This is a genomic window from Streptomyces sparsogenes subsp. cuspidosporus, assembly GCF_039532705.1.
In the GTDB taxonomy this organism is placed as follows: Bacteria; Actinomycetota; Actinomycetes; order Streptomycetales; family Streptomycetaceae; genus Streptomyces; species Streptomyces sparsogenes.
Genome location: NZ_BAAASD010000017.1, coordinates 1 through 112,261 on the forward strand (window position 1 = coordinate 1; position 112,261 = coordinate 112,261).

107 protein-coding genes and 1 pseudogene (1 of these 108 cut by a window edge) are annotated in these 112,261 nt (G+C 72.7%); 61 read left to right on the plus strand and 47 right to left on the minus strand.

The annotated features are described in order from the left end of the window. Together ABFY07_RS20760 and hemW are read left to right on the plus strand one after the other, a co-directional pair. On the plus strand, positions 1–1,947 hold a 1,947-nt coding region (locus ABFY07_RS20760; protein WP_428836973.1), incomplete at its 5' end, for a SpoIIE family protein phosphatase. 78 nt (positions 1,948–2,025) lie between these two features. After that, positions 2,026–3,258: a radical SAM family heme chaperone HemW gene (gene hemW, locus ABFY07_RS20765; protein ID WP_346175936.1), complete on the plus strand. Its 1,233-nt coding sequence runs from the start codon at positions 2,026–2,028 to the stop codon at positions 3,256–3,258. Between the two features lie 42 nt (positions 3,259–3,300). Here hemW and ABFY07_RS20770 read toward each other — a convergent pair whose 3' ends face one another. Continuing rightward, entirely contained in the window at positions 3,301–4,131 is an 831-nt protein-coding gene (locus ABFY07_RS20770; protein WP_065959258.1) for a DUF3097 domain-containing protein, read from the minus strand. 22 nt (positions 4,132–4,153) lie between these two features. Continuing rightward, the gene (locus ABFY07_RS20775; protein ID WP_346175937.1) at positions 4,154–4,900 is read right to left on the minus strand and encodes an MBL fold metallo-hydrolase; all 747 of its coding nucleotides are present in this window, start codon (positions 4,898–4,900) and stop codon (positions 4,154–4,156) included. Positions 4,901–5,069: 169 nt separating this feature from the next. Between ABFY07_RS20775 and hrcA the strand changes: the two genes are divergently transcribed. The 13 genes from hrcA to era all read left to right on the plus strand — a co-directional run bounded on the left by hrcA (position 5,070) and on the right by era (position 17,236). Beyond that, a complete protein-coding gene (hrcA, locus tag ABFY07_RS20780; RefSeq protein ID WP_346175938.1) occupies positions 5,070–6,086 on the plus strand; it encodes a heat-inducible transcriptional repressor HrcA in 1,017 nt (338 codons plus the stop codon). Further along, positions 6,087–7,226, plus strand: coding sequence for a molecular chaperone DnaJ (gene dnaJ, locus ABFY07_RS20785; RefSeq protein WP_346175939.1), 1,140 nt, complete (start codon positions 6,087–6,089; stop codon positions 7,224–7,226). Positions 7,227–7,424: 198 nt separating this feature from the next. Continuing rightward, positions 7,425–8,516 (plus strand): nitronate monooxygenase, encoded by a 1,092-nt coding sequence (locus ABFY07_RS20790; RefSeq protein ID WP_346175940.1) that lies wholly within the window; start codon positions 7,425–7,427, stop codon positions 8,514–8,516. Then, complete coding sequence (locus ABFY07_RS20795; protein ID WP_346175941.1) at positions 8,513–9,256, plus strand: 16S rRNA (uracil(1498)-N(3))-methyltransferase; 744 nt, start codon at positions 8,513–8,515, stop codon at positions 9,254–9,256. The genes ABFY07_RS20790 and ABFY07_RS20795 overlap by 4 nt, the downstream gene beginning before the upstream one ends. 179 nt (positions 9,257–9,435) lie before the next feature. Continuing rightward, entirely contained in the window at positions 9,436–9,960 is a 525-nt protein-coding gene (locus ABFY07_RS20800) for a hypothetical protein (RefSeq protein ID WP_346175942.1), read from the plus strand. Positions 9,961–10,092: 132 nt separating this feature from the next. Then, on the plus strand, positions 10,093–10,452 hold the full coding sequence (locus tag ABFY07_RS20805; protein WP_065959249.1) for a histidine triad nucleotide-binding protein: 360 nt from the start codon (positions 10,093–10,095) through the stop codon (positions 10,450–10,452). Positions 10,453–10,457: 5 nt separating this feature from the next. Further along, the gene (locus ABFY07_RS20810; RefSeq protein WP_346175943.1) at positions 10,458–11,420 is read left to right on the plus strand and encodes a ribonuclease Z; all 963 of its coding nucleotides are present in this window, start codon (positions 10,458–10,460) and stop codon (positions 11,418–11,420) included. Positions 11,421–11,621: 201 nt separating this feature from the next. After that, positions 11,622–12,746, plus strand: a complete 1,125-nt coding sequence (locus ABFY07_RS20815) for a carbohydrate kinase family protein (protein ID WP_346175944.1) — start codon at positions 11,622–11,624, stop codon at positions 12,744–12,746. 208 nt (positions 12,747–12,954) lie between these two features. Beyond that, entirely contained in the window at positions 12,955–13,956 is a 1,002-nt protein-coding gene (locus tag ABFY07_RS20820) for a PhoH family protein (RefSeq protein WP_065959245.1), read from the plus strand. Positions 13,957–13,968: 12 nt separating this feature from the next. Further along, positions 13,969–14,466 carry an rRNA maturation RNase YbeY gene (gene ybeY / locus ABFY07_RS20825; RefSeq protein WP_065959243.1) on the plus strand — a complete coding sequence of 166 codons (498 nt, stop codon included), beginning with the start codon at positions 13,969–13,971 and terminating at the stop codon, positions 14,464–14,466. After that, a complete protein-coding gene (locus tag ABFY07_RS20830) occupies positions 14,463–15,776 on the plus strand; it encodes a hemolysin family protein (protein ID WP_346175945.1) in 1,314 nt (437 codons plus the stop codon). Before ybeY ends, ABFY07_RS20830 begins: the two co-directional genes overlap by 4 nt. 81 nt (positions 15,777–15,857) lie before the next feature. Next, positions 15,858–16,220 carry a cytidine deaminase gene (locus ABFY07_RS20835; RefSeq protein ID WP_346175946.1) on the plus strand — a complete coding sequence of 121 codons (363 nt, stop codon included), beginning with the start codon at positions 15,858–15,860 and terminating at the stop codon, positions 16,218–16,220. A gap of 50 nt (positions 16,221–16,270) precedes the next feature. Then, positions 16,271–17,236, plus strand: coding sequence for a GTPase Era (gene era, locus ABFY07_RS20840; RefSeq protein WP_065959238.1), 966 nt, complete (start codon positions 16,271–16,273; stop codon positions 17,234–17,236). A 26-nt stretch (positions 17,237–17,262) separates the two neighbouring features. On the opposite strand, the gene ABFY07_RS20845 is transcribed toward era, so the two are convergent. The 3 genes from ABFY07_RS20845 to ABFY07_RS20855 form a co-directional block, all read right to left on the minus strand. Beyond that, the gene (locus tag ABFY07_RS20845; RefSeq protein ID WP_346175947.1) at positions 17,263–19,104 is read right to left on the minus strand and encodes a cholesterol oxidase substrate-binding domain-containing protein; all 1,842 of its coding nucleotides are present in this window, start codon (positions 19,102–19,104) and stop codon (positions 17,263–17,265) included. 134 nt (positions 19,105–19,238) lie between these two features. Further along, positions 19,239–19,505 (minus strand): protealysin inhibitor emfourin, encoded by a 267-nt coding sequence (locus tag ABFY07_RS20850; protein WP_065959236.1) that lies wholly within the window; start codon positions 19,503–19,505, stop codon positions 19,239–19,241. A gap of 27 nt (positions 19,506–19,532) precedes the next feature. Next, entirely contained in the window at positions 19,533–20,627 is a 1,095-nt protein-coding gene (locus tag ABFY07_RS20855; RefSeq protein WP_346175948.1) for a M4 family metallopeptidase, read from the minus strand. Between the two features lie 329 nt (positions 20,628–20,956). Here ABFY07_RS20855 and leuA point away from each other — a divergent pair, with 329 nt between their 5' ends. The 5 genes from leuA to ABFY07_RS20880 all read left to right on the plus strand — a co-directional run bounded on the left by leuA (position 20,957) and on the right by ABFY07_RS20880 (position 28,390). Beyond that, entirely contained in the window at positions 20,957–22,750 is a 1,794-nt protein-coding gene (gene leuA, locus ABFY07_RS20860) for a 2-isopropylmalate synthase (protein ID WP_346175949.1), read from the plus strand. 153 nt (positions 22,751–22,903) lie between these two features. After that, entirely contained in the window at positions 22,904–23,698 is a 795-nt protein-coding gene (locus ABFY07_RS20865; RefSeq protein ID WP_346175950.1) for a TerB family tellurite resistance protein, read from the plus strand. Between the two features lie 159 nt (positions 23,699–23,857). Further along, on the plus strand, positions 23,858–26,062 hold the full coding sequence (locus ABFY07_RS20870; protein ID WP_346175951.1) for an MMPL family transporter: 2,205 nt from the start codon (positions 23,858–23,860) through the stop codon (positions 26,060–26,062). Positions 26,063–26,201: 139 nt separating this feature from the next. Further along, on the plus strand, positions 26,202–27,680 hold the full coding sequence (locus ABFY07_RS20875; protein WP_428836974.1) for a sensor histidine kinase: 1,479 nt from the start codon (positions 26,202–26,204) through the stop codon (positions 27,678–27,680). Continuing rightward, positions 27,677–28,390, plus strand: coding sequence for a response regulator transcription factor (locus tag ABFY07_RS20880; RefSeq protein WP_065959223.1), 714 nt, complete (start codon positions 27,677–27,679; stop codon positions 28,388–28,390). The genes ABFY07_RS20875 and ABFY07_RS20880 overlap by 4 nt, the downstream gene beginning before the upstream one ends. Positions 28,391–28,446: 56 nt before the next feature. Here ABFY07_RS20880 and ABFY07_RS20885 read toward each other — a convergent pair whose 3' ends face one another. Then, positions 28,447–29,067, minus strand: coding sequence for a carboxymuconolactone decarboxylase family protein (locus tag ABFY07_RS20885; protein ID WP_346175952.1), 621 nt, complete (start codon positions 29,065–29,067; stop codon positions 28,447–28,449). Positions 29,068–29,137: 70 nt separating this feature from the next. Between ABFY07_RS20885 and ABFY07_RS20890 the strand changes: the two genes are divergently transcribed. Further along, complete coding sequence (locus ABFY07_RS20890; protein ID WP_346175953.1) at positions 29,138–29,629, plus strand: MarR family winged helix-turn-helix transcriptional regulator; 492 nt, start codon at positions 29,138–29,140, stop codon at positions 29,627–29,629. A gap of 149 nt (positions 29,630–29,778) precedes the next feature. Here the strand turns inward: ABFY07_RS20890 and ABFY07_RS20895 are convergent. Continuing rightward, positions 29,779–30,417, minus strand: a pseudogene (locus ABFY07_RS20895) (GNAT family N-acetyltransferase); the annotation flags it as partial. Positions 30,418–30,634: 217 nt separating this feature from the next. On the opposite strand from ABFY07_RS20895, the gene ABFY07_RS20900 reads away from it, so the two are divergent. Together ABFY07_RS20900 and ABFY07_RS20905 are read left to right on the plus strand one after the other, a co-directional pair. Next, the gene (locus tag ABFY07_RS20900; RefSeq protein WP_346175954.1) at positions 30,635–31,144 is read left to right on the plus strand and encodes a hypothetical protein; all 510 of its coding nucleotides are present in this window, start codon (positions 30,635–30,637) and stop codon (positions 31,142–31,144) included. A gap of 11 nt (positions 31,145–31,155) precedes the next feature. Then, complete coding sequence (locus ABFY07_RS20905) at positions 31,156–33,357, plus strand: DUF6571 family protein (protein WP_346175955.1); 2,202 nt, start codon at positions 31,156–31,158, stop codon at positions 33,355–33,357. A gap of 240 nt (positions 33,358–33,597) precedes the next feature. Here ABFY07_RS20905 and ABFY07_RS20910 read toward each other — a convergent pair whose 3' ends face one another. The 6 genes from ABFY07_RS20910 to ABFY07_RS20935 are packed head-to-tail and all read right to left on the minus strand — an operon-like array spanning position 33,598 to position 41,039. Then, on the minus strand, positions 33,598–36,141 hold the full coding sequence (locus ABFY07_RS20910) for an acyl-CoA dehydrogenase family protein (RefSeq protein WP_346175956.1): 2,544 nt from the start codon (positions 36,139–36,141) through the stop codon (positions 33,598–33,600). Then, positions 36,138–36,440, minus strand: a complete 303-nt coding sequence (locus tag ABFY07_RS20915; protein ID WP_346175957.1) for an acyl carrier protein — start codon at positions 36,438–36,440, stop codon at positions 36,138–36,140. The genes ABFY07_RS20910 and ABFY07_RS20915 overlap by 4 nt, the downstream gene beginning before the upstream one ends. Beyond that, complete coding sequence (locus tag ABFY07_RS20920) at positions 36,437–38,152, minus strand: acyl-CoA dehydrogenase family protein (RefSeq protein WP_346175958.1); 1,716 nt, start codon at positions 38,150–38,152, stop codon at positions 36,437–36,439. The genes ABFY07_RS20915 and ABFY07_RS20920 overlap by 4 nt, the downstream gene beginning before the upstream one ends. Beyond that, positions 38,149–38,979 (minus strand): acyl-CoA thioesterase family protein, encoded by an 831-nt coding sequence (locus ABFY07_RS20925; RefSeq protein ID WP_346175959.1) that lies wholly within the window; start codon positions 38,977–38,979, stop codon positions 38,149–38,151. Before ABFY07_RS20925 ends, ABFY07_RS20920 begins: the two co-directional genes overlap by 4 nt. Before the next feature lie 6 nt (positions 38,980–38,985). After that, positions 38,986–39,252: a MoaD/ThiS family protein gene (locus ABFY07_RS20930; protein ID WP_346175960.1), complete on the minus strand. Its 267-nt coding sequence runs from the start codon at positions 39,250–39,252 to the stop codon at positions 38,986–38,988. Next, positions 39,249–41,039 (minus strand): fatty acyl-AMP ligase, encoded by a 1,791-nt coding sequence (locus tag ABFY07_RS20935; protein WP_346175961.1) that lies wholly within the window; start codon positions 41,037–41,039, stop codon positions 39,249–39,251. The genes ABFY07_RS20930 and ABFY07_RS20935 overlap by 4 nt, the downstream gene beginning before the upstream one ends. Before the next feature lie 233 nt (positions 41,040–41,272). Here ABFY07_RS20935 and ABFY07_RS20940 point away from each other — a divergent pair, with 233 nt between their 5' ends. From ABFY07_RS20940 to ABFY07_RS20975, 8 genes are all read left to right on the plus strand, one after another. Further along, positions 41,273–42,694 (plus strand): MFS transporter, encoded by a 1,422-nt coding sequence (locus tag ABFY07_RS20940; RefSeq protein WP_346175962.1) that lies wholly within the window; start codon positions 41,273–41,275, stop codon positions 42,692–42,694. A 14-nt stretch (positions 42,695–42,708) separates the two neighbouring features. Then, entirely contained in the window at positions 42,709–44,160 is a 1,452-nt protein-coding gene (locus ABFY07_RS20945; RefSeq protein ID WP_346175963.1) for a cytochrome P450, read from the plus strand. Between the two features lie 142 nt (positions 44,161–44,302). Beyond that, positions 44,303–44,599, plus strand: coding sequence for a hypothetical protein (locus tag ABFY07_RS20950; protein ID WP_065959208.1), 297 nt, complete (start codon positions 44,303–44,305; stop codon positions 44,597–44,599). Next, positions 44,596–45,546, plus strand: coding sequence for an acyl-ACP desaturase (locus ABFY07_RS20955; RefSeq protein WP_346175964.1), 951 nt, complete (start codon positions 44,596–44,598; stop codon positions 45,544–45,546). Before ABFY07_RS20950 ends, ABFY07_RS20955 begins: the two co-directional genes overlap by 4 nt. Beyond that, positions 45,522–45,998 carry a holo-ACP synthase gene (locus ABFY07_RS20960; RefSeq protein ID WP_346175965.1) on the plus strand — a complete coding sequence of 159 codons (477 nt, stop codon included), beginning with the start codon at positions 45,522–45,524 and terminating at the stop codon, positions 45,996–45,998. The genes ABFY07_RS20955 and ABFY07_RS20960 overlap by 25 nt, the downstream gene beginning before the upstream one ends. Beyond that, a complete protein-coding gene (locus ABFY07_RS20965; RefSeq protein WP_346175966.1) occupies positions 45,952–46,374 on the plus strand; it encodes an acyl-CoA thioesterase in 423 nt (140 codons plus the stop codon). The genes ABFY07_RS20960 and ABFY07_RS20965 overlap by 47 nt, the downstream gene beginning before the upstream one ends. 32 nt (positions 46,375–46,406) lie before the next feature. Then, on the plus strand, positions 46,407–47,402 hold the full coding sequence (locus ABFY07_RS20970; protein ID WP_346175967.1) for an alpha/beta fold hydrolase: 996 nt from the start codon (positions 46,407–46,409) through the stop codon (positions 47,400–47,402). A 10-nt stretch (positions 47,403–47,412) separates the two neighbouring features. Continuing rightward, on the plus strand, positions 47,413–49,014 hold the full coding sequence (locus tag ABFY07_RS20975) for an AMP-binding protein (protein WP_346175968.1): 1,602 nt from the start codon (positions 47,413–47,415) through the stop codon (positions 49,012–49,014). Positions 49,015–49,143: 129 nt separating this feature from the next. Here the strand turns inward: ABFY07_RS20975 and ABFY07_RS20980 are convergent, their stop codons facing one another. The 3 genes from ABFY07_RS20980 to ABFY07_RS20990 all read right to left on the minus strand — a co-directional run bounded on the left by ABFY07_RS20980 (position 49,144) and on the right by ABFY07_RS20990 (position 52,721). Continuing rightward, positions 49,144–50,622, minus strand: a complete 1,479-nt coding sequence (locus ABFY07_RS20980; protein ID WP_346175969.1) for a hypothetical protein — start codon at positions 50,620–50,622, stop codon at positions 49,144–49,146. A gap of 175 nt (positions 50,623–50,797) precedes the next feature. After that, positions 50,798–52,021 (minus strand): DUF4032 domain-containing protein, encoded by a 1,224-nt coding sequence (locus tag ABFY07_RS20985; RefSeq protein WP_346175970.1) that lies wholly within the window; start codon positions 52,019–52,021, stop codon positions 50,798–50,800. Between the two features lie 106 nt (positions 52,022–52,127). Continuing rightward, the gene (locus tag ABFY07_RS20990) at positions 52,128–52,721 is read right to left on the minus strand and encodes a TetR/AcrR family transcriptional regulator (protein ID WP_346175971.1); all 594 of its coding nucleotides are present in this window, start codon (positions 52,719–52,721) and stop codon (positions 52,128–52,130) included. A 98-nt stretch (positions 52,722–52,819) separates the two neighbouring features. On the opposite strand from ABFY07_RS20990, the gene ABFY07_RS20995 reads away from it, so the two are divergent. From ABFY07_RS20995 to ABFY07_RS21005, 3 genes are all read left to right on the plus strand, one after another. Next, a complete protein-coding gene (locus ABFY07_RS20995) occupies positions 52,820–53,698 on the plus strand; it encodes an NAD(P)H-binding protein (protein WP_346175972.1) in 879 nt (292 codons plus the stop codon). A gap of 96 nt (positions 53,699–53,794) precedes the next feature. Next, positions 53,795–54,658: a haloalkane dehalogenase gene (locus ABFY07_RS21000; protein ID WP_346175973.1), complete on the plus strand. Its 864-nt coding sequence runs from the start codon at positions 53,795–53,797 to the stop codon at positions 54,656–54,658. Positions 54,659–54,764: 106 nt separating this feature from the next. After that, a complete protein-coding gene (locus ABFY07_RS21005; RefSeq protein WP_346175974.1) occupies positions 54,765–55,616 on the plus strand; it encodes a GRP family sugar transporter in 852 nt (283 codons plus the stop codon). Positions 55,617–55,686: 70 nt separating this feature from the next. Here the strand turns inward: ABFY07_RS21005 and ABFY07_RS21010 are convergent, their stop codons facing one another. After that, positions 55,687–55,887: a hypothetical protein gene (locus ABFY07_RS21010; protein ID WP_346175975.1), complete on the minus strand. Its 201-nt coding sequence runs from the start codon at positions 55,885–55,887 to the stop codon at positions 55,687–55,689. A gap of 181 nt (positions 55,888–56,068) precedes the next feature. Here ABFY07_RS21010 and ABFY07_RS21015 point away from each other — a divergent pair, with 181 nt between their 5' ends. Further along, on the plus strand, positions 56,069–56,806 hold the full coding sequence (locus tag ABFY07_RS21015; RefSeq protein WP_346175976.1) for a MerR family transcriptional regulator: 738 nt from the start codon (positions 56,069–56,071) through the stop codon (positions 56,804–56,806). Positions 56,807–56,894: 88 nt separating this feature from the next. Here the strand turns inward: ABFY07_RS21015 and ABFY07_RS21020 are convergent, their stop codons facing one another. Continuing rightward, positions 56,895–57,752 carry an NmrA/HSCARG family protein gene (locus ABFY07_RS21020; protein ID WP_346175977.1) on the minus strand — a complete coding sequence of 286 codons (858 nt, stop codon included), beginning with the start codon at positions 57,750–57,752 and terminating at the stop codon, positions 56,895–56,897. Between the two features lie 213 nt (positions 57,753–57,965). Between ABFY07_RS21020 and ABFY07_RS21025 the strand changes: the two genes are divergently transcribed. After that, on the plus strand, positions 57,966–58,433 hold the full coding sequence (locus ABFY07_RS21025) for a MarR family winged helix-turn-helix transcriptional regulator (RefSeq protein ID WP_065959181.1): 468 nt from the start codon (positions 57,966–57,968) through the stop codon (positions 58,431–58,433). A 134-nt stretch (positions 58,434–58,567) separates the two neighbouring features. After that, positions 58,568–60,004, plus strand: coding sequence for a 3-hydroxybutyrate oligomer hydrolase family protein (locus tag ABFY07_RS21030; RefSeq protein ID WP_346175978.1), 1,437 nt, complete (start codon positions 58,568–58,570; stop codon positions 60,002–60,004). Between the two features lie 5 nt (positions 60,005–60,009). Here ABFY07_RS21030 and ABFY07_RS21035 read toward each other — a convergent pair whose 3' ends face one another. Beyond that, a complete protein-coding gene (locus ABFY07_RS21035; RefSeq protein WP_346175979.1) occupies positions 60,010–60,738 on the minus strand; it encodes an SDR family oxidoreductase in 729 nt (242 codons plus the stop codon). A 105-nt stretch (positions 60,739–60,843) separates the two neighbouring features. Between ABFY07_RS21035 and ABFY07_RS21040 the strand changes: the two genes are divergently transcribed. Continuing rightward, positions 60,844–61,683 (plus strand): LysR family transcriptional regulator, encoded by an 840-nt coding sequence (locus ABFY07_RS21040; RefSeq protein ID WP_346175980.1) that lies wholly within the window; start codon positions 60,844–60,846, stop codon positions 61,681–61,683. A gap of 63 nt (positions 61,684–61,746) precedes the next feature. On the opposite strand, the gene ABFY07_RS21045 is transcribed toward ABFY07_RS21040, so the two are convergent. Continuing rightward, entirely contained in the window at positions 61,747–62,682 is a 936-nt protein-coding gene (locus ABFY07_RS21045; RefSeq protein WP_346175981.1) for an SDR family oxidoreductase, read from the minus strand. Positions 62,683–62,809: 127 nt separating this feature from the next. Between ABFY07_RS21045 and ABFY07_RS21050 the strand changes: the two genes are divergently transcribed. Beyond that, complete coding sequence (locus ABFY07_RS21050) at positions 62,810–63,376, plus strand: TetR/AcrR family transcriptional regulator (RefSeq protein WP_346175982.1); 567 nt, start codon at positions 62,810–62,812, stop codon at positions 63,374–63,376. A gap of 108 nt (positions 63,377–63,484) precedes the next feature. Here ABFY07_RS21050 and ABFY07_RS21055 read toward each other — a convergent pair whose 3' ends face one another. The 4 genes from ABFY07_RS21055 to ABFY07_RS21070 form a co-directional block, all read right to left on the minus strand. Beyond that, positions 63,485–64,471, minus strand: a complete 987-nt coding sequence (locus ABFY07_RS21055; RefSeq protein WP_346175983.1) for an aldo/keto reductase — start codon at positions 64,469–64,471, stop codon at positions 63,485–63,487. Between the two features lie 254 nt (positions 64,472–64,725). Beyond that, the gene (locus ABFY07_RS21060) at positions 64,726–64,932 is read right to left on the minus strand and encodes a hypothetical protein (protein ID WP_346175984.1); all 207 of its coding nucleotides are present in this window, start codon (positions 64,930–64,932) and stop codon (positions 64,726–64,728) included. Positions 64,933–65,053: 121 nt separating this feature from the next. Continuing rightward, positions 65,054–65,332 carry a class I SAM-dependent methyltransferase gene (locus ABFY07_RS21065; protein ID WP_346175985.1) on the minus strand — a complete coding sequence of 93 codons (279 nt, stop codon included), beginning with the start codon at positions 65,330–65,332 and terminating at the stop codon, positions 65,054–65,056. Between the two features lie 86 nt (positions 65,333–65,418). Next, entirely contained in the window at positions 65,419–66,540 is a 1,122-nt protein-coding gene (locus tag ABFY07_RS21070; protein WP_346175986.1) for an NADH:flavin oxidoreductase, read from the minus strand. A 153-nt stretch (positions 66,541–66,693) separates the two neighbouring features. Here ABFY07_RS21070 and ABFY07_RS21075 point away from each other — a divergent pair, with 153 nt between their 5' ends. Continuing rightward, positions 66,694–67,146 (plus strand): RrF2 family transcriptional regulator, encoded by a 453-nt coding sequence (locus tag ABFY07_RS21075; RefSeq protein WP_346175987.1) that lies wholly within the window; start codon positions 66,694–66,696, stop codon positions 67,144–67,146. A gap of 183 nt (positions 67,147–67,329) precedes the next feature. On the opposite strand, the gene ABFY07_RS21080 is transcribed toward ABFY07_RS21075, so the two are convergent. Both ABFY07_RS21080 and ABFY07_RS21085 read right to left on the minus strand, forming a co-directional pair. Continuing rightward, the gene (locus tag ABFY07_RS21080) at positions 67,330–68,022 is read right to left on the minus strand and encodes a class I SAM-dependent methyltransferase (protein ID WP_065959158.1); all 693 of its coding nucleotides are present in this window, start codon (positions 68,020–68,022) and stop codon (positions 67,330–67,332) included. 179 nt (positions 68,023–68,201) lie between these two features. After that, a complete protein-coding gene (locus ABFY07_RS21085; RefSeq protein WP_065959157.1) occupies positions 68,202–68,642 on the minus strand; it encodes a glycine-rich domain-containing protein in 441 nt (146 codons plus the stop codon). A 196-nt stretch (positions 68,643–68,838) separates the two neighbouring features. Between ABFY07_RS21085 and ABFY07_RS21090 the strand changes: the two genes are divergently transcribed. Beyond that, the gene (locus tag ABFY07_RS21090; RefSeq protein WP_346175988.1) at positions 68,839–70,122 is read left to right on the plus strand and encodes a helix-turn-helix domain-containing protein; all 1,284 of its coding nucleotides are present in this window, start codon (positions 68,839–68,841) and stop codon (positions 70,120–70,122) included. Here the strand turns inward: ABFY07_RS21090 and ABFY07_RS21095 are convergent, their stop codons facing one another. After that, positions 70,123–70,563, minus strand: coding sequence for an ATP-binding protein (locus ABFY07_RS21095; protein ID WP_346175989.1), 441 nt, complete (start codon positions 70,561–70,563; stop codon positions 70,123–70,125). A 163-nt stretch (positions 70,564–70,726) separates the two neighbouring features. On the opposite strand from ABFY07_RS21095, the gene ABFY07_RS21100 reads away from it, so the two are divergent. The 10 genes from ABFY07_RS21100 to ABFY07_RS21145 all read left to right on the plus strand — a co-directional run bounded on the left by ABFY07_RS21100 (position 70,727) and on the right by ABFY07_RS21145 (position 81,162). Next, positions 70,727–71,575 (plus strand): helix-turn-helix domain-containing protein, encoded by an 849-nt coding sequence (locus ABFY07_RS21100; protein ID WP_346175990.1) that lies wholly within the window; start codon positions 70,727–70,729, stop codon positions 71,573–71,575. A 10-nt stretch (positions 71,576–71,585) separates the two neighbouring features. Continuing rightward, positions 71,586–71,786 (plus strand): DUF397 domain-containing protein, encoded by a 201-nt coding sequence (locus tag ABFY07_RS21105; protein ID WP_346175991.1) that lies wholly within the window; start codon positions 71,586–71,588, stop codon positions 71,784–71,786. A gap of 105 nt (positions 71,787–71,891) precedes the next feature. Next, positions 71,892–74,633: an ATP-binding protein gene (locus ABFY07_RS21110; protein WP_346175992.1), complete on the plus strand. Its 2,742-nt coding sequence runs from the start codon at positions 71,892–71,894 to the stop codon at positions 74,631–74,633. A gap of 81 nt (positions 74,634–74,714) precedes the next feature. Further along, positions 74,715–75,623 carry an alpha/beta fold hydrolase gene (locus tag ABFY07_RS21115; RefSeq protein WP_346175993.1) on the plus strand — a complete coding sequence of 303 codons (909 nt, stop codon included), beginning with the start codon at positions 74,715–74,717 and terminating at the stop codon, positions 75,621–75,623. A 50-nt stretch (positions 75,624–75,673) separates the two neighbouring features. Further along, positions 75,674–76,423, plus strand: a complete 750-nt coding sequence (recO, locus tag ABFY07_RS21120) for a DNA repair protein RecO (protein WP_346175994.1) — start codon at positions 75,674–75,676, stop codon at positions 76,421–76,423. Between the two features lie 35 nt (positions 76,424–76,458). Beyond that, positions 76,459–77,298 carry an isoprenyl transferase gene (locus ABFY07_RS21125; RefSeq protein WP_346175995.1) on the plus strand — a complete coding sequence of 280 codons (840 nt, stop codon included), beginning with the start codon at positions 76,459–76,461 and terminating at the stop codon, positions 77,296–77,298. A 135-nt stretch (positions 77,299–77,433) separates the two neighbouring features. Beyond that, positions 77,434–77,973, plus strand: a complete 540-nt coding sequence (locus tag ABFY07_RS21130; protein WP_346175996.1) for a hypothetical protein — start codon at positions 77,434–77,436, stop codon at positions 77,971–77,973. A gap of 290 nt (positions 77,974–78,263) precedes the next feature. After that, positions 78,264–79,193, plus strand: coding sequence for a CPBP family glutamic-type intramembrane protease (locus ABFY07_RS21135; RefSeq protein ID WP_346175997.1), 930 nt, complete (start codon positions 78,264–78,266; stop codon positions 79,191–79,193). Positions 79,194–79,225: 32 nt separating this feature from the next. After that, entirely contained in the window at positions 79,226–80,566 is a 1,341-nt protein-coding gene (locus tag ABFY07_RS21140; RefSeq protein WP_346175998.1) for a sensor histidine kinase, read from the plus strand. After that, positions 80,518–81,162 carry a response regulator transcription factor gene (locus tag ABFY07_RS21145; protein ID WP_065959133.1) on the plus strand — a complete coding sequence of 215 codons (645 nt, stop codon included), beginning with the start codon at positions 80,518–80,520 and terminating at the stop codon, positions 81,160–81,162. The genes ABFY07_RS21140 and ABFY07_RS21145 overlap by 49 nt, the downstream gene beginning before the upstream one ends. A 36-nt stretch (positions 81,163–81,198) precedes the next feature. Here the strand turns inward: ABFY07_RS21145 and ABFY07_RS21150 are convergent, their stop codons facing one another. From ABFY07_RS21150 to ABFY07_RS21165, 4 genes are all read right to left on the minus strand, one after another. Then, positions 81,199–81,621: a Fur family transcriptional regulator gene (locus tag ABFY07_RS21150; RefSeq protein WP_065959131.1), complete on the minus strand. Its 423-nt coding sequence runs from the start codon at positions 81,619–81,621 to the stop codon at positions 81,199–81,201. An 89-nt stretch (positions 81,622–81,710) separates the two neighbouring features. Then, positions 81,711–82,643: a metal ABC transporter permease gene (locus ABFY07_RS21155; protein ID WP_346175999.1), complete on the minus strand. Its 933-nt coding sequence runs from the start codon at positions 82,641–82,643 to the stop codon at positions 81,711–81,713. A gap of 1 nt (position 82,644) precedes the next feature. Next, positions 82,645–83,520: a metal ABC transporter ATP-binding protein gene (locus tag ABFY07_RS21160; RefSeq protein ID WP_346176000.1), complete on the minus strand. Its 876-nt coding sequence runs from the start codon at positions 83,518–83,520 to the stop codon at positions 82,645–82,647. Between the two features lie 74 nt (positions 83,521–83,594). After that, complete coding sequence (locus tag ABFY07_RS21165; protein ID WP_346176001.1) at positions 83,595–84,557, minus strand: metal ABC transporter substrate-binding protein; 963 nt, start codon at positions 84,555–84,557, stop codon at positions 83,595–83,597. 166 nt (positions 84,558–84,723) lie between these two features. Here ABFY07_RS21165 and ABFY07_RS21170 point away from each other — a divergent pair, with 166 nt between their 5' ends. After that, the gene (locus ABFY07_RS21170) at positions 84,724–86,106 is read left to right on the plus strand and encodes a glycine--tRNA ligase (RefSeq protein ID WP_346176002.1); all 1,383 of its coding nucleotides are present in this window, start codon (positions 84,724–84,726) and stop codon (positions 86,104–86,106) included. 159 nt (positions 86,107–86,265) lie between these two features. Beyond that, a complete protein-coding gene (locus ABFY07_RS21175) occupies positions 86,266–86,568 on the plus strand; it encodes a hypothetical protein (RefSeq protein WP_346176003.1) in 303 nt (100 codons plus the stop codon). A gap of 24 nt (positions 86,569–86,592) precedes the next feature. Here the strand turns inward: ABFY07_RS21175 and ABFY07_RS21180 are convergent, their stop codons facing one another. Next, on the minus strand, positions 86,593–87,117 hold the full coding sequence (locus ABFY07_RS21180; protein WP_346176004.1) for a hypothetical protein: 525 nt from the start codon (positions 87,115–87,117) through the stop codon (positions 86,593–86,595). 181 nt (positions 87,118–87,298) lie between these two features. On the opposite strand from ABFY07_RS21180, the gene ABFY07_RS21185 reads away from it, so the two are divergent. Continuing rightward, positions 87,299–88,489, plus strand: coding sequence for a sensor histidine kinase (locus ABFY07_RS21185; RefSeq protein WP_346176005.1), 1,191 nt, complete (start codon positions 87,299–87,301; stop codon positions 88,487–88,489). After that, positions 88,477–89,121, plus strand: a complete 645-nt coding sequence (locus tag ABFY07_RS21190) for a response regulator transcription factor (RefSeq protein ID WP_346176006.1) — start codon at positions 88,477–88,479, stop codon at positions 89,119–89,121. Before ABFY07_RS21185 ends, ABFY07_RS21190 begins: the two co-directional genes overlap by 13 nt. Before the next feature lie 49 nt (positions 89,122–89,170). Here ABFY07_RS21190 and ABFY07_RS21195 read toward each other — a convergent pair whose 3' ends face one another. Next, complete coding sequence (locus ABFY07_RS21195) at positions 89,171–90,619, minus strand: MFS transporter (protein ID WP_428836975.1); 1,449 nt, start codon at positions 90,617–90,619, stop codon at positions 89,171–89,173. A gap of 101 nt (positions 90,620–90,720) precedes the next feature. Between ABFY07_RS21195 and ABFY07_RS21200 the strand changes: the two genes are divergently transcribed. Next, the gene (locus tag ABFY07_RS21200) at positions 90,721–91,614 is read left to right on the plus strand and encodes a helix-turn-helix transcriptional regulator (protein ID WP_470070532.1); all 894 of its coding nucleotides are present in this window, start codon (positions 90,721–90,723) and stop codon (positions 91,612–91,614) included. Here the strand turns inward: ABFY07_RS21200 and ABFY07_RS21205 are convergent. Further along, positions 91,587–93,041 carry an MFS transporter gene (locus tag ABFY07_RS21205; RefSeq protein ID WP_346176007.1) on the minus strand — a complete coding sequence of 485 codons (1,455 nt, stop codon included), beginning with the start codon at positions 93,039–93,041 and terminating at the stop codon, positions 91,587–91,589. The genes ABFY07_RS21200 and ABFY07_RS21205 overlap by 28 nt on opposite strands. 165 nt (positions 93,042–93,206) lie before the next feature. On the opposite strand from ABFY07_RS21205, the gene dusB reads away from it, so the two are divergent. Continuing rightward, positions 93,207–94,340: a tRNA dihydrouridine synthase DusB gene (gene dusB / locus ABFY07_RS21210; RefSeq protein ID WP_065959110.1), complete on the plus strand. Its 1,134-nt coding sequence runs from the start codon at positions 93,207–93,209 to the stop codon at positions 94,338–94,340. On the opposite strand, the gene ABFY07_RS21215 is transcribed toward dusB, so the two are convergent. Next, positions 94,303–95,694, minus strand: coding sequence for an MGH1-like glycoside hydrolase domain-containing protein (locus tag ABFY07_RS21215; RefSeq protein ID WP_346176008.1), 1,392 nt, complete (start codon positions 95,692–95,694; stop codon positions 94,303–94,305). The genes dusB and ABFY07_RS21215 overlap by 38 nt on opposite strands. A 539-nt stretch (positions 95,695–96,233) precedes the next feature. Between ABFY07_RS21215 and ppdK the strand changes: the two genes are divergently transcribed. Next, positions 96,234–98,960, plus strand: a complete 2,727-nt coding sequence (gene ppdK / locus ABFY07_RS21220; protein WP_346176009.1) for a pyruvate, phosphate dikinase — start codon at positions 96,234–96,236, stop codon at positions 98,958–98,960. Between the two features lie 199 nt (positions 98,961–99,159). Here the strand turns inward: ppdK and ABFY07_RS21225 are convergent, their stop codons facing one another. The 7 genes from ABFY07_RS21225 to ABFY07_RS21255 form a co-directional block, all read right to left on the minus strand. Continuing rightward, positions 99,160–99,738, minus strand: a complete 579-nt coding sequence (locus tag ABFY07_RS21225; protein ID WP_346176010.1) for a hypothetical protein — start codon at positions 99,736–99,738, stop codon at positions 99,160–99,162. Then, complete coding sequence (locus ABFY07_RS21230; protein ID WP_346176011.1) at positions 99,726–100,184, minus strand: hypothetical protein; 459 nt, start codon at positions 100,182–100,184, stop codon at positions 99,726–99,728. Before ABFY07_RS21230 ends, ABFY07_RS21225 begins: the two co-directional genes overlap by 13 nt. Positions 100,185–100,272: 88 nt before the next feature. Next, positions 100,273–100,695, minus strand: coding sequence for a lasso peptide biosynthesis B2 protein (locus ABFY07_RS21235; protein ID WP_346176012.1), 423 nt, complete (start codon positions 100,693–100,695; stop codon positions 100,273–100,275). Beyond that, positions 100,692–100,997 (minus strand): PqqD family peptide modification chaperone, encoded by a 306-nt coding sequence (locus ABFY07_RS21240; protein WP_346176013.1) that lies wholly within the window; start codon positions 100,995–100,997, stop codon positions 100,692–100,694. The genes ABFY07_RS21235 and ABFY07_RS21240 overlap by 4 nt, the downstream gene beginning before the upstream one ends. After that, positions 100,981–101,631, minus strand: a complete 651-nt coding sequence (locus ABFY07_RS21245; RefSeq protein WP_346176014.1) for an asparagine synthase-related protein — start codon at positions 101,629–101,631, stop codon at positions 100,981–100,983. Before ABFY07_RS21245 ends, ABFY07_RS21240 begins: the two co-directional genes overlap by 17 nt. After that, a complete protein-coding gene (locus ABFY07_RS21250) occupies positions 101,571–102,752 on the minus strand; it encodes an asparagine synthase-related protein (RefSeq protein WP_346176015.1) in 1,182 nt (393 codons plus the stop codon). Before ABFY07_RS21250 ends, ABFY07_RS21245 begins: the two co-directional genes overlap by 61 nt. A gap of 231 nt (positions 102,753–102,983) precedes the next feature. Further along, positions 102,984–103,115 carry a lasso RiPP family leader peptide-containing protein gene (locus tag ABFY07_RS21255; RefSeq protein WP_346176016.1) on the minus strand — a complete coding sequence of 44 codons (132 nt, stop codon included), beginning with the start codon at positions 103,113–103,115 and terminating at the stop codon, positions 102,984–102,986. Between the two features lie 202 nt (positions 103,116–103,317). Between ABFY07_RS21255 and ABFY07_RS21260 the strand changes: the two genes are divergently transcribed. The 3 genes from ABFY07_RS21260 to ABFY07_RS21270 all read left to right on the plus strand — a co-directional run bounded on the left by ABFY07_RS21260 (position 103,318) and on the right by ABFY07_RS21270 (position 107,312). Further along, positions 103,318–104,685 carry an NsdA family TPR-like regulatory protein gene (locus ABFY07_RS21260; RefSeq protein ID WP_346176017.1) on the plus strand — a complete coding sequence of 456 codons (1,368 nt, stop codon included), beginning with the start codon at positions 103,318–103,320 and terminating at the stop codon, positions 104,683–104,685. A gap of 264 nt (positions 104,686–104,949) precedes the next feature. Then, positions 104,950–105,879 carry an AraC family transcriptional regulator gene (locus ABFY07_RS21265; RefSeq protein WP_346176018.1) on the plus strand — a complete coding sequence of 310 codons (930 nt, stop codon included), beginning with the start codon at positions 104,950–104,952 and terminating at the stop codon, positions 105,877–105,879. A 353-nt stretch (positions 105,880–106,232) separates the two neighbouring features. Continuing rightward, a complete protein-coding gene (locus tag ABFY07_RS21270) occupies positions 106,233–107,312 on the plus strand; it encodes a helix-turn-helix domain-containing protein (RefSeq protein ID WP_346176019.1) in 1,080 nt (359 codons plus the stop codon). Here ABFY07_RS21270 and ABFY07_RS21275 read toward each other — a convergent pair. The 5 genes from ABFY07_RS21275 to ABFY07_RS21295 form a co-directional block, all read right to left on the minus strand. Then, positions 107,270–108,106, minus strand: coding sequence for a carbohydrate ABC transporter permease (locus ABFY07_RS21275; protein WP_065959090.1), 837 nt, complete (start codon positions 108,104–108,106; stop codon positions 107,270–107,272). The genes ABFY07_RS21270 and ABFY07_RS21275 overlap by 43 nt on opposite strands. A gap of 125 nt (positions 108,107–108,231) precedes the next feature. Further along, positions 108,232–109,233, minus strand: a complete 1,002-nt coding sequence (locus ABFY07_RS21280; RefSeq protein WP_346176020.1) for a carbohydrate ABC transporter permease — start codon at positions 109,231–109,233, stop codon at positions 108,232–108,234. Between the two features lie 9 nt (positions 109,234–109,242). Next, a complete protein-coding gene (locus ABFY07_RS21285; protein ID WP_346176021.1) occupies positions 109,243–110,532 on the minus strand; it encodes an ABC transporter substrate-binding protein in 1,290 nt (429 codons plus the stop codon). Between the two features lie 153 nt (positions 110,533–110,685). Then, positions 110,686–111,882, minus strand: coding sequence for a thiolase family protein (locus tag ABFY07_RS21290; protein WP_346176022.1), 1,197 nt, complete (start codon positions 111,880–111,882; stop codon positions 110,686–110,688). Beyond that, on the minus strand, positions 111,882–112,261 hold the 3' portion of the coding sequence (locus ABFY07_RS21295; protein ID WP_346176023.1) for an oxidoreductase. The gene runs 673 nt beyond the window's last position; the window shows 380 of its 1,053 coding nt (coding positions 674–1,053); its start codon lies beyond the right edge, outside the window; its stop codon occupies positions 111,882–111,884. The genes ABFY07_RS21290 and ABFY07_RS21295 overlap by 1 nt, the downstream gene beginning before the upstream one ends.

Below are 112,261 nucleotides of genomic sequence, written 5' to 3' on the forward strand. Positions count from 1 at the left end.
CCCGGCGCCGCGCCGGCCGCGCGGGTCGCCGCCGCGCGCGCCAGCCTGCCCGGCAATCCCCTGGCGGCCTCCGCCGCGCGCCGCTTCGCCCGCGCGGCCCTCGCCGACTGGAGCGCGCTCGACTTCCCCGCCGTCGGCCGGATCCCCGACCGGGTCGCGGACGAGGTGGTGCTGCTGGTGAGCGAACTGGTCACCAACGCCGTGGTGCACGCCGGGACGGCGGTGGAGGTGAGCTGTGCGCTGGACGTGGTGAGCGGGGACGGGCCGAGCGGGGACGGGGAAGTGCCCTCCGTGGTCGTCGAGGTGACGGACCACCACCCCACCCGGTTCCTGCGCGGGGAGCCGCACGACGAGGACGATCCGGGATGCGCGGGACACGGACTGCGGCTGGTCGCCGAGCTCGCCGAATGCTGGGGCACGGCCTATCGCCGGGCCAGCAAGACGGTGTGGTTCCAGCTGCCCGTCAGCTCCGCCGAGGCGGCTGAGTCCGGCGAGTCCGGGGGGTTCGTCGAGTCCGCCGAGGGCTCCCTCAGGGACGACACGCCGCGGAACGGCGCCCTCAAGGGCGGCGACGACTGCCTGAACGGCGACTCGCCGGGCGACGACGCGTACGTCGTCGAGCTCCTGGCTCCCGCCCCCGCGCGCGTCGGCGCCCGCGACGCCGACGAGGACTGGACCCGGGCGGGCGCGCTGTCCTTCCTCGCCGAGGCGTCCGAGCTGCTGGCCGGGCAGTTCGACGAGGACCTGGTGACCTCGCTGGCCGCCCAGCTGCTCGTACCGCGGTTCGCCGACTGGAGCGCGGTGTGGCTCGACACGGAAGGCGGCCCGCCGCGGCTCGCCATGGTGTGGCACGCGAGCGAGAGCCGGATCGAGACCCTCAGCCGGCTGCTGGAGAAGGAACCGCCGGAGCTGCCCGCCACCGCGCGCGGCCGGGCGGTCCCCTGGCCGTGGCCCAGCGACCCCGCCGCGTACGGGCCCGGCGGCGCCGCCCTCGCCTGCCGGCTGATCGCGGGCGGGCGCGCCGTCGGCACCCTGCTGCTCGGCCGCGCCGGGCTGATGCGGGTGCCGGACGAGGTGGCCGACCTGGTCGAGGACTTCGCCCGCCGGGTCGCGCTGGCGCTGGCCTCCGCCCGGCAGTACACGCGGCAGGCGACGATCAGCCGGGTGCTGCAGCGCGGGCTGCTGCCCTCCCGGCTCGCCAAGATCCCGGGCGTGGAGTCGGCGGTGGTGTACGAGCCGACCGGCGGCACCTCGGCCGGGGGCGACTTCTACGACATCTTCCCGGCGGGCGACGGCCGTTGGGTCTTCGTCCTGGGCGACGTGTGCGGGAACGGGCCGGAGGCGGCCGTGGTGACCGGGCTCGTACGGCCGTGGCTGCGGCTGCTGGCCCGCGAGGGGTACGGCGTGGGCGCGGTCCTGGAGCGGCTCAACCGGATGCTCGGCGAGGAGGCCGTCGAGGCCGCGGTCGAGGGCGCGGCGGAGGCGGTGGCCGCGGGCGTGGGCCTGCCGGTGGGCGGCGGCGTCTCCCGGTTCCTGTCGCTGCTGTACGGGGAGCTGGTGCCGCTCGGCGAGGACGGCGACGGCGGCGTCCGCTGCACCCTCGCCAGCGCCGGCCACCCGCTGCCCCTGGTCGTCCGGCCCGACGGGTCGGTGCGCACCGTGGCCGAGCCGCAGATCCTGCTGGGCGTCGTGGAGGACGTCGCGTACGACTGCGAGACCTTCGAGCTGGCGCCCGGGGAGACGCTGGTGTGCGTGACGGACGGGGTCACGGAGCACAGATCCGGCGCCCGGCAGTTCGACGACGGGAACGGGCTGGCGTCGCTGCTCGGGGACTGCGCGGGGCTGGGTGCGGAGGACGTGGCGGAGCGGATCCGGGAGGCGGTGCACGCCTTCGCGGTAGAGCCCCCGGACGACGACCTGGCGATGCTGGTCCTGCGGGCGCGCTAGGTCGCGGGTAGAAGGCGGTAGGAGGGGCCGGGGCCGGCGGCGGGGCGGGCTCCGGCGCCGATGGCGGACAATGGGGCCATGCCTTCCGTACTGCCCGATGGCGAGCCCATGCCCCAGGACGGCGCGCTGCCCGCGAGCGCCGTGGCCGGGGCGGCCGGCCGGCCGCTCGGGTTCTATCTGCACGTGCCCTACTGCGCGACCCGCTGCGGGTACTGCGACTTCAACACCTACACCGCCACCGAGCTGCGCGGATCCGGCGGTGTGCTCGCCTCGCGCGAGAACTACGCCGAGATGGTCGTCGAGGAGATCCGCCTCGCCCGCAAGGTGCTGGGCGACGACCCCCGGCGGGTCGAGACCGTGTTCGTCGGCGGCGGCACCCCGACCCTGCTGGACGCCGCCGACCTCGGGCGGATGCTCGGCGCCGTCCGGGACGAGTTCGGGCTGGCCGAGGGGGCCGAGGTCACCACGGAGGCCAACCCGGAGTCGGTCGACCCGCGGTATCTGGAGCGGCTGCGGGAGGCCGGGTTCACCCGGGTCTCGTTCGGCATGCAGAGCGCCCGGCAGCATGTGCTGCGGGTCCTGGACCGCACCCACACCCCGGGCCGCCCGGAGCGCTGTGTGGCCGAGGCGCGGGCGGCCGGGTTCGACCATGTGAACCTGGACCTGATCTACGGCACGCCGGGGGAGAGCGACGACGACTGGCGCGCCTCGCTGGACGCCGCCCTGGGCGCCGGGCCCGACCATGTGTCGGCGTACGCGCTGATCGTCGAGGAGGGCACCCAGCTCGCGCGGCGGATCCGGCGCGGCGAGGTGCCGATGACCGACGACGATGTGCACGCCGACCGGTACCTGATCGCGGAGGAGGCGCTGTCGGCGGCCGGATTCCGCTGGTACGAGGTGTCGAACTGGGCCACCTCGGACGCGGGCCGCTGCCGCCACAACGAGCTGTACTGGCGCGGCGCCGACTGGTGGGGCGCGGGCCCCGGCGCGCACAGCCATGTGGGCGGCGTGCGGTGGTGGAACGTGAAGCACCCGGGCGCCTACGCGCAGGCGCTGAGCGAGGGCCGGTCCCCGGGGGCGGGCCGCGAGGTGCTGACCGACGAGGAGCGCCGGGTGGAGCGGATCCTGCTGGAGCTGCGGCTCGCCGAGGGCTGCCCGCTCGACCTGCTGGCCCCCGCGGGCGCCGCGGCGGCGGCCCGGGCCGTGACGGACGGCCTGCTGGAGCCCGAGCCGTACGCCGAGGGCCGGGCGCGGCTCACCCTGCGGGGGCGGCTGCTGGCCGACGCGGTGGTGCGCGACCTCGTCGACTGACGCGGTCGCACGCCTCGGTCGCACACGGCGCAACCGGGGTCGCTACGGCCGGTCCGGGCCGCCCACGGTCACGTGGTCGATCAGCTCCTCCACCCGCCCCAGCAGGGCCGGCTCGAGGTCCTTGTAGGAGCGGACCGAGGACAGGATCCGCTGCCAGGCCGCCCCCGTGTTCGCGGGCCAGCCCAGCGCCCGGCAGACGCCCGTCTTCCAGTCCTGGCCGCGCGGCACCGTGGGCCAGGCGGGGATGCCGACCGAGGAGGGCTTCACGGCCTCCCACACGTCGATGTACGGGTGGCCGACGACCAGCACGTGCTCGTCGGTGACCTCGGCCGCGATCCGGGACTCCTTCGTGCCCGGGACCAGGTGGTCGACCAGCACGCCCAGCCGGGCGTCCGGGCCGGGGGAGAAGTCGCGGACGATCGCCGGAAGGTCGTCGATCCCCTCCAGGTACTCCACGACCACGCCCTCGACGCGCAGGTCGTCGCCCCACACCCGCTCCACCAGCTCCGCGTCGTGGCGCCCCTCGACGTAAATGCGCCCCGCGCGGGCGACGCGCGCGCGGGCCTGCGGGACGGCCAGCGAGCCGGAGGCCGTGCGGCGCGGGGCGGCGGGGGCGGCCGCGCGCGGGCGCACCAGGGTGACGACGCGCCCCTCCAGGAGGAAGCCGCGCGGCTCCATGGGGAAGACCCGGTGCTTGCCGAAACGGTCCTCCAGGGTCACCGTGGGGCCCTGCGCGGTCTTCTCGCAGCGGATCACCGCACCGCAGAACCCCGTGGTGACCTCCTCGACCACCAGGTCGGGCTCGGCGGGCACCTCGGGCGCGGGCGCCTGGCGCTTCCAGGGCGGGGTCAGGTCCGGGTCGTACTGTCGCACCCGAATGACCCTAGCGCCGGCGTCAGGAGGACACGCCGAAACGAGCCGCGAGTTCGTCACGCTGCGCCCGGACGAAACGGGCATCCACGGCGGCCCCGTGCCCCGGGACGTACAGCGCGTCCTGGCCGCCGAGGGCCAGGAGCCGGTCCAGCGCGGCGGGCCACTGGGCGGGGATCGCGTCGGCGCCCGCCTGCGGCGGCCCCGACTCCTCGACCAGGTCGCCGCAGAAGACCACCTCCGGCTCGCCGGGGGCCTGCCCGGGGACCAGGACGGCCAGGTCGTGGGCGGTGTGGCCGGGGCCCACGTTGGCCAGCAGGACGGTGCGGCCGCCCAGGTCCAGGGTGAGCTCGCCGGACACCGGGTGGTGCGGGCACACGAGGTGGTCGGCGGCCTCCGCGGCGGCGCCGGGATCCGCGCCGTGGCGCACCGCGTCCTCGCGCAGCACGTCCCGCTCCCGGCGCAGCAGCCCGTCCAGGCCGGCGGCCCCGTACACCTCGCAGCCCGCGAAGGCGGCGGTGCCCAGGACATGGTCGAAGTGGGGGTGGGTGAGGGCGATGTGGGTGGGGCGGCGGCCGAAGAGCCGGGTGACCTCGCGCCGCACCCGGGCGCCCTGGCCCAGGTCGGCGCCGGTGTCCACGACCAGGACGCCGCTCCGGCCGGCGATCGCGCCGACGGTCGCGTCCCAGCCGGGCAGCCGGCACCGGGCGACCGAGGGGGTCAGACGTTCCCAGCGCGACTCCTCGCCCGGATCTTCCCAACGGGTGTCCATACGGAGACGCTAGTCGCACCCGGGCCGACAGTCGCAAAGCGGCGGCTCTCGCCCGGGCCATGGCACCCCGCCGCGCCCCCGCCGTACACTGGCTGAGGGGTTCTGGCACTCGTGTCCATCGAGTGCCAGGGGGAGACCTGATGAGACGGCTGGACTGGAGGTGCGCGCGGTGCTCAGCGAACGCAGACTCGAGGTACTGCGTGCGATTGTCCAGGACTATGTGGGGACGGAGGAGCCGGTCGGCTCCAAGGCGCTCACCGAGCGGCACCGGCTGGGCGTGTCCCCTGCCACGGTGCGCAACGACATGGCGGCCCTGGAGGACGAGGGCTATATCGCCCAGCCGCACACGAGCGCCGGCCGGATCCCCACCGACAAGGGCTACCGGCTCTTCGTCGACAAGCTGGCGGGGGTGAAGCCCCTGTCCACGCCGGAGCGGCGGGCCATCCAGAACTTCCTGGACGGCGCCGTCGACCTCGACGACGTGGTGGGGCGCACGGTCCGGCTGCTCGCGCAGCTGACCCGGCAGGTCGCCGTCGTGCAGTACCCGTCGCTGACCCGCTCGACGGTCCGCCATGTGGAACTGCTGTCGATGAGCCCGGCCCGGGTGATGCTCGTGCTGATCACGGACACCGGGCGGGTCGAGCAGCGCATGGTGGACTGCCCGGCGCCGGTGAGCGAGGAGTCGCTCGCCGACCTGCGGGCCCGGCTGAACAGCCGGGTCGTGGGCCGGCGGTTCTCGGATGTGCCACAGCTGGTGCAGGACCTGCCCGAGTCCTTCGAGCAGGAGGACCGGCCGACCGTCTCGACGGTCCTGGCCACGCTGCTGGAGACCCTGGTCGAAGAGACCGAGGAGCGGCTGATGATCGGCGGCACCGCCAATCTGACCCGCTTCGCACACGATTTCCCCCTGACGATCCGGCCCGTGCTGGAAGCGCTGGAGGAGCAGGTCGTTCTGCTCAAGCTGCTCGGCGAGGCGAAGGACTCGGGTATGACCGTACGGATCGGGCATGAAAATGCTCACGAGGGCCTGAATTCCACATCGGTCGTGGCGGTCGGCTACGGTTCGGGCGACGAGGCGGTCGCCAAACTCGGCGTGGTCGGACCGACCCGCATGGACTACCCCGGAACGATGGGAGCGGTACGCGCAGTGGCACGTTACGTCGGACAGATCCTGGCGGAGTCGTAAGTGGCGACGGACTACTACGCAGTCCTGGGCGTGCGGCGTGATGCCTCGCAGGACGAGATCAAGAAGGCATTCCGCCGGCTCGCGCGCGAGCTGCACCCGGACGTGAATCCGGATCCCAAGACCCAGGAGCGGTTCAAGGAGATCAACGCCGCCTACGAGGTCTTGTCCGATCCCCAGAAGAAGCAGGTCTACGACCTGGGCGGAGACCCGCTGTCCGCCTCGGGCGGAGCCGGGGGCGGCGCCGGTGGCTTCGGCGCGGGCTTCGGGAACTTCTCCGACATCATGGACGCCTTCTTCGGCACCGCCTCGCAGCGCGGCCCGCGGTCCAGGACCCGGCGCGGCCAGGACGCCATGATCCGCCTCGACGTGGAGCTCAACGAGGCGGCCTTCGGGACCACGAAGGACATCCAGGTCGACACCGCGGTCGTCTGTACGACCTGCAGCGGCGAGGGCGCGGCGCCCGGCACCTCGGCGCAGACCTGTGACATGTGCCGGGGCCGGGGCGAGGTGTCCCAGGTCACGCGGTCCTTCCTCGGCCAGGTGATGACCTCCCGGCCGTGCCCGCAGTGCCAGGGCTTCGGCACCGTGGTGCCGACCCCCTGCCCGGAGTGCGCGGGCGACGGGCGGATCCGCTCGCGTCGGACGCTCACCGTGAAGATCCCCGCCGGTGTGGACAACGGCACCCGCATCCAGCTCGCCGGCGAGGGCGAGGTCGGCCCCGGCGGCGGCCCGGCGGGCGACCTCTACGTGGAGATCCACGAACTGCCGCACCCGGTCTTCCAGCGCCGCGGCGACGATCTGCACTGCACGGTCACCATCCCGATGACGGCGGCGGCCCTGGGCACGAAGGTGCCCCTGGACACGCTCGACGGCCTGGAGGAGGTCGACATCCGGCCCGGCACCCAGTCCGGCCAGTCGATCCCGCTCCACCAGCGCGGCGTCACCCACCTGCGCGGCGGCGGCCGGGGCGACCTGATCGTCCACGTCGAGGTGCAGACCCCGAACAAGCTCGACCCGGAGCAGGAGGAGCTGCTGCGGCGGCTGGCCAAGCTGCGGGGCGAGGAGCGGCCGATGGGCGAGTTCAAGCCAGGGCAGCAGGGGCTGTTCTCGCGCTTGAAGGACGCGTTCAACGGACGTTAGGCGCCCGGCCGGGGGTTCGGGGGTTGTCCCCCCGGGGGGTGCAGTAAGCCAGGGCAGCAGGGGCTGTTCTCGCGCTTGAAGGACGCGTTCAACGGACGTTAGGCGCTGATCGGCGTGGATGGTAGGCGCCCGGCTCGCGCCTTGTGGGGCGCTGAGCCGGGTTGCTGATCCGCGCGTGGGACATGGCACGATGACGCCATGTCCTCCGCGCTGACCGATCTCTTTCGGTATCCGATCGTGCAGGCCCCGATGGCAGGCGGGCCGTCCTGCCCGCGGTTGGCCGCCGCCGTGTCCGAGGCCGGGGGCCTCGGGTTCCTCGCCGCCGGGTACAAGACGCCGGCGGCGATGTACGAGGAGATCAAGCAGGTGCGCGGCGAGACCGCCCGGCCCTTCGGCGTGAACCTCTTCATGCCGCAGCCGCTCGCCGCCGACCCCGCCGCCGTGGAGGTCTACCGCGAGCAGCTCGCGGGCGAGGCGGCCTGGTACGACACCCCGCTGGGCGACCCGGACGCGGGGGGCGACGACGCGTACGACGCCAAGCTGGCCATCCTCCTCAACGACCCGGTGCCGGTCGTCTCGTTCACCTTCGGCTGCCCCGCCCGGTCCGCCATCGAGGCCCTCGGCAGGGTCGGGACGCGGACGGTGGTGACCGTCACCTCGCCCGCCGAGGCGCAGGCGGCGCAGTGGTCGGGTGCCGACGCCGTGTGTGTGCAGGGCGTGGAGGCGGGCGGCCACCAGGGCACGCACCGCGACGACCCGCGCGCCGACGGCACGGGCGCCGGGCTCGGCCTGCTGGCGCTGCTGACGCTGGTCCGTGAGGCCGTGGAGATCCCGGTGATCGCGGCGGGCGGGCTGATGCGCGGCTCGCAGATCGCGGCGGTGCTGGCCGCGGGCGCCTGCGCGGCCCAACTGGGGACGGCCTTCCTGGTCTGCCCCGAGTCGGGGGCCAACACCCTGCACAAGCAGGCCATGACCGACCCGCTGTTCGCCCGTACGGAGCTGACCCGCGCCTTCTCCGGGCGCCCCGCGCGCGGGCTGGTCAACCGCTTCATGCGCGAGCACGGCCCGTACGCCCCGGCCGCCTACCCCCAGGTGCACCACCTCACCTCCGGGCTGCGGAAGGCGGCGGCGAAGGCCGGCGACCCGCAGGGCATGGCGCTGTGGGCGGGGCAGGGGCACCGGCTGGCCCGGGAGCTGCCCGCCACGCGGCTGATGGAGGTGCTGATGGCCGAACTGGACGCGGCACGCGCCGGTTCGGGCGTCGCGCGGGCTCAGGGGGCGGAGTCGTGACGGCCCCCGTCTTCCTGGCCGACTCCCTGGCGGAGGCGGCCGTCGGGGCGCGGCTGACGCTCGAGGGGCCGGAGGGGCGGCACGCCGTGTCGGTGCGGCGGCTGCGGGTGGGCGAGCCGGTGGTGCTGACGGACGGGGCCGGCACGGGCGCGTTCGGCGCCGTGGCGGCCGTCGAGGGCAAGGACCGGTTGCTGGTCGAGGTGGCCGAGGTACGTCACGAGGCGCCGCCGCGCCCGCGGATCACCGTGGTGCAGGCGCTGCCGAAGGGGGACCGCGGCGAGCTGGCCGTGGAGACCATGACCGAGACCGGCGTGGACGCCATCGTGCCCTGGGCGGCGGCGCGTTGCGTCACCCAGTGGAAGGGCGAGCGCGGCCTCAAGGCGCTGGGGAAGTGGCGGGCGACGGCCCGGGAGGCGGGCAAGCAGTCGCGGCGGCTCATCTTCCCGGAGGTGGCGGACGCGATGACGACCCGCCAGGTTGCCCGGCTTCTGGCCGAATCGGATTTCGCGGCCGTACTGCACGAGGAGGGCAGCGAGCCGCTGGCGACCGCTCCGCTGCCCGCCGAGGGAAGCGTGGTGCTGGTGGTCGGCCCGGAAGGGGGCGTGTCCCCCGAGGAGTTGGCGGCCTTCGCCGAGGCGGGCGCGGGGCCGTACCGCCTGGGCCCGACGGTGCTGCGCACCTCCACGGCCGGCACGGCGGCCGCCGCGCTGCTGCTGGGCCGCACGGGCCGCTGGGCGTGACGGGGCGCCGCGCCTGACGACGCACCGGGCCTGACGACGCACCGGGCCTGACGGCATCGCCGAGGACTGAGGAGGGCCGGAGGGCCCCCGGCCTGACGAGCCGTCACAGCGGTCCGGCGCGGATCATGTGGCCGAGTGTGCTCTTCCGGTTTCCCCCGCTCCGGTGGGAACCTCTCTGTATGGGGGCATTGAGGCAGCGGAAGAACGGGCTCTTGGCGGTGGCGGCGGCGGTCCTGGCGGCCGTCGCGGTGACGGCCTGCGAGCCCAGGGACGACAGCGAGCTCAGCGCCATCGGTGTGGCGGTCACCACGGACCGGGTCAGCACCCGCGCGCTGGAAAAGGGCGGCATCGACGTCCGGTGGATGACGTGCAACGCGGACGTGAAGGGCAAGCACACGTCCGGCCCGTCCGCCTCCCGGGACGCGAAGGCCTCCGTCCACTGCCGGGGCGAGACCAGGGACGACCGCGACATCAAGATCACCGGCGTGGTGACGTACGAACGCAAGAACCTGTGCGTACGGGGCGATCTGACGGCCAAGGTGGACGACCACCGCGTCTTCCAGGCGAATGTGATCGGCGACTGCAACGCGCGGAAGGCCGGATACCCCAAGCCGTCCCGGGCCACCACCCACCCCTGGGACCGGCGGACCGACCGGCCCGCGGACCGGCACCCCGGCCAGCACACCACCCCGGCCGGCAAGTAGCGGCGCACGCGTGGGGCGCGTCGGACCGGGTTCCTGACGGGCGGGTGGCCACCCGGTGGTTCCGGCACGCGGCCTCGGACGTCCCGGTAGCATCCGGTTCCGTAGCAGCCGACGACGCGTAAGGAGCCACCGGTGGCGGGAGAACCGCAGGCCGACTGCCTGTTCTGCAAAATCGTCTCGGGGGAGGTGCCGGCGACCGTCGTCCGCGAGACGGAGACGACCCTCGCCTTCCGGGACATCAACCCCCAGGCCCCGACCCACGTCCTGGTGATCCCCAAGGTCCACTACCCGGACGCCGCCTCCCTCGCCGCCGCCGAACCGCGGATCGCCGCCGACATACTGCGCGAGGCGGGCTCGGTGGCCGCCGACGAGAAGATCGACGGCACCGGCTTCCGGGTCGTCTTCAACACCGGCTCGGGCGCGGGCCAGACCGTCTTCCACACCCACGCCCACGTCCTGGGCGGCCGCGGCCTCAACTGGCCCCCCGGGTAGAGCCCTTGTCGTCACGTGAACTGGTCGTCCTGGGCACCGCGAGCCAGGTACCGACCCGGCACCGCAATCACAACGGCTACCTGCTGCGCTGGGACGGCGAGGGCATCCTCTTCGACCCCGGCGAGGGCACCCAGCGCCAGATGCTGCGCGCGGGGGTGGCGGCCCATGACATCAACCGGATCTGCATCACGCACTTCCACGGGGACCACTCGCTGGGCCTGGCCGGGGTCGTCCAGCGGATCAACCTGGACCGGGTGCCGCACCCGGTGACCGCGCACTACCCGGCGAGCGGACAGCGCTTCTTCGAGCGGCTGCGGTACGCGACCGCGTACCGCGAGACGGTGTCGCTGACGGAGGCGCCGGTGGCCGGCGAGGGCGGGGTCCTCGCCAGTGCCGCCGGGGCGGGCGGGAGCACCGGGGCGGGCGGGACCGGGGCCGCCGGGTACACGCTGGAGGCGCGCAAGCTCTCCCACCCGGTCGAGTCCTACGGCTACCGGCTGACCGAGCCCGACGGCCGCCGCATGCTGCCCGAGCAGCTCGCGGCGCACGGCATCCGCGGGCCGGAGATCGGCCGGCTGCAGCGGGAGGGGGCGCTGGTGCAGGAGGGGCGCACGGTGACGCTGGAGGAGGTCAGCGAGGCCCGGCGCGGGCAGCGCTTCGCCTTCGTCATGGACACCCGGCTGTGCGAGGGCGCGAAAGAGCTCGCGCAGGGCTGTGACCTGCTGGTCATCGAGTCGACCTTCCTGGACGAGGACGAGCCGCTGGCGATCGAGTACGGGCACCTCACGGCCGGGCAGGCGGCCCGGCTGGCCGCGGAGGCGGGGGTGCGGCACCTGGTGCTGACCCACTTCTCGCAGCGCTACGGCGACCCGTCCGACTTCGAGCGCCAGGCCCGGGCGGCGGGCTTCGCGGGGGAGCTGACGGTGGCCCGGGACCTGATGAGCGTGCCGCTGCCCAAGCGGCGCTGACCCCCGCGGTGAGGCCCCGGGCGCCGGGTCGGCGGCGGTCCGGCGGCGCTGTCGGTGCCATCGTGCACACTGGCCGCATCGCCCTCCGAAACAACAAGCACCGAACTGCAAGCACGCACTGCACTGCACGGAACAGCAAGCTCTGAACTGCAAGCACTGAACGGGACCGGCAATGAGGCCGGTCCGATCTGGGAGCGCACGGTGACCACAGATCACGGCGAACCGCTCGCGGCGGCCTGCCCGGCGACGTACCCCCTGCTCGACCCGCTCGCGGCCGTCCGCGAACCCGGCGACCCCACCTGTGACGTCTACCTCACCGGCACGGTCTTCCTGGACATCATCTTCACCGGCCTGGACTCCGCCCCCGTGCGCGGCACCGAGTCCTGGGCGCGCGGCATGGGCTCCAGCCCCGGCGGCGTGGCCAACATGGCCACCGCGCTGGCCCGCCTGGGCCTGCGCACCTCACTCGCCGCCGCGTTCGGCGACGACATGTACGGGGACTACTGCCGCGACGCCCTGGACCGCGGCGAGGGCATCGACCTGTCGCTGTCCCGTACGGTGCGCGGCTGGCACTCCCCGGTGACCGTCTCCATGGCCTACGAGGGCGAGCGCACCATGGTCTCCCACGGCCACGAGGCGCCGCCGCCGGAGGAGCCCGCCCCCGAGTGCCCGCCCCCGGCCCGCGCCGCCATCGCCTCCCTGGTCCCGGGCAACCGCGAGGAGTGGGTCGCCGAGGCCGCCGGCCACGGCAGCCTGATCTTCGCGGACGTCGGCTGGGACGACACCGGCCGCTGGGACCCGGCCGACCTCGCCGACCTGGAGCACTGCGAGGCGTTCCTGCCCAACGCGGCCGAGGCGATGCGCTACACCCGCGCCGACTGCCCGCGCGCAGCCGCTCGCGCGCTCGCCGACAAGGTGCCGCTCGCGGTCGTCACCCTCGGCGCCGAGGGGGCGTACGCGGTGGACGGGCGCACCGGCGAGACCGCCGAGGTGCCCGCGATCGCCGTGGAGGCCCTGGACCCGACCGGCGCCGGGGATGTGTTCGTCGCCGGATTCGTCACGGGCACTCTCGCCCGGTGGCCGCTCGCCGACCGGCTGGCCTTCGCGGGCCTGACCGCCGCGCTGTCCGTGCAGGAGTTCGGCGGCTCGCTGTCGGCGCCCGGCTGGGTGGAGATCGCCGCCTGGTGGCAGCACGCGAAGTCGTACGACGACCAGGACGCCTCCGCGCTGCGCCGCTACGCCTTCCTGGACCGGATCCTCCCGGCGGCCGCCCGCCCCTGGCCGCTGCGCCGGGCGGTGCCCACGATCGGCTTCCGGGAGGGCTGACGGGCGGCGGAGCAGGGCACGACCCGGGGCGGGACGGGGGCGGAGCAGGGGCAGGAGCCGGAGCGGGGCAGGGGTGGAGCCGGAGCGGGGCAGGGGTGGAGTAAAAGCACTCGGGTCTTGTCAGTGCTCCGTCGTACCCTTGTACTCAAGGTTGTCGAGCAGCGAGAACCCCGTAAGAGGAGGTAGGAGCAGGCCTGAGAGCCGGCCCATGACGCAACCAACCACAGCACGCCAGGCGCATGCGCAGTTCACGGTTCCGACCAAGCACCCGATGGTCATGGTGCTGGGATCGGGCGACTCGCTGCTGCGCGTCATCGAAAAGGCCTTCCCGGCGACCGATATCCATGTGCGGGGCAATGAGGTCAGCGCCACCGGGGACCCCGGGGAAGTCGCGCTCATCCAGCGCTTGTTCGACGAGATGATGCTGGTGCTCCGCACCGGTCAACCGATGACGGAGGACGCGGTGGAGCGCTCGATCGCCATGCTGCGCTCGGCGGAGAACGGCGAGGGCGGGGAGGAGACCCCGGCCGAGGTGCTCACGCAGAACATCCTGTCCAACCGCGGCCGCACCATCCGCCCCAAGACCCTGAACCAGAAGCGCTATGTCGACGCCATCGACAAGCACACCGTCGTCTTCGGCATCGGCCCGGCCGGTACGGGCAAGACGTATCTGGCCATGGCCAAGGCGGTCCAGGCCCTGCAGTCCAAGCAGGTCACCCGGATCATCCTGACCCGGCCGGCGGTCGAGGCGGGCGAGCGGCTCGGCTTCCTGCCCGGCACGCTCTACGAGAAGATCGACCCGTATCTGCGCCCGCTGTACGACGCGCTGCACGACATGCTCGACCCCGACTCCATCCCGCGCCTGATGGCCGCGGGCACGATCGAGGTCGCGCCCCTGGCGTACATGCGCGGCCGCACGCTCAACGACGCGTTCATCATCCTCGACGAGGCGCAGAACACGAACCCCGAGCAGATGAAGATGTTCCTCACCCGGCTCGGCTTCGACTCCAAGATAGTGATCACGGGTGACATCACCCAGATCGACCTCCCGGGCGGGACCAAGAGCGGTCTGCGCCAGGTGCAGGAGATCCTGGAGGGCGTCGAGGACGTCCACTTCTCCCGGCTCACCAGCGTCGACGTGGTCCGCCACAAGCTGGTCGGCCGCATCGTCGACGCATACGACCAGTACGACAGCCGGAACGGAAAGTAAAACAACACTCCCATGGCGATCGACGTCAACAACGAGTCCGGCACGGAGATCGACGAGCGCGCGGTGCTGGACGTCGCCCGCTACGCACTGGCCCGGATGCGCATCCACCCGCTCTCCGAGCTCTCGGTGATCGTCGTCGACGCCGACGCCATGGAGCAGCTCCACATCCAGTGGATGGACCTGCCGGGGCCCACCGATGTCATGTCCTTTCCGATGGACGAGCTGCGTCCGCCCTCGAAGGACGACGACGAGCCCCCGCAGGGCCTCCTCGGGGACATCGTGCTCTGCCCCGAGGTGGCCAGGAAGCAGGGGGAGGAGGCGCCGACCGGACACTCGATGGACGAGGAGCTGCAGCTCCTCACCGTCCACGGCGTCCTCCACCTCCTCGGCTACGACCACGAGGAGCCGGACGAGCGGGCCGAGATGTTCGGCCTCCAGGCCGCCATCATCGACGGCTGGCGCGCCGAGCGCGGCATCACCGGCCCCTCCCCGGCCCCCACGACCCGATGACCGGCCGCCTGATCACAGCCGCCGTCCTGCTGGTGGTGGTCGCCTGGCTCGCGGCCTGCGCCGAGGCGGGCCTGGCCCGCACCACCCGCTTCCGCGCCGAGGAGGCCGTACGGGCCGGGCGGCGCGGCAGCGCCAAGCTGATGCAGGTCGCCGAGGACCCCACCCGCTATCTGAACGTGGCGCTGCTGGTGCGGGTCGCCTGCGAGGTGGCGGCCGGCGCGGTCGTCACCTACGCCTGCCTGCGCCAGTTCGACGAGACCTGGAAGGCGCTGACCCTCGCGATCGGCGTGATGGTCCTCGTCTCGTACGTGGCCGTCGGCGTCTCGCCGCGCACCATCGGCGCCCAGCACCCGCTGAACACGGCGACCGCCGCCGCGTACGTCCTGCTGCCCCTGGCCCGCGTCATGGGCCCCATCCCGCCGCTGCTGATCCTCATCGGTAACGCGCTGACGCCCGGCAAGGGCTTCCGCAAGGGCCCGTTCGCCTCCGAGGCCGAGCTGCGCGCCCTGGTGGACCTCGCGGAGAAGGAGTCGCTGATCGAGGACGAGGAGCGGCGCATGGTGCACTCCGTCTTCGAGCTGGGCGACACGCTGGTGCGCGAGGTGATGGTGCCGCGCACCGACCTCGTCGCCATCGAGCGCTTCAAGACCATCCGGCAGGCCCTGACCCTCGCGCTGCGCTCCGGCTTCTCCCGGATCCCGGTCACCGGGGAGAACGAGGACGACATCGTCGGCATCGTCTACCTCAAGGACCTGGCCCGCAAGACCCACATCAACCGGGAGGCCGAGTCCGAGCTGGTCTCCACCGCGATGCGGCCCGCCGCCTTCGTGCCCGACACCAAGAACGCGGGCGACCTGCTGCGCGAGATGCAGCAGGAGCGCAACCACGTCGCGGTCGTCGTCGACGAATACGGCGGCACGGCCGGGATCGTCACCATTGAGGACATCCTCGAGGAGATCGTCGGCGAGATCACCGACGAGTACGACCGCGAGCTGCCGCCCGTCCAGGACCTCGGCCACGGCACCCACCGGGTCACCGCCCGGCTCGGCCTCGACGACCTGGGCGAGCTGTACGGGATCGACCTGGACGACGAGGACGTCGAGACGGTCGGCGGGCTGCTGGCCAAGTCGCTGGGGCGGGTGCCGATCGCGGGCGCCACGGCGGAGGTCGAGGTGGCGGACGGCGGCCCGGACTCCGACCTCAAGGCCCTGCGGCTGACCGCAGAGTCCCCGGCGGGGCGCCGCAACCGCATCGTCACGGTCCTGGTCGAGCCGGTCCGCGCGACGGCGGAGACGGAGCCGGAGGACTGAGGCCTCGTCCTCGGCCCCCGTCGTTCTCGTCCCCTGTCCCCGACCTCCGGACCTCCGCCCGCCCCGCACCGCGCCCCGCCTATGCTCGTCCGCATGAGCGAAGCCGCACCCCTGGACCCCGAAGACCGCAAGATCATCACCCTCGCCCGCTCCGCGCGGGCCCGCAACGGCGTCCCCGAGGGCGCCGCCGTACGCGACGAGACCGGCCGCACCTATGTCGCCGGCACCGTCGCCCTCCCCTCGCTCCCGCTGAGCGCGCTGCGGACCGCCGTCGCGATGGCGGTCGCCAGCGGGGCGAAGTCCCTGGAGGCGGCGGCCGTCGTGACCGAGGCGGAGGCCGTCGCGGACGAGGACGTCGCGGCCGTACGGGACCTGGGCGGGCCGGGCACCCCGGTGCTGCTGGCGGGCCCCGACGGCGAGCCGCGCCGCACGGTCCAGGTCTGAGGGCCCGTACCGCACCGGGCGTGTCGGCGGGGGGCGGGGGATCGGGGACAATGGGCGGCATGAGTGCCGCTACCTCCCCCTCCCGGCCCGAGTCGCGGGCGACCCCGCACCGCGCGGGCTTCGCCTGCTTCGTCGGCCGCCCCAACGCGGGCAAGTCGACCCTGACCAACGCACTGGTGGGGACGAAGGTCGCGATCACCTCCAACCGCCCGCAGACCACCCGCCACACCGTGCGCGGCATCGTGCACCGCCCCGACGCCCAGCTGGTGCTCGTCGACACCCCGGGCCTGCACAAGCCGCGCACCCTGCTCGGCGAGCGGCTGAACGACGTCGTGCGAACCACCTGGGCCGAGGTCGACGTGATCGGCTTCTGCCTTCCCGCCGACCAGAAGCTCGGCCCCGGCGACCGCTTCATCGCGGGCGAGCTGGCCGGGATCAAGAAGACCCCCAAGGTCGCCATCGTCACCAAGACCGACCTGGTCGACTCCCAGCAGCTCGCCGAGCAGCTGATCGCCGTGGACCGGCTCGGCAAGGAGCTGGGCATCGAGTGGGCCGAGATCGTTCCCGTCTCCGCCACCGGCGGCGCCCAGGTGGGCCTCCTCGCCGACCTGCTCGTCCCGCTGCTCCCCGAGGGCCCGGCGCTCTACCCCGAGGGCGACCTCACGGACGAGCCCGAGCAGGTCATGGTCGCCGAGCTGATCCGCGAGGCGGCGCTGGAGGGCGTACGGGACGAGCTGCCGCACTCCATCGCCGTGGTGGTCGAGGAGATGCTCCCCCGCGAGGACCGCCCCGCGGACAAGCCCCTCCTCGACGTCCACGCCAACCTCTACATCGAGCGCCCCAGCCAGAAGGGCATCATCATCGGCCCCAAGGGCAAGCGCCTGAAGGAGGTCGGGACGAAGTCCCGCAAGCACATTGAGGCGCTGCTGGGTACGCCGGTCTTTCTCGATCTGCATGTGAAGGTCGCGAAGGACTGGCAGCGGGATCCCAAACAACTACGGAAGTTGGGGTTCTGACGCCGGGGTTCTGACGGCCTGACCGGTTACGACCTCAGCAGCCGGTCCAGGAACGGGTTGCCGAAGACGCGGTGCGGATCCAGCCGGTCCAGGGTGCGCACCGCGCGGTCCCAGGAGGGGGCGGGGCCCGCCCGGTACGTGCCGGGGACCGTGTCGGAGATGATCTCCTCCGCGTCCCAGGCGGCCGTGTCGGTGTAGCCCCAGCCCTTGGACCACTCGACCCGCGTCTCCGCGTATCCGCCGTCGAAGGTCCGCAGGCAGAACCGCTCCAGCTCGCGGTAGAACTCCATCGCCCCCGGGGTCGTCGGCTGGGTGAGGACGTCCACCCACACCGCGACGTCCCACTCCGGCCGGTCCTCGCGTGGCCGCAGGACGGACAGCAGGGGCGGGCGGGCGCCCTCGGCGCGTACGTCGGCCGGCTGGTCCAGGCCGCTGACCCGGATCTCGACCTGCCCATTGACCGGGAACCGGCCCTCGCGGGCCCAGGCCTCCAGCCGCTCCCGGTAGTAGGAGGTGAACTCCGAGACCACCCGCTGCACCTGGGACCGCGAGGTGACGATGGCGTAGCCGTTGGCTGTCTCGCGCAGGGTCGTGGGCCGCAGATACATCAGCAGATCCCGGGACGGGCCCCACAGGTCGGCCGAGGCGGTGGCGGTGAGCCCGGCCGCGGCGACCGTGTACTGCGCGGCGCCCAGCTCGGGCGCCAGGTACCAGGCGCCCTCGCCGACCAGCCGCCCGGCGAGCCGGGAGACGGGCGTGGGGAGCGAGTCGGAGAACGGGTAGTTGTACGGGCCGGTGGTGGGGCGGGAGGCGGCCGGGCGCCGGGGGCTGACGCTCCACACCTTCAGCCACGGCTTGTCCGTGTACGCGAACCAGATGGCCTCTACCCGGCCCGATTCGTTCATGAAGTCGGCGAAGGTGCGCCCGCGGCGGGCCAGGGGGCTGCCCGGCGCGGCGAACAGCTCGTCGACGGTGAGGTCGATCCGGCTCTGGCAGCGCAGGGGGGTGTCGGGGCCGGCCTGGAGCACGGCTTCGGTGATGAAGGCGCGGCCGAGGTGGGTCAGGAGCGCGTCGGCGTCCCGGTCGGTGGCGCGGTCGAAGGTCCGGAGGACGTACGCGCCCTCGTCCGCGTCCCAGACCACGGCGGTGAGCCGCAGGATGAGGTTGCTGAGCGTGCCGTAGGTGTGGCCGGGGAGCGGTGTCTCGCCGTCGGCCGGGACGCTGGTGCCGTGCCCGTCGATGGCGAGCACCCCGCCGAGCGTCAGCTCACCGGGGGCCGGGGTGTTGGTCACCCCGAGGCCGTGGCCGCCGAGGAACTCCAGCAGCTGTTCGACGGTCACCCCGGTCTGGGCCCGGACGACGCCGTCGGGGGCCGGGCTCTCCAGGCGTAGCGTGGTCAGGTGCTCGGTGGTGTCCAGCAGCAGCACCTTCGCGTCGTCCGCGGTGGTGGGGGTGATGGTCAGCGGGGACCAGTTGTGCGCCTTGCCGCGGGGCCGCAGCCGCCAGCCGGCCTCGTGTGCCCAGTTCGCCAGCGCCACGACGTCCTCGGGGGTGCGGGGGGCGCAGGCCCACAGCCCATGGTGGGCGATCTCCCCGGACCAGTTCAGATAGGGGGAGCGGTGGGCGGTGAGCCCGCCGGGCAGCTCGGGCGGCTCGCTCCCGGCCGCCACGGCGGCGGGCGCCCCGGCGAGCAGGGGCGGGACGGCCAGCGTTCCGGCGACGGCCGCGGCTTTCAGGGCGTTGCGGCGGGACAGTAATTCCGCGGCGGGGGATTCCGGCCCAGCGGGCTGGGCGGGCTGGGCGGGCTGGGCGGGCTGAGCGGGCTGGGCGGGGCGAGAAGGCGGTTGCGGCAGAGTAGGCATGCGCATGTCGCTGCACCGATGATGCGAAGTCAAACCGTTAAGCCGCCAAACTCACTCGAACGAGTGAGTTCCCCTTCTCCTCTTCGCGAGGGGCGGCGCCGTTCAGCCGTACGGGGGAGTGGCGGGCGAGTGCGGGTGAGCTACGCGCCCTCCTTGAGGACCGTGCGCACCAGCTCCCGCTGGGCGTCGCTCAGGTGCGGATCGGCGCAGTGGACGGTCCGCCCGTCCACCGCGATCTCGTAGTGGAACCCGTCCGGGACGCCGCGCGAGGCCGTGATCTGCCCGGTCTCGACGGCCTGGTGGGCCAGGGCTTCCAGGTGCCTGGCGTCGGGCCGGCCGGTGGTGTCCAGCTCGGCCCGACGCTCGATACCGGCGAACCCGCCGGTGCGGGTGACGGAAATGCGCATGCGTCCATCAGTACCCGGTGGGCGCCGTCAGCGCGCCCCCACGACCGTCCCCATCCGGGCCCGCAGGTCGGAGATGCCCACCTTGGTCCAGGCCTCCAGCACCGCCCGCTGCTCCTCGCCCTTCCCGTACCGCGCCTGCGCCGCCGCCACGGTCAGCTGGGCGAAGTCGGCGAAATCCGCGTCGGAGGCCAGCTCCCCGCCGGTCAGGGCGTCGTACCAGATCTGCCCCGCCCGCTCCCAGGCGTGGCCGCCGAGGGCCCGGGCGACGAGGTAGAAGGCGTGGTTGGGGATGCCGGAGTTGATGTGCACACCGCCGTTGTCGCGCGAGGTGCGCACGTAGTCGTCCATCGTCGCGGGCTGCGGGTCCTTGCCGAGGACGTCGTCGTCGTACGCCGTGCCGGGGGCCTTCATGGAGCGCAGTGCGACCCCGCTGACCCGGTCCGCCAGCAGCCCGGCGCCGATCAGCCAGTCGGCCTCCTCGGCCGTCTGGCCGAGCTGGAACTGCTTGGTGAGCGAGCCGAAGACGTCCGACATGGACTCGTTGAGCGCTCCCGACTGGCCGAAGTAGTCCAGGTTGGCCGTGTACTGGGTGACGCCGTGGGTGAGTTCGTGGGCCGCCACGTCGACCGGGATGGTGAAGTCCTTGAAGATCTCGCCGTCGCCGTCGCCGAACACCATCTGTTCGCCGTTCCAGAAGGCGTTGCCGTAGTCCTCGCCGTAGTGGACGGTGGCGTTCAGCGGCAGCCCCGAGTCGTCGATGGAGTGCCTGCCGTAGGACTTGAGGAACATCTCGAAGGTCGCGCCGAGCCCGTCGTAGGCCCGGGTCACCGTGTCGTCGGCGGTCGGCCGGCCGCCCTCGCCGCGCACCTTCTTCCCCGGCAGGTGCTCCTTGCGCCCGGCGTCGAAGATGGTGCGCTTCGGCTTGTCGGAGGGGGCTCCGGTGGGGGCGGCGAGGGCGCGGACGGTGGTGATGCGGCGGCGGGTGCGCTCCAGGGCGTCCCGCTCCAGGGTGCGGCGGGCGGGCCCGGACAGCGCGGGGTCTTCGGCGCGCGCCAGCTTGTCGAGGACGTGCGGCGGCACGATGGTGCAGAAAACGGCGCAGGTGGTGGCGTTGGCGTCCATGCGAGGCAATGTGGCACCGTGTCCGGTCGTTGTCACGCCTTGGAGTCGCGATTCCCGAAATCGAGTGGTTAATGGGCATTCTGGGGTGACGAGAGCGGGGGTATGCGCGGGGCGTGGGCGGGAGACGCGCATCCCGCATAGTGATACGGGTCGGCCGGTCCCGTGGGTCTCGGTTAGGCTGCTGGGCATCATGCGTTTCGGGCTGCTTCTTCTTAGCTGCCGCGGCGAGGGCCTGTAGTCGTAGGCCGACCCCCTCCCCGCGGAGTTCGGCGTTGCGGTGCACACGCCTCGTCGGCCGCCCAGCGGACATACGAGGAGCCTCCCTCATCATGAGCACGCCCGACCCTTCTGCGACCGCCGCGACCACCTCGAACCCGGTCGGCCGCCGTACGCCGATCACCGCCGCGACCGTCACCCAGCGCCCCTCCGGGATGCCGATCCACAAGTACGGCCAGTACGAGGCCGTGGACATCCCGGACCGCACCTGGCCGAACAAGCGCATCACCGCCGCGCCCCGCTGGCTGTCCACCGATCTGCGCGACGGCAACCAGGCGCTGATCGACCCGATGTCCCCGGCCCGCAAGCGCGAGATGTTCGACCTGCTGGTGCGCATGGGCTACAAGGAGATCGAGGTCGGCTTCCCCTCCTCTGGGCAGACCGACTTCGAGTTCGTACGGTCGATCATCGAGGAGGGCGCGATCCCCGAGGACGTGACGATCTCCGTCCTCACCCAGGCGCGCGAGGAGCTGATCGAGCGCACCGTGGAGTCCCTGCGCGGGGCCCACAAGGCGACCGTCCACCTGTACAACGCCACGGCCCCCGTCTTCCGCCGGGTGGTCTTCCGGGGCTCGCGCGAGCAGGTCAAGCAGATCGCGGTGGACGGCACCCGGCTGGTGATGGAGTACGCCGACAAGATCCTGGGCGACGAGACCGTCTTCGGCTACCAGTACAGCCCCGAGATCTTCACCGACACCGAGCTGGACTTCGCGCTGGAGGTCTGCGAGGGCGTCATGGACGTCTGGCAGCCCGAGGACGGCCGGGAGATCATCCTCAATCTGCCCGCCACCGTCGAGCGCTCCACCCCCTCCACCCACGCGGACCGCTTCGAGTGGATGTCGCGCCACCTGTCCCGGCGCGAGTACGTCTGCCTGTCCGTCCACCCGCACAACGACCGCGGCACCGCCGTCGCCGCCGCCGAGCTGGCGATCATGGCGGGCGCGGACCGCATCGAGGGCTGCCTGTTCGGGCAGGGCGAGCGCACCGGCAACGTGGACCTGGTGACGCTGGGCATGAACCTCTTCTCCCAGGGCGTCGACCCGCAGATCGACTTCTCCCAGATCGACGAGATCCGCCGCACCGCCGAGTACTGCAACCAGATGGAGATCCACCCGCGCCACCCCTACGCGGGCGATCTGGTCTACACCGCCTTCTCCGGCTCCCACCAGGACGCCATCAAGAAGGGGTTCGAGGCGATGGAGACGAGCGCGGCCGAGCAGGGCAAGACGGTCGACGAGATCGAGTGGGCGGTCCCGTACCTGCCGATCGACCCCAAGGACGTCGGTCGCTCCTACGAGGCGGTCATCCGGGTCAACTCGCAGTCCGGCAAGGGCGGCATCGCCTATGTCCTGAAGAACGACCACAAGCTGGACCTGCCGCGCCGGATGCAGATCGAGTTCTCGAAGATTATTCAGGCCAAGACCGACGCCGAGGGCGGCGAGGTCACCCCGGCCCAGATCTGGTCGGTCTTCCAGGACGAGTACCTGCCCACCGACGACAACCGGTGGGGCCGGATCTCGCTGCGCACCGCGCAGACCTCGACCACCAGCGAGGGCACCGACGCGCTCACCGTCGAGGCCGTCGTGGACGGCGCCGAGACCGTGCTGACCGGCTCCGGCAACGGTCCGCTCGCCGCGTTCTTCGACGCGCTGGCCGCCATCGACGTGGACGTACGCTTGCTGGACTACTCCGAGCACACCCTCAGCGAGGGCGCGGGCTCGCAGGCCGCCGCGTACATCGAGTGCGCGATCGACGGCAAGGTGCTGTGGGGGGTCGGCATCGACGCCAACATCGTGCGGGCCTCCCTGAAGGCCGTCGTCTCGGCGGTCAACCGCGCCACCCGCTGAGTCACCCGGCCCCGTCCGCCGCTCGGCCCCGGCGCGGCGGACGGGGCGCGTGTTTGGCCTGTTGTCTCCGTTCGGGGTACTGACGCCACATCATGGATGTGGCTAGCATCACGTCAGCGCGGCAATGTGGCCGAAGCGTTATGGAGGTGTGACGTGGTGCACGCGCGAGCCCGACGCGACCGGGACCTGTGTGTGATAGGCGTCCGCACCCTATGGCGGACCGTGGGTGACGGCGAGTTCTTCTGCCCCGACTGCGGAGGCGACCGCAACTACCGCCGGCGCACCGGCCGCCGCCGTATCGTCGTCCTCGGCCTCCCGGTCCTGCCCCGTGGACCGGTCGCCCCGGTCGTCGAGTGCGCCGCCTGCGGCGGCCGCTTCGGCACCGAGGCGCTGGACCACCCCACCACCACCCGCTTCTCCGCGATGCTGCGCGACGCCGTGCACACCGTGGCCCTGGCGGTGCTCGCCGCGGGCGGCACCGACTCGCCCGCGGTGCGGCAGGCCGCGGTGGGCGCGGTGCGGGCCGCGGGCTTCCCCGACTGCGGCGAGGAGCAGCTGCTGGAGCTCATCGCCGCCCTCGCCGCCGACACCGGACGGCTGCCCGGCGCCGCCGCGTACGACGCCGGGGCCACGGGCCCGGGCGGAGCCGCGGGAGCCGCCGGAGCGGCCGGCGCCGTGGGGCAGGCCGGGCGGGACATCGGGCGGGACGGCCTGGATCCGTGCGGCACCGCGCTGGCCATCGAGCTCCACGAGGCCCTGGAGCCGCTCGCCCCGCATCTGGCGCCGACGGGGCGGGAGTCCATCCTGCTGCAGGGCGCCCGGATCGCGGTGGCCGACGGCCCGTACCGGCCGGCGGAGCGGACCGTGCTGGAGACCGTGGGGCGGGCGCTGATGATCTGCCCCGACGACACGGCCCGGCTGCTGGCCGCGATCCGCGCGCCGTTCTGAGCGGGGCCCTCCTGAGCGGGGCCCTTCCGAGCCGGGCCGGGCCCGCCGGTTCGTTACTCCCCCGGGAGTAACCGGGCCCGCCGCGCGCCCGTCGCAGTAGCCGTCATCTCCCTCGCCGGTGCGACGATTCGCCCGCCATGCGCCGGGAGTCTGGAGGGCATGCAGACCACGCGACAGGCGCGCACCACCTCGCCACGAAAGCCGGGAGAGCCGGGGGAGCCGGGGAAACCAGGGGAGTCTGAAGGGTCGGCGCGCGCCGGGGGCCGGCGCCGGGCGCTGCCGTGGACGGTCATCGCCGTCTGGGTGCTCGCGCTCCTGGTCGCCGTGCCCTTCGCGGGCCGGCTGGGCGACGCCAAGCGCGACACGGCCGTCGACTACCTCCCCGCGAGCGCCGACTCCACCCAGGTCGCCGAACTCCAGGCGGCGCTGCCCGGCGGCGACACCACCGACCTCGTCCTCGTCTACCGGCGGGACGGCGGGCTGACCGCCGCCGACCGCGAGACGGCCGACGCGCAGGTGGCCCGGGTCGCCGGCCGCCACCACACCGTCCAGGGCGGGCCGCCGCGTGCCATCCCGTCCCGGGACGGCACCACCGTGATGTACCCGATGGCGCTCACCGGGCTGAAGGACGAGAAGGCGCGCGCCGACGCCATCAAGGACGTGCGCGCCGCACTGGCCGACCACCCCGCGGGGCTGAGCGTCCGGGTCGGCGGCGACGGCGCGCTGGGCGCCGACTCGCAGGAGGTGTTCGCCTCCACGGACTCCACCCTGATGCTGGCCACCGTCGGCGTGGTCGCCCTGCTGCTGGTCCTCACTTACCGCAGCCCGTTCCTGTGGCTGGTGCCGCTGGCGGTGGTCGGGGTGGCCGCGCTGGCCGCGATGGCCGTCGTCTATGGTCTCGTCCAGGGCTTCGACCTCGTCGTCACCAGCATGAGTTCGTCGATCATGACCGTCCTGGTGTTCGGCGCCGGCACCGACTACGCCCTGCTGCTGGTCTCCCGCTACCGCGAGGAGCTGCGCCGCCACCGGCTCCCGTACGACGCGATGCGCGCGGCCCTGCGCGGCTGCGGCCCGGCCGTCCTCGCCTCCTGCGGCACCGTCGCGGCCGGGCTGCTGTGCCTGCTCGCCGCCGACCTCAACAGCAGCAGCGGCCTCGGGCCGGTCGGCGCGGTCGGTGTGGTGTGCGCGCTCGCCGCCATGCTGACGCTGCTGCCCGCGGTGCTGGTGCTGCTCGGCCGCCGGGTGTTCTGGCCGCTGATCCCCGCGTACGGCAGCGAGCCGCGCGCCCGGCGCGGCCTGTTCGCCGCCATGGGGAGCTCGGCGGGACGCCGGCCCGGCACCGTGCTGCTCGCCGGCGGCGCGCTGCTCGGCGCCCTCGCGCTCGGCGTCCTCAACCTGCCCGGCTACCTCAAGCAGGCGGACACCTTCACCCAGGCCCCCGAGTCCGTCGCCGCCATGAAGACCCTGTCCGAGGCCTACCCCGAGCGCAGCAGCCAGCCGATCAGCGTCCTCGCGCACACCGACCGCGCCGGACAGGCGCTCGCCCGGGCGCGCGCCACCGACGGGGTCGCGGCGGAGCGGGGCCGCAGCGGCGGGGGATGGACCGAGATCGACGTCTACGCCACCGCGCCCCCGCAGTCGGCGGGCGAGGAGCGCACGATCCGCGCACTGCGCGCCGGGCTCGACCGGGTCGCGGGCGCCGAGGCCCGCGTCGGCGGGCCCAGCGCCCAGGAACTCGACCTGAAGGACACCAACGCGCGCGACCGGACGCTCGTCATCCCGCTCGTCCTCCTCGCCGTCCTGCTGATCCTCGCCGCCCTGCTGCGCAGCCTGGTCGCGCCCCTCGTCCTGGTCGTCGCCGTGGTGGCCGTCTGGGGCGCGGCGATGGGCCTCGGCGGCCTCTTCTTCGAGCCGGTGTTCGGCTTCGCGGGGATCGACCCCGGACTGCCGCTGCTGTCGTTCGTCTTCCTGGTCGCCCTCGGCGTCGACTACGGCATCTTCCTGATGCACCGCATGCGGGAGGAGTCCCTGCGCGGCGCGGACGTCTCCGAGGCGGCGATCACCGCCCTGCGCACCACGGGCGGGGTGATCGCCTCGGCGGGCGTGGTGCTGGCGGCCACCTTCGCGGTCCTGGGGTCGCTGCCGCTGGTGATGCTGGCCGAGATGGGCTTCGTCGTCGCGGTCGGGGTGCTGCTCGACACGTTCCTGGTCCGCACCTATCTGGTGACCTCGGCGAGCCTGCTGCTGGGGCGTTGGGTGTGGTGGCCGGGGGCGCTCTCCCGCCGCCCGGCCGCGCCCGGGACGCCCGCGCCCGGCACGCCCGCGCCCGAGTCCCCCGCGCCCGGGGCGGGTGGAGGCCGCTGACGGGGGCTCCTCCCCCCGGGCCCTGGGCCGGGTGCCGCCAGCCCGTCGGGTGCCGCCGGGCGGCGTCGTACTCCGTCGTACGGCGTCGGGAAGCGGCGGCAAAGGGGAAGCCCCCTCCGCACGCGCATGGCCCGCGCAGATGCCGATCCCCGAGGATGGACCCGTGCCCGCACAGACCCTCACCGAGCCCGAGCGGCGACCGGCGCCGCCCGCGCCACGCCCCAAAGCCCTGCCGGGCCGCGTGCTGCGCGCCCTGCACCGGCGCCCCGGCGGGGCCGGGGGCCGGGCCGGGGCCGCCTCCCCGCGGCGGGCCGACGCGGCGCTCGCGGCGGCCGTGCTCGCCGTGCAGTGCGCTCTGGCGCTGTTCGTGCACGGGGCGGGCAACCGCCGCCTGGACGCGGTCGGGTGGGCGCTGCTGGTCGGCAGCGCCGTGGCACTGGCCGGGCGCCGGCGCAGCCCGATGCTCGTCACCGTGGCGGTCGTCCTCATGGTGGGGCCGTACCACGCGCTGAACTACGAGCACATCGCCGCCGTGCCGCCCGGGCTGATCGCCCTCTACACCCTCGCGGTCTGCGGCCCGCCCCTGCGGTCCCTGCTCACCGTCACCTTCGTGATCGGGATCATGGTGACGGTCATGTCGTGGGGCGGCCGGCCGCACGGTGCCACGGAGGTGCTGCGCTCCTCCGGCTGGGTGCTGTCGGTGGTGGTGATCGGCGAGGCGGTGCGGATCCACCGCCGGTACGTCGCGGCGATCGTCGAGCGCGCGGAGCGCGCCGAGCGGACCCGGGAGGAGGAGGCCGCCCGGCGGGTCGCGGAGGAGCGGCTGCGGATCGCCCGCGACCTGCACGACCTGCTGGCGCACAGCATCACGCTGATCGGCGTCCAGACCTCGGTCGCCGCCCATGTGCTGGTCGCCGACCCGGAGCGGCTCGACCGCGAGACGTTGGTCAAGGCGCTCGACTCCATCGCCGACACCTGCCGCGACGCCCGCGCCGAACTGCGGGCCACGTTGCAGGTGCTGCGGGCGGGGGAGGGCGGCGAAGCCGACACCGCGGACGGCGGCGGCACCGGCCCGCCGCCCGGGCTGGCCGGTCTCGCCGACCTGGCGGCGGCCGCCGAGGCGGCGGGGGTACGGGTGCGGCTGACCGTCGACGTGGCCGAGCCGGACCTGTCGCCCGCGGTGGGCGCGGCCATCTACCGCATCGCGCAGGAGGCCCTGACCAATGCCGTGCGCCACGCGCCCGGCACCCGGGTGCGGCTCTCCGTGGCCCGGGACGGCGGGGACGCGCTGCGCGTCGAGGCCGTGGACGACGGCCCCTCGGGCGACCGCGCGCCCGCGCCGGGGGACGCCGACCGCCCGGGGGGTTACGGCCTCGTCGGCATGCGGGAGCGCGCCCGCAGCGTGGCGGGGACCCTGACCGCCGGGCCGCGCCGGGACGGCCCCGGCTTCGCGGTGACGGCCACACTGCCGTACGGCAGGGGCGCGCGGGAGCGCGGCGAGCCGCCCAACGCCCAAGGACCGGGCGGCGCTGGAACGGGCGGCCCTGGAACGCGCGGCCCTGGACCGGGCGGCCCTGGAACGGACGAGCCGAGCACCGAACGAGGAGGAACCCCATGAGCGCCCCGCGAACGGCCCCGGACACTCCGATCAGGGTGCTGCTCGCCGACGACCAGACGCTCGTCCGCGCCGCCTTCGCGATGCTGGTGGAGTCGGCCCGTGACATGGAGGTCGTCGGGCAGGCGGGCACCGGCCGGGAGGCGGTCGAACTGGCCCGTGCCACGCGCGCCGACCTGGTCGTCATGGACATCCGGATGCCCGACCTCGACGGCATCGAGGCCACCCGCCGCATCGCCGCGGACGACGACCTGGCCGGGGTGAAGATCCTCGTCCTGACCACCTACGACACCGACGAGCACATCGTCGAGGCGCTGCGCGCCGGCGCCTCCGGATTCCTGGTGAAGGACACCCGGCCCGCCGATCTGCTGGACGCCATACGGACCGTGGCGGCCGGCGAGTCCCTGCTGTCGCCCGGCCCCACCGCCCGCCTCATCGCCCGTGTGCTGCGCCTCCCGGCCGCGCCGCCCCCGGCCGCCACCGCCCCCGCCGGCCTGGACGCGCTGTCCCAGCGGGAGCGCCAGGTCCTCACCCTCGTCGCCCGTGGGCTGAACAACGCGGAGATCGCCGAGGCGCTCGGCCTTTCGCCGCTGACAGCCAAGACCCATGTCAGCCGGATCATGGGCAAGCTCGACGCGCGCGACCGGGCCCAACTGGTCATCACGGCCTACGAGTGCGGCCTGGTCACCCCGTCGCGCTGCGAGGCGGGCTGAATGCGACCGCCGGACGCGAGGCGGTCCGGGCCGGCCGCCGGACGCGGGGCGGTCGCTCAGGCGGCGGGGGCGGGGGCGGGCTCGGACCAGGCGTAGGGGGCGAGCTGTTCGTCCAGCGGGGCGTCGGTCATCCGGTTGGCGAGGGTGGACAGGGTGTAGGCGCCGATGCCCAGCACCACCTCCAGGGCGTTGCGCGGGGTGTACCCGTGGGCGAGGAAGGCGTCGAGGGCGTCGGGGCCGACCGCTCCCGCGCGCTCCACCACCTCGACGGTGAAGGCCCGTACGGCGTCCAGCCGTTCGTCGGGCAGGGGGCGCCGCTCCCGCAGCGCGGCGATGAGTTCCGGGTCCGCGCCCAGCGCGGTGAGCTTGCCGGTGTGCATGGCGACGCAGACGTGGCAGGCGTTGCGGGTCGCGATGGTGAGGATGACCACCTCGCGCGTCAGCGGGTCCAGCGTCGTGGTCTCGAACAGGCCGCTGAGCTTGAGGAAGCCGTCCAGCAGCTGGGGCGAGGCGGCCAGCCGGCCGGCCGGCGCCGGGAGGTAGCCCAGGCGCCGGGTCATGGTCTCCATGAGCCCGCGCGAGGCGGCCGGGGCGGACTCCAGGGTGTGGTCGACGAAGACGGTGGACGGGGTGGACAGGGCGGACGGGGTGGATGGGGCGGGCGGGTGTGTGGGCATGGCGAAGCTCCCTGGCCTAGGATGGACAACGTGGTTGTCGAAAACGTAAACCAGGTTGTCGAGTTGCGCAATGGCCGATGACACCCAGCGCGCCCGGGCCCAGGACCGGCCGGGCTATGAGCTGCCCCTGCTGTTGTTCGCCGGATTCCGGTCGCTCATCGACCAGTTGCACGCCGAGCTGGCCCGCCAGGGCCACCCGGAGGTCCGCCCTGCCTATGGCTTCGCCATGCAGGCCATCGGCCGCGACGGCGCCACCGCCAGCGAGCTGGGCCGGCGGCTCGGCGTCTCCAAGCAGGCCGCGGGCAAGACGGCCGACCGCCTGGAGGCGCTTGGCTACGCCGTGCGCGCCGACGATCCGGCGGACGCCCGGCGCAAGGTGATCCGGCTGACCCCGCGCGGTATGGACTCGCTCGCCAGATCGGCCGCCATCTTCGAGGAGCTGCGCGCCCAGTGGGCTGTCGCGCTCGGCCCCGAGCGGCTGCGCGACCTGGAGGACGACCTGAGCGTCATGGTGCCCCGGGGCGCCCTGCGCCTCGACGCGGCCGGGTGGTTCGGCGCCTGAGCACCCGGCTAGCGCGAGGCGCCGCCCTCGCCGTTCCTGCCACCCTCGCCGTTCCTGCCACCCCCGCCGTTCCTGCCGCCCTCGCCGTTCCCGCCGTCCCCTCCGTCCTCGCGGTCCGCGCCACCCGCGCCGCCCCGTTCGCCCTCCGCCACCCCGAACAGCTCCAGGCACGGCTCCAGGCCCGTCACCCGCACCGGGACGGTGCGGTGGGCCTCCCAGCCCGCGCGGTCCAGCCGCAGCCGCTGGAGGGTGCGGGCCTGCCCGCGTACGGCCAGCACCTCGAGGCCGTCCGGGCGGTAGCCGATCCGCCGCGAGACGCCCAGCGAGCGCGGGTTCTCCAGCATCGCGGCCGAGACCACGGTGCGCGCCCCCAGCCCCTCGAAGGCCAGGTGTGTCACCGCCGCGCGCATCTCCGTGCCGATGCCCTTCCCCTGGTGGGCCAGGCCCAGCCAGGAGCCGGTCTCCGCCTGCCGGGTCACCGCGAAGTCGGTTGCCATCAGGTCCTGGCGGCCGACCACCTCGCCCTCGCGCAGCACCGCGAAGCTCATGGCCCACTTCTCCGGGCGCCACTGCGCGACGGTGCCCAGCAGGTGCTGGAAGGTGCTGCGCCCGACCTGCTCCGGCGTGCCGTCGGTCCACGGGACGGAGAACGGCATCTCGGCGGGGTCGTGGACGCCCGCCACCGCGAGCGCGGCCATCTCGTCGAGGAGTTCCAGGTCCGGAAGGCGCAGTTCCAGGCGTGGCGTGGTGAGCCGCAACCCGTAGGGCGGCCAGTAATGGAGGTCCATGACGAGAGGCTGCCGAATGGCCTGGCTCCCGTCGAATCAATTTTGTCAACGGGGCGCTGACCTGCGGCGGAGTTCGTGATCTACAGATGGAGTAGGGCTGCTGTTTCCATTCCCGTAAAGATCCGTATTCCGCCGTCCCGGACGATCCCCGAGGGACAGCCGACGGCACCTCGCCGGTCGGAGCGACCGGGGGAAGCGGGACAGGGGGAAGCGCACGATGTCCTTCGACGAGGAATGGGCCCAGCTCAAGGCCGCCGCGCGGGAGGAGCACTCCGCGCCGGCGCGGACCAGCGGCATGAGGCTCAACCAACTCGACGGCGGCGGGGGTGGGGTCACCCCGTTCGGCGGGCTGTGCACCAGCGCGTCGGAGAAGAAGGCGGCGGCCGGGGTGATCGAGGACGAGCTGGAGCCGGGCCTGACCAACGCGGGCGACGACGCGGACACCAAGTCCAACACGGCGATCAGCGAGTTCCACGGCTGGGACACCGCGCTGGGGCTCAAGCACGTCCTGACCGAGTGGCAGACGCAGGTGAAGGCCCTGGCCAAGCGGATCGGCGGGGAGAAGGAGGCCCTGCGCGGCGCCAACACCCTCTTCCTGGGCACCGACCTCGACACCGGCAACAGCTTCTGCGGCATCTACCAGCCCGGCACCCACCCGTACAACATCCCCGCCACCGGCGGCTCGCAGCCCCCGCTGCCCCTTCCCCTCACCTCCTCGTACCACTGAGAGGGAAACAGATGGTCACCTTCCGTCAGGTCATGGACACCGACCTCTCCAAGCTGACCGACGCGGCCCAGGCGTGGGACGACATGGCCGACAAGATCGAGAAGCTGGAGACGACGTACCAGACGAAGGTCCAGAAGATCAGCTCCGGCCTGTCCTGGACCGGCATCAGCGCCAACTCCGCCTTCAACCTGGCCGTCCAGACCCGCCATGAGTTCGACGCGGCCCAGGTGGAGGCCCGGGCCGTCGCGGATCTGCTGCGCGACGCCCACGGGCAGTTCGTGCGGCTGGTGGCCGCCGTCAAGGACGCGGTCAAGGAGGCGGAGAAGGCCGGGATGAAGGTCGACGGCGACGGCCGCTGCACCTACGACTACTCCAAGGTCACCGAGCAGGAGGCCTTCTCCCTCCGCCACGACCCCGACCTGCCGGAGACCGAGCGCTCCTGGACCCGGCGGATCGAGCAGGCCGTCAAGGCCGTCGACGACGCCGACTACGGGGTCAAGCTCGCGCTGCGCGAGTCCGTCAAGGACACCGACGGCAAGGGCGACCCGAAGGGCTTCAACGGGGCCGCGCAGGGCGATGTCGAGGTGTACGAGGGGCGGCGGGCCACGGAGCTGGGGGAGAAGCTCGTCGACGGGAAGCTGTCGCCGGCGGAGCTGAAGGAAATGCAGATCCTGATGCGCAACAACGCCGACAGCAAGCCCTTCACCCAGACCTTCCTCGGCGGCCTGGGCCCCGAGGAGGCCATCAGGCTCGGCGACAAGCTCACCCGGCTCTCGTACAACCGCGATGGCTCGGTCAACACCGAATACCTCTCCGTGGAGCAGGGGCTCGCGCACTCGGTGGCCACCGCCACCACCGTGCCGGGGAGCATCAGCGAACGCCCCCCCGGCTCACCGGAGTTCAACGCCTGGCTGAACAGCCCGGACGGCCGGTTCTACCGCGAGTGGACCGAAGGCGTCCGGAAGGTCGGCACCAAGAACTTCGGCAGCGGGACCGAGCCGCGCTACGGCTACCAGGCGTACGTGAGCATGCTCGACAACTACGACAAGTTCGACGACCAGTACCTCTACTCGCTGGGCGACGACATCATCAAGGCGGAGAAGAAGGAAAAAGGGTCGCTGTGGACCCAGTGGGGCTTCGGCGGCTTCGGCTTCCGGAACGACCCGCTCGACGCGGTCCTGGGCCTCATGGGAAAGAACCCCGACGCCGCCACCGCGTTCCTCGACCCGGGCGGCAAGGGCCCGCTGAAGAACGACCACCTCGCCTATCTCCTCGAGGACCGCGACTGGCCGCAGCTCGCGAACGTCGGCTACGCCACGACCAGTGTCCACGACGACCCGTTGGGCAAGATGGGCCTCGGCGCCGCCCTCGAAGCCGCCGCCACCGGCTACGCCCCGGGCACCGACCACCCGTTGGGGCAGCACACCGAGGCCCAGGCCCGGGTGCTGCACCAGGCCGTCGCGTCCCTCAACAACGCGGGCGGGGCGGAGAAGCTGGACTTCGCGCTGCGCCGGCCGATGGCGAACATCCTCATGGACTACACCCCCGATGTGCACCAGACGCTGGCCCGCGACAACACCGTCTACCGCGCGCACGACGGGGTGTGGGTCGACAACGGCGTCACCAAGGTGTCGATCCCCGAGGACCAGCTCGTCAAGATCATGCGCGGGATCGCCAACGACCCCGAGGCGTACGCCGACATGTACAACGCGGAGGCGCACTACGTGGCGGACACCTTCTCCAGCATGCCGGAGAAGGTGTCCGAGAACACCCGGGTGCCGATCCAGGAGGCGTCCTCGGCGCTCGGCATGTACGACGGGGTGCGCGCGGACGTCCTCTTCGACGACCGCGACAAGAAGATCCAGTGGGAGCGGGACTTCAACAACCGGCTCACCGGCGTCACCAGCCTGGCCCCGAAGTTCGTCCCCAAGACCTATGTGCTGCCCGTCGAAATCGCCTACCGGATCATCCGCACCGAGTCGCACGACCTCATGTGGGAGCGCATCAAGGAAGCCGGCATGGAGGCGTCCCTGGAGAACGCCAAGCAGTTCACGGCGGGCCAGAAGGAGGTCGACTCCATGGTCGCCTCGTGGGCCAGGACCCACGGCCACGCCGAGGACAGCAACTACACCAAAGACCTCATCGGCATCGGCCAGACCAAGCACGCCGAGGGCCGCAACCAGGCCCTGATCCACCTGCGCGCCGACTACTGAGACCGCCTCGCCGAGGCCGCCCCGCCGAGACAGCCCCGTCGAGCCCGCCTCGCCGAGACCCCCTCACCCGGCCCGCCCCGCCGAGGCCGCCCCACCGAGACCCCCTCACCGAGACCCCCTCACCGGGACCGCCCCGCCGAGGCCGCCCCACCGAGACCCCCTCACCGAGCCCGCCTCGCCGAGGCCGTGGGCCCCGCGCCGTCGCGGGGCCCACGGCCTCGGCCCGGGCCCGGACCCGGGTCAGGCGGGGCGCCGCGCCGCGACCAGCCGGAGGCCGAGCGCCGCGTCGTCCCACGCGGCCCGCACATGGCCGAGACCCGCCGCCGCCAGCACCCCCTCGACCTCGCCCTCGTCCGGCACCCGCCCGCCGGCGAGCGCCAGGTCCAGGCGGGCCGCCGCGGCCCCCAGGGGGCGCTTCGGCGGCAGCGGGCACGGCATGACGACCCAGCCGCCGGGCAGCAGCGCCGCCACGGCAGCCTCGACGGCCGGCCGCAGCTCCCCGGCCGGCAGCCCGGCCGCGGGCAGCCAGGCGAGCGCGAGCCGGTCGCCCTCCGCGAAGCCCGCCGGGCCCGCGACCCGGACCCGTACCTCCCCACCGCCCCCGCCGCCGACCAGGACCGCGTCCGCGGCCACCGGCTCCGGCTCCAGCGCGAGCACCGGCACGAACGGGATGTGCCGCGCCAGCTCGACCGCCGACCAGCCGCCGTCCCCGGCCGCGCAGCCCACCTGAGCCCCCGGCCGGTCCAGCAGCACCGGCAGCCCCTCAAGCCTCCCCAGCAGGGAGTTGACCAGCGCGTCCGCGAGCGGCGCCGCCTCCCCTCCGCACCCGGCCGGCGCCGCGCCGCCCGCGTCCGGCTTCCCGCCCCGCAGCCGGGCCCCGCCGTCCAGCGCGCGCCGCAGCCGCGCGGCGAACGCCGAGGCGCGCGGGCCGCCGATCAGCACCCGCTCCAGGCCCTCGGCCACCGCGTAGCGACCCTCGCCGTCCCGGTGCACCACCGAGGCGCCCACCAGCGCCTCCAGCAGCCCCTCGGCCAGCGCCGGCGGCAGATCCCCCGCCGCCTCGCGCGCCGTGCAGGGTTCCAGCAGCCGGGCCAGCAGCCCGGTCTCCCGTGCCACCCCGCACGCCAGCAGGCCCCATACCCCCTCGGCCAGGCCCGCCAGCCGCCCCTCGACCAGGCCCGCCGGGCCCTCCGGCAGGGCCTCGGGCGGCCGGCCCGCCCGTACGGCCGCCACCAGGGCGTGGGCGCGGTCGAGCAGCGCGGCCACCGCGCCGCGCGCTTCCGCGCCCCCGGCGACGGCCTCCCCGGCTTCCGCGCCCCCGGCGACCGCCTCCCCGGCTTCCGCGTTCCCGGCGACGGCCTCCCCGGCTTCCGCGTTCCCGGCGACGGCCTCCCCGGCGACCGCGCCCCCGGCGACCGCGCCCCCCGCGTCCGGCCCGGCCGCCGCGACCACTGCCCGGGCCGCGTCGGCGAACTCCCCGCCGCCCTCGTGCGCGAGGGCGTGCAGCGCCCACCACCCGTCCGCCAGCTTGGCGACGGCGCGCTCGGCGGCCTCCTCCCGCACCCGCCGCCCCTCCAGGCCCACGATCGTGCGCTGCCCCAGCTGCATCAGCAGCATCTCCTGCGAGCCCTGACCGGAGATCAGGCCCAGGATGTCGCGCATGAAGCGCTCCCAGGGGAACGCCGACATGTACGCCTCGCCGCCCTGAAGGCTCATCACCAGCCGGCCGACGCGCAGCGCGCACTCCGACGCGTGGTGCTTGGCGACGGTGGCGAACTCGTCGAAGTACGGGTCGCGGTCCGGCGACCGGGTGCCGTCCAGCGCCCGGTAGACGCTCGCGCGGGCGGACTGCAACAGCATGCGCAGCTCGCCGACCGACCGCTCGACGTTGGGGTAGTCCAGCACCCGGCGCCCGCCGCGCCTGCGCGCGGACAGCGCCTCGACACAGTTCTCGGTCACCCCGTCCAGCGCGCCCAGCACCCCGCACGCGCTCATCGTCCGGCGGATGCGCGCGTAGGTGTTCAGCTCGCTGAGCGCGTCGGCGCGCCACAGCAGCCGCGTCCGCGGCAGCCGCACCTCGTGCAGGATCACCTGGCCCAGGCCCATGGTGTGCATGCCCATGGTGTCCATGGGCACGGGGGTGACGCCCGGGTCGTCCTTCTCGACCAGGAACGCCAGCATGTCGTTGGACGCCTCGTCGCGCAGGAAGAGCACGAACAGGTCGGCGAACGCCGCCCCGGCCAGGAAGCGCTTGGCGCCGTTCAGCACCCATGTGTCGCCGTCCAGCCGCGCCGTGGACCGGTAGTCGTACGGGTCCCGGCTCTCATACGCGCCCTGCACCCCGAAGCGCCGGCCGGCCACCAGGTCCGGCACATAGGTCTCGATCAGCTCCGGGGTGCCGCTGGACAGGATCAGCTCGGTGATCTCGACGCTGATGTCGAGCAGCACGGCGAAGCCGGGGTCGCGCGAGAGGCGGGCGACCTCCTCGACCACCACGCCCCAGGCGAGCTTGTCCCGCCCCTCGCCGCCGATCCCGGCCGGCAGCGAGAAGCCCAGCAGCCCCAGCGCGCCGGCCTGCTCGAAGACGCGGCTGTCGAGCGGCCGGTGCTCCTTGTTGCGGAAGTGGGAGCCGGGGTTGGCCACGTCCAGGACGAAGCCCCCGAACCGCCGCCGGGCCTCCCGCCTGACCTGCTCGACCTCGGCGTCCAGGGTGCGGTGGCCCGGGCGGGCCCGGTTCATCACATCGGCGGCGTGCGCCCGGGGCCCTGGGCGGGGGGCCGTCACGCCCCGGCCCCCCGCGCCTCGCGCTCCAGCTCGCGCACCAGGTCCTGGAGCGTCTCCTCGCCGAGGAACCGTTCCAGCGGAATGGTGACGTCGGTGCGCTCCTCGACCTCGACGGACAGCTGGGCCGCGGTGAGCGAGTCGATGCCGAGCTCGCCCAGCGGCCGGTCGACGGGCAGCCGCCGCCCGTCGAGGCCGAGCAGTTCTCCGATCAACGAGGGCAGCCAGGCGCCGGCGGACTCGGCGGTGCCCTCGCGGTGTTCGGTGGTGATGGCGTCCTCCTGGGTACGGGCTGGTCTCATAGCGGTACGGACCCCCGGGAGCGCGGCGCGAGCCGCAGCGGCACCAGGGAGAACGCCCGGTCGTCGTCGTCAAGGTCTTCGAGCCGGCGCACCAGCCGCTCCTCGGCCTCCCGGTCCGGGCCGGCCGGGAGGCCCAGCCGCTCCAGGACGCGGCGCAGCGCGGCCGAGAGCCAGGCCCGGTCGGCGGCCAGGCCGCCCAGCGCCTCCCGGCGCCGCAGCCAGGTGTGCAGACAGCAGGCGCCGGCGTGCACCAGACAGTGGCGGCGGGCGGCTTCGTACGCGTCGGAGGTGCGCCCCGCCCCCAGCGCGCGCAGCGTCTCCCGCGTCTCGTCGCGGACCTTCAGCAGGGTGTGGCCGAGCGCGGCCAGCTCCTGGTCGTCGCCCAGCTCCGCCACCGCCTCGTCGAGGAGGTCGACCACCTCGTCGGCGCCGCCGTAGGTGAGCGAGGGCCGCTGGTCGCGGGGGGCCACCGGCGTCACCGGCTCGCCGAACCCGAACAGCAGCGGCAGGGGCACCTCGGGCCGTCCCCCGGCCCGCCGCCGCGCCCCGCCGACCAACTGGGCGCGGACCGTGTCCAGCTGGACCAGCTGGGTGCCCTCGAACACCGGGGTGATCGCCACATCGCGCACCAGCTTCTGGAACGCCCCGCCGGCGACGCCCTCCCGCAGATGGGCGCGGGCGCTGAGCACCTCGCCGCAGGCGTCCACGGCGTCCACGCACAGCGCGGGCACCACGTACTTCGCCACCGCCGACCACAGCGCCATCCGCTGCCGCGCCACGTCCAGGGCGCGCGCCGCGGCCAGCGCGGTGCACTCCGCGACCAGCAGGTCGGCGAAGCCGCGCGCCAGCAGCGAGCGCACCGGGGCCAGCGCCAGCGCCGGCTCCCCGTACAGCACCCGCCCGCGCGCGTGGCGCAGCGCGATGCGCAGCGCCGTGTCGGCCACGCCGAGGCCGGTGCCGCCCACCAGGGTCCGGGTGAACTGGAGCATGCCGGTGACCATCTCGATGCCGCGGCCCGGCCGCCCCAGCTGGGCGCCGGGGCCGACCCGGCAGTCCTCGAGGACGAAGCCGCTCAGGTCGTGGCCGCGCAGTCCGTGGGTGGGCACCTTCGGCAGCCGCCGCACCCCGGCGCCGCCGAGGGCCTCGAAGTCCACCAGGAACAGCCCGAAGGACGGCTCCGAGGCGGCCAGCACGGTCGCGAACGAGGACCGACCGCCGTTGCCGACCAGCCACTTCTTCCCGCTCAGGACGAATCCGTCGCCCGTGGGCACGGCACGGGTGGCGGTGGCCAGCAGATCGCTGCCCGCCGCCTCCTCGCTGATCCCGGCGGTGCCCCAGGCCCGGCCGAGCGCCAGCTCGGCGACCCGGCGCCGCTGCGCGTCGTCGCCCCAGATCCACACCGGCGTGGTGGCCAGCAGCGTCGAGCCGAACCCCACCGGGACCGCCGGCTCGCGGCGCGAGGCGGCGCGCACCACGGCCAGCAGCGACTCGAACGAGCCCATGCGGCCGCCCTCGGCGACCGGCACCAGGTGCTCGTGCAGCCCGGCCGCCCAGGCCGCCTCGTACGCGGCGACGGGCTCGGCCTCCAGGTCGTCCGCGCGCACCCCGGCGGCCAGCGACATGCCGGTGCCGGGGTCGAACGGGCAGCCCAGCGCCCGTTCCAGCTCCTCGGCCGCCGCGAAGGTGGGCAGCGGCACCCCTGCCCCGGTCATACGCGCTCCACCACGATCGCGTACGGACCGCCGCTGTCGTCCTCGGCGAGCCCCAGCTCATGGACGAACGCGAGCCCGCCGCCGTGCCGGTAGGCGGTGGTGCGCACCCGCAGCAGATCCCACAGCTGCCCGGCCCGCAGCCAGGTCGCGTCGACCCGGCGGATCCCCTCGGCCAGCGCCCGGCGCAGCTCGGGGGCGCTCCCCCCGTGCCGCAGCACGCACTCCTCCCGCGCGCCGCCCGCGAACCCGAGGGACTCGACCCAGTACCACTGGTCGGCCACCTCGCAGTGGTGGCGGTGCACCCGGAAGGTCGTGGTGTGCGAGGCGATCCGCTCGCCCTCGCGCTCGAACGCGCCCAACAGCCCGCGCACCGGCGACAGATACGGGGAGCGCTCGACCTCGTCCTCGTGGAAGCCCGCCACGAAGGAGTCGGGCAGGGTGGTCGGCGCGCCGGAGAGCGCCTGGTCGCCGGTGAGCCGCAGCGGCACCGAGGCGGCGCGGGTGCGCACCGCCACGCCCGCCGGGCCCGAGACCGTCATCTCCATCTCCAGCTGGGAGGCGCGCGGGCCGCGCACCCGGGCGCGCACCTCGACCCGCGCCTCGTCGGCGTCGGGGAACCGCAGGGGCTGGTCGTACTCGAGCTGCCAGGCCCACAGCACGAAACCCACCCGGTGTTCGGACACCAGCGTGCGGTGGCCGCAGACGTGGTCGCGCAGCCAGCGGGTGCCCGCCTGGAAGGCGAGCCGCCCGACGGCGGTGGGCTGGAGCCGGTCCGGGGTGAACAGGCTCGCGTCGAGCACGACCTCGTAGGCGGAGCTGCGCGGCATCGGGGGCTAGCCTCCGGAGATCGCGGTGACGATGTCCACCCGGTCGTCCTCGGTGGCCTCCCGGTCCAGCTCGGTCGGCGTGAGCTTCTCGCCGTTGAGGGCGATCAGATGGGTGGCGCGCACGCTGCCCTCGCGGTCCATCAGCACCTCGGCCAGGTCCGGGTAGCGCTCGGTCAGGGCGGTCAGCCCGTCGCGCACGGTGGCGCCGCCGACCTCGATCTCGTTCTCGTAGTTCGTGAACCGGAGCAGCACGCCCCGCACCTTGAAGATCACTGCGAATGCCCCTTCGGGGAAGTGGTGGCCTGCGGGGAAGTGGTGGCCTGCCAGCGCGCGAGTTCGTCGAGTTCGCCGGCGAGGAAGTGGCGGCGGGCCAGCCAGCGCTGCACCTTGCCGCTCGATGTCTTGGGGATGGTCCGCGGCCGGACGAGGACGACGGCGTACGGCGGGATGCTCAGCTCCATCGAGACGGCCCGCCGGATCGCCTCGACGGTCGCCGCGTGCCGCTCCGGGTCCGCCGGGTCGGCCTCGTAGACCAGCACCAGCCGCTCGGCGGCGCCCTCGTCGTCCTCGACCGCGAAGGCGGCGCCGCAGTTGTGGCGGATGCCGGCGACCTCGGCCTCGCAGACCCGCTCGATGTCGACCGGGTGGTGGTTGCGCCCGTTGACGACGATCAGGTCCTTCAGCCGCCCCGCCGGGAACAGCTCCCCGTCCAGCAGGAAGCCCAGGTCGCCGGTGCGCAGATACGGGCCGTCGCCGGCGGCGGTCGTCGCGCCGAAGGTGGTCTCGGTGTCCTCGGGGCGCCGCCAGTAGCCGTCGGCGACGCTCGGCGAGTCGACCCAGATCTCGCCCACCGCGCCCTCTGCCAGCGGCTCGCGGGTGGCCGGGTCGGCGATCAGCAGCCGGGTGCCGGGTCCGGGCGGGCCGCAGCTCACCAGCGACCTGGCGCGCTCCGCCGGCCCGGCCGGGCGGGCCGTGCCGTGCCCTTCGAGCGCGTCGCGCGCGACCGGCACCGAGCGCCAGCCGCTCAGCGGCTTGCCGCCGGTGACCAGCAGCGTCGCCTCGGCGAGCCCGTAGCAGGGGTAGAACGACTCGGCCCGGAAGCCGCAGGGCGCGAAGCGCTCCGCGAAGCGCGCCATGGTGTCGGCGCGGACCGGCTCGGCGCCGGTGAAGGTGAGTTCGACCCCGGACAGGTCCAGGCCCTCCAGGTCCGCGTCCTTCGCGCGCCGTACGCACAGGTCGTAGGCGAAGTTGGGGCCGCCGGTGATCGTGGCCCCGTAGCGGGAGACCGTGCGCAGCCAGGACAGCGGGCGGCGCAGGAAGGTCACCGGCGACATGAGGGTGACCGGGATGCCGGTGGCCAGCGGGGTGAGGATGCCGCCGATCAGCCCCATGTCGTGGTACGGCGGCAGCCACAGGCCGCCCGAGCTGCCCGGGTGGATCCCGAAGGCGTGGGCGATCTGCCGGGCGTTGGCGATCAGCCGGGCCTGGCTGAGCATGACGCCGCGCGGCAGGGCGGTGGAGCCCGAGGTGTACTGGAGCAGCGCCAGCCGGTCCGGCCGGTCCGGGGGCAGCGGGCCGGGCGCCGGGTCGTCGGCCGGTTCCGGCAGGTCGGTGGTGATCAGGCGGGGGGTGCGGCCGGCGAGGGCGGTGGTGAGCCACTCCGCCATGAGCGGCGCGATGTCCGAGGTGGTCAGGACGGTGTCCGCGCCGGCGTCCTCGATGATGGCGGCGAGCCGGGGCAGCGTCCGCGCCAGGCGCGCCGGGTCCGGCGGGAAGGCGGGCACCGCGGGCACTCCCGCGTAGAAGCAGCCGAACAGCCCCGCGAGGTAGTCGGGGCCGGGCGCGAAGAGCAGCAGCGCCGGGCCGGGCGGGCCCTCGGCGGCGGCCAGGAGCCGGGCGGCGACCGCCCGCGCCCGGGCGTCGAGCCGGGCGTACGTGATCTCGGTGGCCGACTCGTCCGCGTCGACGAACCGGTAGGCGAGGGCGTCGGGCGACCGCTGTGCCCGCATCCCCAGCACCCGCGTGAAGCTCTCGGCCTCACCGCCGTCCAAGCCAGTCAACTGAGCCGTCTCCCCCCGTGATCGACACGGCGAGCAAGTGTTACAGCAGTGTTGACGGATCGTCAACGATCTTTCGGGGAACGGCCGTTGTGATCACGGCGGCTGTTCCGCCGGTCCGGGAGGGGGCCTCAGGGGGGATTGACACTCGCGGGTAACAACGAGCATCGTGATCAGCCTCACCGGGGTGAGGGAACGGTGCCCCAGACCGCCCGCCTGTCCAGGAGAGGACGCGGATGACCGAGTTACCGGTCGCTCCCGAGGGAACGCGGGACGCCGTGGCGAACGGACCCGCCGCCAAGCCGCCCCTCGGGCTGGTCCTGCTGTGCTGTCTCGGCGCGTTCGTGGCGTTCCTGGACAGCACCATCGTGAACGTGGCGTTCCCCAACATCGCCGAGGACTTCGACGCCACGGACCTGCCCACCCTGTCCTGGGTGCTCAACGGCTACAACGTGGTGATCGCCGCGCTCCTCATGCCCGCCGGCCGGGCGGCCGACCGGCTCGGCTGCCGGCGGGCCTTCGCCGTCGGGCTGACCACCTTCACCCTCGCCTCGGGCGTCTGCGGGATCGCCGGCTCGGCCGCGGTCCTCATCGGCGCCCGGCTGGTGCAGGCGCTCGGCGCCGCGATCCTCGTCCCCACCTCGCTCGCCCTGCTGCTGCCCATGTTCCCGATGGCCAGGCGCCTGGTGGCGATCACCCTCTGGAGCGCCTCCGCCGCGCTGGCCGCGGGGATCGGGCCCGGCCTCGGCGGGCTGCTCGCCGAGCACTGGAGCTGGCGGGCGGTGTTCTGGGTGAACATCCCGATCGGGATCGTCGCCGTATGGGCCGGCCGGCACCTCGCCGAGCAGCGCGAACGCGGCGGCCCCACCCCCGATGCGCTGGGCGCGGCACTGCTCGGCGGCTCTCTCGGCCTGCTCGCGCTGGGACTGGTCAAGGCCCCCGACTGGGACTGGGCGAGCGCGCGCACCCTCGGCTGCCTGGCCGCCGGGGCCGTGCTGGCGGTGGCGGTGGTGGCGCGCAGCGCACGCCACCCGGCCCCCGTCGTCTCCCTCGACCTGCTGCGCTCGCGCAACGCGGTGGGCGGCAACATCGGGTCGATGCTGTTCTCGGTGACCTTCTACGCCGTCATCCTGAACAACATCCTCTTCCTGACCGGCCACTGGCACTGGTCCCTGCTCACCGCAGGCCTGGCCACCACGCCCCCGCCGCTCGCCACCGCCCTGGTCGCCCGACCGGCCGGCCGGCTCGCCGAGAGGTTCGGCGACCCCCTGGTCGTCGTCGCCGGCTGTCTCATCTACATCGGCGGGACCCTGCTGCTGTTCTGGGGCGGCGGGCAGGACCCGGACTTCCTCACCCACTGGCTGCCCGGGGCGGCCGTCATGGGTGTGGGCGCCGGCCTGGTCTGGCCGGTGCTCGGCGGGGTGGCCCTGGCCGGGGTGGAGCCCAGCCGGCTGGCCACCGCCAGCGCGGCCAACGCCGCATTCCGCCAGCTCGGCGCCGTCCTCGGCACGGCGCTCGCGGTGTCCATCGTCACCTCGGCCGCGGGGGACCCGCTGGGCGGGGCCCGTAACACCTGGTACCTGTCGATCGGCTTCGCCTGCGCCGTCGCGGTGCTCGCCGCCGTGAGCGTGCGCCGCGTCACGGCGCCGAAGGCCTGACAACGGAGGTGGGGATGGCGACCAACACCAGCGCGGCGGTCCAACCGGCCGACGTGACCGGGGCGACCGGCGTGACCGACGCCCCGTGCGCCGCCGGGACATGGCTGCTCGGCTCGACGGCCGACCTGCTGGGCGACCCGCTGGCCGCCTATCTGCGGGCCCGCCGCGAGCACGGCGACGTGGTCCGCTTCCGGGCCGGCCCGCCCGGGCTGCGGCGGGAGATCTACGGCGTGTTCTCCGCCGAGGGCGCCCAGCAGGTCCTGGCCACGGAGGCGGCGAACTTCCGCAAGGACAACGCGATCTACGAGGAGTTACGGCAGGCCCTCGGCAACGGCCTGCTCACCAGCCAGGACGAGGACTACCGGCGCCAGCGCCGGCTCATCCAGCCGCTGTTCACCCGCCGCCGGGTCGAGGGATACGCCGCCTCGGTCACCGCCGAGGCCACCGCGCTGGCCGACCGCTGGCGGACGGGCCCCGGTGCCACCGGCGGCACCGTCGAGCTGGTGGAGGAGATGCACGGGTTCGCGCTGCGCGTCGTCGGCCGCGTCCTGTTCGGCGCCGATGTCGAGCAGACCACCGAGGTCGTCCGGGACAGCCTGCCCCTGCTCAACGAGCGCGCGCGGGCCCGGGCGCTGGCCCCGGTGAGGCTGCCCGGCGACTGGCCCACCCCCGCCAACCGCCGCGCCGCCCGGGCCCAGGCCGCGCTGTACGCGCTGTGTGACGCGATCATCGACAGGCGGGCGGGCGAGTCGCGGGGCCAGGCGCGCCCGAGCGGGCCGGAGGGCGGCGCCGAGGACCTGCTCACCCTCCTCATGCGCGCCGAGAACGCCGAGGACGGCAGCCTGAGCCGCGCCGAACTGCGGGAACAGGTCCTGATCTTCCTGCTCGCCGGGCACGACACCACCGCCACCGCGCTGACCTTCGCCCTCCACCTCCTGGCCCGCCACCCGGACGAACAGCGGCGGGTGCGCGAGGAGCTGGACGGGGTGCTCGACGGGGGCCGCGCCCCCACGGCGGCGGACGTGGCCTCGCTGCCCCGCCTGAGCAGGGTGCTCAAGGAGGCCATGCGGCTGTTCCCGCCGTCCCCGGCCATCAGCCGGCTCGCGGTGGCCGAATCCGCCATCGGCGGCCGCCGCGTTCCGGCCGGTGCCGCCGTCCTCGTCAGCCAGTGGGTGGTGCACCGCCACCCCGCCTACTGGGAGGACCCGGAGCGCTTCGACCCGGAGCGCTTCACTCCGGAAGCGGAGGCCGGCCGGCCGCGCTACGCGTACTTCCCGTTCGGCGGCGGACCCCGGGCGTGCATCGGGCAGCACTTCTCGACGCTGCATTCGGTGCTGAGCCTGGCGACGCTGCTGCGGGCGTACGAGGTGGCAGACGCCACCGACGGCGGCGCCATTCCGCTGGGCGCCGGGATCACCCTGCTGACGAAGGGACCGGTGCCGATCCGTGTGCGCCCCCGTACCTAATTGGCGGCATTGCCGCGATATCACCGGACAGACGGAATCAGTAAGTCGGATTGCCGCACTCCGTTTGTTCCGGTTGGCATCAACTGGACTTTCTCTCCAATCGCTTGGCCGAAAGAGTCGAAAGCCAGTACGCTGCTGAGTCATGGTCACACCTGAGGTAGAGCCTTACATCCGGCAGAAATTCGCAGAGAACGCGGGCCTCACGGAAGAGCAGCTATTCGCGGCCGACGCGACATTGGCCGACGTCATCGCGACAAGCCCGCGAATGACCAACAGCATCGATCTCATGGAAGCGTTCGCGCGCACCGCAAACGCATTGCGCAAGGACTACGGAGTGCGGGTGCGCCTCCCGGCGCTGCCTCTCGACACCCCGATATCGACCGTGCTGAAGACCTTCCTCGAGGAATTCGAGCGCCAGAAAAAGGAGGCGGCCGCATGAGCATCGCCGAGACGGACCGCGCCTCGTCCCCGGTCATCCGCCGGCCGGCCGCCCCCGCCGGGCCGCCCGCCATCATCACCGACCTCTACGACGCGCTGACCGAGCGCGGCATGTCCCTGGTCGACGTCACCTGGGAGCAGCAGCGGCTGCACGAGTCCCGGCGGTGGAGCGTCGTGGAGCTGCTGGAGGCCGTGGACCTGGACAGCCTCACCCCGCTCGACCGCAATCTGGTGTGGAACGCGGGCCGGGCCGAGCTGACCACCAAGCCGGGCGCGGACCGGCTGGAGCGCCAGGCGGAGGCCGAGGTCCGGCGCTGGCAGGACAAGAACCCGACCGTCGCGTCGATCATGGAGGCGTGCGGCACCTGGAGCCGCTACTGGAACGAGGAGGAGGCCCACCACGAGACGGTCTTCAACCGGCTGGCCGACCTCAGCGGGATGGAGCCGATCTCCGACGAGACCTTCATCCAGTTCCGCCAGGTCTTCCCCGACGACGACATGCTCCGCACCCTGGTGCTGCTCGCCATCTCCGAGATCACGGCCGCGGTGAACTACGGCCAGTGCCAGCACGTCATCCAGGACCCGGGGCTGCGCCGCATTTTCAAGCAGGTCGCCGCCGACGAGATTCAGCACCGCAACTACTTCGTCGCCTTCGCGAAAGCGCTCGTGGACAGCGGCGAATACCCCGCCAAAGACGCGTTCGCGGTGGCCCACCTCTTCCTCCGCGAGGACGGCGAGCTCCAGGGCAGCGCCCGCAAACAGCTGGAACAGCGCGGTTCGCACGTGAACTGGTGGGATCAGCTCGAAACGGGTGACCAGGACTTCCGTCCCGAGGCGCTGGAGAAGAAGGAGCAGCTCATCTGCGGCGCCCTGAAAAAGATCACCGGGATCGAGGTCCATTCCCGTGAAGAGGTCGAGGACACGTGGATGGATCTCGTCGGGAGCTGATCGGCCTGGGGCACGACCTCCAGCTGATCAGTGAACTGGAGGTCGCCTCCTCCCTCCGCGAGCCGGATGTCTTCTTCACCCCCGGGGAACTGCGCCGCTTCGCCTCGGCGATCTCTCCCCTGGAGAGCATGGCGGGGGCGTTCGCGGCCAAGGAAGCGCTTTTCAAAGCACTTCCGGCGGCGGGCGAGACCTGGTTCTGGACCGAGGCCGAGCTGGTCCACGACCACCGCGGGGCCCCGCGGTTCCAGGCCCATGGAGCGCTGGCGGGCCATCTGGCCCGGCACCGGCTGCGGGTGAGCGTTTCCCTCTCGCACAGCGGCGGCTATGTGTCCGCCGTGGTCATGGTGACCGGCGGGACCTCGGCACTGACACGTTTCCTCAACACGACCAATCGGGCGGTACGACGTGCTCTTCGGCGAATCCCGGCTGACGCTGCCGGTGCGCCCCAATGACCTCGATGCCCTGGGCCATGTGAACAACGCGGTCGCGCTCGAGTACCTGGAGGCCGGACGGTGGGACTGGCTCGGCCGGCAGGGGCTGGTGCACGGCGACCGCATGATCGCGGTGGTGGCCCGCACCGAGATCGACTACCTGGCGGAGATCCCGCGCGGCCAGGTCGAGGTGCGTACGGCCCTCGAGTCGCCGACCGCGGAGGAGTTCGACGAGGACGACATCACCTTCCGGGCGCGGTTCCGCCAGCGCCTCCACCTCCCCGAGGTGGACCGCACGGCGGTGGACGCGCTGGTCACCGTGGCCTTCCTGGACGCCGCCCAGCGGTGCCTGGTCTCGATGCAGGACTTCCTCACGGCGTCCGCCGTCTCCCGGTGAACCGGACTGAGCGAGCAGGAAGGGAGAGCGCGATGAGCACGGCAGGCGATCAGGACCGCACGGCGCGGATCGCGGAGACCGAACGCTGGGTGCCGACCTCCGGCGGCCATGAACTGCACCTCAGGGAGGTGCGGCCGGCCGGCGGGGGCGAGCGGGCGCCCGGAGTGCTGTTCCTCCCGGGGCTGTTCTCGGACGGCGGGTTCTTCCTCGGCAGGTCCGGGCAGGGGCCCTCGGCGGCGTTCCTGGACGAGGGGATCACCGCCTACGTGGCCTCGCTGCGCGGCCACGGCCCCAGCCGCCGGCCCCAGCGGTTCGCGTACGACTGGAACTTCGACACCTATGTGCGCCATGACATCCCGGATCTGATCCGGGCGGTGTCGGCGACCCACACCGGGCCGCTGTTCGTCCTGGCGCACAGCATGGTCGGCTACGCGGCCCTGGCCGCGCTCGGCGTCGAACCCGACCTGCAGAAACGACTCGCCGGGGTGATCACCGTCTCCTCCGCGGTCAACGACTACAGCGACGGCGGGCTGTCCAAACGTGCCCAGATGACGTTTTCCTCGGTGATCTCCCGCCTCCTCGGGCGGTTCCCGGCCCGCGCGCTCAAGCAGGGCCGGTGGGACGAACCGGCCGGGCTGATGCGGCAGTTCACCGACTGGGCGCCGTCCGGCGCCTTTCGCAGCGCCGACGGGCGGACCGACTACTGGCAGGCCCTCGGTCGGGTGACCCTGCCGGTGCTGGTCGGGATCGGCGCGGGCGACTCCTTCCACGCCTCGCCCGCCCGGGCCCGCAAGCTCGCCGACCACCTCGGCGGCGCCACCGAGTTCACCGTCTTCGGGCGGGAGACCGGGCTGAGCTGGGACCCCGGCCACGTCGATGTGCTCCGCGGCGCCCGCGCCCAGGAGCAGGTGCTGCCCAAGCTGGTGGCGTGGACCCGCGGCATCGCCCCGCGGGGCGGCGCCACCGGTGACGCCGCCGGCCGGACCCCCGACGACACGACCAAGCCCGACGACACGACCAAGGGGTAGGAGAGGCGCGGTGCTCGAGTACATCCAGCGCAACCAGGAGTGCCCGCCCGAACGGGGCCTGTACCTGTACGACAAGTTCATCGACCCGCCCGAGTTCATCAGCTACCAGGACTTCCCGGAGCAGGTCGCCGCGTACGCCGACTTCTTCCGCGACCAGGGGATCGAGCCGGGGACCCGGGTGCTGTTCCCCTTCGAGACCTCCAGCGCGGTGATCTTCGCCTTCCTGGGCCTCATGGAGCTGGGCGCCGTCCCACTGTCGGTCAAACCGCTGGTCCTGGACACGCCGAGGGCCACCTACCTGGACTTCATCGGCCGGGTCGCCCGGGACTACGACGCGGCCCGCGTGCTCCAGGTCCCCACCCTGGAGACCCTCGACCTGCCCGCGCCGGGTCTGCCGCTGCCGCCCGCCGGGATCCGCGAGCCCGGCGCCCGGCTGCGCACCCCCGCCGCCGACGAGCCGGCGTTCGTCCAGTTCTCGTCCGGTTCCACCTCCTTCCCCAAGGGGATCCCGGTCCGGCAGGACATGCTCCGCTCCAACCTGACCATGATCACCCGTACGGACGGCCGGGTCCCCGAGGAGCGGGTCAGCAGCTGGCTGCCGCTCTACCACGACATGGGGCTGGTCGGCGGCCTGCTGTCCTGCCTCGCCGTGGGCTGCGACCTGCTGCTCGCCGAGCCGATCACCTTCCTGTTCGACGCCCGCGGCTGGTGGGAGCACATGGCCCGGGAGGGGGCCGCGGGCACGGTCATCCCGAACTTCGCGGTCGACTACTCCCTCAAGCTGATGCAGGACCTCGACGCCGAGGAGATCGCCGAGATCGACCTGTCCCGGGTGCGGTCGATCTACCTCGGCAGCGAACCCATCAACCTGCCCAACCTCAACGCCTTCCTGGACCTGATGGCCCCCGCGGGGCTGCGGCGCGATGTGTTCATGCCCTGCTACGGCATGGCCGAGGCCGTGCTGCTGGTGTCCAGCCGCCCGGTGGGCGGCGAGATCCGGGTCGTGCCGTCCCCCTCCGGGGTCCCGGCCGTCTCGGTGGGCCGGCCGATGCCCGAGTACACCGTGCGCCTGCGCGACGAGGAGGGGCGGGTGTGCGCGGAGGGCCGGCTGGGCGAGATCGAGGTGGCCGGCGGCAGCCTGGCCGCCTCCTACCTCGACAAGCAGGCCCCGCTGGTCGGCGACGACGGCTACTACGCCACCGGCGACATCGGATTCCTCGACGACGGCGAGCTGTTCATCACCGGCCGCATCAGCGACCGGATCAAGGTCGGCGGCCAGAGCTACTTCGCCTCCGACTTCGAGCAGGCCGTGGAGCGGCTGGACTTCGTGCGCGACGGCCGCACCTGCGTCCTGCAGATCGGCCAGGACATCGTCGTCCTGGCCGAGGTGGACCGCACCGCGCGCGACGATGTCGAGGGCAGCCGGGCCCGGATCGTCGACCACCTGGTGAAAACGGTCGGCGTGACCGTGCGCTCCTCGGACGTGCACTATCTGCGCCCCGGCCAGCTCGAGCGCACCAGCAGCGGCAAGCTGCGGCGGCGCGCGATCGCGGAGGCGTACGAGCAGGGGCGGCTGGGGGGCCTGACCCTGGACCCGCCCACAGGCGGCTGACGCGAACCGGCTGACGAACCGGCTGACGGACCGACCGACGGGCTCCGCCCCAGACCCCCGTCCAGGGGCGGAGCCCGTGTCCTGCGCCCCGGCCGCGTCCCGTCGCTCCGGGGCTGCTTCGCTTCCGGGCTACTTCGCGCCGAGGACCAGGGCCAGCGGCGACTTCTTGCCGGAGTCGGTCGAGGGCTTCGAGGCGCTGGTGTTGCCGATGTAGAGCCGCCCACCGGCGTAGACCAGCTCCCGGTGCAGCGCCACGCTCTCGACGAACGCGGTCTCCTCCGGGTTCTGCATCAGCTTCTTCTTCTCGTACGACGTGGTGTCGACGCGCCAGACCGCGCCGCCCTGGCTGAGCGTGGCCTCCTGGTAGGCGATGAGGGAGCCGTCCTCGTCGAGCCTGACCGGCACCAGCGGGCCCCCCTCGGCGCCGTCGGCCTTGGCGGTCACCTTGCCGGTCCGCAGATCGATGGCGACGATCTCGTTGGACGGGCCCGACGCGGTGCCCGCGCGGTAGTCGGTGGCCAGGTAGAGGGCGTGGGCCGCCTTGTCGACGACGATCTCGGAGCAGCCGCCGACGTTGGTCGCGTCGCAGTCGGCCTGGTACTTACCGCCGCCCATGCCGAACGTGCTCAGCAGCTTCCCCTCCTTGGCGCTGTCGTCGACCGCCAGGAAGTCGGAGACCCCGCTCCCCGACGAGTCGCCCGCGTTGACGCCGATGACCAGCGGATCGGTGGACACCACATGGGCGTACTTGATGCCCGGCGTCACCGTGTACGAGGACTTCACCGCCCGCGTCCTCGGGTCCACCGTCTGGACCTCCAGCCGCGGGCTGCCGGAATCCCCGCACTCGCGCACCGCGACCAGCTTCGCCCCGTCGCCCACATAGCCCTTGTCCGAGCAGTCCGCGTCCGAGTCCGGCATCCACAGCGGCTTGCCGTCGACCGACCAGGCCGCGCCACCGCTGATGCCGCCCGCGGCGACGGTGTCGTCGCCGATGGACACCTCGTCGAACATGATCGGCCGGTCGGAGGCCGACTCGCCGGTCTCGCGGCCCTGTTTCGTCCAGACCAGCTTGCCCTTCCTCAGGTCCACCAGACCGACCTGGGTGCAGACCGGGTTGTCCTGCGAGTCGTCCTGGAACAGGACCGCGGTCAGCCCCGACTCCGTGACCCGCGGCGACGACCAGCACAGCTCGCCGTCGAGCGGGATCTCCCACGAGGCGGCGCCCCCGGTGAGCGGATAGCCGACGATCTTGTTGACGTCCGCCTTGACGAGGTTCTTGTCCGTCACCCACATGCCCGGGGTGTTGACCATCTCGTCGACCTCGGGCATCGGGACCTTGCCCAGCACCCGCGCCTCGACGGCGCCGTCCGCCGAGTCACCGCCCTTCCCGCCCCCGCCGTCGCCGGAGCCCCCGTCCACGGCGAGCCAGACGCCGCCGGCGACCAGCGCGAGCGCCATCGCCGCGCCGACGACGACCCCGACGGGCGACTTCGACCGCCGGCGGCGGCTCGCCCGCCCCCCGCCCGGCGGCGGCGCCATGGGCGGCCCCGTGGGCGGTGACACCGGCGGCGGATAACCGGAGCCGGGCGGCGGAGGCGGCTGGGACATCGCGATTCTCCTTCTCGCAACGGGCGATCGCACCGGTCGCACGAATAGGTGGCCCGGCGGCGAGAAGGATTTCTATCAAACGACCGCCATTCCCGCACTCGGCGGGGTCCGGATTCCGGGGAATCCGCAGTTCACGCCATTACTGATCCGAATTCCAGTGGAAATGTTCCGCGGATTATTTTCCGAATCGGGCCTGCCGGGGGCCGAGCACCGTCCGCACGTAGTCCTCGACGGTGGCCTCGAGCCCCACGTCCCGGCCCTCGCGCTCGCACAGCATCCAGCGGTGTTCGAGCAGCTCGGAGTAGATCTGCGCGACATCGGTCGAAGCCCGCAGCTCCGGCGGCACGGCCCGCACGGTGGGCCGGAAGACGTCGCGGACCCAGCGGTGCGCGAGCACCTCTGGGCGCGCGCCGAGCGGATCGCCGGGAGCGTAGTCGTCCTGCGAGACCATCCAGGTCTCCAGGTCGTTGAGGAGGCTGCGCGCCTGATTCTCCTCGGCGTCGAGACCGGTCAGCCGCAACAATTGCCGCTGATGATGTCCGGCGTCCACGACTTTCGGCAGAAAAGTGACCGTATCCCCGTCCGGAGAGCGCTGGATCTGCATTTCCGCGACATCGAAACCGAGGTCGTTCAGCCGCCGCACCCGACGGTCGATGTAGTGGCGCTTGGCCAGCGGATAGACCGACTCCCGGGTCAGCTCGTGCCACAGCTCCTCGTACCGCTCGACGATCTCCCGGCCGAACAGCACCGGATCCACGGACGGGTGCAGCGACCCGCCCGCCTCCAGGTCCATCAGCTCGCCCGCGATGTTCACCCGCGCCACCTCGACGTCGTAGTCGCGCTGCCCGTCCGACAGCCGCGGATGGAGCTGCCCGGTCTCCGCGTCCACCAGATACGCGGCGTACGCGCCCGCGTCCCGCCGGAACAGCGTGTTGGACAGCGAACAGTCGCCCCAGGCGAACCCGCTCAGATGCAGCCGCACCAGCAGCACGGCGAGCGCGTCGAGCAGCCGCTTGATCGTGCCGGGCCGCATCGTCGTCTCGAACATCGACCGGTACGGCAGCGAGCCCACCAGATGGCGGGTGATCAGCGCCGGCTCCAGCGGCGCGCCGCGCTCGTCGGTGCGCCCCGTGACCACCGCCAGCGCGTCCACGGCCGGCACGGCCAGCCGGTCCAGGTCACGCAGCAGCCCGTACTCCCGCACGGCCGCCCACTCGCCGACCTCCTTGACCGCGACCACCTCACCGCCCGCCCGCGCGAAGCGCACCACATGGCGGGAGATGCCGCGCGGCAGGGCGACCAGGTGCTCGTCCGGCCACTCCTCCAGCGGGACGTTCCACGGCAGATCCAGGAGGGCGGCCGGGTGTTCGGGGGAGGTCGCGGTGATGTTGAGGTCCATGGCACACAAGTGACACACCGGCGCGCCCCGGAGTCCAGGGTTCGTCCCCCGGCAGCGATGTGCGTCACACACCGGGCCGGCCGCCGGTCGCCGTGCCGGTGGCCGCTCAGGCCACGGTGTCCAGCCCGCGGATCAGGCGGGCGCCCTCGCGGGTCATGATCTCCGGGTCGCGCAGGGCGTGGGACAGCAGGGACATGCCCTGGTACGCGCCGACGAGCGCCAGCGCCAGCCCCTCGGGGTCGGCCGCGTCCAGCTGCCGGTACTGGTCCTCGACCCAGGCCAGCAGTCGCCGTATGACCTGGCCCGCCATGACGCCCGGCCCGTCGTCGTCGCGCTTGCCCAGCTCGGTGGCGAGGGTGCCGGTGGGGCAGCCGTAGCGGGCCGCGGTGTCGCGTCCGTCGACCCACGCCGCCACCAGGCCCTTGAGGCGCTCGCGCGGATCGGGGAGCCCGTCGAGCCGGTCGGTGAGGGTCTTCAGGTGATCGACGTGCTCGGCGAGCGCGGCCTCGACCAGCTCGTCCTTGGTCTTGAAGTAGTAGTAGACGTTGCCCGCCGGGACATCGGCGGCGCGGGCGATGTCGGCGATGGTCGTGCGCTCCACGCCCTGCTCGTGCAAGACGCGGGCCGCGGCGGCCGTCAGCCGCTGCCGCTTGCCGGCGGCCTTCCGGGGGCGGGGCGGCGCATCTTCTGAGTCAGTCACCCGACTCACTATAGACAGCGAGGGGCTCGGACGTGCTAGCGTCTCGCCGTACCGAGTTAGTCAGTCGACTAACTGATTTCTTGGAGCGGGAGACAGACATGATCGTGGTGACCGGTGCGACCGGAAACGTCGGGCGGGCGCTGGTGCGGATGCTCACCGAGGGTCGGCACGCCGAGGGCGGGCACGCCGATGGCCGAGTGTCGGTGACGGCCGAGGGCCGGGTGCCGGTGACGGCCGTGGCCCGGCACATCACCGACGCCGATGTGCCCCCGGGCGTCCGGGCGGTGGCCGCCGACCTGGCCGAACCGGCCGGGCTGCGGGACGCGTTCGACGGGGCGGAGGCGCTGTTCCTGCTCGTGGTGGGGGAGGACCCGCGGGGAATCCTGGAGGTGGCGAAGACCGCCGGGATCCGGAGGGTGGTGCTGCTGTCCTCGCAGGGCGCGGCGACTCGCCCGGAGGCGTACGGCCACCCACGCCTGTTCGAGGCGGCAGTACGGGAGTCGGGTCTCGACTGGACGGTCCTGCGGTCCGGCGGGATGGCCGGAAACGCCTTGGCCTGGGCCGAGTCCATCCGTACCCGGCGGGAGGCCGCGGCCCCGTTCGGCGACGTAGGACTGCCCTTCGTCGACCCCGACGACGTGGCCGCGGTCGCCGCCGCCGTCCTGCGGGACCCGGACGCCCACCGGGGCGCCACCTACACCCTCACCGGGCCCGCCCCCACCACCCCGCGCGAGCGGGCCGCCGCCATCGCGGCCGCACTGGGCGAGCCGGTGCGCTTCACCGAGCAGACCCCGGAGGAGGCCCATGCGCTGATGGCGCGCTTCATGCCGCTGCCCGTGGTCGAGGGCACCCTGGCCATCCTGGGCGCGCCGACCGACGACGAGCGGCGGGTGAGTCCCGACGTCGCCCACGTGCTGGGCCGCGCGCCGGGCACCTTCGCCGCCTGGGCCGAACGCAACGTCGCGGCCTTCCGCTGAACACGCCCCCACCACCCCGACCAACACCCCCGCCACCGCGACCCGCACCCCCGCCACCGCGACCCGCACCCCGACCTCCGCACGAAGGACCGCGCCATGCCCACCGCCCATGTCCTCGACTCGACCGTCCACTACCGGGAGTCCGGCACCGGCGTGCCGATCGTCTTCCTCCACGGCAACCCGACCTCGTCGTATCTGTGGCGGCACGTCATGCCCGCCGTCGGTCCCGGACGGCTGCTGGCCCCCGACCTGATCGGCATGGGGGAGTCGGGCAAGCCCGACATCGACTACACCTTCGCCGACCACGCCCGCTACCTGGACGCCTGGTTCGACGCGCTCGGCCTCCAGGACGTGATTCTGGTCGGGCACGACTGGGGCGGCGCCCTGGCCTTCGACTGGGCCGCGCGCCACCCGGACCGGGTGCGCGGCATCGCGTTCACCGAGACCATCGTCAAGCCGATGACCTGGGAGGAGTTCCCCGAGGGCGGCCGGGAGCTGTTCCGGGCGATCAAGACGGAGGGTGTCGGAGAGGCGATGATGCTCGACGACAACCTGTTCATCGAGGGACTGCCCGACAGCGGCGTCACCCCGCTGGCCCCCGGCGACGCCGATGTCTACCGCAAGCCGTACCCGACCCGGGAGAGCAGGCTGCCGCTGCTGCGGTGGGCGCGCTCGATGCCGCTGGGCGGCGAGCCCGCCGACGTCGTGGCCAGGGTCGAGGCGTACGACCGGTGGCTGGAGGCGAGCCCGGAGGTGCCCAAGCTGCTGCTCACCTTCGCGCCCGGGCCGGGGGTCATGATGCACGACGGCCTCATCGCATGGTGCGCGGACAACATCGCGGGCCTGGAGATCGAGCACTCCGAGGCCGTCGCCGGACACCACACGCCGGAGGACCGGCCGGCGCTGATCGCCGCGGCCCTGTCGGGCTGGGCGGACCGACACGGCCTCCGCGCCGTATGACCCGCTCCCGCACGAACCGGTGACGGCGCCAGGGGGCGGTGGAGGTGCCGTGATCACCGCCTCCACGTGGGGAGTCGGGACGGCCGAGCCGGGGAAGCCGTAGCGGATGGCTGCTCTTCTCGCCCTGGCTTCCGCGCTCTGCTACGGCCTCGTCGACTTCTTCGGCGGAATCCTGTCCCGCCGCGCCCACTTCACCGTCGTCACCTTCCTCGGCCAGATCGGTGGGCTCCTCCTGGCCCTCGTGGCCGCGCTCGTGGTGCCGGCCGAGGCCGTCCGGCCGGCGGACGTCCTGTGGGGAGCGCTGTCCGGCGTCGGGAGCGGCACGGCCATGTACTTCCTGAACCGGGGGCTGACCCGCGGCGCCATGAGCGTCGTGATCCCGCTGAGCGCGGTCACCGGGGTGGCGCTGTCCGTGCTGTGCGGGGTGTTCCTCCTCGGCGACCGCCCCACCGTCCTGGCCTGGCTCGGCATAGGCGTCACCGTGCCCGCCCTGTGGCTCGTCTCCGGCGGTGCCGCCCTCGGCCGCGGCGAGCCCGGGTCCCGGACGGTACGGTCCTCGGCGGACGGCCTGATCGCCAGCCTCGGGGTGGCCGTCCAGTACATCGGGCTCGCCCAGGCCGACCCCGCCAGCGGCCTGTGGCCCGTGGCCGCCGGGCGCCTCGCCGCCGTCGCCGCCCTCCTTCCCAGCGCCCTGCGCCACGCCCCGCGGTTCCGGCGGCAGCCGGCGAAGCTCCAGGTCCAGTCCCTCGCGACGGGCGCCGGGGCGGCGCTCGGGCTGATCCTCTACCTCGAGGCGGCCCACCGGCAGCTGCTCGCCATCGCCGTCGTCCTGGCCTCCCTCTACCCGGCCGTCCCCACCGTCCTGGGGCTGACGGCCCTGCACGAGAAGGTCACCCGGAAACAGACGGTCGGCCTGGTGAGCGCGGCCGTGGCCGTTGTCGCGCTGACCCTGGGCTGAGGCCGGGACTCGGCACACCCGGCCCGAGGCCCCCGGGTCTCCCCGGCCGGCCCGCCATCCGATGTGCCGGTCAGGCGTCCTGGCCGGCCGCGACCAGGCGCCACTGGCCGACCTCCTGGTAGTCCGAGTCGTAGATTGCCGAACCGTCGCCCGGCTTCATCGCGTAGTGGCGGAGGTTCCCGCCCCAGTACCGCAGGATGCGGCCCAGCTCACCCGCGGGGTCCTCCGCCAGCCGGCCGTCATCCACATTGACCTCGAGCAGGAACTTCACCTTCGCCGCCTTTCGCGCACCGAAACCTCATCGGGCCCCGGCCGCCACCGGCCGGGCCCTCGGTATCAATTGTTTCATTCAATTGCTTATAGGTACTTTGGGAATCAAAACCGCTGCTCAGCCTTTTGAGATGCCCGAAAAGTCTCAACCGGAGGTGAGGGACTAGGGTGGACGGTCCCGGATGCGGAACGACGGGGGTGACATGGGAAAGCGGCTGCGCATCATCGACCTCGCGCGGACGGCCGGAATCTCGGTCCAGCAAGTGCGCAACTACGTCGAGTCGGGAGTCCTCCCTCCGGTCGAGCGCACCCCCGGCGGCTACCGCGTCTTCACCGACGCCCACGCCGAAGCCCTCACCACGGCCAGGGCCCTGGCCGCCGGCCACGGCTGGCCCACCGCCCGCGCCATCATGCGCGCCGTCCACGACGGCGACCTGGAAACCGCCCTGGCCGCCCTCGACGCCGGCCACGCCCGGCTGGACCGCGAGCGCGCCGAACTGGCCGCCGTACACGAGGCCCTGAGCACCGTCCTGGCCAACCAGGCGATCTCCCCGCCCACCACCCACCGCCCGCTGCGCATCGGCCAGGTCGCCCGCGCGGTGGGGGTCCGGCCCCCCGTACTCCGGCTCTGGGAAGCCCGCGGCCTGCTGCGGCCGGACCGCGAGCCGGCCACCGGATACCGCCTCTACCCCCGCGCCGAGCTGCGGGCCGCGCATGTCGTCGCGCTATTGCGGCAGGGCAACTACCTGCTGGAAACCATCAAAGCGGTCCTGGACGAACTGCGGCGGACCGGCAACCCCGAGCACGTGCTGCGCGAGCTGACCCGCCGGGGGCAGGACCTCCACCGCCGCAGCCTCCAGGGGGTGGGCGCCACCGCGGCGCTGCACGCCTATCTGACGTACCTCGGCGGCACCGCATGAGGCACCGCATCACGGCAACGCATGACGACACCGCATCACGGCAACGCAAGACGACACCGCATGACGACGCCGCATGAGACCGCCGTGTTCAGCCCAGCGGACGCGGCTGCGGCCAGTGCTGCTCGGCGGCCCAGTCCGCGAAAGAGGTCCAGGCGACGCCCGGGAAGTCGGCGCGCAGCGCCTCGATGTCCACGCTGTAGCCGGTCTCCGTCAGGAACGTGTACATCGCGCCCATGTCCGGGCTCGCCTGCCGGACCAGATCCAGGGGCACATGGCGGTACGCCACCGGGCCGCCGGCCGCCGCGGCGATCGCCGCGGCCATCTGCCGCGGTGTGGGCGCGTCACCCGCGACCTCCACCCGCCGTCCCACCCACCGCTCGGGGTCGGCGATCACGGCGGCCACCACGGCACCCAGGTCGCGGCGGGCGACCTGCTGGAGCGGGGTGTCGCCGGGCACGGCGAGCGACAGCACGCCCTCGGCGATCTCCTGGAGCCCGCCCAGGGCGTTGTCGAAGAAGTACGTCGGCGCGACCACGGTCGCCGGCAGCCCCGCCCGCGCCAGCACCTCCTCGATCCGCGCCTTGCTCTCGAAGTGCGGGACGCCGGTGGAGCGGTCCGCCGAGGCCACCGAGGCCAGCACCAGATGCGGCAGCGCGGCCCGCCCGGCGGCCTCGACGATCGCCTGACCCTGCCGCACCTCCGCGTCCGTCCCCGACTCGAACGGCGTGGTCACGGCGAAGGCCGCCGACGCCCCGTCGAAGGCCGCCGTCAGCGACGCGATGTCGAACAGATCACCGGCGACCAGCTCCACCCCCTGCCCGGCGAGCCGGCGGGCCCGCGGCTCCGCGGGATCACGGACCACGGCCCGGACGCCCTGCCCCGCCGACAGCAACGCCTGGGCCACCGCGCCGCCCTGGCCTCCGGTGGCTCCCAGCACTGTGATCATCTGAGTACTCCATAGAACTGCCGAGGCCGACGACCTCGGAAACGATGGGCGCGTGCGTGCCCGTGCGCCTTCGTTGTACACGATCAAGGTGCTGCCGGCCGATGAGCCCGGGCCTGTCGGCTTCGCCGCCTTGATCTCAACCTCACTTCAAGTTCTACGGTGCTCGCATCCGAAGATCACGCACCCGACGATCACCCACAGGGAGCACCGCACATGACGTCCCCGCACACCCCCGACGCCGAGCTCGCCGCCCAGCCGGCCGCGTACTGGACCGGGGTGGCCTACGAGGCCCTCATCGCCTTCACCCGGGCCCAGCAGGCCGAACTCGGCTTCACCCAGCCCCAGTACTGGCTGCTGCGCAATCTCTCCAAGAACGACATCTCGCCCGACGGCCACGGCATGACCCTCCCCGAACTCCGACAGGCCATGAGCGGCTACCTCAGGCCCGAGGACGACCTGGCGGCCGAGGCGGAAGTGCTCCTGGAGCGGGGCTGGCTCACCCGCGACGACGAGGGACGCCTGTGGATCACCGAGCCCGGCGACGAGGCCCGCGCCCGCCTCAAGCAGCACGCCCCGGCGATCCGCGCCCGCATCCACCAGGGCATCGACGACGCCGACTACGTCACCGCGCTCAAGGTCCTCCAGCAGATGATCCGCAACACCGGCGGCGCCGTGGCCTAGCCATAGGGGCGGCCCGGTGAATGGGGCGCCGAACCACCGCCGGGTGAGCGACGGTGGTCGGCACACCCATGGTCCGGGGCACGCCGGGCCTCATAGCCTCCCGGGCATCCTCGCTCGCCCTCGGAGGCACACTGATGCGTCTTGCTTCTCGCTCTCCCTCACGTATCCGGCGGCGGAGTGTCCCGACAGCCCTCGCCCTGGCCGCTCTCCTGCTCACCCCCGCCGCGGCCACGGCCGCACCGGGAAACCCGGGCGGTGACCGCGGCCACTGCGCGCACTCGGCGGTCGTACGCGTACCGGGGGCCGAGCTTCAGCAGTCCGCCTGCCTGGACGAGCTGACCACGGCGGGCACCGTCGCCTCGGGACACACCGACCCGGCCGACTGGGCCGGGCTGACGCCGAAGGGACTGGCCGTCCCGAGCGGGGTCCCCGGCGTCCAGATCGACGGCTACTTCCCGGACACCTCCACCACCAACACCAACCACGGCTGGAAGCACGACGCCCAGTTCGTCATCCGCCTGCCCGACCGATGGAACGGCGGTCTGGTGGTCGCCGGCACCCCCGGCAACCGTGAGCAGTACGCCAACGACCGGGCCATCGCCGACTGGGTGCTCTCCCGCGGCTACGCCTACGCCGCCACCGACAAGGGCAACACGGGCACCGCCTTCTACCGGGACGGGAAGGCACCGGGGGACGCCATCGCCGAGTGGAACGACCGCCTCACCCAGCTCACCCGCGCCGCCCGTGCCACGGCCACCCAGCGCTACCACCGCCCGCCGTCCCGCACCCTGGTGACGGGCATGTCCAACGGCGGCTACCTGGTGCGCTGGCAGTTGGAGAACCACCCCGAACTCTACGACGGGGGAGTGGACTGGGAGGGCACCCTGTGGCGCTCCGACGGGCCCACCCTGCTGCACTTCCTGCCCAAGGCGCTGCGCCACTATCCCGTGTACGCCGCCGGGGGCGGGGACGCCCGGCAGGCACGTGAAGCGCTGCACGCCGCGGGCTTCCCGGCCGGGTCGGAGTTCCTCTGGCCGTACCACTACCAGGTCTACTGGGACCTGACGCAGCGCGTCTACCGCGAGGAACTCGACCCCGGCTTCGACGGGGCGGCCGAGGCGGGCACCCCGTACTGCCCGACGGGGACGCCGGCCTGCGACGCCGACTACGACTACGCGGCGCGCCGGGACCAGGTCGGACCGGCCGTGGAGAAGATCGCGCTCACCGGACGGATCGGCAAGCCGCTGATCACCTTTCAGGGCACCCTGGATGTTCTGCTGCCGATCAGCCAGGACTCCGACGTCTACGCCCGCATGGTGCGCGAGGCCGGCCGCGGCCACCTGTTCCGCTACTACCGCATCGAGGGCGGCACCCACACGGACTCCCTGGTCGACATGTTCCCCGACCGGCTCCGTCCCCTCACGCCATGCCACCGTACGGCGTTCACGGCCCTCGAGGGCTGGCTCGCCACGGGTCACCGGCCGCCCTCGTCCCGGACCGTCGCCCTACCTGCCGGCGCGGACCCGGGGACCCTGCTGAACACCTGCTCCCTGAGCACGTCCCCTTCCTGAGGGTGTCACCAGGGCACGGTCCCCGCGTCGTCGAAGAACTCGCCGGTCGGGCCGTCGTCGGGCAGGGTCGCGAGCCGGATGGCGACCGCCGCGCCCTGCTCCGGGGTGCGGACACCGTGGAAACCGTTGAGGTCGGTCGCGCAGTAGCCGGGGCAGGCGGCGTTGATCAGGATGTTCGTGTCGCGCAGCTCCTTGGCGTACTGGACCGTGACCGCGTTGAGGAAGGTCTTCGACGGTGAGTACGCGACGGCGATCGGGCCGATCTCGGTGCCGGGGGTGGTCTGCAGGGTGAGCGAGCCCACGCTGCTGGACATGTTCACGATCCGCGGCGACGCCGAGCGGCGCAGCAGCGGCAGCATCGCGTTGGTGACGCGGATGACGCCGATGACGTTGGTCTCCACGGCCGCCCGCACCGTCGCGGGGTCGACCGTGGTGGGCGCCTGTGGCGCGCCGCCGGTGATGCCGGCGTTGTTGACGAGCACGTCGAGCCGCCCGGCGCGGTCCTCGATCAGCTTGACGGCGGCGGCCACGCTCGCGTCGTCCGTCACGTCGAGCGGCACGCCGAACGCGTCGACGCCGTCCGCGCGCAGCTTCGCCACGGCGGCCTCGCGACGCTCCTCGCTCCGGGCGCCGACCCCGACGCCCCAGCCGAGGGCGCCGAGGCCGGCCGCGATCTCGTACCCGATGCCCTTGTTCGCGCCGGTCACCAGCGCGATCGTCTGTCGTTCACTCATACCGCCGATCCTGGCCGGGGCCGGCGGGACCTGGCCAACACCGATCGGGTCCGCATCGATACCCCACGGGTATCGATCCCGGCCGGGGCCGGATAGCATCACGGCGTGGAGACGCGGGAGCTGCGGTACTTCGTCGCCGTCGCCGAGGAGCTGCACTTCGGGCGGGCGGCCCAGCGGCTCGGGATCGCGCAGCCCCCGCTGTCGCGGGCGATCAGCCGGCTCGAGCGGCGTCTCGGGGCCGTGCTGCTGGAGCGCACCAGCCGCGCGGTCACCCTGACCGAGGCCGGGGCGGTGCTCCTGCGGGAGGGCCGGGCGGCGCTGTACGCCGTGGAGGCCGCCGAGCGCCGCACCCGCCGCGCCGCGACCGGCCACCACGGCGTGGTCCTCGCCACGAAGGCCGGCGCCTCCGGCGAGCTGCTGGCGAAACTGCTCGACGCCTACGCCGCCGAACCCGACGCGGTCAGCGTCGATGTGCTCCTGTGCGGAATCGGCGAGCAGGAACGACTGCTGCGCGACGGCCGGGCCGATGTGGCCCTGCTGCACCTGCCGTTCGACGCGACGGCCGGGCTCGACACGGAGGTGCTCCGCACGGAGGGTCAGGTTCTGCTCCTCCCGGCCGGGCATCCCCTCGCCGGCCGCCCCCACGTACGGATGGCCGAAGTCGCCGACCTGCCCGGCCTGCCGCTGCCGCGCTGGCCCGGCCCCGACGGCACGTACCCGGACGGCCCCGGCCCGCAGGCCCGGGACACCGCGCAGCTCTACCAGCTGATCGCGCTCGGTCGCGCCTGCGTGATCATGCCCGAGTCCGGCGGAGTCCATCTGCGCGGCGACCTCGCCACCGTCCCCGTACTGGACGCGCCGCCCGTCACGACGGTCATCGCCTGGCCACCGCACAGCCGGTCCAAGGCCGTCGCCGACCTCGTCCGGACCGCGACCAATCTCTGACGGAAGCCGGGGGCCGAGGGCGCGCGGCAGGGGCGTGGGGACGCACTCGCCGGCGAGGCCGGGTCAGGCGGTCGGCCCGCCGAAGTAGTGCCCCTGGTCGAGGTCGTCGAGGAGCCCGGGGTGGGTCGGCCGCCAGTCCAGCAGCGCGCGGGTCAGCGTGCTCGAGGCCGGGGCGTCGGCCGCGAGGAAGTGGGTCAGCCAGCCGAAGTGCTCGGCCGCGTCCTCGGGGGAGACGGAGGCGACGGGGAGACCGAGGCGGCGGCCGATCACTTCGGAGACGGCTCGGATCGGCACGCCCTCCTCGGCGGTGGCGTGCAGCACCGATCCGGCCGGGGCCTTCTCGAGCGCCAGGTGGATGAGGCTCGCCGCGTCGTACCGGTGCACGGCGGGCCAGCGGTTGGTCCCGTCGCCGAGGTAGCCGGAGACGCCCCTGGCGCGGGCGATGCCGATCAGTGCCGCGATGAGGCCGTTGTCCCCCTCGCCGTGCACCGTCGGCGCGAGGCGCACTACGGACGAGCGGACGTCGCGGGACGCGAGGGAGAGGGCGAGATGCCCGGTGGCCAGCCGGGTCTGCGGCCCGGCGCCCAGTTCCGCCGCGGCCGGGTCGTCCGGCGCGCCGTCCTCCTCGGTGGCCACGCGCCCCTGTACGAGCCCGAGCGTCCCGGCGGCGATGACCAACGGCCGGCCGGTGCCCGCGAGCGCCTCGCCGAAGGTCTCGACGGCGCGTCGGTCCGCGTCGGCGGCGCCCTGGAAGTCCCCCGAGAACGCGATGTCGTGCTTGAAGGCGAGATGGATGACGCCATCCGAGGCAGCGGCGGCGCCGCGCAGGCCGTCGAGGTCGTCGAGCGTGCCGCGGTGCACCTCGGCCCCGGCCGCGGTGAGCGCGGCCGCCGAGGCGTCCGACCGGGCGAGGCCGACGACCTGGTGGCCGGCGCCGAGGAGCCGGGGCACCACGGCGGAGCCGATCCAGCCGGAAGCGCCGGTGACGAAAACGCGCATGAGAAGACCTCCCGGTCATGAGACTGGTGCGAAGCGATGTCAGTGACTGACATCAGGAATGGCACGACCGTAGCATTCGATGTCAGTCACTGTCATCACGTCGCTGTCATCACGTAGGATCAGCGGCATGAGTCGATGGGAGCCCAACGCGCGCGGGCGGCTCGAACAGGCCGCGCTGGAGCTCTACACCGAGCGCGGGTACGAACAGACCACCGTGGCGGAGATCGCCAAGCGGGCGGGGCTCACGGAGCGCACGTTCTTCCGGCACTTCGCCGACAAGAGAGAGGTGCTGTTCGCGGGGGCGGCCTCCCTGGAGGAGCTCTTGGTGGCCACCGTCGCCGAGCTCCCGGAGTCCGCATCCCCGATCGACGCGGTGACCGCGGCCCTCGACGCCGCCGCCGCCGCGTTCGGGGAGCGCCGCGCCCACGCCCGGAAGCGCCAGACCGTCATCACCGCGAACGCGGTGCTCAAGGAGCGCGAGCTGATCAAGCTCGCGTCACTGTCCGCGGCCCTCGCCGACACATTGCGCGGACGCGGCGTCGGGGAGCCGGCCGCGAGCCTGACCGCCGAGGTGGGTGTCGCGGTTTTCAAGGTCGCGTTCGAGCGCTGGATCGAGGAGACCAACCAGCGGGATTTTTCACACCTCATCCGGGAATCGCTCGCCGAGCTGAAGGCCGTCATGGCGGGCACGTGACCGCCGGGCCCGGCCCGGTGCCGGACTCGCGGTGAGCATGGGACAGCGACACGCCGTGGCGTCGGCGTGTCGCCGTCCCGTACTCACCGCAAACCAGCGGCCGGCGGCTCAGCCGTTGACGAAGCTCAGGCTGGTCGCGTCGTAGCGGGTGCCCGCTATCCGCTCCGGCGGGGCGGCGGCCTCGATGGCGGCGAGGTCCGCGGGGGACAGCTCGATGGCCAGGGCGGCGAGGTTCTCCTCCAGGTACCGCTGCCGCCGGGTGCCGGGGATCGGGACCACGTCCTCGCCCCGGTGCTGCACCCAGGCCAGGGCGAGCTGGCCGGCGGTGACCCCCTTCTCCGCCGCCAGCTCGTTCAGCTTCGCGACGATCGCCAGGTTCCGTTCGAGGTTGCCGTCCGCGAACCGGGGCTGGGTGCGCCGCACATCGGTCTCCGCCAGACCCTCCACCGAGCTGTACCGGCCGGTCAGGAAGCCGCGCCCGAGCGGGGAGAACGGCACCAGGCCGATGCCCAGCGCGCGGCAGACCGGGACGATCTCCGCCTCCAGGTCCCGGGTCCACAGCGACCACTCGCTCTGCAGCGCCGCGATCGGGTGGACGGCGTGCGCCCGCCGGATGGTCTGCGCGCCCGCCTCCGACAGCCCGAGGTGGCGGACCTTCCCGGCCCGCACCAGCTCGGCCATGGCGCCGACGGTCTCCTCGATCGGCACCTGCGGATCGACCCGGTGCTGGTAGTAGAGGTCGATATGGTCGACTCCGAGCCGACGCAGCGACGCCTCGCACGCCTGCCGCACATAGGCGGCGTCGCCGCGGATCTCGGTGGGCTCGCCCAGCCGGTTGGCGAACCCGAACTTCGTGGCCAGCACCACCTCGTCGCGGCGCCCGGCGATGGCCCGACCGATCAGCTCCTCGTTGTGCCCGGCACCGTAGAAGTCGGAGGTGTCCAGGAGCGTCACGCCGAGGTCCAGGGCGCGGCGCAGCGTCCCGATCGACTGCGCGTCATCCGCCGCGCCGTAGCCATGGCTCATGCCCATGCACCCAAGGCCCTGCGCGGATACCGCCAGTTCACCGAGGTGCCGGGTGGGAACGGTGGTCATCCTGCTGCCTCCTGGGCTGGGGGAACTTTCGGTCCAGGACGCTAGGCGTTGGAGCGCGCTCCAAGTCAAACCGGGCGATGTCGGCACGGGTCGCCTGGCTGGCCGGGGCCGGCTTTCCACGGTCGGCGCTCCCCGCCCACGGAGCGGCGGCGTCGGTCGCCGCTCCTTGCCAGTCACCCTGGAGTTCGCGGCGTCTCACCCGATGACCGGTCCGGTGTTCGCCGGTGCGCTGTCGCGGGTGTGGAAGGCGCTCCCTACCCGCGCACGTCGGCGGGGAGGACGTGGTCCGGGCGATCCAGCCACACCCGCTGACCGGTAGGGGTGACGGTCAGCCCGAACCGGGTGCGGGCCGGCCGCCCGGCCCGCGTCCACCAGGCGTGTGCCGCCTCCAGCTCGTCCCAGAGCATCCGGGGCCCGTGCTGCTCCGTCCCGTATTCGGTGGCGCCGGGTTCGTAGTCCACGGATGCCCATGAGCCCGTGGCCGCGTCGGCGAGCCACAACGTCCACTCCCCGCCGGGCCCCCGGCCCACCGCCGACCGGCAGCCCGGGACCAGCACCCCGGCGGTGAACCACGCGTCGTCGTCACCGAGGAAGCTCGGGTCGAGGCGAGGCGCCGGGCGGATCCTCGACCTGGGTGACCAGCGCCTCGTCGCTGTAGGCCAGTTCCCGCCAACGGTCCGGCTCGGTGGCGCGGTCGACGGGCTCGTATCCGTCGGCGGCGCGGACCCAGACGCGCTCGGGGAGGAACGCCGCCCGGTCCACGCGTGTGAAGGCGTCCCGCCAGGCGGGCTGAAGCCGACCGTCACTCGCGAGCCGCCGGGCGAGCGCGGCCGGGTCCCCTTGGACGTCAGTGGATGCCACCGAACCATCTTGACGGGGCGTCAAGGGCGTGCGGCAGGGGCGCGAGGGAGCACGCCGGCCGCTTCTCCTCAACCGATCGGACCGCCTCAGTGCAGGGTCTGGAGCGCGTCGCTGCTGAACGGCGTGAGGTCGTCCTCCTTGCCGCTGAGGACCTTGTGGGCCCACTCCGGGTCCGCCAGCAACGCGCGGCCGACGGCGACCAGGTCGAACTCGTCCCGCTCCAGGCGCTCCAGGAGGCCCTCGACGCTCGTCACGCCGATCCGTGTGCCGGGAGCGAAGGAGCTGGGGTCGAAGGCGGCGTCCAGCCCCACGGAACCGACCGTGATGACGGGCTTGCCGGTGAGCTTCTTGGTCCAGCCCGCCATGTTCAGGTCGAGGCCGGTCTCGGGGAACTCCGGCTCCCAGTAGCGGCGGGTCGAGGCGTGGAAGGCGTCGACCCCGGCTCGGGCCAGCGGCTCCAGCAGCGTCTGGAGCTCATCCGGGCCGGTGGCGAGCCTGGCGTCGTAGTTGTCGGCCTTCCACTGGGAGAAGCGCAGGATCACCGGGAAGTCCGGTGCGACCCGTTCGCGGACGGCGGTGACGATGTCGGCGGCGAATTTGGTGCGGGACAGCAGGTCGCCGCCGTAGGCGTCGGTGCGGTGGTTGGTCCGCTCCCAGAGGAACTCGTCGATGAGGTAGCCGTGCGCGCCGTGCAGCTCGATGCCGTCGAACCCGATGCGCTCGGCTTCCTGCGCGGCCTCGGCGAAGGCCAGGATGATCTTGTCGATGTCGGAGAGGGAGAGCGTCTCGCCCGCGCCGGGGGTGCCGTCGAGCGCGATGCCGGACGGGCCGACCGACGGGGCCTCGGTGAACGGCGGGCTCCCGGCCCGGCGGGTGATGCCGACGTGCCACAGCTGGGGCATGATGCGCCCGCCCTCGGCGTGCACGGCGTCGACGACCCGGCGCCATCCCGCGAGCTGCTCCTCGCCGTGGAAGCGCGGCACGTTCTCCAGGTCGCCCGCGGCCGGGTGGCCGATGTAGGTGCCCTCGGTGATGATCAGGCCGGTTCCCGCAGCGGCCCGGCGGGCGTAGTAGGCGGCGACATCAGCCCCCGGGATGCCGCCGGGGGACTGGGCCCGCGTCATGGGGGCCATCACGATCCGGTTCCGTAGTTCGGCCGAGCCCAGCGTGAAGGGCTTGGCCAGGTACTGGGCCGCGCGAGAGGTCATGGCGTCGCACTCCTGGGGGTGAGGCGGGGGATAATGTGTGCTCGACAAAGATACATATCGTTCCCCGCGAAAGTGCAACTTTGATGGGTACTTTTTAAGCCGGGGGTGGCGACTTCGATATGCTCCGTCCGGGAAGAAAGGGTGGTGCCCCACGTGCTGGATGTCAGGTTCTCCAGCGCCCTGACCACGCTCTTGTTCCTTGCCGTCGCGGCCGAGGAGGGTCAGGCGGTGATGAGTTCCGCGCAGCTCGCCGAGCGGCTGGGCACCAATCCGAGCCTGGTCCGCAAGCTGTTGTCCTCACTCGCCAAAGCGGGTCTGGTCGAGTCGGTGATGGGGCGTACGGGCGGTACGAAGCTGGCCCGGCCCCCGCAGGACATCCCGCTCGCCGAGGTCTACCTCTGTGCGGTCGGCGACAAGCCGTTGTGGACCTGTCGTCCTGAGGCCGAACACGCATGCCTGGTGTCGACGCACGCCGCCGGCTACTTCGAGCGTCTGACCGAGCGGGCCGAGCAGGCCGTGCTCAGGACGCTGGGCGGTCAGACACTCGCTGACGCCCTGCGTGAGATCCGCTGCTCGGGCCACTCGCAGCCTGAACCACTGAAGTAGTCCCTGACTCGCTGTCCCCTCCACTCGGCCCGAGCTCGCGAGGCCGGGGCGGACGGCTGTCGGGTCCGGGGGTGGTGGCTCGTCACGGCGATGCGGGATCGCGCAGCTCGAACCAGATGTGCTTGCCGGTGGGGTGGGCGCCGGACTACGGAGCGGCGGCGTCGACCGCCGCTCACGCCGAGGTCAGCGCACGTCGGCGGGGAGAACCTTGTTTGGCGCGCTCGCGCGCACCATGAGTGTGCCGACGTCTTCTGGGTTCGGAGCGGGGAGCACCCGGGCCTCGATGTCGACGAATCCGGTGCGCTTGAGTAGGTCGGCCCACCACTGAGGTGGGTACGACCAGCGGAGCAGGGTGAGTTTGCGGCCCGCGAGGCCGTTCCCGTACATGGGCTGCGGTCCGTAGTAGCCCTCGATCGGCTCGGCCTGCGAGAAGGCGAGGACGCCGCCCGGGTTGAGGCGCTTGGCGATCAATGGGATCAGGTCGTCGGGGTCGGTGAACCAGAGTGCACCCCAGATGGAGAAGATCGCGTCGAACGTCGTCTCAGTGGTAGTGAGGTAGCCGCACGCCTCCGCCTCGACGAATGCCAGCCCGGGGGTCCCGTCCCACCACCGGCGGGCGCGGGCGATCTGGACGGCGGAGAAGTCCACTGCGGTCACCTCGACGCCGGTACGAGCGAGGTACACGGCCTCCTTGCCCTCGGCGCAGCCCAGTTCCAGCGCAGTGCGCGGACTGCCCAGAAATTCCTCACCGGGGCCGTGGCCGTCGTACTGGGTCCACGCGAACGTCTCGACATCAGGCGTCGGCTGCTCGCCCTCCCCGCGGTACGGCTTGTACGTGTCCCAGTACTCCGGCAGCGTGGTCGACTCGAGCGGCATGGGCGTCCTCCGAGGGTGTCCGACAGGCTGGACACCGTACCCACGCCTCCCGCCCGTCACAGCGGGAACGCCTCTTTTCCCTCCGTACAGGTGGCGAAGGTGCCGGGTCCGGCAGCATGGCTGCTGCCGGACCCGGCAGCATGGCTGCTGCCGGACCCGGCTGGTGCGTCCTGGGCAGGTCAGTGGCAGTTCTCGCCGGGACGGCAGGGGCCGCACTTGGAGTAGTCGCGCTCCCACAGCGGCCAGTCGACGTCGAAGCCGTTGTCGGCGATGATGCGCGCGGTGCGTTCGACCGAGCCGTCGTACTTGAACTCGACCTCGGGAATGTGCTCCAGGAACCGGCCATCGAAGTGCTCGTGGCTCCACTCCCGGTAGTTCTTCGTGTCCAGGATGAAGACGTGCACCGCCATGTCGACCAGGCGGCCGCAGCACATCTCCAGGCCCTGGCCCCACTTCTCGATGGCGGTGACCAGATAGGAGATGGCAGCGCCGAACAAGCGGTTGGCCATTACCGCGTCGAAGGGGTGGTCGCGCATGAGAAGCTGAATCTCACGGTCCCAGACTTCAGGCTTCACGTAGTCCCGCGGGTCGCGGATCTTGTTCTCGACTGCTGTCACCATGCTGTCCTCCGTGGTCGGGGCCCACCGCCCGGAGCGGGGGCACACGTCCACGAAACAGCTCGCCGCCTGGGGTCTGGTGATCGATTGCCGCCGCGTGCATCCAGTTTGCAGATCGCGCAGATGACGCATACGCAGCGCGAACGAGCTCTTACCCTGGGTATGTAATCCGCCTGGCCCCACGCATGGGGGAGGACCGATGAGCGTCGATTCGCTCTGGACCACCGATGAGGTTCGTATGCTCATCGACGAGCGAGACCCCGGAGGACTCATCCGCGTCGGCCGCCTAAGTCTCGGGTGGCGCCAAGCGGAGCTGGGTGCACGGATCGGTTGCTCCGCTTCTACGGTTTCCCGCCTTGAGCAGCGTGGCAGACACAGTGACTTGGCACTTCTCCGAGACGCCGCGCGCGAGGTGGGCGTGCCAGTGCACGTGCTAGCCGCGAGCCTCGGCTTATCCGCCCCGGCAACCACTAAAGTTGCGCCGTCAGGGCCGTGCCGTGCCGAGGAGGACCCGATGCGCCGCCGCACACTGCTCTCTGCCGTCGGCCTCGCGGCACCCGCCACCCTGCTCACAGGTTTGGACGACGCACTCGCGAGTGGGCCGACCGGCTCCCCCGTCCCCCTGGACGTTCGACTCGCCACGGCACGCGCGCACTTTGACGCTGGGCACAACGTCAGGCTGGTGAAGCTACTGCCCGGCCTTTTTGCTGACGCGCACCATGCGGCCCGCAGCCGTCAGGAGGTGTCCCTGGCTCGCCTGTCCATCACCTACTGCCTTGCCTCTCAGGTTCTCAGCAAGATCGGTTATTACGAGGAGTCGAGGCGCACTGCCGATCGGGCAGCGGTCTACGCGGATCTGTCCGGCTCTCCCCTCGCGGCCGCTGCAGCGGCACGCGAGATGAGCATTGTCCTGCGCCACCTTCAACAGCCGGCTGCTGCCCAGCACCGCATCCTGGACGCCGTCACCAAGGTCGAGGCCACTGGGCTGAAGACTGACGCTCAGGCATCGGCATACGCACAGATGCTGTGCACTACCTCGTACACTGCGGCAGTCGCCGGGGATCGAGACCAAGCCCTCGCGATGATCAGTGAAGCTACCCGAGCCGCCCGTTACCTGCCCCATGAATCGCCGGACGGGCGAATTTTCGCCGTCACCCCCGCCACCGTTGACCTGTACGCCGTAGGCGTGCACTGGGCTCTGGGGGACGCCGGACGGGCCTTGAACGTCGGCCGGAGTCTGCGGGCCGCACAGTTCAAGACCGCCGAGCGCAAGGGGAGGATGCACACTGACTTGGCTCGTGCATGGTGGCGGTGGGGCAAGCCGGAACAGACGGCGGCCGAACTCCTCGCCGCAGTGCGTGTGTCCCCGGGTGAAGTCCGTGATCGACCGGCGATTCGGAAGATTGTGACCGAACTCCGCTCCCGACACCCGCACGTCCCCGGAGTACGCGAGTTGGTGGCAGCCGCCGGGGCCCGCGCCTGATCACTCGGTAACCGGGTCGCGCAGCTCGAACCAGATGTGCTTGCCGGTGGGGTGGGCGCTGCTCTCCCAGGTCACGCCGCAGGCGTGGGCGAGCTGCTTCATCAGGAAGAGGCCCCGGCCCCCTTCTTCGTCGGCGGCCGCCCTGCGGGGGCGGGGGAGGTCGTCCGGGGAGCTGTCGCGTACGGCGATCGTCGCGATGCGGTCGCGGACGAGGGCGTCGATGTGGATGACGCGGGTGGTGGTGTGCTGGTTGACGTTGGTGACCGCCTCGGAGACGAGGAGGCGGGCCGTGTCCGCGAGGTCCTCCAGGCCGTTGGCCTGGAGGAGGGCGGCGATCGCGTCGCGGCAGGCCTTGGGGCTCTTGGGGGAGTTGGGGGCGCTGAGTCGGTAGGCGTAGGGGGGTTCGGCGGCGGCTTCGGTGGTTTCGGCGGCTTCGGGCATGGCGGGTTCTCCCAACGCGGGGCGTGACGGTTCCGATGCGCTGCGCTAACAAGACCATAGGGCATGGAGAGCACGCGTGCTATCAAGTCATAGAAGTTGTGCTATTCGTGGACGTGTGGGAGCGTCACACGCGACACTGTGTGCAGAGGCAGGGGAGGGTCTGATGCCGAGGACGGCGCCGACTGCAAGGCAGCGACGCCTTGGGGCGGAGTTGCGCAAGATGCGGGAGCACGCCGGGATGAGTGTGGCGATCGCCGCCGAGCAACTCGGGGTGGACCGGACTCGCATCAGCAACACGGAAGCCGGTCGATTCGGGGTCAGCGAGGAACGCGTCAGGGCGTTGGCCTCGATCTACTCATGCGGAGATCAGGCCTACGTGGACGCTCTCGTGGACATGGCGACCGAGCGTGTTCACGGCTGGTGGGAGGAGTACCGGGGGAAGCTTTCCGCAGGCGCTCTCGATCTGGCTGAACTGGAACACCACGCGGTGAGCATGCGGTCGGTGCAGACGATGCACCTCCCCGGCCTGCTGCAGACCGAGGACTACGCGAAAGCGGTCTTTGCCACGGCGGTGCCCGAGCCGACGCCCGTGCAGCTTCGCTGCAGGCTCTCCCATCGGTTGAAGCGCCGCGATGTCCTCGACAAGGACGTCCCGCCGCAGTGCACCTTCATCATCCACGAGGCCGCCTTGCGGGTGGGTTTCGGCGGCCCCAAGGTGGCTCGGAGCCAGCTCGAACACGTCCTGGAGGCCTCTGAGCGGGACACTGTGACCGTCCGCGTCATTCCCTTCTCGGCTGGAGGGTTTCCGAGCGCGGGCAGTTCTACCCTCTACGTCGCGGGGCCGGTTCCGCAGCTGGATACGGTGCAGTTCGACGCGCCGTTTGGTGTGACATTCCTGGACGCCGAGACGCATTTGATCAACTACAACGCCGTCCTGGACCGCATGGAGCAGTTGGCTCTCAGTCCGGATGACACGCGCGATTTCGTTCACGCAGTCGCGCAACAACTGTGAAGGTATGGAGATGTCGGAAATACAGTGGCGGAAGTCCTCGTACTCCGAGCAGAACGAGGGGAACTGCGTCGAACTGGCCCAGACCCCCGACGCGACGATCCTCCTCCGCGAAAGCGACGAACCCCACACCGTGATCACCACCACCCCCACCGCCCTCCGCGCCCTCGCGCGGGCCGTGAAGGCGGGGCGGTTCGATCACCTGTCCCGCTGAGCGTGAGGCCGCACCGCCGCGGAGCGGACCGCGTACAGTCGGCCCGGCGCGCGGCGCCGGAACCGCCGCGCTCACGAGAACAGGCACAGGCACAGGGGGATACGCATGTCAGGGGGCCGACTCGCCGGACGCGCGGCCGAACGCGCGATGCTCGCCGATCTGCTCGACGGCATCCGGTCCGGCGCCGGGCGGGTCCTGGCGCTGCGTGGCGAGCCCGGCGTCGGCAAGTCCGCGCTGCTGCGGCACGCCGCGGAGCACGCCGCCCCCGCCAAGGTCCTGCGTGCCACCGGCGCCGAACCCGAGACGGGCCTCGCCTTCGCCGCCCTGCACCAGTTGCTGCGGCCGGTCGCCGGGCTCATCGACGCGTTGCCCGGTCCGCAGCGGGACGCCGTGCGCGGGGCGTTGGGGCTGGCCGCGCCGCCCGCCGCGCAGGACCGGTTCCTGGTGGCCGCGGGGGTGCTGTCGCTGCTGGCCGAGGCCGCGCGGCCGCATGGGCTGCTGTGTGTCGTCGATGATTTCCACTGGGTCGACCGGGCGTCCGCCGACGCCCTGCTGTTCGCCGCGCGCCGCCTGGACACCGACGGCGTGGGGTTGCTGATCGCCACGCGCGACACCCCTGATACCCGGTACACGCTGCGCGACCTGCCAGAGCGGCGGCTGACCGGGCTGGACGCCGCCGAAGCGGCCGGGGCCCTCGCCGCCTGGGCGGCCGTGGAGCCCTCGCCGCGGGTCGCGAAGCTGATCGCCGAGGCCACCGGAGGCAACCCGCTCGCCCTGCGGGAAACCGCCGAACTGCTGACGGCCGACCACCTGACGGGTCATGAGCCGCTGCCGGACCCGCTGCCGCTGGGCGAGGGAGTCACCACCGTCTACGGTGGCCAGCTCGCCGCACTGCCCGCCGGGACCCGCCGGGCGCTGCTGGTCACCGCGCTCGACGGGCGGGGCGACCCCCGCGTGGTGCTGGCCGCCGCCGCCCGGCTCGGGGCCCCGGAGCGAGCCCTGGAGCCGGCCGAGGCCGCCGGCCTGGTGGTGGCCGGGCCCGCCGCGATCACCTTCCGGCACCCGCTGATCCGCTCGGCGGTGCACGCCGCCGCGAGCCCGGCGGACCGGCGCGCCGCCCATGAGGCGCTGGCCGCGGTCCTCGGGGCGGCGGGCGACGCGGACCGCCGGGCAGGGCACCTGGCCGCCGTGGCCATCGGCCCCGACGAGGAGATCGCCGCGGACCTGGCCGCCGCTGCCGACCGGGCTCGCGCCCGGGGCGGCTACGCGGACGCCGCCGATGCCCTGACCCGCGCCGCGCGGCTGACGCCCGACCCCGCCGCCCGGGCCCGCCGACTGACCGACGCGGCCGTGGCGGCCTGGCTCGGCGGGCGACCGGGCCAGGCGCACAGCGCGCTCGCGGCGGCCGGTGAGACCGCGGAGGACCCCGGCCTGCTGGCCGAACTCGCTCAGCTTCGCGGCCGCTTCGCGCTCAACTCCGGGGACGCGGCCGAGGCGCTGCGCATCTTCCTCGCCGCGGCGGACCAGGCACCCGACCGGCTCGAACTGCTCGCGGACGCCGCCGAGGCCGCGGCCAACGTGGGCGACAATGACGCCACCGTGCGCATCGGCCGGCGTGCCGAGGCCCTCTCCGAGCCCCCACCGCCCGGTTCCGCGGACGCGTTCACGCGGGATGTCCTGGCCGGGGCGGGTGCCCTGCAGGGCGGAGACCCCGAACGCGGGGTGCCGCTGCTCAGACGGGCCCTGGCGGCCGTCCCGGACGACACGGGCGAGGCAGCCACCCTGCTGTGGGCGGCGGCCGCCGCCAGCCTGCTCGGTGAAGGGGACGCCGCGGCCGCGTACGGGGCTCGGGCCGGTGAGGTCGCCCGGGTGTCCGGGATGGCGGGCACGTTGCCCGTCGTCCTGGAGAACGCCGCCACCGCGGAGCGGATGAACAGCCGGTTCGCGCTGAGCGTCGCCCTGTCCACGGAAGGGCTGGCGCTCGCCAGGGAGGCGGGCATCAGCAACTCCGCGGCCGCGCACCTGGCCAACCTCGCGGTCTGCGCCGCAGTGCGCGGCGAGGAGGACGTCTGCCACTCGCATGCCCGACAGGCCCTGGCCATTGCCATTCCGCACCGGCTCGGGCTGCGCGTCGGCGTGGCCTCCTACGCCCTCGGCGTCCTCGACCTCGGCCTCGGCCGGTTCGCCCAGGCTCATGAGCGGCTGACCGCGCTGGCCGACGCGGGCCCGGGCGCCGGGGCCCCCGTCGTCGTATGGGGATCGGTCGCCGACCGGGTCGAGGCCGCCGTGGCCGCCGGGGACGAGGCCGCCGCCCGCACCGCGGTGGCCTTCCTGGAGCGGTGGTCGGCGCACGCGGCCTCGGGGCGCTCCCGGGCGCTGCTGGCCCGCTGCCGCGCGCTGGTCGCCGAGGACGAGGCGGCCGTGTCGCTGCTGTACGAGGCGCTCGGGCACCTCGCCGCCGACAGCGGCGCCGCGTACGACCAGGCCCGTACCGCGCTGCTGCTGGGCGAACGGCTACGCCGCGCCCGCCGGGCCGGGGAGGCCAGAGGGCATCTGCGCCAGGCCATGGAGGTCTTCCAGCGGCTGGCGGCCGAACCGTGGGAGCGGCGCGCTCGGGGCGAGCTGCGGGCCGCGGGAGAGAGCGCCGACCGCCCGGCGCCGGACGCGCTCGCCGCGCTCACCCCGCAAGAGCTGCGGATCGCACGGCTGGTGGCCCAGGGAGCGTCCAACCGGGAGGTCGCGGTCCGCCTGTTCCTCAGCCCCCGCACCGTGGAGTACCACCTGTACAAGGTCTACCCGAAGCTGGGCATCAGCTCGCGCGCCGAGCTGACCAGGCTGCTTCAGTAGTTGCCACCAGTGGTCCTACGGATGGCACCGGTGGCCCGCCCCGGCACAGTTGTCCCCGTCAACGAGAGAAGAGAGACACAGATGACGGCAGAAGGACGACTGGTCACGATCGGCGACATCGAGCTGTGGACGGAGGAGTTCGGCGACCCCTCCCATCCGCCGGTGCTGCTCATCATGGGCTCGATGACCCAGGGCCTGCTGTGGCCCGACGAGTTCGTGGGCCGCGTCGCGGCCGCCGGCTACCGGGTCATCCGCTACGACCACCGGGACGTCGGCCGGTCCATGGCCCGGGACTTCGAGGCCCACCCCTACACCTGGGCGGCGCTCAAGGACGACGCGCTCGGCCTGCTGGATGCCCTCGGCACCGACCGGGCGCACGTGGTCGGTCACTCCGCGGGCGGCCTGCTCGCCCAGTGGATCGCCGCGGACCACCCCGAGCGGGTGGCCACCCTCACGGTGATCGGCTCCTCGCCGCTCGGTGCCCGCGAGGGACAGGTGCTGACCCGTGCCCTGCTCGGCGAAGCGCAGCCGGCGGGCAGCCTGCCGGAGCCGCGGCCGGAGTTCATCGAGTTCTTCCGGGCCGCCCTGACGGCCGCGCCGCCCAGCACCCGCGCCGAGGCCATCGACTTCCAGATCGCGACGGCCAGGGTGATGAACGGAACGGCGCTGCCGTTCGACGAGGACGCCCAGCGGCGCCTGGAGGAGCTGCTGCTCGACCGCGCCCGTGACCCGCGCACCACGGCCAACCACCGGCTCGCCGGAATGGCCGACCTGGAGTTCGAACCCGTCGGCGCGCTGGTCAAGGTGCAGGCGCCCACCCTGGTCGTCGAGGGCACCCACGAACCGGCCAAGCCCGGACACGGGGCGCTGATCGCGGAGGCGATCGCCGGGGCCCGGCTGCTGATGGTCCAGGACATGGGCCACATGATCGCGCCGGAGGTGGTCGAGCCGATCGCGACGGCGCTCATCGCCCACTTCGCCACCGCCTGAGCGGGCTCCTCGGTACTCCGCGGTGTCCGTCGTCATGGAGAATGAGCGCCATGAGTCTGTTCCGCGACGACGGCATCGTGCTGCGCACCCAGAAGCTGGGCGAGGCGGACCGGATCATCACGCTGCTCACCCGGGGTCACGGCCGGGTACGGGCCGTGGCCCGGGGGGTGCGGCGGACGAAGTCGAAGTTCGGGGCTCGCCTGGAGCCGTTCAGCCATGTCGACGTGCAGTTCTTCTCGCGCGGGGGCGGCGAGCTGGTCGGCCGGGGGCTTCCGCTGTGCACGCAGAGTGAGACCATCGCTCCGTACGGCGGCGCGATCGTCACCGACTACGCCCGCTACACCGCCGGTACGGCGATGCTGGAGACCGCCGAGCGGTTCACCGACCACGAGGGCGAGCCCGCCGTGCAGCAGTATCTGCTGCTGGTCGGCGCGCTGCGCACGCTCGCTTCCGGGGAGCACGCGCCGCATCTCATCCTGGACGCCTTCCTCCTCCGCTCCCTCGCCGTCAACGGCTACGCGCCGAGTTTCGACGACTGCGCGAAGTGCGGCATGCCCGGGCCCAACCGGTTCTTCTCGGTGGGCGCGGGCGGGGTGATCTGCGGGGAGTGCCGGGTGCCCGGAAGCGTCGTACCCTCGGCGGAGTCGCTGGCGCTGCTGGGCGCGCTGCTGACCGGGGACTGGGAGACGGCGGACGCGTGCGAGGCCCGGCACGCCCGGGAGGGCAGCGGGCTGGTGGCGGCGTATCTGCACTGGCACCTGGAGCGGGGACTTCGGTCGCTGCGGTACGTAGAGAAATAGACACGCGGAAGCATTCAGAGGGAGACGGCAGGCACATGGCACGACGCGGGATTCTGGGCCGACAGCGGCGCGAGTACCGGGCCCCGGAGCCGCACCCCTCGGGTGCCCGCCCGCCGAAGATCCCCGGTGAGCTGGTGCCCCAGCACGTGGCCGTGGTCATGGACGGGAACGGCCGGTGGGCCAAGGAGCGCGGGCTGCCGCGTACCGAGGGGCACAAGGTGGGCGAGGGCGTGGTCCTGGACGTGCTCAAGGGCTGTCTGGAGATCGGGGTCAAGAACCTGTCCCTGTACGCCTTCTCCACCGAGAACTGGAAGCGCTCGCCCGACGAGGTCCGCTTCCTGATGAACTTCAACCGGGACGTCATCCGCCGCCGCCGCGACGAGATGGACGAGATGGGCGTCCGCATCCGCTGGGCGGGGCGGATGCCGAAGCTGTGGAAGTCGGTGGCCCAGGAGCTCCAGGTCGCGCAGGAGCAGACCAAGGACAACGACGCCATGACCATGTACTTCTGCATGAACTACGGCGGCCGGGCGGAGATCGCGGATGCGGCTAAGGCGCTGGCGGAGGACGTGCGGGCGGGGCGGCTCGACCCGTCGAAGGTCAACGAGAAGACGTTCGCGAAGTACCTCTACTACCCCGATATGCCGGATGTGGACCTGTTCCTGCGGCCCTCGGGCGAGCAGCGCACCTCCAACTACCTGATCTGGCAGAGCGCCTACGCCGAGATGGTCTACCAGGACGTCCTCTGGCCGGACTTCGACCGCCGCGACCTGTGGCGCGCGTGCCTGGAGTACGCCTCGCGGGACCGCCGCTTCGGCGGGGCGATCCCGAACGAACCGGAGAAGAAGGACGGCTCCCAGGAGGGCCCGCGCTGACGCGGACCCCTGACGGCCGGTGCCGCCGCCCTCACGGACGGTGGCACCGGCCGTCGTCGTCCTGTGCGGACGGGCGTTGACGGGGTACGCGGAAAGCCACAGCGGTAACCCGTCGATCCCGAGGAGGTGCGTGTCGTGCGCGGCTTGAAGCGCTGGCTCGACCGCAGTCTGACCGCTCAGGCGGTCCTGATCGTTCTGCTGGGTGTGGGAATCTCCGCCGTGGTGCGCCGGGACGAGCCTCCGGCCTCCTGGGTGGTCCACGGCGTGCTGTACGCCGCCATCGGCATCGCGATCGTGGCCGCGCAGCGCCGCAGGGCCCGCCGCGCGTCCGGCACCGACGTACGCGGGCTCGCCGAGCTCAACCGCAAGCTCCGGCACCGCGAGGTGCCGAGCGACCCCGAGGAGCGGGAGGCCATGCGGCGGCTCGTCGCGGACCACCTGCGGCGGATGGAGCGGGCGGGCCGGTGGCTGCCGTACTGGCTGGGCTTCATGGGCCTGGTGGCGGTCGGCCTCCTCGTGCTCGGGGTGGTCAACGGCTCCTGGCTCTTCCCGCTGGTCTACGTGGCCTTCACGGCCGGCCTCTGCTCCTGGGTCCTGTGGATGCGGCGCCTCTCGTTCGACCGCTGCCACTTCATGCGCTCCGCCCTGGAGAGGCAGGCCGCACCGGTGTCGTGACCCCGCCGCCGTAACGGCGCGGCGCGGCAGGCGACAGTGGGTTTGCGGTGAGTATGGGACAACGACACGCCGACGCCACGGCGTGTCGTTGTCCCATACTCACCGCAAACCCGGACGGCGGTGGAGAAGTCCAGGCCGGTGACCTCTGCGCCACGGCGTGCTCTCAATCCCCGGGAAGGGTGCATCTGGATACACCCTGTTCGGCAGCCAGGTGCAGTGTTCGCCGGCTCCCCGACCGGCATCGTCGGCAGCGACGAACATCCGGTACGACCCGATCGGGGGCTGGCGGCATGCGGCACAAGTGGAAGGCGAAAGCGGGGCTGTTCCTCGCGGTCACGTTCGTGGCGGCGGGGGCGTTGGGCGCGGCGCAGCCCGCGACGGGGATACCGGACGAGGTCATCCAGCTGACCCAGTTCGGGCCCGCGCTGGGGGTGGCGGCGGTGGCTCTGCTGTGGCCCGGCGGGGTACGGGCCCTGCTCGCCGGGGCTTTGCCGGGCCGCCGGCCGGGCCGGGCGGCGGGCTCCCCGCCGTACGGCTCCGGCCCCGTGCCCGCCCCGTACGGCTCCGGCCCCGTGCCCGCCCCGTACGGCTCCGGCCCCGTGCCCGCCCCGTACGGCTCCGGCCCCGTGCCCGCGCCGTATGACCCGGCCCACGCGCCGTACGGCGCGGGCCGCGCGCTGCCGCTGCTCGCCACCGCGCTGCTGATCACCGCGCTGAGCGCGGGCGCGTACGCCCTGGCGACCGGCGACGCCCACGCCACCGACCCGCGCGCCCTCGACCACCCCTTCGCGCTGATCGTGGTGGCGCAGCTGGTCGGCGCGTGTGGTGAGGAGATCGGCTGGCGCTGCTTCTTCCAGCCCCTCCTGCGGACCCGTTTCGGCCCGCTCGCCGCCTCGGCCGCCGTGGGCGTGGTGTGGGGGGTGTGGCATGTGCAGGTGTTCGCCCAGGCCCCGGCGTACGCGGCCGGGTTCCTGCTGGCCACGGTGGCCATGTCGGTGGTCCTGGGGCTCGGCCTGGAGCGCGTACGGGCCAACCGGCTGCTGCTGGCGGGCGGCTTCCACACCCTGATCAACCTGGGCATGCTCCTGTTCATGGACGAGGAGTCCGGCGCGGTGCTGCCCATGGTGCTCTTCGGGGCGGCCTGCCTGGTGGCGGCGGTGCCGTGGGTGCGCCGGGCACCGGCGGCTACGATCCCCGCCGTGGCGCCCTCGGGGCGCTGATCCGGCGGGAGCGAGGAGCGGGCGGGCGGGGCATGGGGGGCACACGGGACGTACGCGGCGGGCTTGCCCTCAGCCGGTGCCAGCTGCTCGGGCTGGCGGGCTTCGCGGTGGCCGGCGTCGGGGCGCTGGTGATCGGCGCGCTGCTGCTGTGCCCGATCGGGGTCGGGTTCCGGCTGCTGCCGCCCGCCGCGGCCGCCCTGCGCCGGCTCTCCGACCGCTACCGCTCCTGGGCCGCCCGCTGGACGGGTACGGCGATCAGCCCGCCGGAGCCGCTCGCCGACGACCGGGTCGAGCAGGCCGACCGGGTCGAGCAGGTCGAGCGGTTCGAGCGGCCCCGTCGGCGGGCGGCCGCGGTCCTCGGCGACGAGGGGTTCTGGCGCGATCTGCGATGGGCGTGGCTGGAGCCGTGGCTCGGCGGGCTGCTGGTCGCGCTGCCGCTCGCCCTCGTCGAGTACGGCGCGTTCGGCACGCTGGTGCAGCCGTTCGTCTGGCGCCACCTCGGCGACGGCAACTGGTACGCCTTCATCCCCGTACGCTCCACCCCGACCATGCTCGCCGCGCTGGCCCTCGGCCTGGTGTTCATCGCGGCGGGCCTGCGCCTCGCCCCGCGCGTGCTCGCGCTGCACGGCCGCTGGAGCCGCCGGCTGCTGTCCGCGCCGCGCAGCACCGAACTGGCCCGGCGCGTCGAGCGGCTCACCGACATCCGTGACGAGGCGCTGGACGCGCAGGCGGCCGAGCTGCGCCGCATCGAGCGGGACCTGCACGACGGCGCCCAGGCCAGGCTGGTCGCCCTCGGCATGACGCTGGACGAGGCGACCCGGCTGCTGGGCGCCGACGGCACCCGCGCTATTGGTGAGGACGACATCAGCGCCGCCCGCGCGCTGCTCCTGGAGGTGCGCGAGACGTCCGCGCGGGCGCTCCAGGACCTGCGCGACCTGGTCCACGGCATCCAGCCCCCGGTGCTCGCCGACCGGGGGCTCGGCGACGCCGTACGGTCCCTGGCGCTGGACAGCTTCCTCGACGTCCACGTCGAGGCCCGGCTGCCCGGGCGGCTCCCGGCTGCGGTCGAGTCCGCCGCCTACTTCGCGGTCGGCGAGCTGCTCGCCAACGCGGCCAAGCACTCCGGCGCCCGGGAAGTGCGCATCGCGCTGACGCACGAGGACGCGCGGCTGCGGGTCACGGTCACCGACGACGGCCGGGGCGGCGCGGATCCGTCCCGGGGGACCGGACTGCACGGCGTCCGGCGCCGGTTGGGTACCTTCGACGGCACTCTCGCCCTGCACAGCCCGCAGGGCGGCCCGACCACCGTGACCCTGGAGATTCCGTGCGTGTCGTCCTCGCCGAAGACCTCTTCCTGCTCAGGGACGGTCTGATCCGCACCCTGCGGGAACACGGCTGCGAGGTGATCGCCGACGTGGACAACGGTCCGGCGCTGCTGCGCGCGCTGCGCGAGGAGGACCTGGACGTCGCCGTGGTCGACATCCGGCTGCCGCCCACCCACACCGACGAGGGCCTGCGGGCCGCCCTGGAGGCCCGCCGCAGCCGCCCCGCCCTGCCGGTGCTCGTCCTGTCCCAGTACGTCGACCAGCTCTACGCCCATGAGCTGCTGGCCGGAGGCGAGGGCGGCATTGGCTATCTGCTCAAGGACCGGGTCACCCACACCGGGCAGTTCATCGACGCGGTGCGCACCGTCGCGGCGGGCGGCACGGTCATGGATCCGCAGGTCATCGCCAAGTTGCTGGCCCGCAGCGACGCCAGGGGACGCACCGGGAGCCTGACCCCGCGCGAACACGACGTGCTGAAACTGATGGCCGAGGGCCGGTCGAACGCCGCCATCGCGCACACCCTGCACATCAGCGAGAGCGCGGTCGCCAAGCACACCGCGAGCATCTTCGACAAGCTGCGGATCGAGCCGTCCGCCGACGACAACCGCCGCGTCCTGGCCGTGCTGGCCTACCTCAAGCGGTGACAAGCGGTAACGAGCGGTAACAAGCCTGCCCGGGACCTACGCCTCGCGCGCCGCCGCCGCGCAGTCGCCGCAGGTGCCGAAGATCTCGATCGTGTGGGCGACGTCCACGAAGCCGTGCTCCGCGGCGATCGCGTCGGCCCACTTCTCCACGGCCGGGCCCTCCACCTCGACCGCCTTGCCGCAGGAGCGGCAGACCAGGTGGTGGTGGTGCTCACCGCTGCTGCAGCGGCGGTAGACGGCCTCGCCGTCGGTGGTGCGCAGGACATCGACCTCGCCCGCGTCGGCGAGGGACTGGAGCGTGCGGTAGACCGTGGTCAGGCCGACGGAGTCGCCGCGGTGCTTGAGCATGTCGTGGAGCTCCTGCGCACTGCGGAACTCGTCCACCTCGTCCAGCGCCGCCGCTACCGCCGCGCGCTGCCTGGTGGCCCGGCCGCGTACTGGGGGACCCGCGGTCACCACAGTTGCCTCCTCAACATCGCCTGCTCGTCGCCTGCCCGTACGTCGCGCGTTCGCCTGGCCATTGTGCCAGGGAAAGCCGACCGGGCGGGCTAGACCAGGACATCGTCCGGCCCACCCGCCCCCGTGGCACCCGGGGCCGGTGCCGCCGCGCGGGCGCCGGGGAGCGGAAGGGCGCAGGGCTCCTCGGCCTCGGCGGCGGCCCTGCGGGCGCGCCTTCGCGCGAGTGGCGCCGCGAGGGCGGTGGTCGCGGCGAAGACGGCGATGGCCAGGACGACGATGCTGGCCCCGGGCGGGACGTCCTCGTAGAAGGAGAAGACCGTGCCGGAGAGCGTCACCACGACGCCGATGGCGACGGCCAGGGCCAGGGTCATCGCGAAGCCGCGCGTGGCCTGCTGGGCGGCCGCGACCGGGACCACCATCAGGGCGCTGACCAGCAGCAGGCCGACGACGCGCATGGCGACGGTGACGGTGACGGCGGCGGTGACGGCCAGCAGCAGGTTGAGGGTGCGCACCGGCAGGCCGGTCACCCGCGCGAACTCCTCGTCCTGGCAGACCGCGAACAGCTGGCGGCGCAGCCCGAGGGTGATCAGCACCACGAAGGCGGCCAGGCAGGTGATCGCGGTGACGTCCTCGCGCGAGACGGTGGTGATCGAGCCGAAGAGGTACGTGGTGAGGTTGGCGTTGGAGCCGGTCGGCGAGAGGTTGATCAGCAGCACGCCGCCGGCCATGCCGCCGTAGAAGAGCATCGCGAGGGCCAGGTCGCCGCGCGTCTTGCCGTACGAGCGGATCAGCTCCATGAGGATCGCGCCGAGGGCGGAGACCGCGACGGCCGTCCACACCGGGTTCGCGCCGGTCAGGAAGCCGAGCGCGACACCGGTCAGCGCGACGTGGCCGATGCCGTCGCCCATGATCGCCTGGCGGCGCTGGACGAGGTAGATGCCGACGGCGGGGGCGGTGATGCCGACCAGGGCGGCGGCGATCAGGGCCCGCTGCATGAACGCGTAGTCGAGGATCTCCAGCATGTCAGGTCAGCAGTCCCGTCCGGATCGGTTCGGCGTCGTGTGCCGCGTGCGGGTGTACGTGGTCGTGGCCGGGCAGGGCGTGCTGGCCGACGGCCTTGGGCGGCGGGCCGTCGTGGACCACGCAGCCGTCGCGCAGCACCACCGCGCGGTCGATCAGCGGCTCCAGCGGGCCCAGCTCGTGGAGGACCAGCAGCACGGTGGCGCCCCGGGCGACCTGCTCGCGCAGCGTGTCGGCGAGGATCTCCTGGCTGGCCAGGTCCACCCCGGCCATCGGCTCGTCCATGATCAGCAGCTCGGGCTCGCCGGCCAGCGCCCGGGCGATCAGCACCCGCTGGTGCTGGCCGCCGGACAGGGCGCCCACCGGGTCCTTGGCGCGGTCGGCCATCCCGACCAGCTCCAGCGCCCGCCGCACCGCCGCCCGGTCCGCCGCGCGCGGCGGAGCCAGCCGCCTGCGGGCCAGCCGCCCGGCGGAGACCACCTCGCGGACGGTCGCGGGGACGCCGCTGGCGGCGGTGGTGCGCTGCGGTACGTAGCCGACGCGGGCCCAGTCGCGGAAGCGGCGGCTGGGGGTGTCGAACAGCCGCAGCTCGCCGCCGGACAGCGGCACCTGGCCGACGACGGAGCGCACCGCCGTGGACTTGCCCGAGCCGTTGGCGCCCAGCAGCGCGACGACCTCGCCGCGCCGTACGGTCAGGTCCACGCCGCGCAGCACGGGGCGGCCGCCGAGCGAGGCGGTGGCCCCGCGCAGGGAGATCACCGGCGGGGCCTCGGCGGAAGTCCGGGCAGGGGCCTCGGCGGAGGTTTCCCCGGGGGTGTCGTCGGCGTGGGCTTCGGTGCTCGGGGCGGCGCCGGCGGATATGTCGGGTTCCGGCCTCATGCGGCTTCCTCCGTAGCTGATCGAGCTGCTGGCCCGGTCGCGGTCGCGGTCACGGCCGAGGCCGCGGGCAGGCGTCATCTGGTACCCAGGGCCTTTTCGAGCGCCGCGAGGTTCGCCCGCATGACCTCGAGGTAGTCGTCGCCCTTGGACTTCTCGCCGATGCCCTCGATCGGGTCGAGCACATCCGTGCGCAGGTGCAGATCGCCCGCCAGCGTCTTGGCGGTCTTGTCGCTCACCAGTGTCTCGAAGAAGACGGTGCTCACCTTCTCCTTCTTCGCGACCGAGTGCAGCTCCCTGATCCTGGCCGGGCTCGGCTCGGACTCCGGGTCGAGCCCGGAGATGGCCTCCTGGTGCAGGCCGTAGCGCTCGGCGAGGTAGCCGAAGGCGGCGTGGGTGGTGACGAAGGTGTCCGAGGTGCGGTTCTTCAGGCCCGTCTTGAACTCGTCGTCCAGCGCGCGGAGCTGCTTGACGAGCGCGGCGGTGTTCTTCTTGTAGGCGGCGGCGTGGTCGGGGTCGGCCTCCCGCAGCGCCTTGCCGACACCCTCGGCGACCTGGGCGTAACGGACCGGATCCAGCCAGATGTGCGGGTCGGCGCCGGCGTCCTCGCCGGAGTGGGCGTGCTCGTCGTGCCCGTGCTCGTCGCCCTCCACGTCGGTGCCGTGGTCCTCCAGGGTGGTGAACGAGGCGGCGTCGGCCACGTGCTTCGGCTCCGCCTGGGTGACGGCCTGGTCGACGGCCGGCTGGAGCCCCTTGAGATAGACGACCAGGCCGGCCTCGCTGAGCCGCGCGGTCTGCCGGGCGCTGATGTCCAGGTCGTGCGGTTCCGTGCCGGGCTTGGTCAAACTGGACACATGGACGTGTCCGCCGCCGATCCGCTCGGCGAGGAACTGCATGGGGTAGAACGACGCCACCACATCGAGTTTGCCGTCCGTACGGCCGTCCGTCTCGTTGGCGGAGCAGGCTGTGAGCGTCGCGGCGAGGCCGAGGACGGCAGCGCCGGCGACAGCGGCCGGAAGGGTGGAGCGGCGTATGTTCATGACTCTCATTTTCAACAAAGTTGGAAACGATTGTCAACAACGATCTGATTCCTGATCGCTTCGCTTACCGATTTGATCCGAGGGGTGCCGCCGCCGGTAACCTGAAGCATTCGCTTTGTCGTCCATCCATCCGTCGTCATCAGCCGTCATCAATGAAGAGAGCACCGTGGCCGCCGACAAGATCGACACAATCGTCAGCCTGAGCAAGCGCCGTGGCTTCGTCTACCCGTCCAGCGAGATCTACGGCGGGCAGCGGGCCGCCTGGGACTATGGACCGCTCGGCGTTGAGCTGAAGGAGAACATCAAGCGCCAGTGGTGGCGCTCGATGGTCACCTCGCGCGACGACGTGGTCGGTCTCGACTCGTCGGTGATCCTCGCCCGCGAGGTCTGGGAGGCGTCCGGCCACGTCGCCACCTTCACCGACCCGCTGACCGAGTGCACCTCCTGCCACAAGCGGTTCCGCGCGGACCACCTGGAGGAGGCGTACGAGGCCAAGCACGGCCGGCTGCCCGAGAACGGCCTGGCGGACCTCAACTGCCCGCACTGCGGCACCAAGGGCAGCTTCACCGAGCCCAAGCAGTTCTCCGGCCTGCTCTCCACCCACCTCGGGCCGACCCAGGACTCCGGCTCGGTCGCCTACCTGCGCCCCGAGACCGCCCAGGGCATCTTCACCAACTTCCTGGCCGTCCAGCAGACCTCGCGCCGCAAGCCGCCCTTCGGCATCGCCCAGATCGGCAAGTCCTTCCGCAACGAGATCACGCCGGGCAACTTCATCTTCCGCACCCGTGAGTTCGAGCAGATGGAGATGGAGTTCTTCGTCAAGCCGGGCGAGGACGAGACCTGGCACGAGTACTGGATGGAGCAGCGCTGGAACTGGTACCGCGACCTCGGCCTCCAGGAGGCCAACATCCGCTGGTACGAGCACCCCAAGGAAAAGCTCTCCCACTACTCCAAGCGCACCGCCGACATCGAGTACCGCTTCAACTTCGGCGGCTCGGAGTGGGGCGAGCTGGAGGGCCTGGCCAACCGCACCGACTACGACCTGAAGGCCCACTCCCAGGCCTCCGGCCAGGACCTGTCGTACTTCGACCAGGAGGCCGGCGAGCGCTGGACGCCGTATGTCATCGAGCCGGCGGCCGGCGTGGGCCGCGCGATGCTGGCCTTCCTCCTCGACGCGTACGTCGAGGACGAGGCGCCCAACGCCAAGGGCAAGATGGAGAAGCGCACCGTGCTGCGGCTCGACTCGCGCCTCGCGCCGGTCAAGGTCGCCGTGCTGCCGCTGTCCCGCAACCCGCAGCTCTCCCCGAAGGCCAAGGGGCTCGCGGCGGACCTGCGCAAGCACTGGAACATCGAGTTCGACGACGCGGGTGCGATCGGCCGCCGCTACCGCCGCCAGGACGAGATCGGCACGCCCTTCTGCGTCACCGTCGACTTCGACACCCTCGACGACAACGCGGTGACCGTGCGCGAGCGCGACACGATGAAGCAGGAGCGGGTCTCCCTCGACCAGATCCAGTCCTACCTGGGCGGCCGACTGATCGGCTGCTGATCAGGGCGGGTCGTCAGGCGATCACGCCGGGACGGGCCCTGGCGCCGCGGGTAGACTGCCGCGGCGCCAGGGCCCGTCACCTTCTGTGGCTCTTTTCTTTCTGTGGCTCTTTTCCGCGGCTCTTCGCCGTGGCTCTGCGGGAACGGGGGTTCTGGAGACATGCGAGGTGTGACGCATCACATCACCGCCACCTGGGAGGACGGCACCGTCTTCGAGGTGAGCTACGGATACGGCGCGCGGCAGCGGCGGATGCTCGAGTGTCTGCACTGCGACTGGGAGGAGCAGATCACCTACGGCGGCGCCCGGCACAAGGGCCTCGATCACCTCGCCCAGGCCCACGGCGCGGTCGGCAGCCCGACCATGACGGCCGACGCGCGGGCGCGGCGGCAGGTGATGTGGACGATGACGGTCTGCTTCCTGATCGCGGCGGTCGTCCTGTGGTGGGCCACGTCCCGGACCTGAGGCCACCGTCACCCGAGGCCACCGTCACCCGAGGCCACCGTCACCCGAGGTCACCGTCGCCCGAGGTCGCCGTCGCCCGAGATCCGCGCCGGGGGCCTTCCTCAGGGCCAGCGCCGCGCACACCGCCGCCAGCGGCAGCTCCGCGCACACCGCCATGGCCAGGGCCGCGCACAGCTCGGCTCCCGGGGCCGCCGTCACGGTGTCGAACCACGCGTCCACCACCAGCAGCGCGCAGGTCGCCGCCGCGGTGAGCCGGTGGCGGCCGTCGCCCCGGCGCCGCAGCAGGCCGGTGGTCAGCAGCCCGAGCGCCTCCAGGGCGTCCAGGCCCGCCCATGCCGCGTTCCAGTGGCCCACCCGCGCCGTGGGCGGCAGCGTCGTCGCCAGGACGACGAGCCAGGGGAGCAGCGCCGCGCCGCTGCCCAGCAGCACCCACTCCACCCGGAAACGGCGGCCGAGCCGGCCCCGGCGGCGGGGCGTGACGCGATCCGCGCGGGCGGTGCGGGCCGTGGGCGCGGGGGCCGTCGAGGCGGAGGCGTACAGGGCGGTCATCGAGCTGTTCTCCTTCCGGCCCGGCGCGGTTCGGCTGCTCCCCGGGCACGTCCACCAGCCTCCTCGGCGCGACCGCCCCTGTCGGTAACACGGGTTGCCGAACGGGGGTGGCACCAGGTGCACCCCCGATCCGGGCACGGGCGTGAACGACGCGTCCCGAGCGGCGGTTTAAGGTCGCCGCATGAGACTCCCCACCGCGCCGCGAGCAGCGCTCGAGCGGCTGCGGCGCGACGCGGTATTCGGGCTCGCGGGCATAGCCGTGCAGTTCCTCGCCCTGCTGGTGATGAGCGTGCCCTGGCTGATCTACGACCAGGCCGCGTCCCTGCCGGCCGTCCTGCTCAACGTCGCCCTGCCGGTCGGTGCCCTGGCCGCCCTCAGCCCGGCGTTCACCCGGACGCAGCGGCGCCGCTTCGCGGCCCTGCGCGGTGTCGACATCCCCGGCCCGGCGCGCTGGGGGTGGCAGGTGCGCTACAACCTGCTCGCCGCGCCGGCCATCGCCTGCGGCGGGCTGCTGGCCTGGATCCTCGCCGTGGTGGGGCTGGAGGGCGCGACCGTGTTCCTCTGGAGACCGCTGGTCGGGCGGCCGAAGTTCGTGCCGGCCGCCATGGTGGAGGCGTATCTCACCGCGCTCGGCCTGGCCCTGCTGGCCCTCGCGTACTGGCTCATCGGCGCCCTCTCCCGGCTCGACGTCCGCCTCGCCACCGCGATGCTGGGCCCCGACCCGGCCAAGGAGCTGGAGCGCCGGGTCGAGGACCTGACCGAGCGCCGCGCGGGCACGGTCGACGCGGCCGACGCCGAACGCCGCCGCATCGAACGCGACCTGCACGACGGCGCCCAGCAGCGCCTCGTCTCCATGGCGGTCAACCTGGGCCTCGCCAAGGCCACGCTCGGCGACCTGCCCGAAGAGGCCCGCAAGGTCATCGACGAGGCGCACCGGGAGGCCAAGGAAGCCATCGAGGAGCTGAACAACCTGGTGCGCGGGCTGCACCCGGCCGTCCTCGACGACCGCGGGCTCGACGCCGCCCTGTCCGGCCTCGCCGCCCGCGCCACGCTCCCGGTGCGGCTGCGCGTCGACCTCCCCGAGCGCCCCGCGCCCACCGTCGAGGCCGTCGCCTACTTCGTGGTCTCCGAGTCGCTGGCCAACGTCACCAAGCACGCGCGGGCCACGGAGGCCGAGGTCACGGTCGTACGGACGGGCGACATACTGCGGGTGGTCATCGCCGACGACGGGGTCGGCGGTGCCGATCCCGGCCGGGGCAGCGGCCTTACGGGGCTCGTGGGGCGCGTGGGCTCCGTGGACGGGACGTTCGACCTCAGCAGCCCCCGCGGGGGCCCGACCGTCATCACCGTGGAGTTGCCGTGCGTGCTGTGATCGCCGAGGACTCGGTCCTGCTGCGGATCGGCCTGGTGAAGGTCCTGCAGACCGCGGGGTTCGAGGTCGCGGCGGAGACGGACGACGCGGACGGGCTGCTCGCGGCCGTCGAGGAGCACCGCCCGGACATCGCCGTCGTCGACGTCCGGATGCCGCCCGGCTTCACCGACGAGGGCGTGCACGCCGCGCTGCTGATCCGGCGCCAGTGGCCGGACACGGCGGTGCTGCTGCTGTCCCAGTACGTGGAGGAGCGGTACGCCGCCGACCTGCTGACCGCGCACACCAGCGGAATCGGCTATCTGCTCAAGCAACGGGTCGCGGACGTCGAGGACTTCATCGCCGCCCTGCGCCGCGTCGCCTCCGGCGGCACCGCCCTCGACCCCCAGGTCGTCGCCCAACTCCTGGTCCGCCGCCACCGCGACCCGCTCGACCGGCTCACCCCGCGCGAGCGCGAGGTCCTGGAGGCGATGGCCCAGGGACGGTCCAACGCGGGGATCGCGGAGGGGCTGGCGATCAGCGAGTCGGCGGTGGCCAAGCACATCAACAGCATCTTCGTGAAGCTCGACCTGCCGGTGGCGGACGGCGACCACCGGCGGGTGCTGGCGGTGCTGCGCTTCCTCGGCGTGGGGTGAGGAGCCGGACACCGGAGCGAGGAGCCGGGGCGAGGGCCGGGCCGCCCGCTCACCCCAGCGCCCGCGGCAGCCGCAGGCTCAGCAGCCCGGTCACCACGATCCCCGCGAGTTGCAGGGCCAGCGTCCTGACCAGCGCGTCACCCATGCCCACCGACGGGGCCAGCGAGACGAAGAGCGTGCCGAGCGTGGCCACGCCCAGGGCCAGCGCCGACTGCTGGGTGGTGACCATCACGCCGCTGCCGACCCCGGCCCGCTCGGCGGGAATCTCGGCGAGGATGCCGCGGATCAGCACCGGAAGCTGCAGCCCCTGGCCGAAGCCGGCCACCGCGATGCCGGGGAGCAGGTCGGTCAGCGACAGGTCGGTCCAGCCCCGGTGGACGGCCAGCATCAGCAGCACGACGCCCACGGCCTGGATCACCGCCCCCGCCGTCACCACCCGGTTGCCGTAGCGGGTCACCAGGCGCGGCCCCATCAGCGAGGCCGCGAAGAAGCTCACGGCCATCGGCGTGAGCGCCAGGCCGGCCTCGACGGGCCCGTAGCGCAGGCCCTGCTGCAGGGCGACCGCGATGACGAACATGAAGCCGCCGAAGCCCGCGCCGAACGGCAGGATCATCAGCAGGCCCCGGCGCAGCCCGCGCAGCGCGAACAGACTCGGCGGCAGCAGCGGGACGCGGCCGAGGGACTCCAGGCGCCGCTCGACGGCGTAGAAGGCGGCGGCCGCGACGGGGAAGGTGCCCAGCAGCAGCCAGGTCCACAGCGGCCAGCCCGCCGCGCGGCCCTCGGTCAGCGGCAGGAGCAGCGCCACCAGGGCGAGGGCCAGCAGCCCGGTGCCCGGCACATCGACCGGCGCGGGCCGCTCGGAGCGGGTCTCCGGCACCGTACGGGCCGCGAGGGCCAGCCCGGCCAGCGCGACCGGCACATTGACCAGGAAGACCGCGCGCCACCCGGTGCCCGCGAGGTCGGCGGCCACCAGCACACCGCCGAGGATCTGCCCGGCCACCATGGCCAGGCCGGCCGTGGCGCCGTACAGGCTCACCGCGCGGGCGCGGCGCGGCCCGGAGGTGGTGGAGTGGATCGTCGCGAGCACCTGGGGGAGCAGCAGCGCCGCCGAGGCGCCCTGCGCCACCCGGCCCGCCACCAGGCTCCACGCGTCCGGCGCCAGACCGCAGACGAGGGAGGTCAGCCCGAAGGCGGCCATTCCGGCGAGGAAGAGCCTGCGCCGGCCGAAGGTGTCGCCCAGCCGGCCGCCGAGGACCAGCAGCACGGCGTACGCGACGCCGTACCCGGCGACCACCAGCTCCAGCAGCGCGGGGCCCGCGTTCAGATCGCGGTCCATGGCGGGCAGGGCGACGTTGACGATGAAGAAGTCGATGAGGGGGAGGGACCCGCCGAGCAGGACGGTGAACAGCCCGAGGGCGGTCAGCGCGCCGCCGGCGCCACTCGGGGTTCTGGTTTCCGCGGGGGCGGGGTTCTGGGTACGGAGGGTTGTCTGGCTCACGGATACGACGATCCCGCCCCGCTCAGACGGGTACCAGAGTGTTCTTATCCTGGTACCAGAACTACCTGGCAACCGGCTGAGTCTTCCGGCACCCTGGAGCCATGACCACGATGGTGCAGGAGACCGCCGTACAGTCCGTGACCGCCGTACGGCCCGCCGACGGGGACGTACGCCGGGGCGAGCTGGCGGCGTTCCTGCGCAGCCGGCGCGAGCGGATCACCCCCGAGCAGGTCGGCCTGCCACGCGGCCCGCGCAGGCGCACGCCCGGGCTGCGCCGCGAGGAGGTCGCCCAGCTCGCCGCGGTGGGGGTCACCTGGTACACGTGGCTCGAACAGGCGAGGGACATCCATGTCTCCGCGCAGGTCCTCGACTCCATCGCCCGCGCGCTGCTGCTGGACCGCAGCGAGCGCGAGCACCTGTTCGCGCTGGCCGGGGCCGTGGACCCGAGCCCCGGCAACGAGTGCACGGGCGTGACGCCGGCGCTCCGGCTGATGCTGGAGCAGCTGGAGCCGTTCCCGGCCTGTGTGCAGAACTCGCGGTTCGACATCGTCGCGTACAACCGCACCTACGGGCGGCTGCTGTGCGACATGGACGCGGTGCCCCCGGAGGACCGCAACTGTCTGTGGCTGGCCCTCACCCACCCCGTCTGGCGCGACAGCATGGTCGACCGGGAGGAGACGATCCGGGGAATGGCCGCCAAGTACCGGGCCTCGATGGCCGAGCACCTGGCCGAGCCGGCGTGGAAGGCGCTGCTGAAGCGGTGCCAGGACGCCTCGCCCGAGTTCCGCGAGGTCTGGGCCCGGCACGAGGTGCTGCGGCCGAGCAACAAGGTCAAGGTCTTCCGCCAGGCGCGGGTGGGCCTGCTCCGGCTCACCGCCACCACCCTGTGGACCGGCCCGAACCCGGGACCGAAGGTGACGGTCTACACCCCGGTGGACGGCGAGTCACACGAGCGCCTGGAGAAGCTTCACGCGCTGGTGCTCGCCGAGGTCTGAGCGGGCGCGCGCTCCTCGTCGCCGAAGAGCGTGGCGGCGCGCCGGGCGGTGGCGGCCGCCCAGCGGCCCGTGGTCACCACCCCGAGCAGCAGCACGGCTGCCCCGCACCCGGCGATGATCCACCAGGCGGGGCGGGCCGCCTCGGTGAACCGGGCGGCGCTGCCCGACGCCCCGGAGGACAGCACCGCGCCGATCACCGCGACCCCCAGCGAGGCGCCCACCTGGCGGCTGGTGGAGGCCACGGCGGCCGCGACCCCGGCCTGGGTGCGCGGCATGCCGGACACCGCGGTGTTGGTGATGGGCGCGTTGACCAGGCCGAAGCCGATGCCGAACAGCACATACCCGGCCAGCAGCAGGCCGTCGGTGGCCTGGGCGTCGAAGGCCGCGAACAGCACCCCGCTCATCCCCATCGCCGCCCCGGCCAGCAGCAGTGGCAGCCGCGGCCCACGGCTGCCGACCAGCCGCCCGGACAGCGGCGCGAACACGAAGCACATGGCCGCCATCGGCAGCATCCACAGCCCCGCGTGCAGCGCGTTGAGCCCGCGCGCGTCCTGGAGGTACAGCGTGTTCAGGAACAGGAAGCCGCTCAGCGCCGCGAAGGCGCTCACCGCTATGACCGTGGCCCCGCTGAAGGGCACGCTGTGGAAGAAGCGCAGCTCGATCAGCGGCTCGGCGCGGCGGCGCTCGTACGCCACGAGCCCGGCCAGCGAGCCGGCCGCGACCGCGGCGCACACGGCGATCAGCGGCGAGCCCCAGCCCCGGTCGGGCGCCTCGATGATGGCGTACGTGAGCGAGCCGAGCAGCGTGATCACCAGGAGCTGGCCCACCGGATCGGCCCGGCGCGGCCGCGGGGCGCGCGACTCGGGCACGTACCGGGCGGTCAGCACCACGGCCGCGAGCCCTATCGGCAGATTGAGCCAGAAGATCGAGCGCCAGCCGACCGACTGCACCAGCACCCCGCCCACCAGCGGCCCGGCCGCCATGCTGATGCCGACGACCCCGCCCCACACCCCGATCGCCCGGGCCCGCTCCTTGGGCTCGGTGAAGGTGTTGGCGATGATCGACATCGCGACGGGGTTGAGCATCGAGCCGCCGACCGCCTGCACCATCCGGAAGGCCACCAGCGCCTCCAGGTTCGGCGCGAGGCTGCACAGCGCGGAGCCGAGGGTGAAGACCACCAGGCCGGTCTGGAAGGTGCGCTTGCGCCCGACCCGGTCCGCCGTCGAGCCCGCGAGCATCAGCAGCGCGGCGACGACCAGCGTGTACGCGTCGATCGTCCACTGCATCCCGGAGACGGAGGCGTGCAGCTCACGCCGCATCGAGGGCAGGGCGACATTGAGGACCGTGTTGTCGAGGCTGACGAGCAGCAGGCTCATGCAGCAGATCGCCAGCACGAGCATGCGCCGGCGGTGGCTCAGCTCAGGCATGTTTGAACGCTACATCCACAATCCGGGCCGGGCCGTCATCCGGCTCCGGCGCATCCGGGTCGGGCCGTCAACCGGGCCCGGCGCATCCGGGTCCGGGCGTGCGGGACAATGAGAAGTCCGCCGCCCTGACCGCATACCCGAGAGATACCCGAGGACGCCCCTTCCATGACCGCCACGCAGCTGCAGATCGGACCGCACACGGTGACCCCGCCGGTGGTGCTCGCGCCCATGGCCGGGATCACCAACGCGCCGTTCCGCACCCTCTGCCGTGAGTTCTCGGGCGGCAAGGGGCTGTTCGTCAGCGAGATGATCACGACGCGGGCGCTGGTCGAGCGCGACGCCAAGACCATGCGGCTGATCCACTTCGACGGCTCCGAGAAGCCCCGCTCCATCCAGCTGTACGGCGTGGACCCGGTGACCGTCGGCAAGGCCGTACGGATGATCGTGGACGAGGACCTGGCCGACCACATCGACCTGAACTTCGGCTGCCCGGTCCCCAAGGTCACCCGCAAGGGCGGCGGCTCGGCGCTCCCGTACAAGCGCAACCTGCTGCGCTCGATCCTGCGCGAGGCCGTGACCGGCGCCGGCTCGCTGCCGGTGACGATGAAGATGCGCAAGGGCATCGACGACGACCACATCACCTACCTCGACGCGGGCCGCATCGCGGTGGAGGAGGGCGTGACGGCCATCGCCCTGCACGGCCGTACGGCGGCGCAGCACTACGGCGGCACGGCCGACTGGGACGCCATCGCCCGGCTGAAGGAGTCCGTCCCCGAGATCCCGGTGCTGGGCAACGGCGACATCTGGTCGGCGGACGACGCCATGCGCATGATGCGCGAGACGGGCTGCGACGGCGTGGTCGTGGGCCGCGGCTGCCTGGGCCGGCCCTGGCTGTTCGGCGACCTGGTCGCGGCCTTCGAAGGCGGCGGCGCACCGGCCCGGCCCACCCTCAGGGAGGTCGCGGCGGTCATGCGGCGCCACGCCGAGCTGCTGGCCGAGTGGCTGGAGGACGAGGAGCGCGGCGTCATCGACTTCCGCAAGCACGTCGCCTGGTACACCAAGGGCTTCTCGGTGGGCTCCGAGATGCGCAAGCGCCTGGCGATCACCTCCTCCCTGGCCGAGCTCGACGCCCTCCTCGCCGAGCTGGACCTGGACCAGGAGTGGCCGGCGGGCGCGGACGGCCCGCGCGGCCGCACCTCCGGCCGCAACCGGGTCGTCCTGCCGGACGGCTGGCTGGACGACCCGTACGACTGCGCGGGCGTCAGCGCGGACGCGGAGCTGGACACCTCGGGCGGGTGACCGGGGCCGGCCCGGGCCGGGGTCCGGGGGCGGCCACCAGCAGGTCGAGCGCCAGCGCCGCCGTCCAGCTGAAGTCCCGGGTGCCGCGCGCCTGGCCCGTGTACGGGTCGACGTACTCGGCGAAGCCGGAGGAGACGGCCACCTCGAGGGCGGCGGAGCGCAGGGTGTCGGCCAGGGGTGCGGCGCCGTGCCGCCGCAGGCCGCGTTCGACCAGCCAGTTGACGTTGAACCAGGCGGGGCCGCGCCAGTAGCGGGACGTGTCGAAGGCGGCGCCCAGCAGGTCGTAGCTGGGGACGAGGCGCGCGGTGGCGCCCAGGCCGAAGTGGGGGCCCGTCGCGGTGCGGATGAGGTGGGCGGCGAGGGCGGGCGGCAGGTCGGGGACGATCAGGGGCAGCAGGCCGGCCGCGCCGCGCTCGGGGATCAGCGTGTCGTCGCGCAGGTCGCGGCAGAGGAACAGCCCGGTGGCCGGGTCCCACAGCCGCTCCACCAGCGCGTCGGTGAGCTGCCGGGCCCGCGCCCGGTGGGGCGCCGGGGCGGCGCCGACGGCGGGGGCGATCTCGGCCAGCGCGTGTTCGGAGGCGATCAGCAGGGCGTTGACGCCCGGGTCCTCCACGGCGAAGGCGGGTAGCGGCCCGTCGTCGCGGTAGCCGCGGTCCCGGTAGTCGGCGGCGAGCCGCACATAGCGCCCGTAGTCCAGGTCGGTGGGCCGGTCGGCGGCCGCGCCGTGGTGGAGGTCGGCGCGGCGGAAGGTGCCGGGCGCGGCGGGCTCGATCCGCTTCAGCGGGGCGTCCCAGCAGGGGCTGTTGTCCATGCCGGGCTCCCAGGGGTGGACCACGGCCACCAGCCCGTGGCCGCCCAGGTCGCGGGCCTCGGTCAGATAGCGGTGCCAGGCGGCGAGCTTGGGGTACAGCCGGGCCAGGAAGCCGCGGCGGGCCGAGGTCCGGGGGTCGGCACGGTGCACCAGCAGGCAGGCGAGCGCGTGGACGGGGGGCTGGACGATGCCGGAGGTCTCGACGGTCGCGGGGGCGCCGGCGGCCGCGCCCGCGCGGGAGGAGCGCCAGAAGTCGGGGCTGGGGAAGTAGGCGTCGAGCGGCACCGCCGGGTTGAAGACGATGTGCGGGATCCGGCCGTCGTCCCATTGGGCGCACAGCAGGGTCTCCAGCTCCCGCTGGGCGCGGGGCGCCGACAGGTGGCGCAGTCCGATGGCGATGAAGGCCGAGTCCCAGCTCCACTGGTGCGGGTAGAGGCCGTGGGAGGGGACCGTGGAGGTGCCGGTCCAGTTGTCCAGGAGCACCCGCCGGGCGCCGCGCAGCAGCCGCGGGGGCGCGGGCTGGTGGGGCTCGCCGCTTTCCACGAAGGACTCCGAGAGGGTCGTGGCCTCGTATTGCCGTCACGGCGAAGATAGCCGAGCGCGCGGCGGGGCCTGCTGCGTGGAACGTGCTCGTTCGGGGGGTTCCCCTGCGAGGTGCTCGTTTGAGCGGGGTCCCTCTCGTTGTATCCAAAAGGCGAGATGATACCCCGTCAGAGCGCGTGATTCTCGCCACTCTGATAGCCCCCTCGCTCACATGAGCGGTGATCCGGAGGGGTCTCGGCGGCGCGGGACTGTGCTCACCTCTCCAAGGCATGGCACTCCGTGCCACCTTTTGGATGTTCGACACGCCGAACCAATAGTGACGTAGGGTGACGTCGGAGCGTTTTGGTGTGGTCGAAACGTAAGCATGTATTCGACACTTGAATCAAACGCGGCAGGGGCGTCATTCGTACGAGTGACTTTCGAACTCGTGGCAGGCGGGTGGTTACAGCCGAATGACGGGGGAGTGCACATGCTCAGGCGCCTTCGATCTGGGTACGCTCCCCGCCGTCAGGGCAGCCGAGCCGAGGAGTTCGAGTCCCGTGCCGGAAACACAAGATCAGCAGAAGTTCGTTTACGACTTCACCGAGGGCAACAAGGACCTCAAGGACCTGCTCGGCGGGAAGGGCGCCAACCTGGCCGAGATGACCAATCTCGGTCTCCCCGTGCCACCGGGCTTCACCATCACCACCGAGGCCTGCAAGGTCTACCTCGCCAGCGGCGAGGAGCCCCCGGCCCTGCGCGACGAGGTGAGTGCGCACCTCGACGCCCTCGAGCGGAAGATGGGCAAGAAGCTCGGCCAGCCGGACGACCCGCTGCTGGTCTCGGTGCGCTCCGGCGCCAAGTTCTCGATGCCCGGCATGATGGACACCGTCCTCAACATCGGCCTCTCCGACGACTCGGTCGCGGGCCTCGCGGCCCAGGCCGGCGACGAGCGGTTCGCCTGGGACTCCTACCGCCGCCTCATCCAGATGTTCGGCAAGACCGTGCTCGGCGTGGACGGCGACCTCTTCGAGGAGGCGCTCGAGGACGCCAAGCGCGCCAAGGGCGTGACCGTCGACGTCGACCTGGACGCCGGGGACCTCAAGCGGCTGGTCACGGAGTTCAAGGACATCGTCGCGCAGGAGACCGGCCGTGGCTTCCCGCAGGAGCCGCGCGAGCAGATGGACCTCGCCGTGCGGGCGGTCTTCGACTCGTGGAACGGCGACCGCGCCAAGCTCTACCGCCGCCAGGAGCGCATCCCCCACGACCTGGGCACCGCCGTCAACATCTGCTCCATGGTCTTCGGCAACCTCGGCCCCGACTCCGGCACGGGCGTCGCCTTCACCCGGGACCCGGCCAGCGGCCAGCAGGGCGTGTACGGCGACTACCTGCAGAACGCCCAGGGCGAGGACGTCGTCGCCGGGATCCGCAACACCGTGCCGCTCGCCGACCTGGAGCGGATCGACAAGGGCTCGTACGACGAGCTGATGCGGATCATGGAGATCCTCGAGAACCACTACCTGGACCTCTGCGACATCGAGTTCACCATCGAGCGCGGCAAGCTGTGGATGCTCCAGACCCGCGTCGGCAAGCGCACCGCCGGGGCTGCCTTCCGCATCGCCACCCAGCTCGTCGACCAGGGCCTGATCGACGAGGCCGAGGCGCTGCGGCGGGTCAACGGCGCCCAGCTCGCCCAGCTGATGTTCCCGCGCTTCGACGAGGAAGCGGCGGACGGCGACGCGGTGCGCAAGCTCGGCCGCGGCATCGCCGCCTCGCCGGGCGCGGCCGTCGGCAAGGCCGTCTTCGACTCGTACACCGCGGTCAAGTGGTCCCGGTCCGGCGAGAAGGTCATCCTCATCCGCCGCGAGACCAACCCCGACGACCTCGACGGCATGATCGCCGCCGAGGGCATCCTGACCTCCCGCGGCGGCAAGACCTCGCACGCCGCCGTCGTCGCCCGCGGCATGGGCAAGACCTGTGTCTGCGGCGCCGAGGAGCTCGAAGTCGACACCAAGCGGCGCCGGATGACGGTGCCCGGCCTCGACGGCAAGGACGGCCTGGTGATCGAGGAGGGCGACGTCATCTCGATCGACGGCTCCTCCGGCAAGGTCTACCTGGGCGAGGTCCCCGTCGTCCCCTCCCCGGTCGTCGAGTACTTCGAGGGCCGGATGCACGCGGGCGCCGACGACGCCGACGAGCTCGTACGGGCCGTCCACCGGATCATGGCCTACGCCGACCGGGTGCGCCGGCTCCGGGTGCGGGCCAACGCCGACAACGCCGAGGACGCCGCCCGCGCCCGCCGCTTCGGCGCCCAGGGCATCGGCCTGTGCCGCACCGAGCACATGTTCCTCGGCGAGCGGCGCGAACTGGTCGAGCGGCTGATCCTCGCCCACACCGACGAGGAGCGGGAAGCCGCCCTCGGGGCGCTGCTGCCGCTCCAGAAGGACGACTTCGTCGAGCTGTTCGAGGCGATGGACGGGCTGCCCGTCACCGTACGGCTCCTCGACCCGCCGCTCCACGAGTTCCTGCCCGACATCACCGAGCTGTCGGTGCGCGTCGCCCTCGCCGAGTCCCGCAAGGACCACAACGAGAACGACCTGCGCCTGCTCCAGGCCGTCCACCGCCTCCACGAGCAGAACCCGATGCTGGGCCTGCGCGGGGTGCGCCTCGGCCTCGTCATCCCCGGACTCTTCGCCATGCAGGTCCGGGCCATCGCGGAGGCCGCCGCCGAGCGCCGGGGCGCCAAGGGCGATCCGCGCGCCGAGATCATGATCCCGCTGGTCGGCACGGTCCAGGAACTGGAGATCGTCCGCGAGGAGGCCGAAAAGGTCATCGAGGAGGTGGAGCGCGCCCGGGGCGTGGACCTCAAGCTGACCCTCGGCACCATGATCGAGCTGCCGCGCGCCGCGCTGACCGCCGCTCAGATCGCCGAGTCCGCCGACTTCTTCTCCTTCGGCACCAACGACCTCACCCAGACGGTCTGGGGCTTCTCCCGCGACGACGTCGAGGCCAGCTTCTTCACCGCCTACCTGGAGAAGGGCATCTTCGGCGTCAGCCCCTTCGAGACCATCGACAAGGACGGCGTCGGCTCCCTGGTCCGCAGCGCCGCCGAAGCCGGCCGCGCCACCCGCCCCGACCTCAAGCTCGGCGTCTGCGGTGAACACGGCGGCGACCCGGAGTCCGTCCACTTCTTCCACGAGGTGGGCCTGGACTACGTCTCCTGCTCCCCGTTCCGCATCCCGGTCGCCCGCCTGGAATCCGGCCGCGCGGCGGTCATCGAGCGGTAACGGCTCACCAACCACCGGATTCGGCCCGGGGCCCCTACCCTCAGCCCCACCGCTGACTCCGGCCCGCAAAGGGGGCGGCACCTGTGCGGAGGTGCCGCCCCCTCATCTGCTGCCGACCTGCTGGGACACGTCGGGTGTGACGGAAACGACGAGGCCGCCCGTACGTCACGAAGGCAACGCAGGTACGGGGCGGGAGCGATCACAGGGATAGCCGCAAGGCCCAGCCGACCCCGCCTGGGAAATCGTCTTGGCGCACCAGGCTCGGGGTGTAGCACTCGGGGGCGGGCCGACCAGCCTTCTCCCAGTCCGCGAGCCATCCGCGCAGGATGGCCAGGGATGGCGAGCCGGCCCGGTCGGCGATGATTTTGCCATCCTGTTGAATGACAGCAGCCCCGCTCTCGGTCGAGTGGCCGATCGCCCACAGGTCCGGGTGGAGTCCCGCCATCGTGAGCTGCCGGCCGCCGAAGGTGCCGGCGAAGGTCCGCCAGCTTGACCAGCCGACCTCGGCGCCGGCGTACAGCTCGGTGTGCGTTCCGTTCAGGAGCTGCTCCAGGGCGGATCGTGCCCCGGTGTGCAGGTGGTCATCCTCCGCCCGCCATGCGATGGAGATCCACGAGGCTGCCGGGACGCGGTTCTCCCAGTCCACCCACCTTCCCGGCAAGTCGAGATCGCCCTTCGGTGAGGTGGTGGCCTCGATGTACCCGCCGTTGAAGATCTGCTCGACGTGCGGCCGGCTGCCGCGGACGCGGATCTTTGCGACGACGGTCATGTTGGGCACGGAGGCGATCGGCAGCGGGGCGACGATGAGGCCGCCGTCGACGACCTGGTCGACCCATGCCTGGGGCAGGAGCGGTGGGGTGCACCAGGCCACCATCCGGTGTACGGGGCTCGGGCGGGGAAGCCGGCCGTGCCGTCGGCGGTGTGGCAGCGGATGTTGTCCAGGCCCCGCTCGTGGTGGATCAGGTTGGCCCAGCGGGTCAGGTAGGTGTCGACGTCGAGGCTGGTCACCTGCCCGGTGGGGCCGACGAGCTGGGCGAGGAGGGCGCCGGAGTAGCCGGAACCGGTGCCGAATTCGACGACGTTCAAGCCCGGCCCGACTTCCAGCGTGCCCAGCTCGCGGTGGATGACGGCGGGATTGGAGCGGTGCGGGGTGGCGCCGCGGCCTTGGTGGTGGGTGTAGTGGTGCTCGGGGACAGACGCGGCGGCCAGGGCGATGGCGCTCAAGGATCACTCCTTCGAGGGGATCGGGGTACGCGTATCCGTCAACTGCTCCGGGCGGGTGAGGGACACGCTGCCTGCGGTATGGCGGCGGTCAGATGGTGAGGGCGGTGGGGTGGTGCCAGCCTGCCTCGATGTACTCGCCGATCGGCCCGCCGCCGGGCAGTTCGGCCCAGGCGTGGTACTCCACCGGCGGCGGAGAGAACCGGGCGCCCAGGCACCAGTGCAGACGGCGGCCGAGGAGTGCGGCCGCGAGCACGGCGCCGAGCGAGGTCTCCATACACGCGGCGCGGCCGGGCCACAGGCGGCCTGTGTGCCTGACCGCACTGACCAGCGTTTCGGCCCTCACGGCAGTCAGCGGCCGCCAGCCTGCCCGCCGTGCCCAGCGGACTGCCCGGACGGTGTGCCGGAAGGGCAGCCGCAGCAGCACCAGGGCCAGGGCGAGGCCGATCGTCGCGGCACATCGCTCAAGGAGGGTTCCGGAGCGGACGGTGGAGTACGCCTCCATGCTCGTCATCGCCCCCACCTCCGCCACCAGGGACGCCTCGCGCTCGCGCTCGCGGTCTCGGTGACGGCGAGTCCCTGAGCGGTGAGAGCATCAGCCACGGCCCGGACGTCGGCAGCGGCCTGCACCGTGCTGATTCCGTAGCGGTTGGCGTACTGCTCGACGGCGTGGTGCTCGGCGGTGCCGGCCAAGAGGAGCATGACTGCGGCCGATGCGGTCGGGGTCAGGTGGCTCCAGCGGCCGCTGTGCTCGTCGAGAATGGCCCCGCCGTCGTCGGCGAGGATCGCGTGGGCACCTTCACGCAGCTGCCACATGGTTGCTCACCTCCCACCATGAGGTGGTCGTGGTGGTCTCCATCTGACGCAGCCAGACCTCGGCGCTGACAGCGAGGTGCAGGGCGCCTTGGGCGGTCGGTTGCCCGGCTGCGGCGCGCTGCAGCATGCGCTCTACTGGAGCTTGGGTGATCAGCCCGACGGCGGAAAGGCGAGAGGTCGGGCCGAGTAGATGGGCAAGGACCGCCGCGTGTCGGGTGAGTCCTGCGTAGGCGAGCGCATTGAACCCGCCCTTGGTCGCGCGGGACAGGACGAAGTCCGGCACGACGTCGGTGTGAGCGAAAGCCTCGCCCAGCAGCGGCTTGTACCGGCCAGGTGTGCCGCGCTGGTCGGCGGGAACAGCCAGGCAGGCCCGGATCACTTCGTTGTCCAGGAATGGGGCGGCGATCTCCATGCCGTATTCGGCCCAGGCGAGTTCACACAGCCCGCTGGTGTCTGTCCCGACCCTGGCGAGGTCCTGCCGGTCCGTCCAAGCAGTCAGATGCCTGGGCTCCTCGGGGATTTCGTCGGCGGCCGCATCCAGGGCCTCCGCCAGCTGGTTGCGCACCTCGGGGCTCATCCAGTCGGCGGTGGCCAGCAGGGGCGTCCAGGAGATGGGACGCTCTGCCTGCGGCACCCACTCGCGGGGAGCGCGGCGCAGTTCGGTGGCGGTGTGGCGCCAGGCGTCGGAGAGGCCCACGCGCGAGGCCGGGCGGGCGCGCCGCAGTACGGTCCGGGGGAGACGTGTCGCAGGCGAGCGTGGGCATGCGCGTGCGTCAAAGCTCGGCGGTACTGCCGGTCGCGCAGCAGATCGGCCAGGTAGGAGGACGGCGCGGACAGCACTGCATCCCCGGCCGCCCCGGTGAAGTGGACGCCCACCGCCTGATGCTCGGCAACGGTAGCCAGCACCGCACGTTTGATGGCGGCCGTGACGGCGTACGCGTTGGGCGCGTCAGTCAGCGGCAGAGAAGACAGGTCGTCCAGGCCGCTGTAGTACACGGTCTCGTCGCCGCCGGGCACTGTGTGATGGGTGAGCTCCGGTACCGCAGCAGCTGTGCGCACCGCGTAGACGAGATCGTCGTCCCTCAGCCGGGAATCAGCGAAAGTCACCGCGGTGACCGGCCCGCGCCGCGCAGCGAGACATGCCAGCGTCGTGGAGTCCAGCCCGGCCAGGTCCGCACTCGCCGCTCCGGTGCCATCCAGGCGCGTATCGACCGCCTCGCTCAGCGCTGCCCGTACCTGCGGAGCGGCATCGGAAAGGCTCATCGGCTGGTAGCTGACCGGCTCGTAGCGAATGGTGCTCGCTCCGCTGGGGGTGAGGACCAGCAGTTGACCGGTTGGTACGCGGCTCACTGCGCGGAACAGGCTCCGTCCCCCTAAGACATCCGGTTGCGCCAGGGCCAGGTGGGCGGCAAGAGCGGTCGGATCGAACGGGGCCCCATCCAGCGCGGCCAGCGCGCTGGCTGACGTGGACCACCACGTTCCTGTGGGTTCCGGCCGCCAATAGACCGGGTGCTGGCCCGCCAGATCGCCGATCACCGCCAGTGATTCGCCGCTGCACGCGATGGTCAGGTATGAGCCGGGCCAGCGGGTCAGCGCGTTCCAGTCTCTCGCCCGCACGGTCGTCAGCGCCTGGTGCAGCTGCTCGTCGTCGACGCCACAGTCACCGATGACTGCCAGTGCCAGCGGGCCTGAGCGTGCCGACCGGACCTGGCCGGCAGGCCGGCCAACAGCCCATGCCGCCGCTATGCCGGGCACCGGCTCGCCGCTCCTCGGCAGCCGGTCAGGCTCGCTTGCTCCGTACCACCCCGTACTCCACCGCATCAGCCGCCCACTCCCTGTAAGTCCGGTCATCGCCTTCGGCGGTCGACATAGAGAGGCGCCGGGCTGCCGGCCCTTCCCCTAACGGCCCTAACTGCAGACCCGACGCCGCTCAAGCCTGGGGCCAGGCCGGGGCGCACACCCGCCCGGCCCCAGGCAGCCTGCGGATCAGTCGTTCTTGTACTGGGTGTCGTCGGCGGTGTCGAAGGTCGCGGTGCCCAGCGTCACCTCGACGACCGTGCCGGCGTCCAGGACGACCGGAGCGGTGTACACGGGAGCGGTGGCGGTCTGCGTGTTCATGAGTCCTACCTCCATGGTGTTCCGTCCCGCGTGCCCGGGAGTGGACACGCCGTGGACGTCGTACCTGGCCGAGCGGCCGGAGCCGGGGGAGCTGCATGGGTCCCGACCGCTTGGCGCTGACGCACAGTCAACCCAGGTCATGCCGCTGGCGGTACGGTGTGGGGCAGGGCAAGCGGTATATCAGGTATACGGGCAGGCATTCATGACCAAGCGCACCCCGAATTACCAGCTCAAGGACCTCGTCGCCGAGTCCGGGCTGACCTATGCGGCCCTGGCCAAGGCGGTACGCGCCGTAGCCGCCGAGTGCGGTACAGCATTACGGACCAACAAGTCGACCATCGAGCACTGGATCAGCGGTGTCGTCCCTGCAGGCGACACCGGCCGCTGCCTCGCCGTAGCACTCTCCCGACGACTCGGTCGTCTGCTCACCCTTCATGACCTGGGGCTCGCGCCGCGTGACGAGGAGGATGACAGCCTCGGGCTGTCGCTCGGCGAGGATCCACTGGACACCCTGCTGCCGATGTGGAGGAACGAATTGGACCGGCGCCGCTTCCTCACCACGTCCGCCTACTCGGTCGCTGCCGCCGGTCTGCCGCTGTCGTACGTCCGAGAAATCGCCGACCGGACCACCGCCGCCCGCACCGGCCAGACCATCGGCATGGCCGAAGTCGCCGCGGTCCGCGACATGGTGAGACTCTTCTCAGAGATGGACGAACGTCACGGCGGCCAGCACGGTCGGAGCGCCCTGGTGCAATACCTGCGCGACGACGTCACCCCACTGTGCCGAGGCCGCTTCCGAACCGAGAAGATCCGCCAGCACATGCTCTCGGCCGCCAGCCGCGGCGTACACCTGCTCGGTTGGAAGTCCTACGACGCAGGGCAACAGGGCCTCGCCCAGCGCTACTACCTGCAGTCCTACGCACTCGCCGTCGAGTCCGGTGTTCCCGGCCACGACGGATTCGTGATGCGCACGATGGCGATGCAAGGGCTCAAGCTGCACCGGCCCGAGCACTGCCAGGCCCTGGCCGAGACCGGCCTCGGCCGGGCCGAGGGCAAGGTCGACGTGCAGACGGAAGCCCTGTTCCGCGTCGTGCACGCTCACACCCTGGCCAAGTCCGGGCAACGGCGGGCAGCCATTGTTGAGGCTGAGCGGGCGCGCAGCCTCCTGGCCGCCGACCGGGGGGACGAGGTGCCGTTCTGGGCCCTCACCTGGGGGCCGCCCGCCGCAACGGTCTACTCGCGCAACGCGAAGGTCTACGAGACGTTGGGCGACCGAAAGACAGCAGCGGAGCAGTACGCGCGGGCCGCCGCGTCTCGGCCAGCCGGCTACGCGCGGATCGTCGCCCTCGACCTGGTGGCGAGCGCCGAGATGCAGCTCAAGGGCGGCAGCATCGAGCAAGCATGCGCCACGTGGAATCGGGCGATGGACCACATGGATGGTGTGCGATCCGTCCGCACCCGCAAGGCCGTGACTCGAATGCGCAGGGACCTCACCCGCTTCCGCGCCCGCGGTCTGCGCTGCGCGGCTGACTTGGATGAGCGGGCCATCGAATTCCTGAGGCCCGGCTGATCACCGTGCAGCGGATCACTGTGGATAGGACGCCTCCCCCGGGGGGGTAGTCGCTGTGGGGTGGGGTGTCGGCTGATGTCGGTCATGCCCGTGAGGAGGCGGCAATGAGCGCCTCGGCTTCTGCCCGGTCCTGGTCGTCGGGGAGGGGCGGGCGGAACTTGCGCAGCGTGGCGTCCGACAAGAGCGGCTGAGCCTCTCAATGCTCACCGAGCTCAGCCGAATACGTGTCCGTCTCATGCTTGAGTCCATCGATACCCTGACCCGATGGATGTGGTGAGCGACGCGATCTCGACCGTGCGCCTCGGACGGCCCTCTTCCAGCCGGGTGCGGGTGAGCGGAAGCTGGTGCACGCGGCTCGCCCCGTATGACGGGGCGGGCTTCCATGTCGTCCTGGAGGGCGGCTGCTGGCTGCTGCCCGACGGCGGCGCCCCGGTCTCGCTCGGCGCGGGTGACGCGGTGTTGCTGCCGCACGGCACGGGACATGTGATCGCCGACTCTCCCGTCGACGCGGTGGCCGTGGAGCGGGCGGTGCCGTTCGAGCGGTGGCTGGACGGAACGGGGCCGAGCCGGCCGCGGGCCGGCTCGGGCGGGGTGGAGATGGTGTGCGGCAAGTACCGGCTCGACCGCAGCCGCGTGCACCCGCTCATGGCGGAACTGCCCGAGGTGGTCCACCTGCCGAACCGGGTGGGCAGCCACCCCGAACTGCGTGCCGTCGTCGACCTGCTGGGCCGGGAGCTGGGCGAACAGCGGCCCGGCTCCTGCATGGCGGTCCCCGGCCTGCTCGATCTCTTCCTGATCTATGTGCTCCGCTCCTGGATGGCCGAGGGCACGGCCGGAGCCTGGCCCGCCGTGCTGGGCGACCCCGTGGCGGCCGCTGCCCTGCGGGCGCTGCACTCCGACCCCTCCGCCCCGTGGACCAACGACCGCCTGGCCGCCGAGGCGGGGGTCTCACGCCCCACCCTGGCCCGCCGGTTCACCACCCTGGTCGGCCGCCCTCCGGTGGCGTACCTGACCTGGTGGCGGCTCACCCTCGCCGCCACCCTGCTCCGCGATACGCCGGATCCCCTGGCCGCCATCGCCCGCCGGGTCGGCTACGGCACCCCGTACGCCCTCTCCCACGCCTTCAGCCGGGAATTCGGGATCAGCCCCGGGCGGTACCGGGCGGAGGCCGCGGGGCGGGTGGCGGCCGGGTGACGGGCACGCGGGGGCGGCGCCTGGCCGGGCGCCGCCCCCTTCACTCCCCCCACGGGAGCCGTTGCCGCTCGCATCGGCTCGGGCGGCAACAGAAGTGCCCAACGGCCGATACATACTCGTCACCCCCCACGGGAACGAGCAATCCGGTCGTGAGCACCGCCTGTTGAATTGCGGACGGCCGCCGGTGGCCTTTCCGATGGCCGCGCTTTTCAACGGGGAACAGCTTTCCGGTTCCGCCCGGCTCGCCGCGCCCTGTTTCAACTCTGGCCAAAAGGGCGTGGTCACTGACGGTGTCACCGTGCATACTCTTTGGTGATCGGGGGCGATCACGGGTGTCACTTGGTGGGGGTCCAGTGCTGCGTGTGCATTTTGGCGAGCTCGATCTGGCCCGGCTGCGGATGGCGAGCCGTCCGGACGCGCTGTGGGAAACCGTTTTGAGTTTCCACCGGCTGCGCGAGAACCGGGCGGCCACCGTATACGGAGAATGGCGTTCACTGGTGCGAAATAGGGTGAACGGCGAAGCGCGACTCCTCGCGCCACTCATTCCCTCACGCGGCTATTTCCCCGACTTCCTGACGCCCGCCGAAGGGATAATCGGCTGCGACAGCGCGATGGAGGCGCTGCGCGCGACCCCCGGGGAGCGGCTGCACGCGGAGATCGCGCGGCTTCCGGCGGCCCGACTGCCCGGCTGGATACGCGACCTGGCGCAGGGCGAGCGGCGGGCCCTGGACCGGCTGGCCGCCGCGCTCAGCTCCTACCACGAGGCGGCGATCGCCCCGTACTGGCCGCGCCTTCAGGCCCGTATCGAGGCGGACCGGGCCGTGCGGGGCCGCGCCCTGCTGGACGGGGGCGCGGACGGGCTGCTGGCGTCCCTGCCGCCGACGATGCGGTGGCGGGCGCCGGTCCTGGAGGTCGACTACCCGGTGGACCGGGACCTGGAGCTCGGCGGGCGCGGACTGCTGCTCCAGCCGTCCTTCTTCTGCCGAAGAACCCCGGTCACCCTCTACGACCCCGGCCTCACACCGGTGCTGGTCTACCCGGTCGAACACACCCCGCGCGCCGCCCCGCCCCGCCCGTCGGCCCACCACGCCCCCACCCCGCGTCCCGCCCCCGGACCCAGGTCCGCTCCCCGGCCCGCTCCGGGCCCCGGCGCCGCCCGCTCCCTGGGCAGGCTCGTCGGGCAGACCCGGTCCGCCGTGCTGCAGGGGGTCGGGGGCGGCTGCACCACCAGCGAACTCGCCCGCCGGGTCGGGGTGTCGCTCGCCTCCGCCAGCCAGCACGCCAGCGTGCTGCGCGACGCCGGCCTGGTGCTCACCCTCCGCCGGGGCAGCGCCGTCCTGCACACCCTGACCCCGCTGGGCGCCGCCCTGCTGCGCGGCGGCGCCCCCGTTCAGTCGTCGATGCCCGAGCGCTCGACCCCCGCCACGATGTAGCGCTGCAGGAAGAGGAAGACCACCAGCAGCGGCAGGATCGACACGGCGGCCGCCACGAACAGCTCGTGGATGTTGACCGTCTGGGCGGTGGTGAAGGTCGACAGCGCGACCTGGACGGTCCACGCCTCCCGGTCCTGGCCGATGACCAGCGGCCACAGGAAGGAATTCCAGGCGCCGATGAAGACGATCGTGCCGACCGCCGCGAACACCGGCCGCGAGTTGGGCACCACGACCCGCCAGTACGTGCGCCAGTAGCCGAGGCCGTCCACCCGCGCCGCGTCCTCCAGCTCCCGGGGGAACCCCAGGAAGTACTGGCGGAAGACGAACGCCGCGAAGGCGCTGAACAGCGTCGGCACCACCAGGCCCCGCAGCGTGGACACCCAGCCCAGCGAGGACACCAGGACGAAGGTCGGTACGAAGGTGACGGCGGCCGGGACCATCAGGGTCCCCAGGATCCAGTAGAACACCACATTCGCATAGCGGTACGGGATCCTGGCCAGGCCGTACCCCGCGAGGGAGGCCAGCAGCAGCGTGCCCAGCGTTGTCGCCACCGCGATCAGCGAGGAGTTGAGCAGCGCGTGCGCCATCGGGACGTTCGGGTCGTCGAACAGCTCGCCGATGTTGGACCACCGCAGCTCGCTCGGGAAGAACGTCCACTCGGCCGAGGTGATGTCCTCCTCGCGCGACAGCCCGTTGCGCACCAGCAGATAGAACGGGATCAGGAAGAGCAGCGCCAGCGCGATCAGCAGGACGAGCCGCAGCGCCCGGCCGACGCGCACGAGCGGTTCGCGCACGAGCGGGTCCCGTACGCGCGGGTCCCGTACGCGCGGTTCGCGCACGCCGGGGGCGCGTACGCCAGAGGCGCGTACGCCAGGGCCGCGCTCGAGCCGGTCGCGTCCGAGAGGCTTCCGCATTCCGGTCAGTCCTCCTTCCGGCCGAGCCCGAACCAGCGGGCCTGCGCCACCGTCACCACCGCGATGATCAGCGCCAGGATCACCGCGCCCGCGCTGCCGAGCCCCAGGTTCTGCCCCTGGCCCAGCGCCGTGTAGTACAGGTACACCAGCGGGGGACGGGCGTACGGCGGATAGCCGCGCGAGTCCGAGAGCAGGTTGTAGAACTCGTCGAACGCCTGGAAGGCGTTGATGACCAGCAGCAGCGTCACCGCGATCGACGTGGCCCGCAGCTGCGGGAAGGTGATGTACCGGAAGACCTGCCACCCCGGCCGCGCGCCGTCCACGGCCGCCGCCTCGTACAGGTGGCGTGGGATGCGCTGCAGCCCGGCCAGGAACAGCACCATGTAGAAGCCCGCCTGCAACCACAGCCGCACGGTCACGATGACCAGCCAGTACCAGGGCGGATCGGTCGTCGACAGCCAGGCGATCTGGTCGGCGCCGAACCAGCCGAGCACGGTGTTGGCCAGCCCGAACCGCACCCCGTTGAAGATCGACATCTTCCAGATCAGCGCCGCCACGACATACGAGCACGCCACCGGCAGGAAGAACACCGAGCGGAAGAACGCCTGCGCCCAGCGCAGCCTGTTGACCATCAGCGCGAGCGACAGCGACAGCAGGAAGGTGGCCGGGACGATGAAGGCCGTGAACACCAGGAAGGTGACCAGGCTGTCGGTGAACGCGTCGTCCCGCAGCATCGCCGTGTAGTTGTCCAGGCCGACGAAGTCGGTGGGCGAGACCGTGTTGTGCGCGTCGAAGAAGCTGAGGTAGACGCTCCACCCCAGCGGTACGTACGTGAACAGGCCCAGCCCGAGCGCGAACGGGCCGACGAAGACCCAGAACCACAGCGTGCGGTTCTGCGGGCCCAGCAGCCGGCGGCGCGCGGGCCCGGCGGACCCGCTCGGCGGCGCGTCCCGGCGCCGGGGCCCGCCCGCCTCGTCGGCCTTGTCCAGAAGCGTGTCCTGCGGCATCGGCGGGCGTCAGCTCTTCTTCTGCACGCGCCGCAGCTCCGCGGCCACCTTGCGCACCACGCTCCGCAGCTCCTGGTCCGCGTTCGCGCCGTCCTTGATGATCCGGTTGAGCGCGTCCTGGTAGGCGGTCTTGCTCGCCGGGGTCCACAGCAGCGGCTCCGCGTAGCCGTGGTCGGTGGCGTAGCGCACCGCGTCCCCGGCCGCGCCGTCGCGCAGCTTGGCGGCCTTCTTGGCGAGCGAGATCCGGGCCGGGATGTGGAAGCCGTACGACAGCGCGAAGTCCTCCTGGTACTCCGTCTTGTCCACCCACAGCCACTTCACGAAGGCCTTCGCCTCCGCCTTGTGCTTCGCCTTGGAGCTGACCGCCGCGCCGTACGCCCCGACCGGCACCGACGGCTTGCCCGCCGAGCCGTCCTTCGGGAACGGCAGCACCCCGAAGTCGTCACCCAGCGCCTTCTTCACCTGCGGCAGCGCCCACAGCCCCGACCACTGCATGGCCGTGAGCCCCTGGATGAACGCCGACGGGTCCGACCAGTCGGACGGCGCCCCCAGCAGCAGCGACTTGTCCGCGTACAGCCGGTGGATCTTCTCCAGCGCGCGGGCGGCGGCCGGGTCGTCGAAGCCGACCTCGCCGCCGTCGGTGACCAGCTGGAGCCCGGCGGCCTGCAGCGGGGTGCCGCCGAGCACCCCGGCGCCGCCGTCGTTGCCGAGGAACAGCCCCTTGGTCTTCTTGTCCGTGAGCGCCTTCGCGGCGTCCACCAGCTCGTCGAGCGTCCGCGGCGGCTCCACGCCGGCGTCCTTCAGCAGGCTCTTGCGGTAGTAGAGCAGCTGCATGTCGACGACCTGCGGAATGCCCCAGATCTTGCCGTCGTACGTCTTGGGCGCGAGGACCGCCTGGTTGAAGTCGTCCTTGACGCCGTCGAGGAGGTCGGTCAGGTCCACGACCTGGCCGCCCTGGATCTGGTCCAGCGTCGGGCCGTTGGCCTCGAACACATCGGGCCCGGAGGTGGTGAGCAGCGCGGCGGCCGTCTGCTGGTCGTAGTTCCCCGGCCGCCACTGCACCTCGACCTTGGCCTTGCCGGTCTTGCCGTACGCGGCGGCGTACCGCTTCACCGCCTGCTCGGTGCCGTCCTCGCCGTACTGGTGGTACCACTGCTCGATGACCGGCTTGCCGTCCGCATCCTCGGAGTCGCGCCCGGTGTTGGAGCCGCAGGCGGCGGCCAGCGCCCCCGTCAGCGCCAGGCTGCCGCCGACGCCGAGCAGTCGTCTGCGGCTGACGGACTTGTGGCTGTTGGACATGGTGCGCCCCCTCGCGTCATCGCTGCCTGTGGCCTGTGGCCGGATCATGCAACCAACCACGGTACGGCCCAGTGATCAACCTTGGGGGCGGAATACGACAGCGTTGTTGCGGCGGTGTGTCACCTCTCCGGGTGCGTCACGTCTCCGGGTGCGTCACCTCTCCAGGACGAGGGCGAGGCCCTGGCCGACGCCGATGCACAAGGTGGCCAGGCCGGTCCCGGAGCCGGCGGCCGCGAGTTGGTGGGCGACGGCCCCGGCGAGCCGGGCGCCGGAGGCGCCGAGGGGGTGGCCGATGGCGATGGCGCCGCCGCGCGGGTTGACGAGGGCGGGATCCAGCTCCGGCCACTCGGCGAGGCAGCCGAGCACCTGCGCGGCGAAGGCCTCGTTGAGCTCCAGGGTGGTCAGGTCGGCGAAGGAGCGGCCGGCCTTGGCCAGGGCGCGGTGGACGGCCTCGACCGGCCCGAGGCCGAAGTACTGCGGCTCGATGCCGGTGACGGCGGACGCGCCGATCCGCGCCAGGGGCTCGCGCCCGGTGGCCGCGAGCCCCTCCTCGTCGACGAGCAGCAGCGCCGCGGCGCCGTCGTTCAGCGGCGAGGAGTTGCCCGCGGTGACCGTCCCGCCGTCCTTGCGGAAGGCGGGCTTCAGCTTGGCCAGGGACTCCAATGACGTGTTGTCGCGGATGGTCTCGTCCCGGGGCAGGTCCACCCCCTCGTACGGCACGACCTCCGCGTCGTACGCGCCGTCCTGCCAGGCCCGCACCGCCTTCCGGTGGCTGGCCAGCGCGTAGGCGTCCTGCGCCTCGCGGCTGATGCCGTGCTTGTCGGCGATCAGCTCGGCGCCCTCGCCGAGGGCGACGGTCCACTCGGGCGGCATGTCGGGGTTGGTCATGCGCCAGCCGAGGGTGGTGGAGTAGAGCTGCTGGTGCCCGGCCGGGAAGGCCCGCTCCGGCTTGGGCAGCACCCAGGGGGCGCGGCTCATCGACTCCACGCCCCCGGCCAGCGCGATGTGCGCGTCGCCGACGGCGATGGCGCGGGCGGCCTGGAGCACGGCCTCCAGGCCGGAGGCGCACAGCCGGTTGACGGTGGCGCCGGGCACGGTGACGGGGAGCCCGGCCAGCAGGACGGCCATCCGGGCCACGTCGCGGTTCTCCTCGCCCGCTCCGTTGGCGTTGCCGAAGTAGACGTCGTCGACGCGGGCCGGGTCGAGGTCGGGGGTGCGGGCGAGGAGGGCGCGTACGACATGGGCGGCCAGGTCGTCGGGGCGCACGCCCGCGAGCGCGCCGCCGTACTTGCCGACGGGGGTGCGGACGGCGTCGACGATGTAGACCTCGCGCATGGTGCCGTTGCTCATCACTGTCCGGCGTCCTTTCCGGCGTCATTCGCGGTGTTCTTTCCGGCGTCTTTCGCGGTGTTCTCAGCGGTGTTCTCAGCGGTGTTCTTCGAGGTGTTCTTGCCCATGGCCCCGGCAGCGGCGGGCTGCGCGAGCGCGTCGTACCGCACGCCCGTCAGCCGCTCCGACACCGCCCACAGGCCCCGGCCCGCCGTGTCGTCCCGGGCCCATTTCGCGCGGGGCGAGCGGGTGGGGGTGCCGCGCCACATGAGGAAGGGCGGGCCGAAGAAGTCGTCCTGGCGGACGTCGGGGGCGGTGGCCGCGTAGAGGGTGGGGAGGGCGCCGTGGTCGGGGGACTGGGCGAAGTAGCGGTTGCCGATCTCCATGAAGCGCTCGGTGG

Bases quoted from the DNA above. Each gene is read 5' to 3' on its own strand.
- hemW (WP_346175936.1), top strand. From the start codon at position 2,026: ATGCCTTCCGTACTGCCCGATGGCGAGCCCATGCCCCAGGACGGCGCG.
- ABFY07_RS20775 (WP_346175937.1), bottom strand. From the start codon at position 4,900: ATGGACACCCGTTGGGAAGATCCGGGCGAGGAGTCGCGCTGGGAACGT.
- ABFY07_RS20790 (WP_346175940.1), top strand. From the start codon at position 7,425: ATGTCCTCCGCGCTGACCGATCTCTTTCGGTATCCGATCGTGCAGGCC.
- ABFY07_RS20800 (WP_346175942.1), top strand. From the start codon at position 9,436: ATGGGGGCATTGAGGCAGCGGAAGAACGGGCTCTTGGCGGTGGCGGCG.
- ABFY07_RS20820 (WP_065959245.1), top strand. From the start codon at position 12,955: ATGACGCAACCAACCACAGCACGCCAGGCGCATGCGCAGTTCACGGTT.
- ybeY (WP_065959243.1), top strand. From the start codon at position 13,969: ATGGCGATCGACGTCAACAACGAGTCCGGCACGGAGATCGACGAGCGC.
- ABFY07_RS20830 (WP_346175945.1), top strand. From the start codon at position 14,463: ATGACCGGCCGCCTGATCACAGCCGCCGTCCTGCTGGTGGTGGTCGCC.
- ABFY07_RS20835 (WP_346175946.1), top strand. From the start codon at position 15,858: ATGCTCGTCCGCATGAGCGAAGCCGCACCCCTGGACCCCGAAGACCGC.
- era (WP_065959238.1), top strand. From the start codon at position 16,271: ATGGGCGGCATGAGTGCCGCTACCTCCCCCTCCCGGCCCGAGTCGCGG.
- ABFY07_RS20845 (WP_346175947.1), bottom strand. From the start codon at position 19,104: ATGCGCATGCCTACTCTGCCGCAACCGCCTTCTCGCCCCGCCCAGCCC.
- ABFY07_RS20850 (WP_065959236.1), bottom strand. From the start codon at position 19,505: ATGCGCATTTCCGTCACCCGCACCGGCGGGTTCGCCGGTATCGAGCGT.
- ABFY07_RS20855 (WP_346175948.1), bottom strand. From the start codon at position 20,627: ATGGACGCCAACGCCACCACCTGCGCCGTTTTCTGCACCATCGTGCCG.
- leuA (WP_346175949.1), top strand. From the start codon at position 20,957: ATGAGCACGCCCGACCCTTCTGCGACCGCCGCGACCACCTCGAACCCG.
- ABFY07_RS20870 (WP_346175951.1), top strand. From the start codon at position 23,858: ATGCAGACCACGCGACAGGCGCGCACCACCTCGCCACGAAAGCCGGGA.
- ABFY07_RS20875 (WP_428836974.1), top strand. From the start codon at position 26,202: ATGCCGATCCCCGAGGATGGACCCGTGCCCGCACAGACCCTCACCGAG.
- ABFY07_RS20880 (WP_065959223.1), top strand. From the start codon at position 27,677: ATGAGCGCCCCGCGAACGGCCCCGGACACTCCGATCAGGGTGCTGCTC.
- ABFY07_RS20885 (WP_346175952.1), bottom strand. From the start codon at position 29,067: ATGCCCACACACCCGCCCGCCCCATCCACCCCGTCCGCCCTGTCCACC.
- ABFY07_RS20890 (WP_346175953.1), top strand. From the start codon at position 29,138: ATGGCCGATGACACCCAGCGCGCCCGGGCCCAGGACCGGCCGGGCTAT.
- ABFY07_RS20900 (WP_346175954.1), top strand. From the start codon at position 30,635: ATGTCCTTCGACGAGGAATGGGCCCAGCTCAAGGCCGCCGCGCGGGAG.
- ABFY07_RS20905 (WP_346175955.1), top strand. From the start codon at position 31,156: ATGGTCACCTTCCGTCAGGTCATGGACACCGACCTCTCCAAGCTGACC.
- ABFY07_RS20915 (WP_346175957.1), bottom strand. From the start codon at position 36,440: ATGAGACCAGCCCGTACCCAGGAGGACGCCATCACCACCGAACACCGC.
- ABFY07_RS20920 (WP_346175958.1), bottom strand. From the start codon at position 38,152: ATGACCGGGGCAGGGGTGCCGCTGCCCACCTTCGCGGCGGCCGAGGAG.
- ABFY07_RS20925 (WP_346175959.1), bottom strand. From the start codon at position 38,979: ATGCCGCGCAGCTCCGCCTACGAGGTCGTGCTCGACGCGAGCCTGTTC.
- ABFY07_RS20940 (WP_346175962.1), top strand. From the start codon at position 41,273: ATGACCGAGTTACCGGTCGCTCCCGAGGGAACGCGGGACGCCGTGGCG.
- ABFY07_RS20945 (WP_346175963.1), top strand. From the start codon at position 42,709: ATGGCGACCAACACCAGCGCGGCGGTCCAACCGGCCGACGTGACCGGG.
- ABFY07_RS20950 (WP_065959208.1), top strand. From the start codon at position 44,303: ATGGTCACACCTGAGGTAGAGCCTTACATCCGGCAGAAATTCGCAGAG.
- ABFY07_RS20955 (WP_346175964.1), top strand. From the start codon at position 44,596: ATGAGCATCGCCGAGACGGACCGCGCCTCGTCCCCGGTCATCCGCCGG.
- ABFY07_RS20970 (WP_346175967.1), top strand. From the start codon at position 46,407: ATGAGCACGGCAGGCGATCAGGACCGCACGGCGCGGATCGCGGAGACC.
- ABFY07_RS20980 (WP_346175969.1), bottom strand. From the start codon at position 50,622: ATGTCCCAGCCGCCTCCGCCGCCCGGCTCCGGTTATCCGCCGCCGGTG.
- ABFY07_RS20985 (WP_346175970.1), bottom strand. From the start codon at position 52,021: ATGGACCTCAACATCACCGCGACCTCCCCCGAACACCCGGCCGCCCTC.
- ABFY07_RS20995 (WP_346175972.1), top strand. From the start codon at position 52,820: ATGATCGTGGTGACCGGTGCGACCGGAAACGTCGGGCGGGCGCTGGTG.
- ABFY07_RS21000 (WP_346175973.1), top strand. From the start codon at position 53,795: ATGCCCACCGCCCATGTCCTCGACTCGACCGTCCACTACCGGGAGTCC.
- ABFY07_RS21005 (WP_346175974.1), top strand. From the start codon at position 54,765: ATGGCTGCTCTTCTCGCCCTGGCTTCCGCGCTCTGCTACGGCCTCGTC.
- ABFY07_RS21015 (WP_346175976.1), top strand. From the start codon at position 56,069: ATGCGGAACGACGGGGGTGACATGGGAAAGCGGCTGCGCATCATCGAC.
- ABFY07_RS21020 (WP_346175977.1), bottom strand. From the start codon at position 57,752: ATGATCACAGTGCTGGGAGCCACCGGAGGCCAGGGCGGCGCGGTGGCC.
- ABFY07_RS21025 (WP_065959181.1), top strand. From the start codon at position 57,966: ATGACGTCCCCGCACACCCCCGACGCCGAGCTCGCCGCCCAGCCGGCC.
- ABFY07_RS21030 (WP_346175978.1), top strand. From the start codon at position 58,568: ATGCGTCTTGCTTCTCGCTCTCCCTCACGTATCCGGCGGCGGAGTGTC.
- ABFY07_RS21035 (WP_346175979.1), bottom strand. From the start codon at position 60,738: ATGAGTGAACGACAGACGATCGCGCTGGTGACCGGCGCGAACAAGGGC.
- ABFY07_RS21045 (WP_346175981.1), bottom strand. From the start codon at position 62,682: ATGCGCGTTTTCGTCACCGGCGCTTCCGGCTGGATCGGCTCCGCCGTG.
- ABFY07_RS21050 (WP_346175982.1), top strand. From the start codon at position 62,810: ATGAGTCGATGGGAGCCCAACGCGCGCGGGCGGCTCGAACAGGCCGCG.
- ABFY07_RS21055 (WP_346175983.1), bottom strand. From the start codon at position 64,471: ATGACCACCGTTCCCACCCGGCACCTCGGTGAACTGGCGGTATCCGCG.
- ABFY07_RS21070 (WP_346175986.1), bottom strand. From the start codon at position 66,540: ATGACCTCTCGCGCGGCCCAGTACCTGGCCAAGCCCTTCACGCTGGGC.
- ABFY07_RS21080 (WP_065959158.1), bottom strand. From the start codon at position 68,022: ATGCCGCTCGAGTCGACCACGCTGCCGGAGTACTGGGACACGTACAAG.
- ABFY07_RS21085 (WP_065959157.1), bottom strand. From the start codon at position 68,642: ATGGTGACAGCAGTCGAGAACAAGATCCGCGACCCGCGGGACTACGTG.
- ABFY07_RS21090 (WP_346175988.1), top strand. From the start codon at position 68,839: ATGAGCGTCGATTCGCTCTGGACCACCGATGAGGTTCGTATGCTCATC.
- ABFY07_RS21095 (WP_346175989.1), bottom strand. From the start codon at position 70,563: ATGCCCGAAGCCGCCGAAACCACCGAAGCCGCCGCCGAACCCCCCTAC.
- ABFY07_RS21100 (WP_346175990.1), top strand. From the start codon at position 70,727: ATGCCGAGGACGGCGCCGACTGCAAGGCAGCGACGCCTTGGGGCGGAG.
- ABFY07_RS21105 (WP_346175991.1), top strand. From the start codon at position 71,586: ATGTCGGAAATACAGTGGCGGAAGTCCTCGTACTCCGAGCAGAACGAG.
- ABFY07_RS21110 (WP_346175992.1), top strand. From the start codon at position 71,892: ATGTCAGGGGGCCGACTCGCCGGACGCGCGGCCGAACGCGCGATGCTC.
- ABFY07_RS21115 (WP_346175993.1), top strand. From the start codon at position 74,715: ATGACGGCAGAAGGACGACTGGTCACGATCGGCGACATCGAGCTGTGG.
- recO (WP_346175994.1), top strand. From the start codon at position 75,674: ATGAGTCTGTTCCGCGACGACGGCATCGTGCTGCGCACCCAGAAGCTG.
- ABFY07_RS21125 (WP_346175995.1), top strand. From the start codon at position 76,459: ATGGCACGACGCGGGATTCTGGGCCGACAGCGGCGCGAGTACCGGGCC.
- ABFY07_RS21135 (WP_346175997.1), top strand. From the start codon at position 78,264: ATGCGGCACAAGTGGAAGGCGAAAGCGGGGCTGTTCCTCGCGGTCACG.
- ABFY07_RS21140 (WP_346175998.1), top strand. From the start codon at position 79,226: ATGGGGGGCACACGGGACGTACGCGGCGGGCTTGCCCTCAGCCGGTGC.
- ABFY07_RS21155 (WP_346175999.1), bottom strand. From the start codon at position 82,643: ATGCTGGAGATCCTCGACTACGCGTTCATGCAGCGGGCCCTGATCGCC.
- ABFY07_RS21160 (WP_346176000.1), bottom strand. From the start codon at position 83,520: ATGAGGCCGGAACCCGACATATCCGCCGGCGCCGCCCCGAGCACCGAA.
- ABFY07_RS21165 (WP_346176001.1), bottom strand. From the start codon at position 84,557: ATGAACATACGCCGCTCCACCCTTCCGGCCGCTGTCGCCGGCGCTGCC.
- ABFY07_RS21175 (WP_346176003.1), top strand. From the start codon at position 86,266: ATGCGAGGTGTGACGCATCACATCACCGCCACCTGGGAGGACGGCACC.
- ABFY07_RS21180 (WP_346176004.1), bottom strand. From the start codon at position 87,117: ATGACCGCCCTGTACGCCTCCGCCTCGACGGCCCCCGCGCCCACGGCC.
- ABFY07_RS21185 (WP_346176005.1), top strand. From the start codon at position 87,299: ATGAGACTCCCCACCGCGCCGCGAGCAGCGCTCGAGCGGCTGCGGCGC.
- ABFY07_RS21200 (WP_470070532.1), top strand. From the start codon at position 90,721: ATGACCACGATGGTGCAGGAGACCGCCGTACAGTCCGTGACCGCCGTA.
- ABFY07_RS21205 (WP_346176007.1), bottom strand. From the start codon at position 93,041: ATGCCTGAGCTGAGCCACCGCCGGCGCATGCTCGTGCTGGCGATCTGC.
- dusB (WP_065959110.1), top strand. From the start codon at position 93,207: ATGACCGCCACGCAGCTGCAGATCGGACCGCACACGGTGACCCCGCCG.
- ABFY07_RS21235 (WP_346176012.1), bottom strand. From the start codon at position 100,695: ATGACGAGCATGGAGGCGTACTCCACCGTCCGCTCCGGAACCCTCCTT.
- ABFY07_RS21240 (WP_346176013.1), bottom strand. From the start codon at position 100,997: ATGTGGCAGCTGCGTGAAGGTGCCCACGCGATCCTCGCCGACGACGGC.
- ABFY07_RS21255 (WP_346176016.1), bottom strand. From the start codon at position 103,115: ATGAACACGCAGACCGCCACCGCTCCCGTGTACACCGCTCCGGTCGTC.
- ABFY07_RS21260 (WP_346176017.1), top strand. From the start codon at position 103,318: ATGACCAAGCGCACCCCGAATTACCAGCTCAAGGACCTCGTCGCCGAG.
- ABFY07_RS21265 (WP_346176018.1), top strand. From the start codon at position 104,950: ATGGATGTGGTGAGCGACGCGATCTCGACCGTGCGCCTCGGACGGCCC.
- ABFY07_RS21280 (WP_346176020.1), bottom strand. From the start codon at position 109,233: ATGCCGCAGGACACGCTTCTGGACAAGGCCGACGAGGCGGGCGGGCCC.
- ABFY07_RS21285 (WP_346176021.1), bottom strand. From the start codon at position 110,532: ATGTCCAACAGCCACAAGTCCGTCAGCCGCAGACGACTGCTCGGCGTC.
- ABFY07_RS21290 (WP_346176022.1), bottom strand. From the start codon at position 111,882: ATGAGCAACGGCACCATGCGCGAGGTCTACATCGTCGACGCCGTCCGC.